Source organism: Streptomyces sp. BBFR25 (assembly GCF_044590125.1).
In the GTDB taxonomy this organism is placed as follows: Bacteria; Actinomycetota; Actinomycetes; order Streptomycetales; family Streptomycetaceae; genus Streptomyces; species Streptomyces canus_D.
Genome location: NZ_CP172447.1, coordinates 6012664 through 6128006, shown reverse-complemented (window position 1 = coordinate 6128006; position 115343 = coordinate 6012664). Strand labels below are relative to the sequence as shown.

Here is a 115343-nt window from a genome sequence, read left to right as displayed (position 1 = left end):
GCGGGGCTCGGTGGCGGCGTCGGTGATCGTGGTGATCAGGGAGCGGCCCGCGCCGCGGTGCTGGTACGCCGGGTGGACGTGGAGTTCCGTGATGACGAAGGAGTCGTCGAGCCAGTCGTCGGTGCCCTGGGCGCGGAGGTAGGGCTCGACGACGGTGGACCACCAGTGGGTGCGGTCGTTCGGCATGCCGTAGACGAAGCCGACGAGGCGGCCGCGGACGGTGGCGCCGAGGGCTCTGGCGCCCGGGTGGGTCATGTGGCGCAGGACGATCTGACGGCGGACGGCCACCTCGTCGGGGCCGAGGCCGAAGGCGGCGGCTTGGACGGCCAGGGCCTCGTCCACGTGCGCGGAGAGGTCCAGGGGGCCGATCACGTGGTCCATGGCCGGGAGCCTACAGGGGGGTTGTGGTCGGAGGGCTGGTGCCGGTGGTGGGTCAAGGCCTGTCGCGGGTTCAGAACAGGACGCTCATGAAGGCGCCCACTTCCTGGAAGCCGACCCGCAGATACGTCCGTCGCGCCGCGGTGTTGAAGTCGTTGACGTAGAGGCTCGCCACCGGGGCGACGTCCGCGAGGGCGTGGCGCAGGACCGCCGCCATGCCGGGTGCCGCCAGGCCCTTGCCGCGGTACTCGGGGGCCACCCACACGCCCTGGATCTGGCAGGCGCGGTCGGTGGCGGCGCCAATCTCGGCCTTGAAGACGACCTTGCCGTCGGCGTCGAAGCGGGCGAAGGAGCGGCCGGAACCGACGAGTTCGGCGACCCGGGCCTGGTAGAGCAGGCCGCCGTCGCCCGCCATCGGGGAGATGCCGACCTCCTCGGTGAACATCGCCACGCAGGCCGGCATGATCCGTTCCATCTCGTCCTTGCGGACGCGGCGGACGTAGGGGTCCGGGGCGATGTCGTCGGGGAGGCGGTCGGTGACCATGAGGGGCTGGCGGGTGCGGACCTCGCGGGCCGGGCCCCAGCCCGGTTCGAGCAGCCGCCACAGCTGGGCGGTCGGGCCGGCCGGGCCGACGATCGAGGAGCAGCGGCGGCCGGCCCGGCGGGCGCGGTCGGCGAAGGCGCGGACGGCGCGGGGGGTGGCGCAGATGGGCACGAGGTTGGCGCCCGCGTAGCACAGGGATGTGAGCATGCCGTGCTCGTACCAGCCCCACATCTCGCCGCCGAGACGCCACGGGTCGAGACCGGCGATCTGGACCCGGGCGGTCACGAAGGCGTTGGCGACCGGGTCGCGGTCGAGGATGGCGAGCGCGGCGTCCAGGTCGCTCGGTTCGAGCACGCGGGAGGTGGTCTGCGTCAACACGTGCGGGGGCCTCACCCTGAGATCTGCTGGTCCCCGCACTGTACCTGCCGCGCATATGCCGCGCCGCCCCCTGGGGCGACGCGGCAGCGGGGGGGGGAGGGATCAGCCCGCCACGGCGACGGAGGGCTCGCCGGAGGCCACGCCGTCCTTCTCCATCTGCTCGGCGATCTTCATGGCTTCCTCGATGAGGGTCTCCACGATCTTGGACTCGGGGACGGTCTTGATGACCTCGCCCTTGACGAAGATCTGGCCCTTGCCGTTGCCGGACGCGACGCCGAGGTCGGCCTCGCGGGCCTCGCCCGGGCCGTTGACGACGCAGCCCATGACGGCGACGCGCAGCGGGACGTCCATGCCCTCCAGGCCGGCGGTGACTTCCTCGGCCAGCTTGTAGACGTCGACCTGGGCGCGGCCGCAGGACGGGCAGGAGACGATCTCCAGGCCGCGCTGGCGCAGGTTCAGCGACTCCAGGATCTGGATGCCGACCTTGATCTCCTCGACCGGCGGTGCCGAGAGGGAGACGCGGATGGTGTCGCCGATGCCCTGGGAGAGCAGGGCGCCGAAGGCGACGGCCGACTTGATGGTGCCCTGGAAGGCGGGGCCGGCCTCGGTGACGCCGAGGTGGAGGGGGTAGTCGCACTGGGCGGCGAGCTGGCGGTAGGCCTCGACCATGACGACGGGGTCGTTGTGCTTGACCGAGATCTTGATGTCCCGGAAGTCGTGCTCCTCGAAGAGCGAGGCTTCCCAGAGGGCGGACTCGGCGAGCGCCTCGGGGGTCGCCCTGCCGTACTTCTGGAGCAGGCGGCGGTCCAGGGAGCCCGCGTTCACGCCGATGCGGATGGGCGTGCCGTGGTCCTTCGCCGCCTTGGCGATCTCCTTGACCTTGTCGTCGAACTGCTTGATGTTGCCCGGGTTCACCCGGACCGCCGCGCAGCCCGCCTCGATCGCGGCGAAGACGTACTTGGGCTGGAAGTGGATGTCCGCGATCACCGGGATCTGCGACTTCTTCGCGATGACGGGCAGCGCGTCGGCGTCGTCCTGGGTGGGGCAGGCCACGCGGACGATCTGGCAGCCCGACGCCGTCAGCTCGGCGATCTGCTGGAGCGTGGCCCCGATGTCGGAGGTGCGGGTGGTGGTCATGGACTGCACCGACACGGGGGCGTCGCCGCCCACCGCCACGGGCCCGACCTGGATCTGCCGGCTCTTGCGGCGCTCCGCGAGCCTGGTCGGAACGTCCGGCATGCCGAGAGAAATCGCAGTCATCTGCTGTGCAACCCCAAGTCGTGGATCAAGGTCCGGTCCCGTTCAGCAGCGGGCTCCGGCAATCGAGATTACGGCACCGACGTGAACGCCGGGCACGCGGCGTACGGGGGATGCACCCTTTGGCGTCCTTCTGCGGGGTGAGGCGAGTGAAGCCCGGTCCGGAGGGACATGCTCTCCGGATCGGGCTTCTCATCGGATCGGTCGGACGGTCCGTGGATCGGTTGATCACGCCGGGTGCCGTCCGGGCGGGCCGGCCGTCAGGTGATGCGCACCGGGTTGACGACGTCCGCCACCAGCACGAGCAGCGTGAAGCAGACGAAGACGCCCGCCACCACGTAGGCCACCGGCATCAGCTTCGCCACGTCGAAGGGCCCGGGGTCCGGCCTGCGCAGCACCTTGGCGGTGGCGCGGCGCAGCGACTCCCACAGCGCGCCCGCGATGTGGCCGCCGTCGAGCGGCAGCAGCGGGAGCATGTTGAAGAGGAACAGGGAGAGGTTGAAGCCGGCCACCAGCATGACGAACATGGCGAGCTGCTGGGTGGGCGGGATGTCCAGGGTGGCGATCTCGCCGCCGACGCGGGCGGCGCCGACGACGCCCATCGGGGAGTCGGCCTCGCGCGGTCCGTCGCCGAAGGCCGCGTCCCACAGGGCGGGGATCTTGGCGGGCAGCGCGGCGAGGGAGTCGACGGCGTCGCCGATCCGGTCGCCCATCCAGGTCACCGACTGGCCGAAGTCCTGCTTGACCACGCCGGTGGCGGCGCTGAAGCCGAGGAAGCCGGCGGTCACGTACTCGCCCTGGACGATCTGCCCGTTGGAGTCCTTCTTGGCGACCTTGTTGGTGGCGATGGTCGCGTGGAGGGTGATCTCCTCGCCCTTGCGCTCGACGACGACCGGCACGTCCTCGCCGGGGTTGGCGCGGATCAGGTTGGACAGCCTGTCCCAGTCGTCGGTCCGTACGCCGTCGAAGGCGACGATCTTGTCCCCGGCCCTGAGGCCCGCCGCGGCGGCCGGGGAGGCGGGGTCGGACTTGGCGCAGTCGTCGCGGTTCTCGCTCTGCGAGATGACGCACTGCGAAACGGAGCTGACGGTGGTGGTCTGCTGCGAGATGCCGAAGCCCATCAGCACCGTGAGGAAGAGCACCACGGCGAGGATGAGGTTCATGAACGGGCCGGCGAACATCACGATGACGCGCTTCCACGGCTTGCGCGTGTAGAAGAGGCGCTTCTCGTCCCCGGGCTGCAGTTCCTCGAAGGCGGCCGAGCGGGCGTCCTCTATCATCCCGCGCCAGGGCGAGGTGGAGCGCGCCTCCATGCGGCCGTCGGCACCGGGCGGGAACATGCCGATCATGCGGATGTAGCCGCCGAACGGGATGGCCTTGACCCCGTACTCGGTGTCGCCCTTCTTCTTCGAGAAGAGCGTCGGTCCGAAGCCCACCATGTACTGCGGCACCCGGATGCCGAACATCTTGGCCGTGGAGAGGTGGCCCAGCTCGTGCCAGGCGATGGAGAAGAGCAGGCCGACGGCGAAGAGGACTATGCCGAGGATGAACATCAGGGTCGTCATGCACGGGCCTCCGCCGTCTGTGCCGCCAGTTGCCGGGCCCGGGCGCGTGCCCAGGTCTCCGCTTCGAGGACGTCCGCGACGGTGAGCGAGGTTCCCGTACGGGGGGTGCCGTGCTCCTCGACCACCCGCGTGACGGTCTCCATGATCCCGAGAAACGGCAGCGCGCCGGAGCGGAACGCCTCGACGCACTCCTCATTGGCGGCATTGAACACCGCCGGGGCCGTGCCCGCGAGCTGTCCGACGTGCCGGGCCAGGTTGACCGAGGGGAAGGCCTCGTTGTCGAGCGGGAAGAACTCCCAGGTGGAGGCCTTGCTCCAGTCGAAGGTGGGCGCGGCGTCGGGGACGCGTTCGGGCCAGCCGAGGCCGATGGCGATGGGCCCGCGCATGTCGGGGGGCGTCGCCTGGGCCAGGGTCGATCCGTCCGTGTACTCAACCATCGAGTGGACATACGACTGCGGGTGCACGACCACCTCAATGCGGTCGAAGGGAATGTCGTAGAGCAGGTGGGCCTCGATCACCTCCAGGCCCTTGTTGACGAGGGTCGCGGAGTTGATCGTGATCACCGGGCCCATGGCCCAGGTGGGGTGGGCGAGGGCGTCCTCGACGGTGACGGCCGCCAGCTGGTCCTTCGTCCGGCCGCGGAAGGGGCCGCCGGACGCGGTGACGACCAGCTTGCGCACGTCGGCGCGGGTACCGGCGGCCAGCGCCTGGAAGAGGGCGGCGTGCTCGGAGTCGACCGGGATGATCTGGCCCGGCTTGGCCAGCGCCTTGACCAGTGGGCCGCCGACGATGAGCGACTCCTTGTTGGCCAGCGCGAGGGTGCGGCCCGCCTCCAGGGCGGCGAGGGTGGGCGCGAGTCCGATGGAGCCGGTGATGCCGTTGAGCACCGTGTGGCAGGCGGAGGCGGCGAGCTGGGTGGCCGCCTCCGGCCCGGCGAGGATCTCCGGGAGCGGCTCCCCCGCGCCGTACTGCGCGGTGAGCGCCTCGCGCAGCGCCGGTACGACGTCCTCGCGGGCGACGGCGACGGTCCGCGCCTTCAGCCGGTACGCCTGCTCGGCGAGGAGGGCGACCCGGCCGCCGTTGGCGGACAGGGCGGTGACCCGGAAGCGGTCCGGGTTGCGCAGCACGAGGTCGATGGCCTGGGTCCCGATCGACCCGGTGGACCCGAGGATCACCACGTCCTTCGGGCCGTCGCCCGCCACCGGGTCGTAGACGAGGTGGGGGTCGGCGAGTGGGGCTGGACTGTCGCTCATGCCCCCATTGTGGCCGCAACGGCCCTCCGGGAGGACAGCGCGTCCCTCGGTCGGGTGTCGCGCACCCGACCGAGGGAGCGCCGGGGCGGCCTCCAGCCGGTTCCTTCCCGGACCGGTCATGACACCTCCGACGGCGCGCGCCCCTGCGGTGGTTCGGGTGCCGGGCCCGGCGGGATGCCCCGGCACCCGGCCAGGACCGCCCGGCACCGCCCGCGGTCCTCGGCTCAGCCGATGGCTCGGCGGACGTTCTCCTTGGTGCTGGCACCCGGTGTCGCGTCCGCGATCCACGGGCCGTCGCCCGAGGGATCGACGACGCCCTGCTCCAGCCACTCGTAGGCGCCGCCCAGCACGCCCTTGACGACCTTGCGGTCCAGGTCGTCGGTGTTGCTCCACAGGCGGCCGAAGAGTTCCTCGACGCGGATGCGGGACTGGCGGCAGAAGGCGTCGGCGAGCTGGTAGGCCTCGCGGCCGTGGTCGCCCTTGGCGCGCAGGTGCTCGGCGCGGACGCAGGCGGCGCTCATCGCGAACAGCTCCGCGCCGATGTCGACGATCCGACCGAGGAAGCCCTGCTTGGTCTCCATCCGGCCCTGCCAGCGGGACATGGCGTAGAAGGTGGAGCGGGCGAGCTTGCGGGCGGCGCGTTCGACGTAGCGCAGGTGACCGGAGAGGTCGGGGTGGCCGGACGGGTGGAAGTCGGCGTACGAGCGCGGGAGTTGGCCCGGTCCCGCGACGAGCTTGGGCAGCCACTTGGCGTAGAAGACGCCCGCCTGCGCGCCCGCCCTCGCCTTGTCGGACAGGGTCTTGTCGGGGTCGATCAGGTCCCCCGCGACCGAGAGGTGGGCGTCGACGGCCTCGCGTGCGATCAGCAGGTGCATGATCTCGGTGGAGCCCTCGAAGATGCGGTTGATGCGCAGGTCCCGCAGGAGTTGCTCGGCGGGGACCGCGCGCTCGCCGCGGGCTTCGAGGGAGGCCGCGGTCTCGAAGCCCCGGCCGCCGCGGATCTGGACCAGTTCGTCGGCCATCAGGCAGGCCATCTCGGAGCCGTAGAGCTTGGCGAGGGCGGCCTCGATGCGGATGTCGTTGCGGTCCTCGTCGGCCATCTGGGAGGAGAGGTCCAGGACGGCCTCCAGGGCGAAGGTCGTCGCCGCGATGAAGGAGATCTTGGAACCGACCGCCTCGTGCAGCGCGACCGGTTTGCCCCACTGCTCGCGCACCGCCGACCACTCACGGGCGATCTTCAGGCACCACTTGCCGGCGCCGACGCACATGGCGGGCAGCGAGAGGCGGCCGGTGTTGAGGGTGGTGAGGGCGATCTTGAGTCCGGCGCCCTCGGGGCCGATGCGGTGGGCGGCCGGGACGCGGACCCGGTGGAAGCGGGTGACGCCGTTCTCCAGGCCGCGCAGGCCCATGAAGGCGTTGCGGTTCTCGACGGTGATGCCCTCGGAGGCGGCCTCGACGACGAAGGCGGTGATGCCTCCCTTGCCGTCCTTGCCGCCCTCGCCCTTCTCCGGTTTGGGGACGCGGGCCATGACCACGAGGAGGTCGGCGACGACTCCGTTGGTGGTCCACAGCTTCACGCCGTCGAGGACGTAGTCGTCGCCGTCCCGGACGGCGGTGGTGGCCAGGCGGGCCGGGTCGGAGCCGACGTCCGGCTCGGTCAGCAGGAACGCCGAGATGTCGGTGCGGGCGCAGCGCGGCAGGAACGTGTCCTTCTGCTCCTGGGTGCCGAACATCTTCAGCGGCTGCGGCACGCCGATCGACTGGTGGGCGGAGAGCAGCGCGCCGATCGCCGGGTTCGCGGAACCGACCAGGGCGAGGGCCTTGTTGTAGTAGACCTGGGTCAGGCCGAGGCCGCCGTACTTGGTGTCGATCTTCATGCCGAAGGCGCCCAGCTCCTTCAGCCCGGTGATCACGTCGTCCGGGATGCGGGCGTCGCGCTCGATCACCGCCCCGTCGATCTTCGTCTCGCAGAAGTCGCGCAGCTTGGCGAGGAACTCCTCACCCCGCTGAACGTCCTCGTCGGCCGGGAGCGGGTGGGGGTGGAGGAGGTCGAGGCGGAAGCGGCCGAGGAACAGCTCCTTGGCGAAGCTGGGCTTGCGCCAGTCCTGTTCCCGGGCCGCCTCCGCGACCTGTCGGGCCTCACGTTCGGTGACGGTGGGACGGGAGGAGGGGGTGGGTGGTGCGGACATGAGGCTCACCTCGCCACGAATCGCCCTGCACGAACTTGCGGACGTACGTTACTAGTCGGTGCTACTCGATCGTATCTACCCGATCCCGGGCGACCCAGCCACCCTTCGTGCGGCCGTTCGGCCGATACTGCTGGGGGAGACTCGACGGGAGGAACGGGGAGGAGAGAGGAGTCGAAGCGCTTCGACTGGCTCTGGACACCCATCCTCGCTGCGGATACTGTCGAACCACCCTCGCCCGCCCCTGTTAGCCCCCGCGCTCTGTCGAAGCGCTTCACAAAACTTGGAGAGCTGGATGGTCACCCTCGCCGAGGTCGCCCAGCATGCCGGAGTCTCGGCGAGCACGGTGAGCTATGTCCTCAGCGGCAAGCGGTCCATCTCCACCACCACCCGGCAGCGGGTCGAGGAGAGCATCCGGAAGCTCGGCTACCACCCGAACGCGGGCGCCCGCGCCCTGGCCAGCAGCCGGTCGAACATCATCGCCCTCATGATCCCGCTGCGCACCGACATGTACGTGCCGGTGATGATGGAGATCGCCATCGCGGTCGCGGCCGGCGCGCGCACCCACGGGTACGACATCCTGCTGCTCACCGGCGAGGAGGGCCCCGACGCGGTGCGCCGCGTCACCGGCAGCGGACTCGCCGACGCGATGATCCTCATGGACGTCGAACTCGACGACGAGCGGCTCCCGCTGCTGCGCGACACCCACCAGCCGTCCGTGCTGATCGGACTCCCCGCCGACACCGAGGGCCTGACCTGCGTCGACTTGGACTTCCGGGCGACCGGCGCGCTCTGCGTGGAGCACCTGGCGCAGCTGGGCCACCGCGACATCGCGGTCATCGGCGAGGCCCCCGGCGTCTACGAGCGGCACACCGGCTTCGCCGAGCGCACCCTCGACGGTCTGCGCACCCGCGCACGGGAGCTGGGACTGCGGCTGCTGCACCGGCCCTGCGAGGGCGGGTACGACGCGATGGCCGCGACGCTGGCCCGGGTCTTCGACGAACGCCCGGACACCACCGGGTTCGTCGTCCAGAACGAGGCGGCGGTCGAACCGCTGCTCGCCCTGCTGCGCCAGCAGGGCCGGGCCGTGCCGGAGGACGTGTCGGTGGTCGCGGTCTGCCCCGAGCAGGTCGCCACCCAGGCCTCGGTGCGGCTCACCTCCGTCGCGGTGCCCGCGCAGGAGATGGGGCGGCGGGCCGTGGAACAGCTGGTCGCCAAGCTCGAGGGCCGGGGCAGCGACGAGGTCGTGCTGCTCGCGCCGGAGCTGACGGTCCGGGCCAGCTCGGGATCGGCGCCCGTCCGGCCGTAGCACTCCCCCGCCCGCTGCCCTCCCCCGCCGCCGGTGCGCTTCGTGCGGTCAGCCGCCGCTGACCGTCAGGCTGTCGGTGCGGAAGTCCAGGCCGCCGGCGGACGAGGTGATCTCGTAGCCGAACTGCACGTCACCGATGGTCTCGTCGCCCATCCAGCCCTTGGTGTCCTTGATCCACTTCAGGATCGGGAGGATGTTCACCGTGCCGGAGTCCGAGTCCGAGGTGCGCAGGAACGAGAAGACCTCGTTGGCGCCGTTGTCCCCCTTGTAGACGTTCCAGGTGTGACCGCCGAGGCTGACGGTCCCCTGCGAGGTGCCGAGGGGACCGACAGCGCCGTGGTGGTTGACCCAGAGCATGATCTCGTAGTCGTAGTCCGTGTCCCAGATGTCGTACGAGGTGTTGTACGCGCCGGACGTCGGGACCGTGACGTCGTAGCTGCTGGTGAGCGCGGAGAGCGAGGTGATCGGCTTGTTGATCACCTTCTTGGCGTTCGGGTAGGACTTGATGCCGCCGGTGTCGGGGTGGTCCGCCCGGACGCCCCAGTTCGTCCCGGAGTTGGCCCAGACGCACTGGCTTCCGGCGCCGGAGCCCCAGATGTTGTTGTAGAGGGTGTAGCCGTCCAGGGTGGTGTTGCCCCACTGGTCGCAGGAGTTCCAGACGGCGGCCTGGGCGGGGGCGGAGGCGAGACCGACGGTGGCGCCGAGCGCGAGGGCCGGGGCGAGGAGCGCGGTCAGGGTGCGCGTGCGGGCGCGGCTGCTGGTGCGGGTGGGGCGCGTGCGTGGTGCCATGGCGTTTCCTTCCATGGGTGGGGGGACGTGCGCTGGTGCTACCGCGCCTTGACGCTGATGACGCGGTCCTCCCCGGCGACGAGGTCGAGCGGTTCGGCGCCGGAGGGGGTCCTGAGTTCGATGCGGCGGGTACGGTCCGGGCGCAGGACGGCCGTCGCGCTGCCGTCGGGCGTCCAGGTGAGGTCGACGGCGGCCCCGAACCGGGTGCGTACGCCCCTGAGTTCGCCCCGCGGGCAGGAGGCGGGCAGAGCGGGGAGCAGGACCAGTCGGCCGGGGGTGGACTGCACGAGCATCTCGATGAGCACGGCGGGCAGGGCGTGCGCCGCGTCCGCGTTGTAGACGTCGCGGTGGGGGTAGTGCGCGCTCATCAGGGACACGTGGAAGTAGTCGCCGTCCAGTACCCGGCCGAGCGCGTGGGCGACCCGGTCGCCGTCGCGGAGCCTGGCCGCGACCAGGGCGTGGTGGAGGTGGCCGTGGGCGGAGTCGTTCTCGGCGCCGCGCAGTTCGAGGGCGCGGTGGGCGGCCTCGGCGAGGCGGGGGGTGTCGTACGGGTTGATCTCCTCCAGCGGCCAGACGCCGTAGAGGTGGCTGAGATGACGGTGGTCGTAGGTGTCGGCCAGGCCGGGCCGGGCCCACTCGGCGAGCGCCCCGTCGGCGTTGACCCGGTGCGTGGGGAGGCGGTCGGCGAGGGCGCGCCAGCGGTCGGCGTGCGCGGGGTGGCGGTCGGCGGCGGTGCGCAGGGCGTGCCGGGCGGCGGAGAGGTCCATCGCCGCGTTCAGAGTGCCCCAGCTCGCGTTCGCCGGGCGGTTCTCGGGCGAGTAGGAGGGCACGACGACCAGGTGGCCCCTCTCGTCGGTGCGGTGGAGGAAGTCCTCGTAGAAGAGGGCGACTTCGGCCAGGGCGGCGGTGGTGCGGGGGTCGTCGGTGCCGTGGGTCTCGTCGTGGTCGACGAGGGGCTTGAGCAGCCAGTCGGCGCCCGCGGTCCACAGGTGCAGCGGGTACTCGCGGCTGAAGTGGTACGTGTGGCCGGACTCGCCGTCGGTGTGCGAGGGCGCGACCACGCCCCGGGCGCCGAAGATCTCGCGGGCGTTGTCCCGCCAGTCGGGCCGCTGCCGGTGGACCAGGGCGGCGTGGGCCTCGGTGACCTCGGGGAGGGCGGCGGCCGCGGCGGAGGCGGTCTGGAGGTTGAGGTTGGCGTTGGTGGTGAAGGCGCCGGACCAGGCGGTGTTCCAGTCGCCGGTCCACAGGCCGGTGAGGCGGGGCGGGAGCAGGCCGCTCGCCGACAGGAGGTGGTAGCGGCCGGCGGCGAAGAGCCGTTCGAGGAGGGCGGGGCCGCCGGGCCGTCCGAGCAGGACCGAGCCCGGCAGGGCGCGTTCGGCGGGGTCGGCGGCGAGGTCGAGGGTGACGCGGTCGTAGGCGGTGCGGTGCCGGGTCAGGTGCCGGGCGAGGAGGCCGTCGTACGCCGACGAGTGCGGGGCTTGGTCCAGCAGGTCGCGCAGGGCGCGGCTCTCGGCGAGCGTGTCCAGTTCGCCGGTGTGGCGGTGCACCCGGGTCAGCAGCAGCACCTCGGTGGCGCCCTCGACGAGGACGCCCGGCGGGACGAGCTTCGTGGTGCCGCCGGTGACGGCGGCGAGGGTGACGCCGGTGTGGGCGAGGTCGCTGCCGGGGTAGCGGGCGCGCAGGGTGAGCAGGGCGCCCTCGGGGGTGAGGACGGCGCCGTGGCCGATCCGGAGCCCGGCGGGGGCGCCGGGGAGACGGGGGTCGAGGGACAGGTCGAGGGTGAGGCGCGGGGCGGTGACGCGCTGGACGATCACGTCGTCGGCGCGGGAGACGAAGACCCGGCTGGTCCAGGCGCCGCGGGTGGCCGTGGTCTCGCCGGTGGCGAAGTCGACGGCGCGGCGGTAGGGGGTGCGGGTGTCGTGGCCGTCGTGGGTGTCGTCGCCCGGTGCTCGGTTCAGGCGCAGTTGGAAGGCCGGGTGGAAGGCGCGTACCCAGCGCAGTGGGCGGCCGTCGGTGAAGTCCTCGGCGGCGGTGGTGTCGCCGGACAGCAGGCGGTCCTGGAGGGCGGGGAGTGCGGCGGCGAGCGCGGGCGGGCGGCGGTGTGCGTCGTCGCCGTCGGGGCGGACCAGGCTGTGGTGGGTGACGATCACCCGGTCGGCGTCCGGATCGCCGAACACGAGGGCGCCGTGGTGGCCGTTGCCGCTCAGGAAGGCGTCCTCCCAGCGGGCGGCGGGCTCCGGCTCCCAGGTGCCGTGCACGGGCGTGCCGCTCATGGTGTCGCCTCCGGGGCGCTCAGCACGGCCACGCCGTAGCGGCCGAGGGTGACGCGGTCGGTGACGACGGCGTCGGTCAGCAGGTCGCGGTGGGTGCCGGGGACGTCGACGGTGACCGGGGCGCGGCCGTGGTGGAGGAGGAACAGCAGGCCGCCCCGGCGTACCGCCTCGACGTCGGCCGGGAGGGCGTCGAGCACCGGGCGGACGCCCGCGTCGGCCGCGGCGCGGGCGAGGAGGTCGCGCAGCGCGTCCGGCTCGGGGAGGGTGGAGAGGTACCAGGCGCTGCCCTTGCGCAGGACGGCCGGGAGTCCGTCCAGCTCGCCGCCCCGGTACGGGACCGTCTCGGACGCGGTGCCGTCGGGTTCGATCTCCTCCGACCAGAGGGTGCCGCGGAAGCCGTCGCAGTCGGCGCCCTCGTCGGCGTCCAGGGGCCACCACTCGTGCAGGGTGCGGATGCCGAACAGCTCGCGCAGCCGGGCATCCATGCCGCCGGGCCTGATCCGGTCGTCCGGGTCGGCGACCCCGGTGAGGAAGCCGCAGACAAGGGTGCCGCCGCGGCGGACGTGGGCGAGGAGGTTGTCGATGGCCGCGTCGGTGAGGGCGTAGAGCTGGGGCACGACGACGACCTTGTACGGGGTGAGGTCGTCCTCCGGGTGGGCGAAGTCGGTGGTGAGGTGGGCCCGCCACAGCGCGCGGTGCCAGCTGCGCAGGAGGTCCGCGTGGTCGACGCGGGCGGAGGGGCGGGCCTCCTGGTCGGCGGCCCACCAGGAGTGCCAGTCGTGCAGGACGGCGATGTCGGCGCCGATGGTGCCACCGGCCGCGTACGGGCCGAGTCGCGCGAGGTCGGCGCCGAGCCGGACGACCTCCTGGTACGTACGGCCCTCCTCCCCCGCGTGGGACACCATCCCGGAGTGGAACTTCTCGGCGCCCTGCCGTGACTGCCGCCACTGGAAGTAGCAGACGGCGTCGGCGCCGCGGGCCACCGCCTGGAGCGACCAGAGCCGGTTGAGGCCGCGCGGCTTGGGGTGGTTCACGCCGCGCCAGTTGACGGGTCCCGCCGCCTGTTCCATCAGCATCCATGGGCCGCGCGCCTGCGAGCGGGTCAGGTCCTGGACCAGGGCGCCTTCCTGGGCGCCGAACGGGTCGCGCGGGTCGGGGTAGAGGTCGACGGAGACGACGTCCTCCTCCTCGGCCCAGCGCCAGCCGTCCTGGCCGGACCACAGCGGCATGAAGTTGGTGGTGACCGGGATGTGCGGGGTGTGGCGGCGGACGATGTCGCGCTCGGCGGTGTAGCACTCCAGGAGCATGTCGGAGGTGAAGCGCCGGAAGTCCAGCACCTGGGCGGGGTTCCTCAGGTAGTGGGCACGGCGGGGCGGGGCGACCTCGGCCCAGTCGCCGTAGCCCTGGCTCCAGAAGGCGGTGCCCCAGGCGGTGTTGAGGGCTTCGAGGGTGCCGTAGCGGTCCTGGAGCCAGTGGCGGAAGCGGGTGGCGGCCTCGTCGCCGTGGTCGTAGGTGCAGTACTCGTTGTTGATGTGCCACAGGGTCAGGGCCGGGTGGCTCGCGTACCGCGCGGCCAGGGCCTCGGTGATCGCGGCGGCGTGGCGGCGGTAGACGGTGCTGGAGTGCGAGAAGTGCTGGCGGCCGCCCCACCACTCGGTGCGGCCGTCCGCGTCGCGGGGCAGGGTGTCGGGGTGGAGGTGGCCCAGCCAGGGCGGGGGCGAGGCGGTGGGGGTGGCGAGGACGACGCCGATGCCGCCCTCGTGCAGCAGGTCCATGAGCCGGTCCAGCCAGCCGAAGTCGTGGACGCCGGGGCGCGGTTCGAGCCTGGACCAGGAGAAGACGCCGAGGGTGACGGAGTTGACACCGGCGGCCCGCATCAGGCGGACGTCCTCGGGCCAGGTCTCCTCGGGCCATTGCTCGGGGTTGTAGTCGCCGCCGTAGAGGATGCGCCGGCCGGTGACGTCGGAGAGGTCCGGCATCAGCCCTTCACCGCCCCGGTGAGCATGCCCTTCCTGAAGTGGCGCTGGACGAAGGGCGACAGCACGGCGACCGGCAGCAGGGCCATCACCATCACGGCCATCTGGACGGCCAGGCCGGACAGTTCACCGGTCTTGATGGCCTGGCCGAGGCCGACCGGCGCCTCCTGCTTCTGCACCAGCTGGATCATGACGTTCTGCAGGGGCAGCATGTCCTGGTCGTTCAGGTAGAGGGAGGCGTTGAACCAGGCGCTCCAGTAGCCGACGGCGTAGAACAGGGTGATCACCGCGACGACCGCGCGGGACAGCGGCAGGACGATCTGCCAGAGGATGCGCAGGTCACCGGCGCCGTCGATGCGGGCGCTGTCGATCAGCTCCTGGGAGATGCCCATGAAGAAGCCGCGCAGCACCAGGATGTTGAAGACGCTGATGGCGCTCGGCAGGATCAGCGCGAGGTAGCTGTCGGTCAGGCCGAGGGACTGCACCAGCAGGTAGGTGGGGATGAGACCGGCGCTGAAGAACATCGTGGCGAGCAGCACCATGAGGATCGAGCGGTGGCCCAGCGAGCCGCTGCGGGAGAGCCCGTAGGCGCACAGCACGGACACCGCCATGGAGAACAGGGTGCCGACGAGCGTGACGCCGATGCTGACGAGTGCGGCGCGGGTGACCTGGCCGCCGCTGAGCAGTTCCTGGTAGGCGACGAACGTGATGTCCTTGGGGATCATCACCAGACCGCCGGCCTCGTCGATGGACCTGCGGCTGGACAGGCTGGTGACGACGACGATCCACAGCGGGAACAGGATGGCCAGGCAGGCCAGGAGCAGCACGAGTCCCTTGCCGGCGAGTCCGGCGCGGCTGGGCTTCTCCTCCCACACGGGGCGGGGCGGGGCCGCCCACGGGCGGGGCCGGCGCGCGTCGCTCACGGCGGTCGTCTCTCGTACGGCCGTCGCTTCGGGTACGGCGGTCACTTCTTGTACACCCCCTGCTCGCCCATGAGGTGGGCGACCTTGTTGGCCACCAGCACCAGGCCGAGGCTGATGACGCCCTTGACGAGCCCCGCGGCGGCCGCGTAGCCGAAGTCCTGGTTGCGCACGCCGTTCCACCACACGAAGGTGTCGAGGACCTCGGCGGCGCCGGGGCCGACGGCGTCGCGTTGCAGCAGGATCTGTTCGAAGCCCACCGTCAGGGCGTCGCCGACGCGCAGCACCAGCAGCAGGGCGATCACCGGGCGCAGCGCGGGCAGCGTGACGTGCCACATGCGGCGCCAGCGGTTGGCGCCGTCCATCGCGGCGGCCTCGTACAGGTCGGGGCTGACCGAGGCGAGGGCGGCGAGGAAGACGATGATTCCCCAGCCGGCGTCCTTCCACACGCTCTGCGCGGTGACCAGGAACTTGAAGGTGTCCGGGTCGGTCATGACGCTGAGCCCGTCGTACCCGTGGTCGCGCAGCAGCTGGGACAGCAGCCCCGCGCCGCCGAGCAGCTGCTGGAAGACGGCGATGACCAGCACCCACGAGAAGAAGTGCGGCAGGTAGAGGATGGCCTGCGAGATCGCCCGCACCCGGGGCCTGACCACGCTGTTGATGAGCAGCGCGAGCCCGATGGGGATCGGGAAGTACAGCAGGAGCTGGAGCGCGAAGAGCACGAGGGTGTTGCGGACGGAGTTCCAGAAGGCGGAGTCCTCGAAGATCCGCTGGAAGTTCTCCAGGCCCACCCAGGGGCTGTGCAGGATGGAGACGACCCCGTTGTCGCTGAGGTACGGGTCGTACTCCTGGAAGGCGACGACGTTGCCGAGGATCGGGACGTAGTTGAAGAGCAGCACCAGCAGCACGGCCGGCAGGGTCATCAGCAGCAGTACGCGGTCGCGCCGGAACCGCAGCCGCAGGCTCGGCTTCCCCGGGGTGCGCTTTTGGCCGCGGGGGCCGGTGGCGTCGCCGGACGCCACCGGGGTCTTCTTGGTCGCATCGGCCTCGGTCCTGGTCCGAGGCACCGTGCTGTGGGACACGGTGGTTCTCCTTGCCTCGGTACCTGGTCAGCCGGCCGCCGGACCGTTCTCGTCGAGGAGTTTCTGGTACCAGTCGCGCAGCTTGTCCCCGCCCTTGCTCTTCCAGTCGGAGACGGCCTGCTGCATGTCGCCGATCTTCTTGCGGCCGCGGACGATGTCGTCCTCCAGCTGCTCGAAGTCGTTGGAGAGGTTGGTGTAGCGGGCGGGCTCGACGATCTGCATGCCGTAGAACGTGGGCTTCCTGGTGACGGCGCCCGTCCGCTGCTGCCACTCGACCTGCCCCTTGGCGACCTCGGGGAAGTCGGGGTGGGCGATGGTCGCGGCGGGGCTCGCCACCATCACGTAGGCGTTCATCACGTCGATGTTGCCCTGGTCGGTCTTGGTGGGCACGCCGTCCTCGACGGTGTAGTGGGTGCCCTCGACGCCGTAGTTGGTGGCCATGTACTCCTTGGTCCCGTACGGCGCCGCGGTGACGTTCGCGACGGCCAGCACGTCGCGGATCACGGACTTGGACGCCTTCTTGTTGACGAAGGCGAAGATGCTGGCCGGGTTCTGCGCCCACAGCGTGGGTTCACCGCCGTCGTGCCCGAAGAAGTCCATGCCCCAGATCCTGAACTCGGGGTTCTGGCTGGCCTGTTCCGCGGTGCGGCTCCACCACTGGGAGATGTCCTGGTTGTAGACGAGGAACTCGCCGGCGGCGAACTTGGGTCCGGGGTCGGCGGCGTTGGACTTGCCGAGCTTGGCGTCGGGGTGCACGACCCCGGCCGCGAACAGCTTGCGCGTCCACTCCAGCGCCTCGAGGTACTCGTCGGTCTCGGCGCGGTAGACCAGCTTGCCGTCGACCTGGTTCCAGCCGAGCGACTTCTCGTTGCCGGAGAGCACACCGAAGGCGTTGAAGGCGGTCCACTTCATGTCCAGGCAGGCCCAGCGCTTGGCCCTGGCGTTGGTGGCGTCCTTGGCGAACGCCATGAACTCGTCGCAGGAGCGGGGGACTTCGTAGCCCTCCTTCTCGAAGACGTCCCGCCGGTACAGCGGCACGATGCCGGACACGTACGAGGACGGCATCGGCAGGCCGAGCAGCTTGCCGCCGAAGATGGACCGCCGCCAGGCGTCGGTGGGGATCGCGGCGAGGTTCGGGTACTCCTTGACCGCGTCGCCGGACAGGTAGGGGCCGAGGTCGGCGAACTTGCCGATGATGGCGCTGGGTATCTTGCCGGTCATGTTCCAGCCGGGCACGACCACCACGTCCGGCACCTCGCTGGAGGCGAGGACCGCGCCCAGCTTCTGGTCGTAGGTGTTGCCGTCCTGGTTCTGCCAGACCACGTCGACGCCGATGAGGTCGTTCATCGCCCGGTAGTAGGCGTTGTCCTCCTTGGGCGGGGAGCCCCAGAACGGCGACATGACCGTGATCTCGCCGCCCTTGCCGAGCTTCTGGGGCACCGAGGTCTTCAGGTCCGCGAGGTCGAGCTTGCTCGTGAAGCCGACCGCGGAGCCGTTCTTGCTGGGGATGTCGGGCGTGACGACGCTGCCCGCCACGTACGCCGGCAGCAGCTTCTCGGCGTCCTTGCCCGACGTGGTGCCCTCGCGCGAGCCTCCGTCGGATCCGCCGCAGGCGGAGAGCAGCGGCACCCCTCCCGCCACCGCCGCGGTGGCGACCGCGGTGGAGGCGAGGAAACTTCTCCGGCTGGGACCGGAGGCGGCGTTCGGCGTCATGTGCGTCAACCCTTCGTGCCTTCGTGGCGCACCACAGGAGACCCGACGGGGTCGTCGGCTGCGGTGTGGTGAGGGAACTGAAACCAGCGGTGTCGAAGCGCTTCGATGTTGCAGCGAGGTTAAGTTAACCCCTCGGGGGGCACAAGGGTCGTCCCCAAGATTCCTGCCCGGCGCCACCGGCAACGGTCATGGCCGAACTCCGCCTTCCGACGATGCGATACGGCACGGGCACAGACATGATCCGGCGCAGTGTCTTGACACCTGCCCAGGGCTGCACCCAGCATCGAAGCGCTTCGACGTCCTACCCGCACCATCGCAAGGGGACCTCCACGTGACCGCACCCACGCCGCCGTTCCGTGATCCGCGACTGCCGTTCGCGAAGCGCGTCGACGACCTGATGTCGCGGCTCACCCTCGACGAGAAGACCGCCCTCCTGCACCAGTTCGCGCCCGCGGTCGAGCGGCTCGGCATCGCCGCCTTCCGCACCGGCCAGGAGGCGCTGCACGGCGTCGCCTGGATGGGCCCGGCGACCGTGTTCCCGCAGGCCGTGGGGCTCGGCGCCACCTGGAACGAGGAGTTGGTGCGGCGGGTCGGCGAGGCGGTCGCCGAGGAGGCCCGGGCGATGCGCGCCCGCGACGAACGCGTCGGCCTCAACGTCTGGTCCCCGACCGTGAACCTGCTGCGCCACCCGCTGTGGGGCCGCAACGAGGAGGGGTACTCCGAGGACCCGAAGCTCACCTCGGCCATCGCCACCGCCTACACCCGCGGCCTGCGCGGCGACCACCCGGCGTACTGGCGCACCGCGCCCGTCCTCAAGCACTGGCTCGCGCACAACAACGAGACCGACCGGGACACCTCCTCGGCCTCCGTCCGCCCGCGCGTCCTGCACGAGTACGACCTGCGGGCCTTCCGCGAGACGGTCGAGGCGGGCGCGGTGGCCGGGGTGATGCCCGCCTACAACCTGGTCAACGGCCGCCCCAACCACCTCTCCCCGTACCTCGCCGAGCACCTGCGGACCTGGACGGAGGACGAACTCCTGGTCTGCTCGGACGCGGGCGCGCCCTCCAACCTGGTCGACTCGGAGCACTACTTCGACACCCACGAGGAGGCCACCGCCGCCGCGCTGCGGGCCGGGGTGGACAGCTTCACCGACCACGGCACGGACTCCTCGAAGATCGTCACGCGCCTGCGGGGCGCCCTGGAGCAGGGCCTGCTGACGGAGGCGGACGTGGACGCGGCCGTACGCCGTCAGCTGTCGGTCCGTTTCCGGCTCGGCGAGTTCGACCCGGAGCACGACCCGTACGCGGGCCCCAGCGACTTCGACACGCCGGAACACCGGGCGCTGGCGCGGGAGGCCGCCGAGCAGGCGGTGGTCCTGCTCAAGAACGACGGCGTCCTGCCGCTGGCCCCCGACACCCGCGTCGCCGTCGTCGGGCTGCTCGCCGACGAGTGCAAGCTCGACTGGTACAGCGGCACGCTCCTCCACCGCTCCACCCCGCTGGAAGGCCTGTACGAGCGGTTCGGTGCCGAACGGGTGAGCTTCGCGGAGGGCGTGGACCGCGTCCGGCTGCGCACCGCCGAGGGCGCCTTCCTGCACGTCCTCCCGTCGGACGGCTCCCCCGCCGAGGCGCTCGGCACGGAGGGCGCCCTCGACCCGGCCCTGCTCGCCGGACGCACCGACCTGCCGCCCCTGACCACCGACGCCGTCGGCACCGAACTGGCGCTCGTCGACTGGGGCGAGGGCGTGCTCACCCTGCGCGCGCCCGACGGCCGCTACCTGTCCGTCGCCGAGGACGGCTTCGTGCGCGCCTCCGCCGACCAGCCCGGCGGCTGGGTCGTGCAGGAGACCTTCCGGCTGGAACCCCATGCGAGCGGTCACCTCCTGAGGCACACGGGAACGGGGCGTCTCGTCCAGGTCGCCGCCGACGGCGTGAAGGTTGCCGCGGACGACGCGGACGCCACCGTCTTCGAAACGGTCGTCGCCGAACGCGGCGAGGACGCGGTGACGCGGGCGGCGGCGGGCGCGGACGTGGTCGTCGTGGTCGCGGGCAACGACCCGCACATCAACGGCCGCGAGACCGAGGACCGTACGACGCTGCGCCTGCCCACCCACCAGGAGCGGCTGCTGCGCGCGGCCCGCGCCGCCAACCCGGCGACCGTGCTGGCGCTGGTGTCCGCCTACCCGTACGCGGTCGACGCGGCGACGCTCCCGGCGGTGCTGTGGACCGCGCACGGCGGCCAGGCGGCCGGCACCGCGCTGGCCCGCGTCCTCGCGGGCGACGTCTCTCCCGCCGGGCGCCTCCCGCAGACCTGGTACGCCGACGACGCCGACCTGCCCGGCCTGCTCGACTACGACGTGATCGGCGGCCGCCAGACCTACCTGTACTTCGAGGGGACGCCGCTGTTCCCGTTCGGGCACGGCCTGTCCTACGCGTCCTTCGGGTACGGGGACCTCACGGCCCGGGTGCGGGACGGGTCGGTGACCGTGTCCTTCACGGTCACCAACACCGGGGAGGTGCCCGCCGACGAGGTGGCCCAGCTCTACGTCCGCGCCCAGGACCCGTCGGTTCCGCGTCCGCGCCGCGAGCTGCTGGCCCACCGGCGGCTCACCCTCGCCCCCGGGGCCTGGGACCGGGTCGCCTTCGAGGTCCCGCTCTCCGCCTTCGCGTTCTGGGACGTCGCGCACGGCCGGTGGCGGCTGGAGCCGGGTCCGTACGCGCTGCTGGTGGGCGCCTCCAGCGAGGACGTGCGCCTGTCGACCACCGTCGTCCTCGACGGCGAGCCCGCCGCGCCGCGCCCGGTCGGGACACGCGGTCTGGCAGCGGCCGACTTCGACGAGCAGAGCGGCACGGAGATCGTCGACCGTACGAAGACCGTGGGCGACGCGGTGACGGCGGTGACCGGACGGAGGGGCGAACTCCTGTACCGCGACTGCGACTTCGGCACCGGCGTGAGAGGGGTGACCGTGTCGGTCGCGGGCACGGGCTCGGTCGAGGTCGCCCTGGACGGCGGCCCGGCGGTGGCGGTCCTGTCGCCGGACGCGCCGACCGCGGGGCCGTACACCTACGTGGACCTGGAGAGCGCCTTCACCGCGCAGGGCGTCCACGACCTCCGCATCAGGCTGCGCGGCGCCCTGCGGCTCGCGCACGTCGGCTTCTCCGGTTGAGGGGCCGGAGGAGGCAGGGAGCGGGGCCCGGTACCGGTGCCTACCGGTACCGGGCCCCCGACTCGCCGCCGCAGCAGTTCGGGGAAGGTGGCGTCCTTGAGCAGGAAACCGGCCGCCCCGATGCCATTCTCGCCCCGGTCAGGCCGTGACCCGGGCCCGCGCCGGGGCCGGAGTCGGTGCCGGGGCATGCCGTCGACGGCCGCTCGGTCGCGGCGCCGGCGGACCGGCTGATCAGGCTCCTGCGCGATCCCCGGCTCGCCCGCGCCATGGGCGACGCGGGCCGCCGCTGGGTGCGTACGGCATGGTCCTGGGACCACTCGTACACGACGCTGCGGGACCTGCTGTCGGGTCGGACGGCGGGCTGCCGCACAGTGGGACCGGCCGACACCTCGCACCACACCTGACATGGCGGAGACGATGACCTCACCGACGAAGCCCGTCGACCTCGAACTCGTCGAGGCCGCGGCGCACGTGGCCCGCACCCGTTGCCGGGGCGACCAGCACACCATGGCGGCCGCGGCCCGCGCCCGGGACGGCCGGATCGTCACGGCGGTCAACGCCTACCACTTCACCGGCGGCCCCTGCGCCGAGCTGGTCGTCGTCGGTGCGGCGGCGGCCCAGGGCGTGTACGAGCTGGAGACGATCGTCGCCGTCGGCGACCGCGAGCGCGGGGTCGTCCCGCCGTGCGGCCGGTGCCGTCAGGTCCTGCTCGACTACTTCCCCGGGCTCAAGGTGATCGTCGGGGACGGGGACCGCGTGCGCGAGGTCCCCGTCGCCGACCTGCTGCCCGAGACGTACGTCTGGGCGGACCACCAGCTCGACGCCGGGTGAGACCGGGGCGTCAGAGCGCGAGTCCGGTGAGGACCAGCACCCGCTCGTAGGTGTAGTCGTCCATCGCGAACCGCACGCCCTCGCGGCCGACGCCGGACTGCTTGGCGCCGCCGTACGGCATCTGGTCGGCGCGGTAGGAGGGGACGTCGCCGATGACCACGCCGCCGACCTCCAGGGCGCGGTGGGCGCGGAAGGCGGCCTGGAGGTCGTGGGTGAACACGCCTGCCTGGAGGCCGTACTTGGAGTCGTTGACGGCGGCGAACGCCTCGGCCTCGCCGGTCACCTTCTGCACGCTGAGGACGGGGCCGAAGACCTCCTCGTGGGCGAGGGTGGTGTCGGCGGGAAGGTCGGTGAGGACGGTCGGGGCGTAGGAGGCGCCGTCGCGCTTGCCGCCGGTGAGGAGCTTGGCGCCCGCGGCGACGGCCTCGTCCACCCAGGACTCCACGCGCTCGGCGGCGGCCTCGCTGACCAGCGGGCCGACGTCCGTCGCGTCGTCGTTCGGGTCGCCGGTGACCTGGGCCTCGACGGCGGCGACGACGCGGGGCAGCAGGCGGTCGTAGACGGCCGCGTCGGCGATCACGCGCTGCACGGAGATGCAGGACTGGCCGCCCTGGTAGTTGGAGAAGGTCGCGATGCGCGCCGCGGCCCGGTCCAGGTCCTCGTCGCTCGCCCAGTCGGCGAGGACGACGGCCGCGCCGTTGCCGCCCAGCTCCAGCGTGCAGTGCTTGCGGGGCACCGAGTCCATGATCGCGTAGCCGACGGTCTCGGAGCCGGTGAAGGAGATGACCGGCAGGCGCTCGTCCTGGACCAGGGCGGGCATGCGGTCGTTCGGGACCGGGAGGATGCTCCAGGAGCCGGCGGGCAGCTCGGTCTCGGCGAGCAGCTCGCCGAGGATCAGGCCGGACAGGGGGGTGGCGGGGGCCGGCTTGAGGATGATGGGCGCCCCGGCGGCGATCGCGGGGGCGATCTTGTGGGCGCACAGGTTGAGCGGGAAGTTGAAGGGCGCGATGCCGAGGACGACGCCCTTGGGGAAGCGGCGGGTGAGGGCGAGGCGGCCCTGACCGCCGGCGTCGGTGTCCAGGCGCTGGGCCTCGCCGCCGTTGAAGCGGCGGGCCTCCTCTGCGGCGAAGCGGAACACGGAGACGGCGCGGCCGACCTCGCCGCGGGCCCACTTGACCGGCTTGCCGTTCTCGGCGGAGATCAGACGGGCGATCTCCTCGGTGCGCTCCGTCAGGCGGCGGCTGACGTGGTCGAGGGCGGCGGCGCGGAGGTGGGCGGGGGTGGCGGCGAACTCGTCCCGTACGGCGTACGCGGCGGCCACGGCCTCTTCGACCTGGGCCTCGGTGGGGAGGCTCACCGTGCCGACGGTGGTGCCGTCCCAGGGGGACGTGACGTCGAAGCCGGACTCGCCGGTGGCCTGGCGGCCGGCGAGCCAGAAGGCGTGGGTGGAAGTCATTGTCGAGTTCCGGCCCTTCCGCGTTGGGGGTGGTGGTGGCGATTGCGGGTGCGGGTCCACGGTAGGGCGGGGTGGGGCAGGGGGTGTTTGTCCGGGGTGTAGTGATGGGGGTGGGCTGTTCGACGCGGTGGCCAGGTGGGTGGGAGTTACTCGGGTGCCGTCGCCTTCAAAGCCAGCCACAGCTCCATGCGGACGTCCGGATCGTCCAGGGAGCGGCCGAGGATCTCCTCCACCCGGCGCATCCGGTAGCGCAGGGTGTGGCGGTGGACGCCGAGGTCGGCGGCGGCCGCGTCCCACTGGCCGTGGCGGGCGAGCCAGGCGCGCACGGAGGCGACGAGGTCGCCCCGGCCGGTGGCGTCGTGGTCGCGCAGGGCGCGCAGGAGGCCGTCGGCGAAGGCGCGCACCGCGTCGTCGGCGAGGAGCGGCAGGACCGAGCCGGCCGCCACGTGCTCGTGCTCCACGCAGACGCGGCCGCGTCGGCGGGCGACCGACAGGGCCTGCTGGGCCTGCTTGTAGGCGGCGGACGCGGCGATGGGCCCGGACGGGGCCGAGAGACCGACGACCAGGCCCTCCTCGTCGCCGCCCGCGCGGGACTCGGACACCGGGCGGGCGGCCTCCAGCGCCGACGCGTGCTCGACGCAGGCGGCGACGGCCGAGCCGCCGTCGGTGGCCAGCACCACCAGGCGTTCGCCCTCGGGGACGACCAGCACCGCCTCGCCGGAGCGGGCCGCCGCGGATTCCACGACCTCGGTGAGGGTGCCGAGCGGGTCGCTGCCGGTGTCGCCGCCCGTGTCACCGGTGGACTGGGCGGCCGTGGACGCCCTGTTCCTGGCCGCCCCCGACTCGGCGACGATGATCCGGAACGGTGCGTCGAGCAGACCGCCGTAGAGGTCCCCGGCGACCGTGCGCGCGTGGTCGGGTTCGCCGGCCAGCAGCATGCGCAGTACGGCCGCGTCGATGCGGAGCCCGGCCTCGTGCAGGGAGCGGGAGCGTTCCGTGGTGAGGGTCAGCAGGGCGATGGCGGAGTGGACGGCGTACCGCTCGGCGGTGCCCGGGGCGGCGGCCGTGCCGACGGCGAGCGCGGAGCGGGGCCTGCGGGAGGTGCCCAGGGAGTGCAGCTCGACCCGGTCGGCGTTCTCGGGGTGTTCGGAGTTCCCGGTGCCGCCGACCACCGACGAGGCCGGGGCGGGGCGCTCGCGCAACCGTTGCACGTCCGCGGTGAGCCGCGCGGCCCTGCGGCCCGCCCACTCCGGTGCGGTGGCGACGACGGCGCCCGAGGCGTCGTACAGCGCCGCCCAGCCGTCGACCTGGGCGGCGAGCGCGGCCAGCAGGCCCTCCGGTCCGTCGGCCAGGGCCCGCCGGGTCAGCTCGCGCTGGGCGGCGAAGCCCGCGGTGACGGCGCGGTACTGGTCGGCGGCGATCGCGGCGGAGACGGCCTTGCTGATGGCGAGGAAGGGGGTGCGGCGCGGCACCTCCAGGAGCGGCAGCCCTTCCCGCCGGGCCGCCTCCACCAGGGCCTCGGGGACGTGGTCGTAGTTGACCCCCACGGCGAATCCGAGGCCCACCACTCCGGCGTCCGCGAGCCGTTTCACGTACCGGTGCATCGCCTCGGGGTCCTCGGCGTCCAGCTTGAGGGCGGTGATCAGCAGCAGTTCCCCGCCCTCCATGTAGGGCACGGGGTCGGCGAGTTCGCTGACGTGGGCCCAGCGCACCGGCACGTCGAGGCGGTCCTCGCCGGCGCGCACGGTCAGCTTCAGCGCCGAGTGGTGGACGAGCGAGGCGAGCGTGGGGGGCATGGGGCCTGGGCCTTCGGGTCTGCGTCGGGGTGTGAGGCTGGCTGCGGGGCCGGTGTGGACTCCGTGTGATCTTTTGGCCGCCGCGTATGAACGACCTGTGCCGATTCTGCCTCACTGTACGGGTCCCGGGTGCCCACCCGGGACCCGTACGGCTCACCCGCGCAGATCCACCAGCAGGGGCGGCGCGTGCTCCCCCTCGACGCTGGTCAGCGACAGCACCGCGTGCCCGGCCGGCACGGCGTGCGCCAGCTCGGAGGCCGACCAGCGTTCGCGCTCGACCTGCCGCACGGTCACCGCGTCCGTGGTCACCGCCTTGCCCGTCACGAGTTTGCGCACGGCGTGGAAGAACCGCGTCATCGGCTGGTCCGCGAAGACCGTGTGCTTGGCGACCTCCGTCGTCTCCACCCACTCGGTCCCCCAGGCCTGCGTGAACCGGCTGCCGTCCCAGGTGGAGACGCCGCAGAAGGCCATACGGCAGCCCACGGCCCCGTAGAGCGGTCCGTGCAGCGCCTCGGGGACGTCGGCGACCGTACGCAGGGCGAGCAGCACGCCCGCGTTCTGCGAGCGCAGCCGCTGAATGCGGCGCACCGACTCCGGGGTGACCGCGCCCGTGGCGTCGTCCAGGACCAGGCAGGCGAAGTGCTCGCGGCGGCCCTCCCGCACCACGGCGTGGAACTGGGCGAGGACGAGTCGGGTGATCAGCCGGGAGGCCTCGTCGTGTCCCCGTTCGGGGATGTCGATCCGCACCCGCAGGGGGTGGTGGGCGACCGCACGCAGGGAGAACGACCGGCCCGGACCGCCGCCGCCGAAGAAGTCGGCGAACGCCGGCCGGTTCAGCAGCGCCAGCCGGTCGGCCAGGACCCGGCCCGCGTCGCCGGGCGCCCCCGCCTGCCGCAGACGCACGTCGAGTTCGCGGCGCATGACGTCGTTCCCGCTGTCGGCGAGCGCCTGCCTCAGCCGGGTCAGTGCCGTCTCCTCGCCCGCCAGCAGCTCGTGCAGCTCCGGCAGCGAGGGGAAGCGGCCGTGCACGGTCCGGAACGGACCCAGCAGCTGCGCCAACGCGGTGATCGCGCCCTCCGCGCCGACCGTGTCGAGGTCGCCCACCAGGGCTTCGGCGAGCATCGCGGCCGCGTGGTCCGGGTCGGTGAATTCGGCGTACGGGTCGAGGTCGTGGACGGAGGAGGGGTCACCGATGCGCACGATCACGTCGAAGGCGTCGTCCTCGCCGACCGGCCTTCCGGGCGCGGACACCACGACGACGGCGCAGCTTCCGGCGAGGGCCTGCAAGGCGAGCGCCTCGGTCACCGGCTCGACGAGGGCGCGGGTCTTGCCGGACCCCGAGGGGCCGACGGCGAGCAGCGAGGTGCCGAGCACGTCCGGGGAGAGAGCCGCCCCCGCGTCCTGGTACGGCAGCGGGGCGTACTGGGTGACCGCCCAGCGGCCGATCCGCACCTGGCCGGTCAGCAGATCGTGGCGGGCGGCCCGGCGCGGCAGGTCCCTGGCTCCGGACGGGTGGGTCCAGGCCGCGCCGCCCCGGCGCAGCACGGTGGCACGGAAGGTGTCCAGCGTGGCGTCGCGCCGGGCGGCGGCGAAGGCGCGCTCGACGCGCGCGCAGTCGACGTCGTTCATACCGCCCCGGACGACCTCGCCGGTGAGCATTTCGGCGGCCTCGTACTGGCCGATGTCGTGGAGGGCGGGCCAGTGGGAACGGGGGCGCCCGGGCTGCGGGGCCGCGGGTGCGACGTCGGTCCGGTCGGCGGCCAGCAGGGTCCGCGCGTACGGCAGCCAGCCGCCGAGGCGGGCGAAGGGCCACGCCACGAGCAGGACGACGACCGTGTACAGCGTGTTGGTGTACAGACGGGATGCCATCAGGTCGTAGCCGTCGGTGACCAGCACGGTGAGGGAGAGCAGCGGATCGATGAGGGGCACGGCGGGCAGCCCGGCGACGGAGAAGACGAAGCCGAGGACGACCAGGGCGAGCAGCGCGGCGATCAGGGCGCGGGCAGGCTGGGGCCGGTGCACCACGTAGTACCTGATGACGGCGCGCCAGCTGCCGAGCATGCCCACCATCAGGACGAGCACGCCGAAGAGGAGACCCCCGTAGATCACCCGGGCGTGCTCCCCCGGCGACACCGTCCAGCCGTCGACCTGCTCCTTGGCGTCCGCGATCGTGCCGCCCCACCACCAGTCGTCCGGCGTGAGCAGGCGCAGGGGGGCCAGCGGGTACGTCGTGACGCCCTGCTGCCACAGCGACCACACCAGCATGCCCAGGAGGAGCGGGACCAGCATGCCGACGACCGTCACCGGAGCGATGCGTCGCGCAGTGCTCCTGGGCGGCCGGTAGCCGTACCGCCAGATCCCGGGACGGGCCTCCGGCCTGTCCGCGTCGAGCCAGGCGGCGACGGGAGACGAGGGCCGGGGAGCCTGCTCGGGCGCGGGGGGCGCGCCCGGCGCCCGGGTCGGCCGCGGCGGCACCGTGGGCGCCTGAGCGGGCACGTCGGGGGGCCCTGCCGGGCGCGGCACAGGATGGGCGTGCGTGCCCCGTGCGTCCCGGTTACCGTCGCCGTCCATCGCCCTTGCCCCCTGACCAGCCGCTCCGTCCACCATCAGCGAGCCAATCTAACGCGCTCCCAAGGGGAGTTCACCGCTTACGCGGCCGGGCCCGCGTCGATGTGTCCCTGTGTCGCCGTTCCCGCCACCTGTCCATGTCGGACAACCGGCCGCGCGGACAACGCCCACATGGAGCATGCCCACCCCGCGGTGCCGGTCCTAGCCTGCGAGAAAAGAAGGCAAGCGTTCGTCCGCAAGACCCCCAGGAGCCCTCATGACCGCACTTCCGCAGGAGCGCCGCGTCGTCACCGCCATCCCCGGCCCGAAGTCGCGGGAGCTGCAGGCCCGCCGTACGGCCGTGGTCGCGCAGGGGGTGGGCTCCACGCTGCCCGTGTTCGTCGCGCGCGCGGGCGGCGGTGTGATCGAGGACGTCGACGGCAACCGCCTGATCGACTTCGGCTCCGGCATCGCGGTGACCTCCGTCGGCGCCTCCGCCGAGGCCGTCGTACGCAAGGCGTCCGCGCAGCTCGCCGACTTCACCCACACCTGTTTCATGGTCACGCCGTACGAGGGCTACGTCGCCGTCGCCGAGGCGCTGGCCGAGCTGACCCCGGGCGACCACGCCAAGAAGTCGGCGCTGTTCAACAGCGGCGCCGAGGCGGTCGAGAACGCCGTCAAGATCGCGCGTGCGTACACCAAGCGGCAGGCCGTGGTGGTCTTCGACCACGGCTACCACGGCCGGACCAACCTGACCATGGCACTGACCGCCAAGAACATGCCGTACAAGCACGGCTTCGGCCCGTTCGCGCCCGAGGTGTACCGCGTGCCGGTCGCCTACGGCTACCGCTGGCCGACCGGTGCCGAGAACGCCGGTCCTCAGGCCGCCGCCCAGGCGATCGACCAGATCAGCAAGCAGGTCGGCGCCGAGAACGTGGCCGCGATCGTCATCGAGCCGGTGCTCGGCGAGGGCGGCTTCATCGAGCCGGCCAAGGGCTTCCTGCCCGCGATCAGCCAGTTCGCGAAGGACAACGACATCGTCTTCGTCGCGGACGAGATCCAGTCCGGCTTCTGCCGCACCGGCCAGTGGTTCGCCTGCGAGGACGAGGGCATCGTGCCGGACCTGATCACCACGGCCAAGGGCATCGCGGGCGGGCTGCCGCTGTCCGCCGTCACCGGCCGCGCCGAGATCATGGACGCCGCGCACTCCGGCGGCCTGGGCGGCACCTACGGCGGCAACCCGGTGGCGTGCGCGGGCGCGCTCGGCGCCATCGAGACGATGAAGGAGCTGGACCTCAACGCCCGGGCGAAGGACATCGAGGCGGTCATGAAGTCCCGCCTGTCCGCCATGGCCGAGAAGTTCGACATCATCGGCGACGTCCGGGGCCGCGGCGCGATGATCGCGATCGAGCTGGTCAAGGACCGCGACACCAAGGAGCCGAACCCGGAGGCGACCGCCGCGCTCGCCAAGGCCTGCCACCAGGAGGGCCTGCTGGTCCTGACCTGCGGCACCTACGGCAACGTGCTGCGTTTCCTGCCCCCGCTGGTCATCGGGGAGGACCTGCTGAACGAGGGCCTCGACATCATCGAGCAGGCCTTCACCCGCGTCTGAGCGCGAGCGTCGAACGCGCATCTGAGCCGCCTTTCGCACGCCTGGCGGCGCGAGCGGCAGAGCGTGTGAAGAACGTGTGCGAGGTGGATGTCAGGACGCCGGTGACCCTGTCCTGAGCGCGCCCCCTGCCGTAGGTTCTACGCAGATGAGAGATGGACCCGCCCACAGGGGACTGTGGGCGGATCATCAGGACGAGGCTTCCCCGGCTTCGACCTGGTCGTGCCTCGCGCACACAACCGGAGCCCACGGGTTCCGGCTTCCTCACCGATCGGACGGTCGCCCGCCCCAAACCCCCCGGGGCGCGCGACGTTCCGGTCAGGACGACCGCCTCGGCACTCGGGACGGTGGTTCACCGAAGGGCCGACACACTCCCCCCCCTTGTGTCGGCCCTTCGGTGTTCACTCCCCCGCTTCCTCCCCGGTGACGCGGGCGAGCAGGGCGCGGGCCTCGCCGGTCCGCGGATGGGCCGGGTGCAGCTGCCGTTCGCAGTCGGTCAGCGCACGCCGTACGGCGGTCTCCGCCTCGGTGCGGCGTCCCAGGCCGTACAGGGCCTCGGCGGTGACCAGGTCCAGGTATCCGGCGGCGTAGCGGGGCGGCTGCGTGGGGCTCCGGCCGATCTCGGCCAGCGCCTCCTCGTGGCGGCCCTGCCCGTGCAGGCTGCGCGCCAGCGTGGTGTGCAGGACGCCTGCGGCGGGTCCCTTCGCCCGGGGCAGGTTGCCGCGGGCCACGGCCTCCGCCTCCTCGTGGCGGGCCAGCCCGCACAGTACGGCGGCCAGGTGCCCCAGGGTGTTGACCTCCAGCGCCGCCACCGGGGCGCGGTGGGCGATCCGGTTCAGCTCGCGCAGGATGCCGTTCGCCTCGGTCTCCGCCTCCGCGTACCGCCCCAGGCCGGACAGGGCCACCACGCGGTTGCTGCGGGCGATCAGGCGCAGCATCCGCGAGTTGAGGCCGACCGGCTCCAGTTCCGCGACCAGCGTGTCCAGTTCGTCCAGCGTCTCGGCCACCCGGCCGTGCATGACGGCCGCCCCGGTGGCCAGCACCCTCGCCTCCCAGTGCGGCGGGCGCCTGCGCCAGGGGCGCCGCGGGAGCGCGGCCAGGGCCCGCGCCTCGGCCTCGACCTCCTCGTACCGGCCCTGACCGGTCATCGCCTTCAGCCGGGTGAAGGTCTCTCCCCACTGGCTGTCCCGTGCCGTTCGTATGCTCGTCACGGGCGGTGAGACTACGCGACGGCGGGCCTGCGAAGCTGGGCGTCATGCCGGTCTCCGTCCCGCCACGCGCCCTGTCCGCCCTCGTCGGGCTTCCCGTGCTCCTCTTCGCGCTGATCACCTGGCAGGTCGTCGCCGACGGTCCGTTGGTCGGGCTGGACGAGCGGCTGAGCCGGGCGCTCGTCCACCCCGACCGGTTCTCCGAGCTGCTGGCCGACCTCGGCAATGTGCAGGTGGCCGTGCCCGTCCTCGTCGTGGCGCTGGCGTACGCGGCCTGGCACGGGCGGGCCACAGGCGTGGACCGCTGGTGGCTGGGGCCCCTCGCGGGGGCGGTGGCCATGGTCCTGGTCCCGGCGCTGGTCGCCCCCCTCAAGGAGTGGACCGACCGGCCCGGCACCCCGGCGGTGCCCCCGGCGGTCGGCTACTACCCCTCGGGCCACACCGCCACGGCGGTCGTCGCCTACGGCGCGGCGACGCTGCTGCTGGTCCCGCTCCTGCGCTCGCCCGCCGTACGCCGGGCGCTGGTCGTGCTCTGCGCCGTGCTGGTCCTCGGCACCTCCTACGGGCTGGTGCGGCGGGGCTATCACTGGCCGCTGGACGTGGTGGCCAGTTGGTGCCTGGGGGTGGTGCTGCTGGCCGGGGTCCGGCCGGCGGTCCGCCGGACCCCGCCGGGCGTCAGCCGAAGTACGCGTCGAAGTTCTTCTGGAACTCCCAGTTCGAGTAACGGTCCCAGTTGATCGACCACGTCATCAGGCCCCGCAGCGCGGGCCAGGTGCCGTGGGTCGCGTACGAGCCGCAGTCGGTCTTCTTCGTCAGGCAGTTGAGGGTCTTGGTGACCTCGGCCGGGGAGACGTGGCCGTTGCCCGCGTTGGTGGAGGCGGGCATGCCGATCGCGACCTGGTCCGGGCGCAGCGGCGGGAAGACGTTGTTGGCGTCGCCCGCGACCGGGAAGCCGGTGAGCAGCATGTCGGTCATGGCGATGTGGAAGTCGGCGCCGCCCATGGAGTGGTACTGGTTGTCGAGGCCCATGATCGGGCCCGAGTTGTAGTCCTGGACGTGCAGCAGGGTCAGGTCGTCGCGCAGGGCGTGGATCACGGGCAGGTAGGCCCCGGCCCGCGGGTCCTGGCCGCCCCACTTGCCGGTGCCGTAGTACTGGTAGCCGAGCTGGACGAAGAAGGTCTCCGGGGCCATGGTCAGCACGAAGTCGGCGCCGTACTTGGCCTTGAGGGTCTTCACGGCCGAGACGAGGTTGACGACGACGGGGGTCTTCGGGTTCTTGAAGTCCGTGTCGTCGGCGTTCAGGGAGAGCGAGTGGCCCTCGAAGTCGATGTCGAGGCCGTCCAGGCCGTACTCGTCGATGATCGCGGAGACGGACGAGACGAACTTGTCGCGGGCCGCGGCGGTGGTGAGCTGCACCTGGCCGTTCTGGCCGCCGATGGAGATCAGCACCTTCTTGCCGGCCGCCTGCTTGGCCTTGATCGCGGCCTTGAACTCGGCGTCGCTCTCCACGTTCGGGCACTCGGCGACCGGGCAGCGCTCGAAGCGGATGTCCCCGGAGGTGACCGAGGTGGGCTCGCCGAAGGCGAGGTCGATGACGTCCCAGCTGTCGGGCACGTCGGCCATGCGCGTGTAGCCGGAGCCGTTGGCGAAGCTGGCGTGGAGGTAGCCGACCAGGGCGTGGGCCGGAAGGTCGGCGGAGCCGCCGTCGTCGGGGCGCTGGGCGGTGGTCGCGGTGACCGTGGCGGAGCGCGCCGACTCGCCCGCGTCGTTGACCGCGCTGACCTGGAAGGAGTACGCGGTCGAGGGGGTCAGGCCGGTCACGGTGGTGGAGGTGCCGGTGACGGTGCTGACCTTGGTGCCGTCGCGGTAGACGGCGTAGCCCGTCGCGCCCGGCACCGGTGACCAGGACAGGGCGACGCCGGAGGAGGTCACCGAGCCGGTCTTCAGGCCGCCGGGGGCCGCCGGGGGCTGGCCGGTCTCGCCGCCCGGCCCGGTGAGGGAGATGTCGTCGGCGTGGTAGGCGCCGGTGCCGTACCAGCCGTGGGTGTAGATGGTGACCTTGGTGGTCGACGGGCCGGTGCGGAAGGTGGTCGTCAGCTGCTGCCAGGCGGGGGCCGACTGGGCCCAGGTGGAGACGTCGGTGGTGCCGGTGCCGCTCGCGCCGAGGTAGACGTAGGTGCCCTGGACGTAGCCGGAGAGCGTGTACTGGGAGTCCGGTCTGACGGACACCGTCTGGGCGCAGCGGGCGTTGTCGGCCCCGGCCGGGGTGGCCTTCAGGGCCGTCGTGCCGCTGCGGACGGGCGAGGTCACGGTCGTGCCCGCGGTACAGGTCCAGCCGTCGAGCGCGGACTCGAAGCCGCCGTTGCGGGCGAGGTCCGCGTCGGCCGCACGGGCGGCCGACGTGAGCGCGGTCAGGCCGGACGCGGCGAGGGCCGCGGCCGTGAGCAGGGTGACGAGGGGGCGACGGACGAGAGGTCTGGCGCGTTCCACGCGTGCGCGTTCCACAAGTACCTCCGGACATGGGGGAGATGGGGAGGGTGGAGCGCGCCCAATTTGGTCCAGACCAATTCTGTTGTCAACCCCTTGCGCACCTCACCGCCCGTTACCCCTCGCACTCCTCCACCGCGAGGGCCGCCGCCGCCTCGTGCATCGCCAGCTCCAGGAGCGAGGGGTCGGTGAGGGTGCCGGTCCCGTCCGGTGGGATCAGCCAGCGGGTGCCTCCGGCCGACAGTCCGCCGGGGTACGGCACCACGATCCAGGTGCCGAGCCCGGCGGTCCGGATGCCGGTGCCGACCCACCGGGCCGCCGTGCCGGCCGGCACGAAGAAGCCCGTGCGCGCGTCGCCGAAGTCGGCGAGCACCGGGCCGGGCTGGTCCAGGACACGGGAGAGCACGTCCAGGGTCGGATAACCGAGCCTGCTCGGCAGGATGAGCACGTCCCAGGCCTTGCCCGCGGGCAGCAGCGCGACGCCCGAAGGATCGCGCTCCCAGTCCCGGCGGCAGGACTCGGGATCCGGTGCGACGGATGCCAGCCACGCGACCGCCGTCTTCGCACCAGGCATGTGAAACCTCCCTTTCACTCGTCGACGCGGGATGCGTCACGAGGGAGAGGGAGGTCTCCCGGCGGCATTACGCGGGTTGCCGCGCCTCGTTGGGGTGAACCGGGTCACATGGAGGCGATGCTAGCTGTCGAAGCCCAGTCCCAGCCTGTCCATCGTGCGCAGCCACAGGTTGCGCCGGCCGCCCTGCGCGTCCGCGCGGGCCAGCGACCACTTGGTGAGCGCGATGCCGGTCCAGGCGAAGGGTTCGGGCGGGAACGGCAGCGGCTTCCTGCGCACCATTTCCAGCTCGGTGCGCTCGGTGCGCTCCCCCGCCAGCAGGTCGAGCATCACCTCGGCGCCGAACCGGGTGGCGCCCACACCAAGGCCGGTGTACCCGGCCGCGTACGCCACCTTGCCCTGGTGCGCGGTGCCGAAGAACGCCGAGAAGCGCGAGCAGGTGTCGATGGCGCCGCCCCAGGCGTGGGTGAAGCGGACGCCCTCCAGCTGCGGGAAGCAGGTGAAGAAGTGCCCGGCGAGCTTGGCGTAGGTCTCGGGGCGGTCGTCGTACTCGGCGCGCACCCGCCCGCCGTACGGGTAGACCGCGTCGTAGCCGCCCCACAGGATCCGGTGGTCGGCGGAGAGGCGGAAGTAGTGGAACTGGTTGGCGCTGTCCCCGAGGCCCTGCCGGTTCTTCCAGCCGATGGAGGCGAGCTGCGCGTCGGTGAGCGGTTCGGTCATCAGGGCGTAGTCGTAGACCGGAACGGTGTACGGGCGGACCCTGCGGACCAGGTTCGGGAAGATGTTGGTGCCGAGCGCGACCGTGCGGGCGCGGACCCCGCCGTACGGGGTGCGTACGGCCATGCCCGCGCCGTACGGCTTGAGGGTGAGCGCCGGGGTGTGCTCGTGGACGCGCACCCCGAGGGCGAGGCAGGCCCGCTTGAGGCCCCAGGCCAGCTTGGCGGGGTTGACCATCGCCACGCCGCGCCGGTCCCACAGTCCGGCCCGGAAGGTCGGGGAGTCGACCTGTGCCCGGACGGCCTCGGCGTCCAGGTACTCGATGCCCTCGGCGAGGCCCTTGGCGCGCAGCTCCTCGTACCACTCCTCGAGTTCGCGGGCCTGGTAGGGCTCGGTGGCGACGTCGATCTCGCCGGTGCGTTCGAAGTCGCAGTCGATGCCGTGGCGGGCGACCGCCTCCTCGATGGCGTCGAGGTTGCGGGCGCCCAACTGCTCCAGCCGGTGGATCTCCTCCGGCCAGCGGGTGAGTCCGTTGGACAGTCCGTGGGTGAGGGAGGCGGCGCAGAAGCCGCCGTTGCGGCCGGAGGCGGCCCAGCCCACCTCGCGGCCCTCCAGCAGCACCACGTCCCGCCCCGGGTCGCGCTCCTTGGCGATCAGCGCGGTCCACAGTCCGCTGTAGCCGCCGCCGACGACCAGCAGGTCGCAGGTCTCGGTGCCGGTGAGGGCGGCCTCGGGGCGGGGGCGGCCGGGGTCGTCCAGCCAGTACGGGACCGGCTGGGCGTCGGAGAGGGATTTCGTCCAGTCGTTGCTGCGGCTCATGGCGCTAGGGGCCATGATTTCAACTCCCTACGAAGACAAACTGATGTGCTTTATGCCTTGCGGCGGTTTCGGCGGTTTCCGATGACCATGGAGGCCAGGACGAACAGTACGGCGATGACGAACATGGCCGTACCGATGACATTGATCTGGACAGGCGTTCCGCGCTGGGCCGATCCCCAGACGAACATGGGGAAGGTGACGGTCGAGCCCGCGTTGAAATTGGTGATGATGAAATCGTCGAAGGACAGCGCGAAGGCGAGCAGCGCGCCGGCCGCGATGCCGGGCGCGGCGATCGGCAGCGTGACCCGGACGAAGGTCTGGAAGGGACCGGCGTACAGGTCCTGCGCCGCCTGCTCCAGCCGCGGGTCCATCGACATCACGCGCGCCTTGACGGCCGTCACGACGAAGCTGAGGCAGAACATGATGTGGGCGATCAGGATCGTCCAGAAGCCCAGCTGAGCACCCATGTTGAGGAAGAGGGTGAGCAGCGAGGCGGCCATCACGACCTCGGGCATCGCCATCGGCAGGAAGATCAGCGAGTTGATCGCGCCGCGCGCGCGGAAGCGGTAGCGGACCAGCGCGAAGGCGATCGCGGTGCCGAGCGCGGTGGCGCCCAGCGTCGCCCAGAGGGCGATCTGGAGGCTGAGCGAGAGGGAACCGCACAGCCCGGCGACACCGCACGGATCTTTCCAGGCGTCCGTGGAGAACTGCTGCCATTCGTAGTTGAAGCGCCCGTTCGGTTTGTTGAACGAGAACACCGTGACGATGACATTGGGCAGCAGCAGATAGGCGAGTGTCAGCAGTCCGGCGATCACGACCAGATGGCGCTTGAGCCAGTTCTTGGCGGAGGTGAAGACGGCCATTTAAACCAGGTCCTCCGTCCCCGACTTGCGGATGTAGAAGGTGACCATGGCGAGAATCGCGGCCATGAGGACGAACGAGAGCGCGGCGGCCGTCGGATAGTCCAGCACTCTCAGGAACTGCGACTGGATGACGTTGCCGATCATTCCGGTGTCGGCCGAGCCCAGCAGGGAGGCGTTCACGTAGTCGCCGGTGGCCGGGATGAAGGTCAGCAGGGTGCCGGAGACGACGCCCGGCATCGACAGCGGGAAGGTGACCGTGCGGAAGACCGTGGACGGCTTCGCGTACAGGTCCCCCGCCGCCTCGTGCAGCCGGCCGTCGATGCGCTCCAGGGAGGTGTAGAGCGGCAGGATCATGAAGGGCAGGAAGTTGTACGTCAGACCGCAGACCACCGCGAGCGGGGTGGCCAGCACGCGGTCGCCGGAGGTCCAGCCCAGCCAGCTGGTCACGTCCAGGACGTGCAGCGTGTTCAGGGCGCCGACCACCGGGCCGCCGTCCGCGAGGATCGTCTTCCAGGCCAGGGTGCGGATCAGGAAGCTGGTGAAGAACGGCGCGATCACCAGGATCATGATCAGGTTCCGCCAGCGTCCCGCGCGGAAGGCGATGAGGTACGCGAGCGGGTAGCCGAGCAGCAGGCACAGCACGGTCGCGGAGGCGGCGTAGGCGACCGAGCGCAGGAACTGCGGCCAGTACTCGGACACCGCGTCCCAGTAGGTCACGAAGTGCCAGGTGACCTTGTAGCCCTCCTCCAGCGAGCCCGTCTGCACGGAGGTGGAGGCCTGGTAGACCATCGGCGCGGCGAAGAAGACGACCAGCCAGAGGATGCCGGGCAGCAGCAGCCAGTACGGCGTCCAGCGGCCGCGTCTGCGCGGGGGCTTCTGCTCGGGGGCGGCCGGGGTGAGCGGCGGTGGCGCCTCGGTGAGGGTGGACATCAGGCTGCCTCGCCCTCGGCCACACCGGCGTCGCCCATCGTCCCTGCAAGCACGGACTGGGCCGCGTCCAGCCCGAAGGTGTGCGCCGGGTTCCAGTGCAGGACGACCTCGGCGCCGGGCGCGAGGCGGGCGTCGCGGTCGATGTTCTGGGCGTAGACCTCGAACTCGGGGCAGGCGGCGCAGTCCACGACGTACTGGGTGGAGACGCCGATGAAACTGGTGTTGCTGATCTTTCCGGTGATGCGGTTGCGGCCCTCGGGGATGGAGCCCGCGTCGTCCGCGTGGGTGAGGCTGATCTTCTCGGGGCGGACCCCGACCAGGACCTTGCCGCCCGCCTTCGCCGGTGCGGAACACCGGTCGCCGGGCAGCACCAGCTTGTCTCCGGCCGCCTTCACGACGACGTCGTCGCCACTGCGGGTGTCGACCTCGGCCTCGATGAGGTTGGAGGTGCCGAGGAAGTTGGCGACGAAGGTGGTGCGCGGGTTCTCGTACAGGTCGGCGGGGGCGCCCAGTTGCTCGACGCGGCCCGCGTTCATCACGGCGACCTGGTCGGCCATCGTCATGGCCTCCTCCTGGTCGTGGGTGACGTGCACGAAGGTGATGCCGACCTCGGTCTGGATGCGCTTGAGTTCCAGCTGCATCTGGCGGCGCAGCTTGAGGTCGAGGGCGCCGAGGGGCTCGTCGAGGAGCAGCACCCTGGGGTGGTTGATCAGGGCCCGGGCGACCGCGACGCGCTGCTGCTGGCCGCCGGAGAGCTGGTGCGGCTTCTTGCGCGCCTGTTCGCCGAGCTGCACCAGGTCGAGCATCTCCCCGACCTGCTTCTTCACGCTCTTGATGCCGCGTCGGCGCAGACCGAAGGCGACGTTCTCGTAGATGTCGAGGTGCGGGAAGAGGGCGTAGGACTGGAAGACCGTGTTGACCGGCCGCTTGTACGGCGGCAGCGCGGTCACGTCCTGGTCGCCGAGGTGGACGGTGCCGCCGCTCGGCTCCTCCAGTCCGGCGATCATGCGCAGGGTGGTGGTCTTGCCGCAGCCGGAGGCGCCGAGCAGGGCGAAGAAGGAGCCCTGGGGCACGGTCAGGTCGAGCGGGTGCACGGCGGTGAAGGAGCCGTAGGTCTTGCTGATGCCGGCGAGGCGGACGTCGCCGCCGCCGTCCGTCTGGTTCTTCGTCGTGTTGGTCGTCATCGTCGTCACGCCCCGGTGAGCTTCGCGAACTTCTCTTCGTATGCCGTCTCTTCCTTCGAACTCAGGGAGCGGAAGGAGTGCGACTTGGCCTGCATGGCCTTGTCGGGAATGATCAGCGGGTTGTTCGCCGCGTCCTCGTCGATCTTCGCCAGGTCGTCCTTCACGCCGTCGACCGGGCAGACGAAGTTGATGTAGGCGGCGAGTTCCGCGGCCGGGCCCGGCTCGTAGTAGTAGTCGATGAGCCGTTCGGCGTTCGTCTTGTGCCGTGCCTTGTTGGGGATCAGCATGTTGTCGCTCGACGTGACGTAACCGCTGTCCGGGATGACGAAGTCGATGTCGGGGTTGTCGGCCTTGAGCTGGACCACGTCACCGGCCCAGGCCAGACAGGCGGCGAAGTCGCCCTTGCTGAGGTCGGACGTGTAGTCGTTGCCGGTGAAGCGGCGTATCTGGCCGCGGTCGACGCCCTTCTGGAGCCGGGCGATCCCCGCGTCGTAGTCGTCGTCGGTGAAGCGGGCCGGGTCCTTGCCCATGTCCAGCAGCGTCATGCCCATGGTGTCGCGCATCTCGGTGAGGAAGCCGACCCGTCCCTTGAGCTTCGGGTTGTCGAGCAGGTCGGAGACGGTCTTCACCTCGATGCCGTCCAGGGCCTTCCTGTTGTAGGCGATGACGGCGGAGATGCCCTGCCAGGGGTAGGAGTAGGCGCGGCCGGGGTCCCAGTCGGGGGTGCGGAACTGGGGCGACAGGTTGGCGAAGGCGTGCGGCAGGTTGGCCGGGTCCAGTTTCTGGACCCAGCCGAGCCGGATCAGGCGGGCGGCCAGCCAGTCGGTGAGGACGATGATGTCGCGGCCGGTCTCCTGGCCCGCGGCGAGCTGCGGCTGGATCTTGCCGAAGAACTCGCTGTTGTCGTTGATGTCCTCGGTGTAGGTGACCTTGACGCCGGTGCGCTTGGTGAACGCCTCCAGCGTGGGGTGCCGACGGCCGCTCTCGTCCACGTCCATGTACTCGGTCCAGTTGGAGAAGCGGACCTGCTTCTCCGCCTTGGAGTGGTCCTCGGCGGAGACCCCGCCCTCGCTCTTGCCGGCCGCCGGGATGCCGCAGCCGCTCAGCAGGCCGAGGCCGCCCGCGGCGAGCGCGCCGCCCGTGGAGGCGCGCAGCAGCGAGCGGCGGGTGAGGGCGGCCCTGCCGCTTCTGAGACTGCGCCGCATGGCGGCCACTTGGGCCGGGGACAGGCGGTCTGGCTCGTACTGCTCCATGCGCGTGGTTGCCCTTTCGGGTGGGTCGGCCGTGGTCGGCGGCCTGGCGTGATGGCTATCGGTCCCCGAAGACGGTGCGGTGCCAGTCCTTGGCCGCCACCGCGGTGTTGTCGAACATGACGTGCTTGACCTGCGTGTACTCCTCGAAGGAGTGGGCGGACATGTCCTTGCCGAAGCCGGACGCCTTGTACCCGCCGTGCGGCATCTCGCTGATGATCGGGATGTGGTCGTTGATCCACACACAGCCCGCCTTGATCTCACGGGTGGCGCGGTTCGCGCGGTACACGTCCCGGCTCCAGGCGGAGGCGGCGAGCCCGTACGGCGTGTCGTTGGCCAGCCGGATGCCCTCGTCGTCGGTGTCGAAGGGCAGCACGACCAGGACCGGCCCGAAGATCTCGTCCTGGACGACCTCGCTGTCCTGCGTGGCGTCGGCGATGAGGGTGGGCCGGTAGTAGGCGCCCTCCTTCAGGTCGCCCTGCGGTGCCTCGCCGCCGCACACCACGCGCGCGTAGGAGCGGGCCCGGTCGACGAAGGCGGCGACGCGGTCGCGCTGGACGTGGCTGACCAGCGGGCCGAGGTCGGTGCCGGGGGCGAAGGGGTCCCCGACGCGGACGGTGTCCATGAGGGCGGCGGTCCGCTCGACGAACGCCTCGTACAGGGGTCGCTGCACGTACGCGCGCGTGGCGGCCGTGCAGTCCTGGCCGGTGTTGATGAGCGCGCCCGCGACCGCGCCGTGGACGGCGGCGTCCAGGTCGGCGTCGTCGAAGACGAGGAAGGGGGCCTTGCCGCCGAGTTCCAGGTGGAGGCGCTTGACGGTGGCGGTGGCGATCTCGGCGACGCGCTTGCCGACGGCGGTGGAGCCGGTGAAGGAGGTCATGGCGACGTCGGGGTGGGCGACGAGGTGCTCGCCCGCCTCCCGTCCGGTGCCGCTGACGATGTTGATCACGCCGTCGGGGATTCCGGCCTCGGTCGCCGCCTGGGCGAACATCAGGGAGGTCAGCGGGGTGATCTCGGCGGGCTTGAGCACGATGGTGTTGCCCGCGGCGATCGCCGGGAGGATCTTCCAGGCGGCCATCTGGAGCGGGTAGTTCCAGGGCGCGATGGACCCGACGACGCCGATCGGCTCGCGCCGCACGTACGAGGTGTGGTCGCCGGAGTACTCCCCCGCCGACTGACCCTGGAGGTGACGGGCGGCCCCGGCGAAGAAGGCCGCGTTGTCGACCGTGCCCGGCACGTCGAACTCGCGGGTCAGCTTCAGCGGCTTCCCGCACTGCAGCGACTCCGCGCGGGCGAAGTCCTCGGCGCGCTCCGCGAGGACGGCGGCGAACCGGTGCAGGGCGTCGGAGCGCTCGCCCGGGGTGGCGCCGGCCCAGCCGGGGAACGCCTCCCGCGCGGCGGCGACGGCCGCGTCGACGTCGTCGGGGCCTGCCAGTTCGTAGGTGAGGACGTCCGCGCCGGTCGCCGGGTCGACGACGGTGTGCGTCCGTCCGGAGGTGCCCTTCGTCAGACGGCCCGCGATGTACTGGGCCCCGTCCGCGAAGCGGTCCTGGGCCGGGAATCGGTCCGGGGTGGCGTTGCCCGGGTTGTGCATGTCGGCTCTCCTCGGTCTCCCCGTGACGGGGGCCGGTGTGGCTCAGGCTCGATGTGAGTGCCGATCCTGACAGAGCACTAGGCCCCCAACAAGTGATTCCGTTGTTGCCATTTGGTTACGCGACGGAATCTGTCGACCAGGTGTCGAGTCGCCACGGAAAAGGACGGACGGAGTGTCAGTGGCGCGTGCCACACTCGCATGCATGGACAAGATCACGGGGGCGGACCAGAGGGCCGTGGAGGGCACCGACAGCCGGGAAGCGCTGGTCGCGCGGGTGCGGGCGGGTGCGCGGATCGAGTACCTGTGCTTCTGGGGGCACCGGCCGCTCCCGGACGGCAGGCCCGGGCCGGGCTGTCTGAGCCAGTGGTGGCCGTCGCCGTTCACCGTGGCCGGGGTGGAGTACGCGACGGCCGAGCACTGGATGATGGCGGGCAAGGCCCGGCTCTTCGAGGACGCGGAGGCCGAACGGCGGGTGCTGGCGGCCGCTCACCCCGCCGCGGCGAAGAAGGCGGGCCGGCTCGTGCGCGGCTTCGACGAGGCGGTGTGGGAGCGGGAGCGCTTCCGGATCGTGGTGGAGGGCAGCGTCCACAAGTTCGCCTCGGACCCGGCGCTGCGCGCGTTCCTGCTGGGCACGCGCGAGAGGGTGCTGGTGGAGGCGAGCCCCGTGGACCGGGTGTGGGGCATCGGCCTGGCCGCGGACGACGAGGCGGCGAGGGACCCGGAGCGCTGGCGGGGGCCGAATCTGCTGGGCTTCGCGCTGATGGCGGCTCGGGAGCGGCTGAGAGGACGCTGAGCGGCGCCCCGGCGGGCCGGGCTCAGCCCGCGCGGTACCACTGGGCAAGCAGGAAGGCCAGGTCCAGCGCCTGTGCCTGGTTGAGGCGCGGATCGCACGCCGTCTCGTAGCGGCGCGGCAGGTCGCCTGGGCCGACGGTGCTGCTGCCGCCCAGGCACTCGGTGACGTCGTCCCCGGTCAGCTCCAGGTGGACGCCTCCGGGGTGGGTGCCGAGGGCGTGGTGCACCTCCACGAAGCCCTTCACCTCGTCGGCGATCGCGTCGAAGTGCCGGGTCTTGTGACCGCTCGGTGCGACGAAGGTGTTCCCGTGCATCGGGTCGCAGACCCAGCAGACGAGGGCGCCCTCCGCGCCGACCTTCTCCACCAGCGGCGTCAGCAGGTCCCGGACCCGCTCCGCCCCCATCCGGACGACGAAGGTCAGCCGACCCGGCTCCCGGTCCGGGTCGAGCCGGTCGACGTACCGCAGGACCGTGTCCGCCGTCACGCTCGGACCCAGCTTGACGGCGACCGGGTTGCGGACGCCGGCCGCGTAGTCGATGTGCGCGCCGTCGGGCCGCCGGGTGCGCTCCCCCACCCACAGCAGATGGCCGCTGGTGCCGTAGCTCCTGCCGGTCTGCGAATCGGTGCGGGTCAGCGCGCGCTCGTAGTCGAGCAGCAGGGCCTCGTGACTGACGTGGAACTCGGCCGTGGCCAGGGGGCGGGTGTCGCCGCCGCAGGCGCGCAGGAAGGCGAGCGCCCGCTGGATTTCGTCGGCCAGGCGCTCGTAGCGCCACCCGCTGGGCGCGGCGGCGACGAAGGCGCGGTTCCACTCGTGCACCTGCGCCAGGTCGGCGAAGCCACCGGTCGTCAGCGCCCGCACCAGGTTGAGCGTGGTCGACGACGTCTCGTACATCCGCAGCATCCGGGCCGGGTCGGGGGTGCGCTCGCGCACCGAGAACCCCGGCGCGTTGACCGCGTCCCCGCGGTACGAGGGCAGTCGCACGCCGTCCCGCTCCTCGAAGGCCTGGGACCGCGGCTTGGCGAACTGTCCGGCCATCCGGCCGACCTTGACCACCGGCAGCGCCGCGCCGTGCGCCAGGACCACCGCCATCTGCAGCAGGGTGCGCAGCTTGCCGGCGACCGACTCCTGGGTCGCGGTGGCGAACGTCTCCGCGCAGTCACCGCCCTGGAGCAGCACCGCCTCGCCCCGGGCGACCGCGGCGAGCCGCGTGCGCAGTGTCTCGCACTCCGCGGGGAAGACCAGCGGCGGTGCCGCGGCCAGCTTTCCGGTGACCTCACGCAGCCGCTCGGGGTCCGGCCACTCCGGCTGCTGTTCGGCCGCCGGTCGCGGACCCGTTCCGTGCTCCGACGCCATTTCGGCTCCCTCGGCTTTCCTCGGTTTTCCTCGGCCACGTACCGGAGATCTCACTTCAATCGCCGGTCGGTATTTCCGTCAAGCGCATGCGGAGTTGGACCGGCCGCGCGAGGCGGAATTGGTCTGGCCGTCCGCGCGGGCCGCTTGATTCGCTGTGCACCGGCACCGCGAATCGAGGGGGACGAAGAATGGCGCGCCGCGCACCCGTTCAGGTACGAGTCACGCGAGTGGCCCTGTCGACGCACGACCCGGTCGACCTCTACGAGGAACTGCTCCGCACCCGTTCGGCCGACGACGTCTTCCTCCTGGAGAACGCCTCGGGGCCGGGCCAGGCTCCCGACCGGGCCTTCCTGGGGTGCGGGCGGCTGCTGGAGGTGCGGGTCCTGGCGGACTCGGAGACCGCGGTGGTCGTGCGGGTGTCCGGGGAGCCGGTACTCGTCGACGCGCTGCTGGACCTCGCGGCCGGTGCCGGGCTGACCCGCTGTGCCGACCCGGCGGCGCAGGACGGCGGCGCGGCGGTCGGGCTCCGGGCCGAGCACCCGGACCTGTTGTGGGCCTTCCTGGACTCCGTGCGGCGCGACGTGTTCGCCGTGGACGGCGACGTGCCGCCGGACGAGTTCGCCTTCGGGTTCCTGACCTGTCTGGCGTACGAGTCGACCTGGCACATGGACCGGCTCGGCCCCCGCACCAAGGCTCCGCGGGGTCCGGACATCACGCTCGCGCTGTTCCGGCACACGGTGTGCTACGACCGCGAGGCCGGCGAGGTCCGGGAGCTGCGGGCGGAGAGCGACGCGTTCGACGCCGGGCCCGGTCCCGGGTTCGCGCGGCTCGCGGCACGGCTGACCGGGCGGCCGCAGGCCCCCGTGCCACCGGCGCCCACGCCCCGTTCGGTGCGCGACAGCCTGGATCGCGAGACGTTCCTGGAGTGGGCAGGGCGCTGCCTGGAGCACATCCGGGTCGGCGACATCTACCAGATCCAGATCGGCCACCGCATCGACGTCCGCAGCGAGTTGACGCCCGTGGACGTCTACCGGCGGCTGCGGTCGCGCAACCCCTCGCCGTACATGTACCTGGCTCCGCGCGGCGACACGGTGCTGATCGGGGCGAGCCCCGAGCTGTTCTTCCGGATCGAAGGGGGTCGGATCACGATGCGCCCGATCGCCGGAACCGCCCGGCGCGGCGCGGACGACGAGGACAACCGGCTGCGGATCAAGGAGATGCGGGAGAGCACGAAGGAGCGGGCCGAGCACGTCATGCTGGTGGACCTGTGCCGCAACGACATCGGCCGGGTGTGCCGGCCGGGCACCCTGCCGGTCGACCGGCTGATGGAGGTGGAGGCGTACTCGCACGTCTTCCATCTGGTCTCCACCGTCTCGGGCCGCCTGGCCGACGGCGTCACCGTGTGGGACGCGGTGCGTGCCACGTTCCCCGCCGGCACGATGACCGGTGCGCCGAAGCTGCGGGCGATGGAGATCGTCGACGGCCTGGAACGCGAGGCGCGGGGCGCCTACGCGGGCGCCCTCGGGCTGGTGGACGTGCGAGGCTGGAGCGAACTGGCGCTGTGCATCCGGACGGTCGAGTACGACGGCGAGACCTACTCCACGCAGGCTTCCGCCGGTCTGGTGGCGCAGTCCGCGCCCGAGGCGGAGTGGCAGGAGACGCTGGCCAAGATGGGGGCGGCCCACTGGGCGCTCACCGGGGAGGAACTGCTGCCGTGAAGGTGCTGCTCATCGACGCGTACGACAGCTTCGTGCATGTCATCGACCAATATCTGCGCACGCTGGGGGCACAGACCCGGGTCGTGCGCTCCGGCACCCGGTCACCGGACGAGCTGGCCGTCCTCGGGCCCGACGCGGTGGTGCTCGGCCCGGGGCCCGGCCATCCCGCCGACTCCGGCCACGTGGAGCTGGTCCACCGCTTCGCCGAAAGCGTCCCGGTGCTTGGCGTCTGTCTGGGGCACCAGGCGATCGCCCTGGCGTACGGCGGGCGGATCGAGGTCGCACAGCAGGTGATGCACGGGCGTACCAGCGTCGTCCGCCACGACGGGGCGGGCCTGTTCGCGGGACTCGGCAACACGCTGGAGGCCACCCGCTACCACTCGCTGGTCGCGGCGGAGCCGTTGCCGGAGCCCCTGGTGACCACCGCGGTCGCCGTGGACCACGGATACGTGATGGGGCTGCGGCACCGGTCGCTGCCGGTGGCCGGGGTGCAGTTCCATCCGGAGAGCATCATGACCACGGGCGGACTGCGACTCTTCGAGAACTTCCTCACCGGCGCGCGGAGACCGGTCCCGGCGCACTGACCCCGGCGCCGCCGTCTTCGCCGGAATATCGCGAAACCGGCACCGACAAGTGCGGTGCCATTCATCTTCCTTTCCGGTGCGTCGCGATCCTGTTCCGCGTTTGGACCGCACGGGTCACCCGTGATTGGTCTGCCGCACGGCGGCGCGTTTCCCGACAATGGACGGCGGCATGAATGCAGCGCCGACGAGGGGGAATTCCGTGACCGCAACGCCGACGGTTCGCGCATGGGCCGCTCTGATCGACACGCTGCTGGACGGGCGGGACCTCGCCTCGGACGAGACCGACTGGGCGATGGAACGGATCATGGCGGGCGAGGTGGGCCCGGCCGCGCTGGCCGGGCTGCTGGTGGCGCTGCGGGCCAAGGGCGAGACGGCCGAGGAGGTCGAAGGGCTGACCCGGGCGATGCTCCGGCATGCGCTGCCCCTGCCGACGACCGGCCCGTCGCTGGACATCGTGGGCACCGGCGGTGACGGCTCGCACAGCGTGAACATCTCCACCATGTCGGCGATCGTCGCGGCGGGGGCGGGCGCCCGGATCGTCAAGCACGGCAACCGTTCGGCCTCGTCGTCCTGCGGGTCGGCGGACGTGCTGGAGGAACTGGGTGTGGTGCTCGACCTGCCGGTGCACGAGGTGGCGGAGGTCGCCGACGAGGCGGGCATCACGTTCTGCTTCGCGCCCGTCTTCCATCCGGCCCTGCGGCACGCCTCCGCGCCCCGGCGGGAGTTGGGGGTGCGCACCGTGTTCAACCTGCTCGGTCCGCTGTGCAACCCGGCCGGTCCCACGGCGCAGGCCGTCGGGGTGGCCGCCGCCGAGACCCTCGCGCCGGTGGCCGGGGTGCTCGCCCGGCGCGGGGTGTCCGCGCTGGTCTTCCGCGGGGACGACGGCATGGACGAGCTGACCGTGACGACGACGTCCCGGGTGTGGACGGTCCATCGGAGCGAGGCGTGCGAAGAGGTCTTCGACCCGCGTGATCTCGGGTTCCGGCTCGCCCGTCCCGCGGATCTGCGCGGCGGCGACCGGCGTCACAACGCCCGGGTGGCCCGGGAGGTCCTCGACGGGGCGAGGGGGCCGGTCCGTGACGCGGTACTGCTGTCCGCGGCGGCCGGTCTGGCCGCGCTGCACCCCTCGTCGGCACCGCTGACGGAACGCCTCGCGGAGGGGGTGGCCCGGGCTCGCGAGGCCATCGACTCCGGCGCCGCGGCCGGCGTCCTCGAACGATGGGCGGCCATCACCACCAAGCGCTCCACAACCCCCTGACACAGGACCGCGGCCGCCCCGGTGCCCGTCACGACGTGAGGGTCACCGGGGCGGGGCCGGGCTCAGGCCACGCTCATCAGGCTCGCGAAGGCGAGGAAGCCGAGCAGCGGCAGGATCACGGTGGCCGTGATGCCGAGCACGAGACCGGCGGTCGCGGCGCCCTTGTTGGTGGCCTCGCCCCGGGTGGCCTTGCCCCGGCCGATCGCGCCGAAGATGATCCCGAGGATGCCCAGGACGACGCCGAAGAACCAGAGGAAGAAGGTCAGGCTGCACACCACGCCGATGATGCCAAGGACCAGTCCCGTGGTCCCCATGCCGTTGCTCGGCTGCATCGGCATGCCGTAGCCGGGCCCCTGCGGATAGCCCACCGGCGGGGCGGCCGGGTACGCGGCCTGGTTCGGATAGCCGTACCCGGGCGCGGACTGCGGGTACGCGTAGCCCCCCGCGGGCGGCTGCCCCGGCTGCGGCGGCGGCCCGTAGTCCCCGGGTCCGGGATTGGAGTACGACATGAACTGCTCTCCCCTCGTTGGCGCTTGACATCGTAGAGGCAACCTGCGGGGATGAGCTCAGCTTTCCGCGGTGACGGAGACCTGCGCGGGGCGCGAGGAGCCGTAGTAGGGGTCGTCGTAGCCCGAGTCCTCGTTGATCGCGGCGGTGATGCCGATGGCGATCAGCACGATCACGGCGACACCGAGCACGATGCCGACGATGCCCATGACGAATCCGGCCTGCGCCTGCCCGTGGTTGGTGGCCAGACCGCTCTCCGCCTTCCGGCGGCCCTTGATCCCGAAGATCACGGCGAGGATGCCGAGCACCAGGGAGACCACGCCGTACAGGCAGAACAGCGCGCAGGCGAGGATGCCCAGCACCATCGACGCGGTGCCGAGCCCGTTCTGCGGGGGCGCCTGCATGCCGGGCCAGCCGTAGCCCTGGCCGTAGCCGGGGTAGCCGTAGCCGCCCGGGACTCCGGCACCGCCGGGGGCGAGGGGCGGAGGGGGCACCGCGGCGTCCGGGCCGGTGAACCCGGTGCCGGGCATCGACGTGACCGTGGCCTGGTCGTGCACGCCCGGCGGCGGCTGCCAGGGGGGCGGCGCGTCGGAGGCGGGCGGCAGGGGCGGCGTCTGCGGCTGCGCGGCACCGGCACCCTTGTCCAGGGACGGCCCGCTCTCCGGGGGCGCCCAGGGGTCGTGGCCGCCGGAGCCTTCCCCGTCCGGCCGTATCGCGTCCGTCATGTCCTGTCCCCCCGGGTCGTCCGTGCCCGCCATGCTACGGTCCCGGGCCGCCGGGCGTGAGACCGGCCTACGATGATCCCCGAACGACCGATCAGCCGATCACCCGCGCCCCACCGCCGCCCGCGGCCCGGAGGGCGCCGCCCTGGGGAGGAACCCTTGACCGAGCACCTCGTCGACCCCGACGTCCCGCGCGACCTGCACGCCTTCATCGCCGGACTGCCGAAGGCCGAACTGCACGTCCACCACGTCGGTTCCGCCTCCCCGCGCATCGTCTCCGAACTGGCCGCGCGCCACCCCGACTCCAAGGTCCCCACCGACCCCGAGGCACTGGTCGACTTCTTCACGTTCACGGACTTCGCGCACTTCATCGACGTCTACCTGTCCGTGGTCGACCTGGTCCGCACCCCGGAGGACGTCCGGCTGCTGACCTACGAGGTGGCCCGGGACATGGCCCGCCAGCAGGTGCGCTACGCCGAGCTGACCATCACGCCGTTCTCCTCCACCCGGCGGGGCATCGACGAGGGCGCCTTCATGGACGCGATCGAGGACGCCCGCAAGGCGGCCGAGGCCGAGTTCGGCACCGTACTGCGCTGGTGCTTCGACATCCCGGGGGAGGCCGGTCTGGAGTCCGCCGAGGAGACGACGCGGCTCGCCACCGACGACCGGCTGCGCCCGGAGGGCCTGGTCTCCTTCGGGCTCGGCGGACCCGAGATCGGGGTGGCCCGCCCGCAGTTCAAGCCGTACTTCGACCGGGCGATCGCCGCGGGACTGCACTCGGTGCCGCACGCGGGCGAGACGACCGGCCCGCAGACCGTGTGGGACGCCCTCACCGACCTGCGCGCCGAACGCATCGGACACGGCACCAGTTCGGCGCAGGACCCCAAGCTCCTCGCCCACCTCGCCGAGCGGCGCATCCCGCTGGAGGTGTGCCCGACCTCGAACATCGCCACCCGCGCGGTGCGCACCCTGGACGAGCACCCGATCAAGGAGTTCACGCGCGCCGGGGTGCTGGTGACGGTCAACTCCGACGACCCGCCGATGTTCGGCACCGACCTCAACAACGAGTACGCGGTCGCCGCCCGGCTCCTCGGCCTCGACGAGCGCGGCCTCGCCGACCTCGCGAAGAACGGGGTCGAGGCCTCCTTCCTCGACGCGCCGGGCAAGGCCCGGATCGCCGACGAGATCGACACGTACACCGCCGCCTGGCTCGCCTCCTGAGAGTTGCCGCCCACCATGGACACCCCGCGCTCCCTGACCGCCGTCGCCCACCGCGGTGACCCCTACCGGCACCGCGAGAACACGGTCGCCTCGCTGCGTTCCGCCCTGGACCGCGGCGCGGACGCGGTCGAGACCGACGTACGCCTCACCCGGGACGGCGTGCCGGTGCTGCTGCACGACGAGACGCTGAAGCGGCTGTGGCAGCACGACCGGCCGCTGCGCTCCCTGTCGGCCGAGGAGGTGCGCGGGCTGACGGCGGGCCGGGTGCCGACGCTCGCCGAGGCGCTGGCGGCGACCGACGGGCGGCTGATGCTGGACCTGCCGGGCGGGCCGGACGCGCGGGCGGTGCGGCGCATCGTGGACGTGGTGGGCGAGTGCGGGGCGCGGGACCGGGTCTACTACACCGCGGGTGCCGCCGCCATGCTCGCCGTGCGGGCCGCCGACCCCGCCGCCGAGATCGCCATGACCTGGACCACGGCCGCCCCGCCCCGGCCGGCGCTGCTGGCGGCGGTGCGGCCGCGGTGGCTCAACTACCGGTTCGGGCTGGTGGACCGGGCCCTGGCCGAGCGCGTCCACCGCGACGGCTTCCTGCTGTCCGTCTGGACCCCCGACACCCGCCGCACCATGCGCCGACTGCGCGCCCTGGGCGTCGACTCGATCACCACCAACCGCATCGACGTGCTGTGCGCGCTGCGCGACCGGGCGCCGCACCACCCGTAAGGGCGACCCCGGACAACTCCCGCGTTCTGTAAGGGGGTTCCCCGGGGTCCGGTCGGGGGTCCGCGCCCTCCTCGCCGACGATACGGCGTGCCCGGCGGCGCGACGAGGATGATCGACGACCGCCCCGCCCCGGAACCTGGAGTCGTCGATGCTGTCGATGCGCGCCCGCACCCCCTCCGTCCTCGCCGCTTCCCTCGTGCTCGCGCTGTCCGCCGGGCCGCTGGCGGCCCCCGCGTTCGCCTCGCCGCCCGCCGCGGCCGCCGTCACCCACCGGTCGGACGGACCGGACACGGACGCGCTGCGCGCCGCCCTCGCCATGGTGCCGGGCGAACACGCCACGGCCGCCCTCGTGCGGGTCGGCGGCACGGACTTCGGCTGGCGCGGCAGCGCGGGCGTGCGCGACCTGGCCGGTGACCGGCCGGCCCGCCCCGACGCCCGCTTCCGGGCCGGTTCGATCACCAAGGTCGTCACCGCCGCCACCGTCCTGCGGCTCGCGGCCCAGGACGAGATCGACCTGGACGCTCCGGTGCAGGGCTATCTCCCCGACCTGTTCACGGCGGAGTTCGAGCAGCCGATCAGCGTGCGCCACCTGCTGAACCACACCAGCGGCATCAAGCCGGGCGACGGTCTCGGTGAGGACTTCGCGGAGGTGTACGCGCACCGTTTCGAGACCCTCACCCCGCAGCGGGTCGCGGCGTCGGCGATCGCCAAGGGACCGGAGGACTTCACTCCGGGGACGCGGCAGCAGTACCTGAACATCAACTACACGATCCTCGGCCTGCTGATCGAGAAGGTGACGGGGTACTCGTACGCCTCGGAGGCCACGCGCCTGGTCCTGCGCCCGGCCGGCCTGCACCACACGTACTTCCCCGGCACCGACCCCCGTATCCGGGGCCCGCACAACCGGGGCTACCAGGCGGTGGAGCAGCCGGACGGCACGACGGAACTCCTCGACGTGACCGAGTGGAACCAGGCGGACCGCTGGGCGGCGGGCGACATGATCTCCACCACCGCCGACCTGGAGAAGCTGCTCACGAAGCTGTTCCGGGGAAGGATCGTGCCGCAGCCCGAGCTGGAGGAGATGTTCACGACCCCGGCCGGAGTTCCGGGCGCGAACCGCAGCGCCGGCCTGGAGCGCCAGGAGGTCGACGGCCGGATCTACTGGGGCAAGTCCGGCTCCCGCTACGGCTACAGCGCCCTCATCGGCGGCACCCGCAACCTGAGCCGTACCCTCGTCTACTCGGTCAACTCCACGGACGCCAAGAGCGCGGGCCCGAACCCGGTCCTCGACCGGATCACCATGGCCGCGCTGAAGTAGCCCCCGTCAGGCGCGGCGCCCCGTCAGCCGACGCGCCACCACATGCGCCGCGGCCGTCGCCGCCCCCGCGCAGCCCAGCCCCACGGCGAGGTCGCGCGGGCGGGTGGCGCGCAGGACACCGGCGCGGCGCAGCCGGTGGCGGGCCCAGAGGGTGAAGGGGATCACGATCAGCGGCGAGGTGACCGACCCGGGCGTGTAGCCGCGCACCAGGCCCGCCTGCGCGAGGTGGACGAGGCCGTGCAGGCCGAAGGCGCCCAGCGCGCTCTGGTAGGCGGCCGAGCGGCCGCCGGTCAGCCGTCCCGCGACGGACGCGGAGGCCACGACCGCGGCCATCGCGCCGACCGCCACCGCGAACTCCCGACCGTCCACCGACCCGGCCCGCCGCCACACGGACTCCGGGACGGCCGGGTACCGCTCGCGCAGGGCCGGGAGGTTGCGCCGCCACCAGCCCGGCACGGTCGCCAGCTCTTCGAGGTCGTGCAGGGCCCAGGCGGCCAGCAGTCCCAGCGTGACCGCGCCCTCGACTCCTTCATCACCTGATGAATTCTTCACATGATCAGTCTGCTACACGCCGACGATCCCGTTCCACCGCTTCGCGAATTCCGTGCGCTGTCCCGCCGGGATGTCCCGCGCGATGGCGAGCCGTTCCCGCATCCGCGCGTCCGGGAAGATCAGCGGGTCCTCGGCCAGGGCGGCGGTCTCCTCGTCGTCGGAGGAGGCGAGCACGTCCTGGGCGGCGGGGACCGGGCAGACGTAGTTGACCCAGGCGGCCAGCTCGGCGGCGACCTCGGGCCGGTAGTAGAAGTCGATCAGCCGCTCGGCGTTGGCCTTGTGGCGGGCCAGGTTGGGGATCATCAGGGACTCGGCCCACAGCTCGGCGCCCTCCTCCGGGACGACGAACTCGATGTCCGGGTCGTCCGCCTGGAGCTGGATCACGTCGCCGGAGTAGGCCTGGCAGGCGAGGACGTCGCCGCTGGAGAGGTCCTTGATGTAGTCGTTGCCGGTGAAGCGGCGGATCTGCCCCTTGACGACCTGCTTCTCCACCTGGTCGCAGATCCGGTGGAAGTCGTCCGTCTTCCAGTCGGTGATGTCCACGCCGTTGCCCTGCATCAGCAGCGCGAAGGCCTCGTCCATGCCCGACAGCAGGGTGACGCGGCCCTTGAGGTCGGCCGCCCACAGGTCGGACACGTGCCGGATCTCCCGGCCGAGCCTGCGGCGGTTGTACGCGATCCCGGTGATGCCCGACTGCCAGGGCACGGTGAACTTCCGGCCGGGGTCGAAGGCGGGCGAACGCAGCAGCGGGTCCAGGTACTCGGTGACGTTCGGCTGTCGGGAGCGGTCCATCTCCTGCACCCAGCCGAGCCGCACGAACCGACCGCACATCCAGTCACTGATGACGATCAGGTCGCGGTCGGTGGGCTGGTGGTTCATCAGGGACGGGCTGACCTTGCCGAAGAACTCGTCGTTGTCGTTGATCTCCTCGATGTAGTCGACGGAGATGCCCGTCTCCTCCTCGAAGGCCTCCAGCGTGGGCCGCCGGCCGGGGTGCTCGTCGTCGGTGTCGATGTACAGCGGCCAGTTGGCCCAGGTCAGCCGCCGTTCACCGGCGGACCGGTCGGTCGCGGCCCGGTCGCCCGGCGCGACGTAGGCGGCGGGCACACCGCAGCCGGCCAGGGTGCCGAGCGCACCGAGCACGGCGGAACCGCCCAGGCCGCGCAGCAGGGTCCGACGGGAGAGCGGGGGCGTCTTCGGGAGCAGGGGCATGGCACGAGGATCCCGCCCCCCGCCCACCGGAACAATCGACGCTGCGTCGAGCGGGTCCGGCCAGGCCCGACACCCTGTCGACCGGGGCGAGTTCACGGTCCACGCGGTGCGGCCCCGAACGGCGGTTGCCGTCCGGGGCCGCACACGAGCCGGTGGCGTCAGGCGTCCAGCGACGTCATCACGTGCTTGATCCGCGTGTAGTCGTCGAAGCCGTAGCCCGACAGGTCCTTGCCGTAGCCGGACTTCTTGAAGCCGCCGTGCGGCATCTCGGCGACCAGCGGGATGTGGGTGTTGATCCACACGCAGCCGAAGTCCAGCCGCTTGGACATCCGCATCGCGCGGCCGTGGTCCTTGGTCCACACCGAGGAGGCCAGCGCGTACTCCACGCCGTTGGCCCACTCGACGGCCTGGTCCTCGTCGCGGAAGGCCTGGACGGTGATGACCGGGCCGAAGACCTCCTGCTGGATGATCTCGTCGTCCTGCTTGAGGCCGGAGACGACGGTCGGGGCGTAGAAGTAGCCCTTGTCGCCGACCCGGTGGCCGCCCGCCTCGACCTTGGCGTGCGCGGGCAGCCGCTCGATGAACCCGGAGACCTGCTTGAGCTGGTTGGGGTTGTTGAGCGGGCCGTAGAGCACGTCCTCGTCGTCCGGCTGCCCGGTCTTGATCTCGGACGCGGCCTTGGCGAGCGCGCTCACGAACTCGTCGTGGACCGACTCGTGGACCAGCACGCGGGTGGCCGCCGTACAGTCCTGCCCGGCGTTGAAGTAGCCCGCCTCGGAGATGCCCTCGACGGCCTTGGGGATGTCGGTGTCCTCGAAGACGACGACCGGGGCCTTGCCGCCCAACTCCAGGTGGACCCGCTTGAGGTCCTTGGAGGCCGACTCGGCGACCGACATGCCGGCCCGCACGGAGCCGGTGATGGACGCCATCGCCGGGGTCTCGTGCTCGACCATCAGGCGGCCGGTGTCGCGGTCGCCGCAGACGACGTTGAAGACGCCCTTGGGCACGATCGAGCCGATGATGTCGGCCATCAGGGCTGTGGAGGCGGGGGTGGTGTCCGAGGGCTTGAGGACGACCGTGTTGCCCGCGGCGAGCGCCGGGGCGAACTTCCACACGGCCATCATCATCGGGTAGTTCCACGGCGCGACCTGCGCGCAGACACCGATCGGCTCGCGGCGCACGAAGGAGGTCAGACCCTCCATGTACTCGCCGGCGCCGCGGCCTTCGAGCATCCGCGCCGCGCCCGCGAAGAAGCGGATCTGGTCGACCATCGGCGGGATCTCCTCGGAGCGGGTCAGCCCGATCGGCTTGCCCGTGTTCTCCACCTCGGCCGCGATCAGTTCCTCGGCCCGCTCCTCGAACGCGTCCGCGATCTTCAGCAGGGCCTTCTGCCGCTCGGCCGGGGTCGTGTCGCGCCAGGCCGGGAAGGCCGCCGCGGCGGCCGCCATGGCGGCGTCGACGTCCGCCTGCCCGGAGAGGGGGGCGGTCGCGTACGCCTCGCCCGTGGCGGGGTTGACCACGTCCGTGGTCCGTCCGTCGGCGGCGTCCCGGAACTCACCGTCGATGTAATTGCGCAGACGACGCAGCTCGGTGCTCACTGCCGGCCCTCCAAGTTCGGTGTCCAGTGACTGAGACACCCACCCTAGACGGAGTCCCGACGTTTTCAACACCCCCACCACCCTCAGGGTTGCGATATCCGCAGATTGAAGCGAGTCAAACAACGAATTTCATCGATCCGGCCTTGCGAAACTGTCGATACGTCGTGCACAGTGAAGCCGTGGCCAGTCGAAGCGCAGACCAGAAGGACTCCCGCGAGTCCAGGAACGGCGGTCCCCAGTTGGACGCCGTCTCCCTCGCCATCATCGAGCAGCTCCAGGAGGACGGCCGCCGGCCGTACGCGGCCATCGGCAAGGCCGTGGGCCTGTCGGAGGCGGCCGTGCGCCAGCGCGTCCAGAAGCTGCTCGACCAGGGCGTGATGCAGATCGTCGCCGTCACGGACCCGCTCACCGTGGGCTTCCGGCGCCAGGCGATGGTCGGCGTCAACGTGGAGGGCGACGTGGAGTCGGTGGCCGAGGCGCTGGCGGCCATGTCCGAGTGCGAGTACGTGGTGATGACCGCGGGCTCCTTCGACCTGATGGTGGAGGTCGTCTGCGAGGACGACGACCACCTCCTGGAGGTCATCAACCGACGCATCCGGGCCGTGCCCGGCGTGCGCTCCACCGAGAGCTTCGTCTACCTCAAGCTCAAGAAGCAGACCTATATGTGGGGAACCCGATAATCGTGAGCACCGACAGCCCCAAGGACCTCAGCCGGACCGCGTACGACCACCTGTGGATGCACTTCACCCGCATGTCGTCGTACGAGAACGCCCCCGTCCCCACCATCGTCCGCGGTGAGGGCACCCACATCTACGACGACAAGGGCAAGCGCTACCTCGACGGCCTCGCCGGTCTGTTCGTGGTCCAGGCCGGACACGGCCGCACGGAGCTGGCCGAGGCCGCCGCCAAGCAGGCGCAGGAGCTGGCCTTCTTCCCGGTGTGGTCCTACGCCCACCCCAAGGCCGTCGAGCTGGCCGAGCGGCTGGCGAACGAGGCCCCCGGCGACCTCAACAAGGTCTTCTTCACCACCGGCGGCGGCGAGGCGGTCGAGACCGCCTGGAAGCTCGCCAAGCAGTACTTCAAGCTGACCGGCAAGCCCACCAAGTACAAGGTGATCTCCCGCGCGGTGGCCTACCACGGCACCCCGCAGGGCGCCCTGTCCATCACCGGCCTGCCCGCCCTGAAGGCCCCCTTCGAGCCGCTGGTCCCCGGCGCGCACAAGGTGCCGAACACCAACATCTACCGCGCCCCGATCCACGGCGACGACCCCGAGGCGTACGGCCGCTGGGCCGCCGACCAGATCGAGCAGCAGATCCTCTTCGAGGGCCCGGACACGGTCGCCGCCGTCTTCCTGGAGCCCGTGCAGAACGCGGGCGGCTGCTTCCCGCCCCCGCCCGGCTACTTCCAGCGGGTCCGCGAGATCTGCGACCAGTACGACGTGCTGCTCGTCTCGGACGAGGTCATCTGCGCCTTCGGCCGCCTCGGCACGACCTTCGCCTGCGACAAGTTCGGCTACGTCCCGGACATGATCACCTGCGCCAAGGGCATGACCTCGGGCTACTCCCCGATCGGCGCCTGCATCATCTCCGACCGCCTGGCCGAGCCGTTCTACAAGGGCGACAACACCTTCCTGCACGGCTACACCTTCGGCGGCCACCCGGTCTCCGCCGCGGTCGGCATCGCCAACCTCGACCTGTTCCAGCGCGAGGGCCTCAACCAGCACGTCCTCGACAACGAGGGCGCCTTCCGCGCCACCCTGGAGAAGCTGCACGACCTGCCGATCGTCGGCGACGTCCGCGGCAACGGCTTCTTCTACGGCATCGAGCTGGTCAAGGACAAGGCCACCAAGGAGTCCTTCAACGAGGAGGAGACCGAGCGGGTCCTGTACGGCTTCCTCTCCAAGAAGCTCTTCGAGAACGGCCTGTACTGCCGTGCCGACGACCGCGGCGACCCGGTCATCCAGCTCGCCCCGCCGCTGATCTCCAACCAGGAGACCTTCGACGAGATCGAGCAGATCCTGCGCGCCACGCTGACGGAGGCGTGGACGAAGCTCTGATCGTCCCGATCATCCGCTGAGGCGATCATCACCGGCCCCGGTGCGGTCCGTTCGAGTGAGAACGGCGGCCCGGGGCCGCGTGCTGTCCGGCTTCCTCCGCGGCGACTCCTTACGGTGCCCAGTGACCGATCGGCCCCGCCTTCGTTCCCCCGGAAGGGGGACAGGACCGGGGAAATACGGATCAGAACCGAGGTGTACGCCCATGGAGGCCCCGCCGGACAACGACGTGCTCTGGGCCCGTGCCCTGCACTTCCAGCACCACGACGGCTCCCCCGCGCTGCAAGGCGTGTCGCTCGGCGTGCGCGAGGGCGAGATCCTCGCCGTGAGCGGCCCGCGCGGCAGCGGCAAGACCACGCTGCTGCGGTGTCTGTCCGGGCTGGTCAAGCCGCAGGACGGCGAGGTCTGGTTCAACAGCGTGCCGGTGCACACCATGGGCCCGCTCGGCCGCGAGCGGCTGCGCCGCGACCGCTTCGGCTGGATCGACCCCGCCCCGGCGCTCGTGCCGGAGCTGAACGCCTGGGAGAACGCCGCGCTCCCCCTCATGCTGCGCGGCACCGGCCGGCGCCGGGCCAAGACCGCCGCCCTGGAGTGGCTGGACCGCCTCGACGTCGGCGACAAGGCACGCAGGCGCCCGCACGAACTGCAACAGGCCGAGCGGCAGCGCGTCTGCATCGCCCGCGCCCTCGCCGTCGCCCCGGCGGTCCTCTTCGCCGACGAGCCGACGGCCCCCCTGCACCGCGCGGACCGCGCCCAGGTCCTGCGGACGCTCACCACGGCGGCCCGCTCGCACGGCATCACCGTCCTGCTCGCCACGCACGACGCGCAGACCGCCGCCCTGGCGGACCGCTCGGTGGCGCTCCTGGACGGACGGCGGGTCCGGACCGTGCACCTACCGCCGCTCGCCGAGACCACGGTGGCCACGGGCGCCGCCGGGACTCCCGGAACGGAAGGCCGGGCGGCGTGCTCGCTCTCCGCCTGACCCGCACCGCCCACCTCGCCGTCCACCTGCGCCGCCTGCTGGTCGCGGTGGCCTCGGCGGGCACGGGCTTCCTGCTGCTGTGCGCCCTCGGCCACGCGCTGAGCCATCCCGACGCGCCCGGCTCCTCCGCCCTCCGCCTGGCCTGGTGCGCCGCGCCGCTGGCCGCCGCGGTGTACCTCGCGGTCGCCGTGGCCCGCACCGACCCCGGGACCCGGCCCCGCTCGGGGCTGTCGGCGATCGGTCTGGGGCCGGCCCGGCTGATGGCCGTCTCGGCGACGACCACGGCCCTGTCCGCGGCCCTCGGTTCGGTGGCGGCCCTGCTCGCCTTCCTGTATCTGCGCGGCAGCCTGACCGGCCGCCCGCCCTCCGACCGCGTCGCGGCCGACGCCCTGGCCGTCGGCCAGTCCCTCCCCGCCCCGGCCGTCCTGACCCTGCTGGTCCTCGCACCGGCCCTCGCCTCGGCGGCGGTGGCCCACACGCTGCGCCCCCGCGATCCCCGGCCCGCCGCGGCCCCCGCACCCCGCGGTTACGGCCGCTTCGGCGCGTACGGCTGGGGCAAGGCCCGCGAAACCTTCGGCGCCTACGGCCGCTACGGCTCCCGGACAGCTGTAGCCGCGGGCAGTCGTGCCGCCGCCGCTGTCCCTGCGGGCAGTCGTGCCGCTGGGGCGATGGGGGTCCCCCCGCTCGAGCGAAGCCGAGAGTGGGGGAGGGTGGGCGCAGGCGGCGCCCTGCAAACGCAGGCGAGTGATCCCCACCCCCCAGCCGGGACGGACGTCACCACTCAGACGCTGGACGCCACTCCCCCGCCCCCGGCGGACACCTCCCCCGACACCACGACCCCCCGCCCCCAGAACACCACCGCCCTCCCCTGGGGCATCGCCATCCTCACCGCAGGCCTCACCGTCGAGACCTACACCGGCAACGCGGCCGGCGCCCCCACCCCCGGCACCGCCCCCTCCGCCGGCGTCCTGATCGGCTGGGCCCTCACCGCCCTGGGCCTCGCGCTCGCCGGCCCCGGCCTCACCCACCTGTGCGGCCGCCTGCTCCAGGCCGCCCGGCCCGGCGCCCTGCGCCTCCTGGCCGGCCGCGTCCTCATGGAGGAGTCGCAACGCGTCGGCCGCCCACTCGGCGTCGTGGCCGCAGTCGCCGCCGCGGCCTACGTGACCACGACCGTGTACGACGGGGACGGCCCCGCCTTCGGCCCGCTCAGCACCCTGGGCGCCCTCCTCGTCGCGGGCTGCACGGTGGCCACCCTGCTCACCGCGGCCGTCGAGGCCCGGCACGCCCGTGCCGACACCAAGGACGCCCTGCTGCGCCTCGGCGCGCCCCCGGCGACCCTGCGCGCGGCCGCCGCCGTACGCGCCGCCGCCCTGCTCGCCCTGTTCGGTCCGCTGGTCCTGATCGTCGCGGTGCTGGCGGCGCTGCCGCTGGACCACTGACCGGCGGAAACTTTTTCGAGAAAGTCCGCGCACCGGCGATGAGTTCCGGTGCCGTCTCGCGTCTACTCCTTCGAACGGCACGACATACCGACCGCACCACAGCGGCACATCGACGGGAGAGGCCCCCCATGTACCAGCAGATGATCTTCCTGAACCTGGCCACCAACGACCTCGACGCCTCGAAGAAGTTCTTCACCGGGCTCGGGTTCGAGATCAACGCCCAGTTCAGCGACGACACCACCGCCTCGATCCCGCTGAGCGAGACCATCGTCGTGATGGTGCACACGCCGCAGAAGTACCGCGAGTTCACCAAGAAGGAGATCGCGGACTCGACGAAGTCCAGCGAGGTGCTGATCGCGCTGAGCGCCGAGAGCCGCGAGAAGGTCGACGAGCTGGTGGAGAAGGCGGTCGCGGCCGGCGGCTCGGTCTCCGGCGAGACCCAGGACCACGGCTTCATGTACGGCCGGGCCTTCGACGACGTCGACGGCCACACCTTCGAGGTCGTGTGGATGGACCCGGCGGCGGTCCAGGGCTGACCGGGCGCCTGCCTAGCATGGGCGGGTGGATCAGACACCCGCCCAGCGCAAGGCCCGGTCACCGCACGGGTCACCGTCACTGTCACAGTTCCAGTCCCATCACGCCTCCCACGACCGGGAGATCGAGAGCCTCGCCGAGTTCGACCGGGTCGTCTCGGCGCACGGCAGCCTCGCCCACCACCGCGTCCAGGCCGTCGACCTGACGGACCGTACGGACGCCCTGCTCTCGGTCGATTCCTCGGGCGCCGTCTTCCTCGGCTGCCCGATGGACCCCGGCGCCGCCGCCAGGGTGCGCGCCGCCGGAGCCCTGGTCTTCCCACCGATACCGGGCCTCCCCTTCGACCCCTACCGGGGGCGGGTCTACTCCCCCGACGAGCTGTACGCCGGCCTCGGCGAGGGGTACGGGGCGACACCGGACGCCCTGGCCTACGACTGGTTCCAGCAGACCAAGGCGGACGGGGACGTCTTCGCCTCCATGCTGCGCGCCGTGCACGACGACGCCGTCTCGGACGCGCTGGACGAACTCGTCGCGGGCAGCCGGGTGGTGGGCGTCATGGGCGGCCACGCCATGGCCCGCGGCACCGCGGAGTACGCGGGCGCCGCACGCCTGGGCCGAGAACTGGCCCGTGCCGGTCTCACGGTGGCCACGGGCGGCGGTCCGGGCGCGATGGAGGCGGCGAACCTCGGCGCTTACGCCGCCCCGTTCGACGACGGGATGCTGGACGACGCCCTGATGCTGCTCGCCAAGGTCCCCTCGTTCACGCGGTCGATCGCCGACTGGGCCCGGTCCGCCTTCGAGGTGCGCGAGCGCTGGCCCGGGGGCGGCGACTCGATCGGCATCCCGACCTGGTTCTACGGCCACGAGCCGCCCAACGCCTTCGCCGCGCACATCGCCAAGTACTTCGCCAACGCCACGCGCGAGGACGGCCTGCTGGCCCGCTCCACCGCGGGCGTGGTGTTCCTGCCGGGTGCGGCCGGCACCCTCCAGGAGATCTTCGACAACGCGACGCCGAACTACTACGAGTCGCGCGGCGAGCCCACGCCGATGGTGCTCGTCGACCGGGAGCACTGGACCCGCACGCTGCCGGCGTGGCCGCTGCTGCAGTCGCTCGCGAAGGGGCGGGCGATGGAGTCCCGCATCACGCTGGTTGGCCGGATCGAGGAGGCTCCCGAGGCGCTGAAACGTGTCGGCGGTTAATAAGACGGCAAAGTCAACGGCCGGAGCGGGCATATGCGTTGACACTTCTTACGCCCCGCTTATAGACCAGTGAGGCTCATGGGTGTGCTGATGCCGCGTCATCGAGCGTCGGCACCCTCTTCACCCCCCGCATCCGCGCTCCCGTAAAGGACAAACGTGGCAGTCCTGTCCATAATCAGCCGCACGGCGTCACGCCGTAGCGTCCGCGCCCTCGGCGTCGTCGCCGCCTCCGCGGCCCTGGCGCTGAGCGCCTCCGGCAACGCTCTCGCCTGCAACATCAACGAGTTCTCCGCCGAAGCCAAGTGCGACGGGGACAACGGTGTCATCACCGTCACCGACGTGGACCCGGCCGGTATCCCGGCCACCGTCACCGTCTCCCTGAAGAGCACCGGCGAGCAGGTCGGCCAGGAGACGGTCAAGGGCTCCAAGGAGGGCACCACGGTCTCCTTCGCCGTGGACTGGAAGCCGAACACCGAGTACCGCGTCCACGTCAAGGCCGACAAGTACGTCGACGAGTTCATCGAGCCGGACGTCACGACCCCGTCGACCCCCTGCAAGACCGAGGAGCCGTCCCCGACCCCGTCGGAGAGCTCCTCGACCCCGTCCGACGAGACGGAGTCCCCGGCTCCCGAGCCGTCCACGTCGGCCCCCGCGCCGTCACAGCCGGAGAGCAGCACCGCCCCGGCGGCCGTGCCGAACGACAACGCCCCGTCCCCGGCGGCCGGTGACTCCAACCTCGCCGAGACCGGTGCCAACTCCAACACCGGCATGATCGCCGGTATCGCGGCGGCCCTGGTCGTCGTCGGTGGCGGCGCCGTCTTCTTCGGCCTGCGCCGTCGCGGAGCGAACAGCAACAGCTGACAACCGCTCCTGCGCGCAGATGCGTTCACCGCGGTGGCCCGTCCCGGTCCGGGGCGGGCCACCGTCGTGTCAGCCGAACGTCGCCTTCTCCAGCCAGAGTTCCAGCAGCCCGCGGTCACCGAGCACGTCGAGCCCCGGGGCGTCCAGCGGCAGTCGGCCGTAGAAGGCCAGCAGCACGTCCGTGAGCGGGCCGCGCAGCGCCACCGTCGCCTTCTCGTGCCCGCGGCGCCAGACGATGCCGTCGTCGGGCAGTTCGACGATCCACTCGGCGTTCAACTCGGCCGGAGCGTCCGTCGCATGCAGGTGGAGGCTGCTGCCGGGGGCCCGCAGTTCGTTCGCCGCCGCACCGGGCAGGGCCCGCTGCACGAACCGTACGATGTCCAGCCACTCGTCGATCGCGTCGGCCGCCACCTCGGGCGCGACCGCCCGGTGGGGCAGGCCCGCCGCCAGGGCCGCGTCCGCGCCGTGGACGACGAGTTCGTGGGACATCCGCCGCGCCCAGAACCCGGCCGTGTCGACGCCGGCCCACGACCACGCGGGCGAGGCCGGACCGGCCTCCCGCAGGGCGCCGACGACGACCTCGCCGGACTCCGCCAGCCACGCGTCCAGCGCCACCGCGTCCCCGCTCGCCGCGGGTCCCTCGGCACCCGGCGCCCGGTCCACCGGTACGTCCTGCTCGGCGCGGGTGCCGACGATCAGCGCCGTCCAGCGCAGGGCCCGGCCCACGTGCCGCACCAGGTCCTCCAGGGTCCAGTCCGGGCAGGTCGGCACGGTGGCGGTCAGATCCGCACCGGAGGTGACCACGGCCCTGAGCCCGCCCACCTGGTGATCGATTTCATCGCAGTACCGGTCGTGCGCGAGGAGTGTCATGCCGTCACCCTATGAACGGAATGATCACCCGGAACACCCGATCAGCCGAGCACGACGACTTCCGCCGCGTCGAACTCCACGCCGACCGCGGCCCCGACCTCCGGCGCCGCCCGCAGCGCGCAGGCCGCCTCCAGGCGCGGCGCGTCCTCCGGCTGGAGGTGCACGGCGACGTGCGTGCCGCGGAAGGTGCGGGCGGTGACCGTGCAGCGCAGGCCCTCGTCGGCGGAGACGACCCGGACCCCGGCCGGCCGCACGAGCACCGTCCGCGGGCCCTGCGGCGCGTCCTCGGGGACCGGCACCTTGCCCCACGGGGTGTCCGCGGCCTGTCCGGCGACGGACGCCTCGGCCACGTTGTCGAAGCCGAGGAAGCGAGCCACGAACGCGTCCGCCGGCCGCTGCCACACCTCCAGGGGCGTCCCCGACTGGGCGATCCGCCCGTCCCGCATCACCACGACCCGGTCGGCGAGCGCGAACGCCTCACTCTGGTCGTGCGTCACGGCGAGCACAGTGGTGCCCAACTTCCCGAACAGCTCACGCAGTTCGACCACGAGCCGCTCCCGCAGCGAGCGGTCCAACTGACCGAGCGGCTCGTCCAGCATCAGCAGCCGGGGCCGGGGCGCGAGGGCCCGGGCCAGCGCCACTCGCTGCTGCTCCCCGCCGGAGAGCGCGGCGACGGACCGGCGGGCGGCGCCCGGCAGTCCGACCAGCTCCAGCAACTCCCCCACCCGCGCCTGCTGCTCGGCCCGGGACGCGCCGCGCATCCGCGGTCCGAAGGCGATGTTCCCGGCCACGTCCCGCTGCGGGAACAGCTGGTGGTCCTGGAACATCAGCCCGACCTCGCGCTTGTGCGCGGGCACCCCGGACTGGTCCCGCCCGTCCAGCGTCACCCGCCCGGCGTCCAGCGGCTGGAGCCCGGCGACCGCCCGCAGCAGCGTCGACTTGCCGCTGCCGCTGGGCCCGAGCACGCACACCACCTCGTGCTCGGCGACCCCCAGGTCGACGTCGTCGAGCACGGGCCGCCCGCCGAAGCGGACGGTCGCTCCTTCGAGGCTCAGCAGGCTGGGCGGCATGGTCAGAACTCCCCGCTCCGGTCGGTCCGCAGCCGCTCCAGCACCACCAGGGCCACCGCGCACACCAGCATCAGAATCGTCGAAAGGGCCATCGCCTGGCCGTAGTTCATGTCCCCGGGCCGCCCCAGCAGCCGCGCCACGGCGACCGGCAGCGTCGGGTTGTCGGGCCGCGCGATGAAGACGGTCGCGCCGAACTCCCCCAGCGACACCGCGAACGCGAACCCGGCCGCGACCAGCAGCGCGCGCCGCACCATCGGCAGGTCCACCTCGCGCCAGACCCGCCACGGCGACGCACCCAGCACCGCGGCCGCCTCCCGCAGCCGCCCGTCCACCGCCCGCAGCACCGGCAGCATGGTCCGTACGACGAAGGGGACGCCCACCAGCGCCTGCGCGAGCGGCACCAGGATCCAGGAGGACCTGAGGTCCAGCGGGGGTTCGTCCAGCGCGATCAGGAACCCGAACCCGACCGTCACGGCCGACACCCCGAGCGGCAGCATCAGCAGCGCGTCGAACCCGCGCACGAAGCGGCCCGCGTCGCGCCGGGTGAGCGCGGTCGCGGCCAGCGCGCCGATCACCAGGGCGATGCCGGTGGCGGCGACGGCGTACTGGAGGGAGTTGCCGATCGACTCGATCGGCGGGACGAGGAAGGCGCCGCCGTCCTCCCGGGTCAGTGCCCGGTAGTAGCCGAAGCCGGAGGCGCCCAGCGACCGCTGGACCAGCACCGCGAGCGGCAGCACCAGCAGGACGGCGATGACGCCCAGGACCCCGGCGAGCAGCGCCCACTGCCCGGCCCCGCGCGGTCGGCGCGCGGTCGTGGCCGCGTCCACGAGCCGTAGCGCCGTCTCGCGCCGCCGCACCGTCCAGGCGTGCACGGCGAGGACGGCGGCGACGGCCGCGAACTGGATCAGGGTGAGCACGGCGGCCGTGGACAGGTCGAAGACCTGGGAGGTCTGGCGGTAGATCTCCACTTCGAGGGTGGAGAAGGCGGGCCCGCCGAGGATCTGCACGACGCCGAAGGAGGTGAAGGTGAACAGGAAGACCATCAGCGCGGCGGCGGCCACGGCGGGCGCCAGCGCGGGCAGCGTGACCTGCCGCCAGGCCCGCAGCCGCGAGGCGCCGAGCATCCGCGCGGCCTCCTCCTGCCGCGGGTCGAGCTGCGCCCACAGGCCGCCGACGGTGCGGACGACGACGGCGTAGTTGAAGAAGACGTGCGCGAGCAGGATCGCCCACACCGTGGTGTCCAGGCGCACACCCCACAGCTCGTCCAGCAGCCCGCCGCGCCCCACCAGCGCCAGGAACGCCGTACCGACGACGACCGTCGGCAGCACGAAGGGCACGGTCACCGCGGCCCGCAGGACCTGCTTGCCGGGGAAGTCGAAGCGGGCGAAGACGTACGCGCCGGGCAGCGCGACCAGCAGGGTGAGCGCGGTGGACGCCAGCGCCTGCCAGGTGGTGAACCACAGCACGTGCCGCACGTCGGACTGCGCGAGCACGTCCCCGATCCGCCCGAGCCGCCAGACCCCGTCGACCTCCAGGCCGCGCGCGACGATGGCGGCGACGGGGTAGGCGAAGAACACCGCGAAGAACGCTACGGGCACGGCCATGAGACCGAGCCGGGCCGCGCTCCCGCGCACGGTCCGCGCCCGCTTGCCTCCTCGGCTCACTTCAGTACGAGCGAGGTCCACGACTTGACCCACTGGTCGCGGTGGTCGGCGATCTTCGCCGGGTCCAGGGTCTGCGGGTCCTTCGCCTGCGGCCCGAACTTCGAGAACACCTCGGGGACCTGCGCGCCCTCCCGCACCGGGTAGACGAACATGTTCAGCGGCATGTCCTCCTGGAAGGTCTTGCCCAGCAGGAAGTCGAGGAGCGCCTTGCCGCCCTCGGGGTTCTTCGCGTTGCTGAGCAGGCCCGCGTACTCGACCTGACGGAAGCAGGTGCCGTCGGCGACGCCCGTGGGAGCGGTGTCCGGCTGCGGGTCGGCGTAGACGACCTCGACGGGCGGGGAGGAGGCGTAGGACACGACGAGCGGGCGGTCGCCCTTGGCCTTCTTGCCGCCGGCCGAGCCGGAGAACTCCTCGTTGTAGGCCTGCTCCCAGCTGTCGACGACCTTGACGCCGTTCGCCTCGAGCTTCTTCCAGTAGCCCTCCCAGCCCTCGTCGCCGTACTGGGCGGCGGTACCGAGCAGGAAGCCGAGGCCCGGCGAGGAGCTGCCCGCGTTCTCGGTGACGAGGAGGTCCTTGTACTCCGGCTTGATCAGGTCGTCGAAGGACTTGGGCGGGGTCAGGCCGTGCTTGGTGAAGTACGCCTTGTCGTAGTTGACGCAGATGTCGCCGCTGTCGACGGGCGTGACCCGGTGCTTGTCCTGGTCCGCGCGGTACTCCGGCCGGACCTGGTCCGAGCCCTTGGCCTCGTACGGCTGGAACAGGCCGTTGTCGAGGGCGCGGGACAGCAGGGTGTTGTCGACGCCGAAGAAGACGTCGCCCTGCGGGTTGTCCTTGGTGAGGATGGCCTTGTTGACGGCCTGCCCGGCGTCGCCGTCCTCCAGGACCTTGACCTTGTAGCCGGACTGCTTCTCGAAGGCGGCGATGACGTCCTTGGACGCGGCCCACGAGTCGTGGCTGACCAGGGTCACGGTCTTGGAGCCGCCGGAGCCCGCGGCGTCGTCGGACGACGATCCGCAGGCGGCCAGCGTGCCGACCATGCCGAGGCCGACGGCCAGGACACTGGCCTTCTTGGTGATGCTCACTGAATTCCTCCTGGGTGACCAGGAGAAGACGCGGCCCCGCCCGAGACCCCTGGCGAGGGTCCCGGGCAGGGCGCAACAGCTCGAGTGGTGACCGATCTCCCTACCCAGAATGACCTGGGCCAGGTTCGGAGGGTCTGCGGCCGGTGCCGCACTCTCAGCGCTGTGGCGCTCCCCTGTCGGAATATGAAGATGTGACTGTGCCGATGTACTTCCGCCGGTCAGGTTACCGCTCGCTCGCGGCGAGCTGGCCACACGCCCCGTCGATCTCCTGCCCACGGGTGTCCCGGATCGTCACCGGCACACCGTGCGCCGCGATCGCCTCCACGAACGCCTTCTCGTCCTCGGGCCGGGACGCGGTCCACTTGGAGCCGGGGGTGGGGTTCAGCGGGATCAGGTTGACGTGCACGGGCCTGCCCTTGAGCAGCCGCCCGAGGCGGTCACCGCGCCAGGCCTGGTCGTTGATGTCGCGGATCAGGGCGTACTCGATGGACAGCCGGCGCCCGGACTTCGCCGCGTACTCGAACCCGGAGTCCAGCACCTCGCGCACCTTCCACCGCGTGTTGACGGGGACGAGGGTGTCGCGCAGTTCGTCGTCGGGGGCGTGCAGGGAGATGGCGAGGCGGCACTTGAAGCCCTCGCCGGTGAAGCGGTGGATCGCCGGGACGAGACCGACCGTGGAGACGGTGATGCCGCGCTGCGAGAGCCCCAGCCCGTCCGGCTCGGGGTCGGTGAGGCGGCGGATGGAGCCGACGACGCGGTTGTAGTTGGCGAGCGGCTCGCCCATGCCCATGAACACGATGTTGCTGAGCCGCGCGGGGCCTCCCGGCACCTCGCCGTCCCTGAGCGCCCGCATGCCGTCCACGATCTGGTGCACGATCTCGGCGGTCGACAGGTTCCGGTCCAGACCGGCCTGGCCGGTGGCGCAGAACGGGCAGTTCATGCCGCACCCGGCCTGGGAGCTGATGCACATGGTCACCCGGTCCGGGTAGCGCATCAGGACGGACTCGACGAGCGTCCCGTCGAACAGCTTCCACAGCGTCTTGCGCGTGGTCCCCTGGTCGGTCGACAGGTGCCGCACGACGGTCATCAGCTCGGGCAGCAACGCCTCCCGCAGCCCCTCGCGGGAACCGGCGGGGATGTCGGTCCACTGCTCGGGGTCGTGCGCGTACCGCGCGAAGTAGTGCTGCGAGAGCTGCTTGGCGCGGAACGGCTTCTCACCGATCGCGGCGACAGCCTCCTTGCGCTCGGCAGGCGTGAGATCGGCAAGGTGCCGCGGCGGCCGCTTCGCTCCGCGGGGTGCGGCAAAGGTCAGCTCACCGGGGGCGGGACGGGCCACGGTCGGACAACTCCTCATGACGGCGGGCCTGTGGCAACCCCCCGCGTCTGCGGGGACAACGGCAGGGCCGTGCCGAAGCCAGGAGACCTCACGGAGACACCCCCGCATCGGCGGGGACACACGGAAGGGCCCGCAGCAGACGCCGCAGGCCCTTTCCATGCTACCGGATGACTGTCAACCCGATCCGACGAAGATCACCAGCAGCAGCCACACCACCGGTGCCGTGGGCAGCAGGGAGTCCAGCCGGTCCATGATGCCGCCGTGGCCCGGCAGCAGCGTGCCCATGTCCTTGATGCCGAGGTCCCGCTTGATCATGGACTCGCCCAGGTCGCCCAGGGTGGCGCTGACCGCGACCACGAGGCCGAGCAGCAGGCCCTGCCACCAGGTGCCGTCGTCGATCAGGAACTGCACGCACAGCGCGCCCGCCGCCATCGCGAACGCCACCGCTCCCAGCAGGCCCTCGCGGGTCTTGCCGGGGCTGATGCGCGGGGCGAGCTTCTTCCTGCCGAAGCGCCAGCCGACGGCGTAGGCCCCGGTGTCGCTGACGACCGTCAGTATCAGGAAGACCAGCACCCGCCAGGCACCGTCGTCGGCCGCCAGCATCATGGCGACGAACGTCGCCAGGAACGGCACGTAGAACGCGGCGAACAGGCCCGCCGTGACGTCCTTGAGGTACCCCTCGGGCGGTTCCGTCATCCGCCAGACCAGGACCGCGAGCGCCGTGAGCGCCATGGCGACCCACGCTCCCTCGGCGCCGCGCGCGTAGCCGGCGATCACCATCGCGGCGCCGCCGATCGCGAGCGGTACGAGGGGCGCCTTGATGCCCTTGCGCTCCTCCAGCCGCTTGGTCAGCTCCCACAGGCCCACCACGACGGCGACCGCGATCACCCCGACGAAGACCGCCTTGACGACGAACAGCGACGCGATGATCACCACGCCGAGGCCGACGCCGACCCCTATCGCGGCCCCCAGGTCACGCCCCGCGCTCTTCTTCTGCGGCGGCGGCTGGGACTGCGCCGGCTGCGGGGCGTCGGGCATGGGATCCGGATTCTTCGGCACCGCGGCATACGGCTGCGCCGACGTGCTCGGGTCGCGATACGGCTGGTCGCGAACGGACTGGTCGTGGAACGGCTCGTCCCGGAACAAGGGACCGCTCAGCCGAGCGGTCCCCTGGTCGTCGTCCTGGTCTCCGCCGTGTTCGGGTACGTCGGGCACGATGGGCATGGGGCGAGTCTGCTGCGCGTAGTGCGCATCGTACGCGGGACCCGCCGGGCCGGCGCCCTGGACGGGTCCCTGGTCGGACGGCCCCCAGTACCCGGCTTGTGGCGGCGCTCCCCAGGAAGAGTCGTTCATCAGACCTCGAGCAGCTCCGCTTCCTTGTGCTTCAGGAGCTCGTCCACCTGCGCGACGTACTTGGCGGTGGTGTCGTCGAGTTCCTTCTCCGCACGGCGGCCCTCGTCCTCGCCGACCTCGCCGTCCTTGACCATCTTGTCGATGGCGTCCTTGGCCTTGCGGCGCACGGAGCGGATCGAGACCTTGGCGTCCTCGCCCTTGCTCTTGGCCACCTTGATGTACTCCCGGCGGCGCTCCTCGGTCAGCTCGGGGAACACCACCCGGATGATGTTGCCGTCGTTGCTCGGGTTGACGCCCAGGTCGGAGTCGCGGATCGCCTGCTCGATGTTGCGCAGGGCCGTCTTGTCGAAGGGGGTCACCACGGCCATGCGCGGCTCGGGCACGGAGAACGAGGCCAGCTGGTTGATCGGCGTCGGCGCGCCGTAGTAGTCGGCCACGATCTTGTTGAACATCGCCGGGTGCGCACGGCCGGTGCGGATCGCGGCGAAGTCCTCCTTGGCGACCACGACGGCCTTCTCCATCTTCTCCTCGGCCTCGAGGAGGGTCTCTTCGATCACCACTTGCTCCTGCGTGTCTTGAGTAGGCCCGGCTGCGATTCCCCTGCGGGCTGGCGGCCGGCTGCGTCGCGTTCTTCCTGCACGGTTCCCGACCGGCGGGACAATGTCCATCCCCCGGCCCGGTCCCGTCCCCGTCCGTCCCCCGGACAGGTGGCGTCCGCGGACGGGGGGTGTTCTCCGGTCAGTCCCGGCTGCCCTGGTCCCCCACGAGCGTGCCGATCTTCTCACCCTTGACGGCGCGGGCGATATTGCCCTCCTTCAACAGCTCGAAGACCACGATCGGGAGGCTGTTGTCGCGGCAGAGCGTGACGGCCGTGGCGTCGGCGACCTTCAGGTCGCGGGTGATGACCTCGCCGTAGCCGAGCGCGTCGAACTTCACGGCGTCCGGGTTGGTCTTCGGGTCGGAGTCGTAGACCCCGTCCACGCCGTTCTTGCCCATGAGCAGGGCCTCGGCGTCGATCTCGAGGGCGCGCTGGGCGGCGGTGGTGTCGGTGGAGAAGTACGGCATGCCCATACCGGCGCCGAAGATGACCACGCGGCCCTTCTCCAGGTGGCGCACGGCACGCAGCGGGATGTAGGGCTCGGCGACCTGGCCCATGGTGATGGCGGTCTGCACGCGGCAGTCGACGCCCTCCTTCTCCAGGAAGTCCTGGAGGGCCAGGCAGTTCATCACGGTGCCGAGCATGCCCATGTAGTCGGAGCGGGCGCGGTCCATGCCGCGCACCTGCAGCTCGGCGCCGCGGAAGAAGTTGCCGCCGCCGATGACGATCGCGATCTGCGCGCCGTCCCGGACGACGGCCGCGATCTCGCGGGCGATGGCGTGCACCACGTCGGGGTCGACGCCCAGGCCCCCACCGCCGGAGAAGGCCTCTCCGGACAGCTTCAGCATGAAGCGGCCGCGTACTTTGCCGTCGTCGCTCTTCTCGGCCTTGGTGGTCATGGAGATCTCGCCTCTTTTACGTGGGTCACACACACGAAGAAGGCCACTGCCGGTGGGGGCGTGTTTCGCATCCCATACGCGGCAATGGCCTCCTCGTCAGATCTGCTGTCGTCCGCCGCCACGCGCGCGTACGCAACGGCATACGCGAACGGCGCCGACGACTGCTGTCGACCCTACCGGGGTCGCACGTCCGTCGCGGTACGGACTCAGATGCCGACCTTGATGCGCGAGAAGCGCTTCAGGGTGACACCGGCCTCTTCCAGCACCTTCTGGACGGACTTCTTGTTGTCCAGGGCGTAGGGCTGGCCGAGCAGGGTGGCGTCCTTGAAGAAGCCGTTGAGGCGACCCTCGACGATCTTCGGCAGGGCGGCCTCGGGCTTGCCCTCGGCGCGGGTGGTCTCCTCGGCGACGCGGCGCTCGGACTCGACGACCTCGGCCGGGACGTCCTCCTTGGAGAGGTACTTCGGCGCGAAGGCGGCGATGTGCTGCGCGACACCCTTGGCGATCTCGGCGTTGGGCTTGTCCAGCTCGACGAGGACACCGATCTGCGGGGGCAGGTCGGGCATCGTGCGGTGCATGTACGCGGTCACGAAGCCGCCGGAGAACTGCGCGAAGCGGTCCAGGACGATCTTCTCGCCGAGGTTGGCGTTGGCCTCGTCCACGTACGCCTGGACGGTCTTGCCGGACTCGATCTCGGAGGCGAGCAGGGCCTCGAGGTCGGCCGGGGCGGCCTTGGCGACGTGCTCGGCGATGGTCTTGGCGACGGTCTGGAACTTCTCGCCCTTGGCGACGAAGTCCGTCTCGCACTTCAGCTCGACGAGGACACCCGAGGTGTTGTCGTCGGAGATGATCGAGACGACGGCGCCGTTCTCGGCAGAGCGGCCCTCGCGCTTGGCGACGCCCTTCTGGCCCTTGATGCGGAGCGCCTCGACGGCCTTCTCGACGTTGCCCTCGGCCTCGTCCAGCGCCTTCTTGCAGTCCATCATGCCGGCGCCGGTGAGCTCGCGGAGCTTCTTGACGTCGGCGGCGGTGTAGTTCGCCATGATTCCGGAATCTCTCTCGAAGTCTGAAGATCTACGGGCCGGACGGCGGGGGCTGTGCGGCCCCCGCCGTCCGGCACCCGAAGGTGGTGAGGGGTCAGGCCTGCTCGGCGTCCGCGGCCGGGGCGGCCGGGGTCTCGGCAGGAGCCTCGGCGGCGGGAGCCTCCTCGGCAGGGGCCTCCTCGGCGGGGGCGGCCTCGGCAGCCGGAGCCTCGGCGGGCTTCTCGGCGGCCTCGGCGTCGTCCTTCTTCTCGGCCTTCTCGCCCTCGAGCAGGTCGCGCTCCCACTCGGCGAGGGGCTCGCCGGCGGCCTTCTCGCCCTTGGCGCCACCGGCGGCACCGGAGCGGGCGATGAGGCCCTCGGCGACGGCGTCGGCGATCACGCGGGTGAGCAGGGTGACGGAGCGGATCGCGTCGTCGTTGCCCGGGATCTTGTAGTCGACCTCGTCGGGGTCGCAGTTGGTGTCGAGGATGGCGACGACCGGGATGTTGAGCTTCCGGGCCTCGCCGACCGCGATGTGCTCCTTCTTGGTGTCCACGATCCAGACGGCGCTGGGCACCTTGGACATCTCGCGGATACCGCCGAGGGTCTTCTCCAGCTTGGCCTTCTCGCGGGAGAGGACCAGCAGCTCCTTCTTGGTGAGGCCGGAGGCGGCCACGTCCTCGAAGTCGATCTGCTCGAGCTCCTTCAGGCGCTGCAGGCGCTTGTAGACGGTCGAGAAGTTGGTGAGCATGCCGCCCAGCCAGCGCTGGTTGACGTAGGGCATGCCGACGCGGGTGGCCTGCTCGGCGATGGCCTCCTGCGCCTGCTTCTTCGTGCCGACGAACATGACCGTGCCGCCGTGGGCGACGGTCTCCTTGACGAACTCGTAGGCGCGGTCGATGTACGACAGCGACTGGAGCAGGTCGATGATGTAGATGCCGTTGCGCTCGGTGAAGATGAAGCGCTTCATCTTCGGGTTCCAACGGCGGGTCTGGTGACCGAAGTGGACGCCGCTTTCCAGCAGCTCCCGCATCGTGACGACGGCCATGGCCGTATCTCCTTGGTGTTCTCGGTTGTGCCGCGCGAGCCGGACGGCTCCCGCGCCTGACGCCCGCGACGCGCCTGCCACTAGGGACCGAGGGGCGCTGACACGAGCCTTTGCGGGCCTCGTGTCGGGGCGTGCGAAGTCGACCCGGTGACCCGGATCGCCACCAGAAGTGTACGGGACCCGCGGGGTACCGGGTGACGCGCCTGTCCACAACCGGGGAACGGTCCACAGGGCCGGGCGGCGACGGGTCCTGGTGCGGGACGGTGCTCGCATGCGAACGACCACGGGAACGATGCGACGGGTGACGGTGTGCGCCCGGGTGGTGGTGCTGTCGGCCGTCCTGACTGCCCTGCCCGCCCTGGCCGCCCGGTCCGGGGGGCCGCCGCGCCCGGCGCCGGTGACGGCCGGGTGGCAGCTGCCGGACCCGGCGGTGCCGCGCGTGGCCCGGCACTGGCCGGTCGGCACGCGGCCCCTGGTCCTGCGGGGCTGGGAGCCGCCGGCGACCCCGTACGGACCGGGGCACCGCGGCGTGGACCTCGCCGCGGACGGCGGGTCGCCGGTACGGGCGGTGGCCGCGGGGCGGGTGTCGTTCGCGGGGCCGGTCGCGGGCCGGGGTGTGGTCTCGGTGGAACTGACGGGGACGGGCGAACCACCCCTGCGGACGACGTACGCCCCCGTCGAGGCGGCCGTGCGGAAGGGTGACGAGGTCGCGGCCGGGGAGCTGCTCGGCACGGTGGAGCCGACGGGTCCGCACTACACGGCCTGTCTGCACTGGGGCCTGCTGCGGGGTGAGGTCTATCTGAACCCGCTGTCCCTGCTCCCGCCGTGGCTGCTGAACGCGGGTCCCTCGCGGCTGCTGCCGGTCCTGGACGTGCCGTTGCCCGGCCGGGCGCAGGTCAGCCCCGCACGCCGCGCAGTGCCATGGAGACCGCCGCCTCCGTGATCGCGGTCGGCTCCTCCGCCGCGCCCAGTTCGATCCGCCGTACGGCCGCGTCGACGACGCCCTGGAGGAGCATCGCCGCCAGCCGCGGCTGGGCGTGCCCCATCTCGCCGAGCGCCTCGACGATCATCGCGACCAGTCCGCCGTGTGCCGCGCGGATCTTCTCCCGGGCGCCGGCGTCCAGCTCGCTCGCGGAGATGGCCACGACGGCCCGGTGCCGCCGGTCCCCGACCAGGTCGAGCTGGGTGCGCACGTACGCCTCGACCTTGGCCTCGGGGGCCGTCTCGCACTCCATCGCGGCCTCGACCTCCGCGGCCCAGACGGGGAAGTCGACGGCGCACAGCTCCTCGACCACCGCCGCCCGCGACCGGAAGTACTCGTACACGGACGACCGGGCGAGGCCCGTCCGTTCGGCGAGGGCGGGGAAGGTCAGCGCCTCCGTTCCGCCGTCGGACAGCAGGGAGCGTGCCGCGTCCAGCAGGGCGGCACGCTGCATCGACCGGTGCTCGGCCACGGAGGCCGCTCGAATCCTTGGCACGTCACCACTTTACGGACGCGGCACTCCGTACGGGAGTCGTCCGCCCGGCCACACGTCCTGCGACCGGGTCACCGGCGATGCCGTGTCCCTGCCGAAGGTCCAGGTCAGCGGCCGAAACCCGCCAGCTTGGCCCGCAGTTGCAGCACCGATTTGGTGTGGATCTGGCTGACCCTGCTCTCGGTCACACCCAGCACGTTCCCGATCTCGGCGAGCGTGAGGCCCTCGTAGTAGTACAGCGTGACCACGGTCTTCTCCCGCTCCGGCAGGGTGTTGATCGCCCGGGCCAGGAGCCGTCGCAACTCCCGGTCCTCGGCGACCTCCACCGGGTTGTCGGCGGCGGTGTCCTCCAGCGTGTCCATCAGACTCAGCCGGTCGCCGCCCTCACCCCCCGCGTGCAGCAGCTCCTCCAGGGCCACCACGTTGGCCAGCGACAGCTGGCTGAAGACCGCGTGGAGGTCCTCCACCGCGATCCCCATCTCGACGGCGACCTCGCTCTCCGAGGGGGTGCGGCGCAGTCGCGCCTCCAGCGTCGCGTAGGCGCGCTCGACGTTGCGCGCCTTCTGCCGCACCGAGCGCGGGATCCAGTCCAGGGCGCGCAGTTCGTCGATCATCGCGCCCCGGATCCGGGTGATCGCGTAGGTTTCGAACTTGATCTCCCGGTCGACGTCGAACTTCTCGATGGCGTCGATCAGCCCGAACACCCCGGAGGAGACGAAGTCGGCCTGTTCGACGTTGGACGGCAGTCCCACGCTGACGCGGCCCGCCACGTACTTCACCAGCGGCGAGTAGTGCAGGATCAGCTGTTCCCGCAGCCGCTCGTCGCCGGTCGCCTTGTACGACCGCCACAACTCGTCGAGCGTCGAGGGGGCGGACGGTCGCACGCTGCCACCGTCGCGGGCGGCTGGGGGGATCGCCGCCCGGTCGGACCCGGAGGTGTGCTGGGGCATTCGTCGCCTAGTGCCGTTCTGCCGTGATGTGGATCTGCCTGAGGCCGCCGGTCTGCTTCCTGGTTGTCGCCTGCTGTCGGCCGTCTGCGTGGGGGTCCTCGTGAGCGTAGCGTGACTGGACCGTCGCGGTGTGCGAAGGAGCGGGCGGTGACCCTACGCAGATACGTTCCGGCGAACGCTCTACAGGAGGGACGATGATCGCTCTGGGTGATCACTCGAATACCTCAACTGCCAGAATCCCTACGGCCGTCGGGGTTCCCCCGGACGGCCGAACACGGTGCGTCAGCACGGGCTGCGACCGCCACGAACCGAGATCATCGCCTGGCGTGTCAACTTCCAGCCATCGCCGTGTCGTTCGACGTAACCGAGTGCTCGAAGCTCGTACAGCCTCGCGATCGCGTCGTCCTCGGTGGTCTGGGCGCGGCGTGCCACCTCCGCCGCCGTCGCCGTCCCCCGCCCGGGGAGACCGGACAGCACGTGGCGGGTCCGGGGCTCCAGGAGGTCGGTGGGGAGCACGGGTCCGCGCCGCTCCGGAGGCAGCTCCCCCATGTCGCCCACCAGTTCGACCACTTCCGCGGCGTCGCCGACCAGCACCGCGTCACCGCGCAGCAGCTCGTGCACCCCGGCGGACAGGGCGCTGGTCGCCGGTCCGGGCACGCCCATCACGTGCCGGCCCAGCCGCCGGGCCGCTCGGGCGGTCACCAGCGAGCCGCTGCGGTAGGCGGCCTCGACGACCACGGTGCCCCGGGTGAGCGCGGCGATGACCCGGTTGCGCAGGATGAACCGGCTCGGTGTCGGATGGTCGCCCGGTGGCAGCTCGCCGACGACCAGGCCCTGCTCGGCGATCCTGGTGATCAGCGCCGTGTGCCCGGGCGGGTAGGGGCGGTCGACCCCGCAGGCGAGCACCGCCGCGGTGGCGCCGCCGGCACCGAGGGCACCGCGATGGGCGGCGCCGTCGATCCCGTAGGCGCCGCCGGACACCACGACCCAGCCGCGCTCGGCCAGGCCGGCGGCGAGGGTGGTGGCCATGTGGGCGCCGTACTCGGTGCAGGCGCGGGCGCCGACGACGGCGACCGACCTGAGCGCCCACATGCGCAGGCTGGGCCCGCCCCGCACCCAGAGCCCGAGCGGCCGGGCGTCACCGAGGTCGTCGAGCTGCCCCGGCCACTGCGCGGTCCCGGGGATCACGAACCGGGCCCCCGCGGACCGGGCGACGGCCAGGTCGCGGCGGGGGTCGGCCCGGCCCGCCCGGGCGCACATCCCGGCCCACCGCTTCTCGCTCACCCCCGGCAGGGCTCGCCCGCCCTCGCGCAGGCGCCGCACCACCTCCGGGACTCCGTGCTCCCGCACCCACCGCCCGCCCGTCTCGTCACCGGGCTCGAACACCCGGGCAAGGAAGACCCGCCCGAGCAACTCGCCGTCCACCGCCCGCTCACCGGGCGCCCCGCTCCCGTCGGCCCCGGCATCACCCCCCGACACCGCACCCCCTTCGGGTAGACCGCCGTCCCCGCGGGTCACCCCCTCGGAGGGCCCGCCGTGACCGAGGGACACGGCATCGTCGCGGAAGAGGACGCCATCCGTCGGCGGCGTCGGCACCCCGTCCCCTGTCATGTCGGCGCCTTCCAGGGGCGCGGCCTCCCCGCTCACCCCGCTCACAGCGGCATCCCCACTCGGCGCAGCCTCCCCGTTCACGTCAGCGCCCCCAGAGCCATCGGCACGCCCCGCGGGACTCCCGTGCGCAGTTGCAGGGCCAGGGCGACGTCCCGCGCGTCCGGTCGGTCGTGGCCGACGAGGTCCGCGACGGTCCAGGCGACGCGGAGGACCCGGTCGAGTCCGCGGGCGGTGAGCACTCCGCGTTCCAGGCTGCGCTCCGCCTCCTCCAGGGCACCGGGCGCGGCGCGCCAGCGGCTGCGCAGCTCCCGGCCGGGCACCTCGCTGTTCGACCGCCACGGCGTGCCCACGAGGCGAGCGGCCGCCCGCTCCCGAGCCGCGCGCACCCGGTCGGCGACGGTCGCGGTGGCGTCGCCCCGGGGACCGTCCCCGGCCAGCTGGCTGCGCGTGACCCGGTCCACCTCGACCCTGAGGTCGACCCGGTCGAGCAGCGGCCCGGACAGCCGGGCCTGGTAGCGGCGGATCGCCGAGGGCGGGCACTCGCACAGCTCGTCGGTCTGGGAGAACCGCCCGCAGGGGCAGGGATTGGCGGCCAGCACCATCAGGAACCGCGCCGGGAAGCGCACCACACCCGCGCTCCGCGCGATGACGACGTGCCCGGCCTCCAGCGGCTGCCGCAGGGCGTCCAGCGCGTGGCTGCTGAACTCGGGGGTCTCGTCCAGGAACAGGACGCCTCGGTGCGCCAGCGACACCGCTCCCGGCCGGGCGATGCCGGGGCCGCCCCCGACGAGGGCCTGCATCGTGGCGGAGTGGTGCGGGGCGCAGTAGGGGGCCACGTCGATCAGCGGCTTGCCCGGCGGCAGCAGTCCCGCCACCGAGTGCACGGCAGTGACCTCCAGGGACTCCGTCCGGCACAGCCGGGGCAGGATGGCGGGCAGCCGTTCGGCGAGCATGGTCTTGCCCGCGCCGGGCGGTCCCTCCAGGAACAGGTGGTGGCGGCCTGCTGCCGCGACCTCCACAGCCGTGCGTGCCGATTCCTGGCCGACTACGTCGGCGAGGTCGTGGCCCTGGTCGTGCTGGGCCGCTCCCATGCTGTGCATTCCGGTGGCCGCGCCCGTGCCGGGCATGCGCAGACCGGCCAGGAGCGGGTCGGGGCGGCCCTGCTGGTCCTGCTCCTCCTCCTGAGGCACGGGTTCGTCGGCGAGGACGGCGATCAGCTGGCGCAGGCTGCGCACGCCGAGCACCGACACCCCCGGCACCAGGGAAGCCTCGGCCGCGGCGCACTCCGGCACGACCACCTGTTCGTACCCGGCGTCGGCCGCGGCCAGCACCGCCGGCAGGATGCCGCGCACCGGCCGCACCCGGCCGTCCAGGCCCAGCTCCCCGATCATCACGATGTCGGCGAGCACCCGTGGGTCGATCCGCTCCGCCGCGCCCAGCACGGCCGCGGCGACCGCGAGGTCGAAGCCGCTGCCGCTCTTGGGCACGGATGCCGGGCTGAGGCCCACCGTCAGTTTCTTCTGGGGCCACTCCGCGCCCGAGTTCACCACCGCGGCCCGCACCCGGTCCCGGCTCTCCGTGAGGCTCTTGTCCGGCAGTCCCACCAGCGTGAACGCCGCAACACCCGGTTCCAGGTCGGCCTGGACCTCGACCACCACGCCCTCGACGCCGACGAGCGCCACCGAGCACGTACGCGCGAACCCCATCACGCCACCCCCCGGGCGTGCTCGACCATGGGGGCGCCGCGCCGCGGGAGGGTCACGCCGACCAGGTCGATGCGGACACCGCCGGGCGGGGCTCCTCCGTGGGTCTGGATCCAGCGCTCCGCGAGCCGCCGCAGCCGCTCGGCCTTGTCGGGGGTCACGGCGGCCATCGGGTGCTGGAAGGAGCCGCCCCGGCGCGTCTTGACCTCGCAGACGACCAGGACCTCTCCGTCCCGGGCCACGATGTCGATCTCGCCGGTCCTGCCACAGCGCCAGTTGCGCTCCAGGACGGTCATCCCCGCCCCGGTCAGCCGGCGGACGGCGAGTGTCTCGCCGTACTTGCCCATCGCACCTCGTGCGTTCATGTCGGCACCACCTCCGGCACCAACGATCACGCAGACGGGCCGAGTCCGTCACTCACGGTGAAATACTCACCGGTTGTGGAAAACTCCGTCACCCGCCGGGCAGCTCCAGGTCGCTCTTGTTCAGCTCCTCGATGTTCACGTCCTTGAACGTCAACACCCTCACCTGCTTGACGAACCGGGCCGGCCGGTACATGTCCCACACCCAGGCATCAGCCATGGAGACCTCGAAGAACACCTCGCCCTGCACCGAGTGCACCTGCATCTCGTAGTCGTTGGTGAGGTAGAAACGCCGCTCGGTCTCGATCACGTATTTGAACAGACCGACGACATCGCGGTACTCCCGGTAGAGCTTGAGCTCCATCTCGGTCTCGTACTTCTCGAGGTCCTCGGCGCTCATGGCATGTTCCCCTTCAGCCGTGCGGTCCCCCCATTGTGCGCCAGTCCCGTGCGCCCCTAGACGATTTCGGTGTCCAGGGTCACCGGCCCGGCCGGGGGACCTTCGTCGAGCAGCGTGCGCAGCAGCTCGGCGAGTCTGGTCGGATACACCGTCTCACGTGCCCGGGTCAGTTCCTCACACGTCCACCAGCGCGCTCCGGCGACGCTGCGCCGCTCCAGTTCGGTGAGGCCGAGGCCGACCGGCTCGGTCGCGGTCCGGGCGGTGCGGGCCAGGTAGTACCACTCGTCCTGGTCCCAGCGGCGGCCCGCGAAGGGGAAGGAGCACCTGCGCCGCCACAGCACCGGGCCGAGTTCGACGTCGGTGATGCCGGTCTCCTCCAGCAGCTCGCGCCGGGCGGCCTGCTCCCGGGTCTCGTCGCCCTCCACGCCGCCACCGGGGGTGAACCACCAGTCGTCGGCCGGATCGTCCGGTTCGTGGCCGTGCAGCAGCAGGACGCGGTCCTCGGGGTCGAGCAGCACGACCCGGGCGACCCGGCGCAGTCCGCCCTCGTAGGTGTCCTGTCCCGCCGGGGTCGTCTCAGCGGCCACCGGTCGGCTCCGCTCCCTTTCGCGCCCGGGACGCCCCGGCCCGCTTGGCGAGGGGACCGTAGGCCGCGCCGCCCAGGATCAGCACGGCTCCGGCGATCACCAGCGCGACGACCGTCCGCAGCGGACCCGGCGAGGAGAGGCCGCCCAGCGTCTCGAAGCCGGTGGGCCGCTCCAGCATGCCGTTCATCGGCCAGGCCACGGCGTCCACGCGGGCGTCCACGGCGCCGCGCGACACGGTGCCGCCGGCCGCGTCGGTGAGGTGGGCGGTGGAGTCCACGGAGTTGTCGCGTTCGTCGCCGAGCAGGAACAGGCGGCCCTCCGGGACGGTCACGGTCTGGAAGTCGCTGATCTCGGCCGGGGTGCCGGCGGGCAGGTACGGCTCGTCGATCACCTTGCCGTTGACCTTCAGCTTGCCCTTCTGGCAGCAGGAGACGGTGTCCCCGCCGATGGCGACGACCCGCTTGACCATCGGGGCGTTGGCCCAGGTCGCGTCCTTGAACACGACGACGTCGCCGCGGCGGACGTCGGCGCCGTCGATGCGCTGCGCCAGCACCCGGTCACCGGCGTCGATCGTCGGCGTCATCGAGCTGGTCGGCACGGTGTAGGGCCGGTAGACCACCGCTCCCCAGCCGAATCCGCCGAGGAACAGCACCAGGCCCAGCGCCACCGCGATGCCGGACAGCCGCTGTCCGGTCCGGCTGCCCACCGGACTCCTGTTCGCTCCGCCGCCGCGCGGGGCCGTACGTGTCGTGCTCTCGCCACCCATGGAGCGGCACCTTACCCGGCGGTACGCCAACGGGGCAGCCCCCTCCCGGCGGGCGGAAGGGGGCTGTTCGGACCTCGGGGGACGCGGTGGGCTCAGCGGGTCTCGACCGGCGCGGTGCGGCGACGGCGCCACCAGACGACCGGGACCACGCCGGCGACGGCCAGTCCCTGGGGCGCGACCGACAGCGCGGCGGCGGCCGACGGCTGGGCCTGGGCCTGCAGGCCGTCCTGGCCGAAGGTGTCCGGGACGGGCAGGGTGCTCCAGTGGTTCATCGGCCAGGCGACCACGATGGCGCGGCCGACGACCTCGTCCACCGGGACCATGCCGCCGTTCTTGTCCGACTGGTTGTAGCGGGAGTCCCGGGAGTTCTGCCGGTGGTCGCCCATGACCCAGATCTTGCCCTCGGGGACCGTGACCTTGAACCGCCCGCCCTGGTCGTCGTCCGAGCACGGCGTGTTGCCCGGGAAGACGTACGGCTCGTTCAGCGCCTTGCCGTTGACCTTGAGGGGGCCGGTCTTGTTGCACTCGACCGTGTCACCGGCGACGCCGACGACCCGCTTGATCAGGTCCTTCTCGTCGGCGGACGGCATCAGGCCGATCCAGCTGAGGACCGTCTGCAGGGCGTTCGGGTCGGGCGTCGGCTCGCCCGCCAGCCAGTCGTCCGGGTCGTGGAAGACGACGACCTCGCCGCGCTCGGGCTCCGAGCCGAACCAGGGGGTCAGCTTGTCGACCAGGACCCGGTCACCGATCTGAAGGGTGTTCTCCATCGAGGACGAGGGGATGGAGAACGCCTGCACCAGGAACGTCTTGATCAGCAGGGCGAGGACCAGCGCGATGCCGATCAGGATCGGCAGTTCCTTCCAGAAGGAGCGCTGCTTCTTGGCCGCGGGAGGTGTCGCGGGCGGCGTCCCGCCGACTCCCTCATCCTGCGTCCCGTCGTTGTGTCCGCCCTGGCCGTGCTGTCCGTTCGTCACCCTGCCGTCCTCGGTCCCGGAGCCGTACCCGGAGTCCGGGGCGCCGACCGCGGCCGGACCGGAGCTCTCCTCGGGGCGTCCGCGGTTCTCCTCGCCGTCGTGACCGGACCGTGCGCCAACCGCCACATCCCCCACGCCAACTCCTTACTCTCTGCCGCCGCCTGCCCCGGAAACGGCGCAGGCCCACCACTCCCATAACGAGCGGGAGTTCCGCAGGGGTCGGGAGTTCAATCATCGCGTTCGGATCGTTCAGATCGTAGGGGGCAACCCTATGCGACAGCTCGGGGGCGGCGGTCGAACCGGAGGCCGCGTCGGACACGGACGCGTACGTTTTCGGCTCGTCCAGGGTGGTCCAGTGACCGAACGGCCACGCGATCACCATGGCCCGTCCCACCACCTCGTCCTGGGACACCGTGCCGAAGTCGGTCTCCTGGTGGGCGCGGGAGTCGGCGGAGTTGGACCGGTGGTCGCCCATCACCCACAGCCGCCCCTCGGGGACGGTGACGTCGAACGGCGTCCGGGACGGGCTGTCCCCGGGGTACAGGTAGTCCTCGTCGAGGGGAACGCCGTTGACGGTGACGCGTCCCTGTCTGTCGCAGCACTTGACGTGGTCGCCGCCCACGCCGACGACCCGCTTGATGAGGTCCTTCTCGTCGTCGGACGGCAGCAGTCCGATGAAGGCGAGGCCTTCCTTGACCTGTTTGACGACGACGGGGTCGTCCTTCTTGGTGGTCTGCTCGCCCTGGAGCCAGCCGCCCGGGTCCCGGAAGACGACGACGTCCCCGCGCTCGGGCTCCGAGCCGAACCACGGGGTGAGCTTGTCCACCAGGACCCGGTCGCCGATCCGGATGGTCTGCTCCATGGAGCCCGAGGGGATCACGAAGGCCTGCACGAGGAAGGTCTTGAGCACCAGCGCGATGAGGACCGCGACGCCGATGAGGAGCGGGATCTCCTTGACGGCGCCGCGTCTGCGCCGCCGTTTGACCTTGCGCTGGAGCTTGCGGCGTTCGGCGCGGGAGCGGCCGCCGGACGGTGCGGCGGTGCGCCGCGACCCGGTGGGCAGCAGGTTCTCCGTGGGGCTGCTGGGCGCTCCCCGCGGTTTGCCCCGGCTACCCATCGGCGTCCTCGTCGCGCGCGGCACCGGCCCCGGCGCCGGATGCGGCCCCGCCGTCGGCCTCCGCGTCCGGCACGCGCGCGTAGGCGTCGGGGCGGTCGAGCCGGGTGGCGTGGCCGAAGGGCCAGACGATCCAGTCGGCGCGACCGATCACGTCGTCCAGCGGGACCATCCCGCCCCCCGGGGACCCCAGGTGGTCGCGGGAGTCGCTGGAGTCGGCCCGGTGGTCGCCGAGGACGAAGAGGGTGCCGTCGGGGACGACGACGTCGAAGGGGACCGTGGACGGGCTGTCGCCGGGGTACAGGAATGCCGACTCGTCGACCGACTGGCCGTTCACCCGGACCCTCCCCTCCTCGTCGCAGCACACCACGTGGTCCCCGCCCACACCGACAACGCGTTTGATGTAGTCGCCGTGCCCGAAGCTCCCGGTGCCGTCGAAGACGACGACGTCTCCCCGCTGCGGCCGATCGTCGAAACGGTACGCCAACTTGTTTACGAGAACCCGGTCACCGATCCTCAATCCGCGCTCCATCGATCCGCTGGGAATCTGGAACGGCTGCAGCACGAAGGTGCTGACCAGCAGCAGGAGCAGCAGGAGGGCCAGCACGACCACGGTGAGCCGGCCACCGGGCACCCAGTCCGTGATCCGCCCCGCCAACGCGGAACGCGACCGTTCCTCCGAGCCCTCCGACTCCGAGGGCTGCTCGGATTCGGAAGGGCGGGAGGAGCGGTCGCGCTCCGTGTGCTGTGTTTCGATGTCCATCGGGGCCAGATGCTATCCGGCCCCGGCGCGGACCTCGGAGGGCGCTCAGCTCTCGCGCTTCTCCTTGATCTTCGCGGCCTTGCCGCGCAGCTCGCGCAGGTAGTACAGCTTGGCGCGGCGGACGTCACCGCGGGTGACGAGCTCGATCTTCTCCACGATCGGGGTGTGCACCGGGAAGGTGCGCTCGACGCCGACGGAGAAGGAGACCTTGCGGACCGTGAAGGTCTCGCGCACGCCGGCGCCCTGACGGCGGATGACGACGCCCTTGAACTGCTGCACACGGGAGCGGTTGCCCTCGATGACGCGCACGTGGACGTTGACGGTGTCGCCGGGGCGGAAGGCCGGGACGTCGCTGCGCAGCGACGCGGCGTCGACGGAGTCGAGCAGGTGAGACATTTCGTCTGCTTTCTTCGCTGATGCCACAGGTCATCAACGGAAACTAGGTGTTTCGGAATCAGGGTCGTGCGGGTCGGGACGGGCGTCGTCTCCCCCTGTGGCAGGGGCGCGCTCCGGACGGACGCACAACAGCCGCCTATTCTTCCATGCCCGGCGTCCTGCGCCAAAATCGGCCGTACGGCTCCCCGTCCGGGTCGGGCTGCCAGCCCAGGATGGAGAGCATCTCGCGGTCCTTCTTGTCGAAGGCCTTGGGATCGCACCGTTCGATCAGGTCGGGCCGGTTGGCCGTGGTGCGACGCAGGGCCTCGTCGCGGCGCCAGCGGGCGATCTTCCCGTGGTGACCGCTGAGCAGCACGTCCGGGATGCCGCGCCCGCGCCACAGCGGCGGCTTGGTGTGCACGGGGCCCTCCAGCAGGTTGGCCATGGCGCCGGGCGCGAAGGAGTCGTCCCGGTGGGACTCGGCGTTGCCGAGCACGCCGGGCAGCAGCCGGGCCACGGCCTCGGTGACGACGAGTACGGCGGCCTCGCCACCGGCCAGGACGTAGTCGCCGATGGACACCTCGTACACGGGCATCCGGGTCGCGTACTCGTCGACGACGCGGCGGTCGATGCCCTCGTAGCGGGCGGGCGTGAAGATCAGCCAGGGCCGTTCGGAAAGGTGGACGGCGAGTTCCTGGGTGAAGGGCCGGCCGCTGGGCGTGGGCACGATCAGGGCGGGCTCGCCGGCCCCCGTCTCGTAGCCGTCGGCCAGGACGGCGTCCAGCGCGTCGCCCCAGGGCTCGGTCTTCATGACCATGCCGGGGCCGCCGCCGTAGGGGGTGTCGTCGACCGTGTTGTGCCGGTCGTAGGTCCACTCGCGCAGGTCGTGCACGTGGACGCCGAGCTGCCCGCGCGCGCGTGCCTTGCCGACGAGGGAGACGTTCAGCGGTTCCAGGTACTCGGGGAAGATCGTGACGACGTCGAGCCGCATTACGCCTCGTCCCCGGCGTCCTCGGCATCGGCGTCCCCGGCATCGGCGTCCCGCGCGGAGGCGACCTCGGCCCGGTCGTCGATCAGGCCGGGCGGCGGGTCGATGACCGCGCGCTGCGCGTCCAGGTCGATCTCCGTGACGATCTCGGAGACGAACGGCACGTAGACCTCGCCGCCGTCGGGGCGCTCCACCACGAAGAGGTCCTGCGTGGGCAGGTGGGAGATCTCGGTGATGCGGCCCACCTCGGTGCCGTCGGCGGTCACCACGTCGAGGTCGATCAGCTGGTGGTCGTAGTACTCGTCCTCGTCCTCGGGCCGCTCGTCCGGGTCCACGTCGGCGATCAGGAGGGTGTTGCGCAGCGCCTCGGCGCCGGTGCGGTCGTGGACGCCGGCGAAGCGCAGCAGCAGGCGGCCGCTGTGCACCCGGCCGGTCTCGATGGTGAGCGGCCCGGTGGAGGCGGGGTCGGTGGCCAGGACGGCGCCGGGGCCGAGCCTCAGCTCCGGCTCGTCCGTGCGGACCTCGACGGTCACCTCGCCCTTGATTCCGTGGGCGCGGCCGATGCGCGCGACTACCAGCTGCACTGTGCTTGATCTCCTGTCGGTACTGCGACGAGCCGGTCGGGCTCATACGACTGCGGGCCGGGGACGGCCCAGTGGCCTTCCCCGGCCCGAGCCGGTGCTGCGATTGGCGTCAGCGGACGTGGTCCACGTCGACGAGGTCGACACGGACACCGCGCCCGCCGATGGCGCCCACGACGGTGCGCAGGGCGCGTGCGGTGCGGCCGTTGCGGCCGATCACCTTTCCGAGGTCGTCGGGGTGGACCCGGACCTCGAGCACCCGCCCGCGGCGCAGGTCGCGCGAGGCGACCTGCACATCGTCAGGATTGTCGACGATGCCCTTCACGAGGTGCTCGAGAGCCTCCTCGAGCATGCTCAGGCCTCGGACGCGGAGGACTCGGCGGCGGCCTCGTCCTTCTTGTCGGCCTTCTTCTTCTGGGTGATCGCCTCACCCTTGCCCTCGTCCTCGCCACCGATCGCCTCGAAGGACGGACGGGCCGCCTTCTCGGCCGGCTGCAGCAGCGGAGCCGGGGCGGGCTCGCCCTTGAACTTCTGCCAGTCGCCGGTCTTCTTCAGGATGGCGAGCACGGGCTCGGTCGGCTGGGCGCCGACACGGAGCCAGTACGCGACACGCTCGGCGTCGACCTCCATCACCGACGGGTTGTACGTCGGGTGGTACTTGCCGATCTCCTCGATGGCCCGGCCGTCACGGCGGGTACGGGAGTCGGCGACGACGATGCGGTAGTGAGGCGAACGGATCTTGCCCAGACGCTTCAGCTTGATCTTGACTGCCACGGGAGTGGGTTCTCCTGGTTTTGACGTGGTTGGGCACGGCGAGAGAGCCGCGTGGGGTTGCGGTACCCGAGTGCCCGATGGACGCGTCAGCCGGAGGAGAGAGGGGTCCTGTGCGACTGTCGAGTACAGCTAGCCATTGTGCCACACGCGGGCAGGCCCGTCGGACCGAGGGCACCGGGCCCGCCCGCGGGGCGGGCCGCTCGGCTCTCGACGGAACCCGGCCCCGGTCCGGCTGCCACGAGCAGCCGGACCGTCAGCTCACTCCCGCGCCGACCACCTCCGGGATCCGGAACGGCTTGCCGCAGCCGCCGCACATGATCGGGGCCTGGGCCAGCACCGACGGGACGACGCGGACGTTGCGCCCGCAGTCGCAGACCGCCTTCACGCGCACCCCTCCCCCGGAGGAGCCGTGGCGGGCGGCCGGACCGCGGAAACTGCGGGCCGTGTCGGTCGCGGTGGCGGCGGTGTGGGCCTTCAGCGCGCGCTGGAGGCGCTCGATCGTCGGGCGGTAGCGGCGCTTCGCCTCGGGGGTGAGCGTGACCAGTGAGAAGCCGCTGCTGGGATGCGGCTCCTCGGGATGGTCCAGGCCCAGCTCCTCGGCGATCGCGAGGAACCGACGGTTGTGATAGCGCCCCGCGCGGGAGGTGTCGCGTACTCCGCGCGCGGCGGCGATGCCGTGGACTGCCTCGTGAAGCAGTCGCTCGAAGGAGAGTTCGTGCCCGCAGGCGGACGACGACTCTCCGATCAGGGACTCGGGCGCGGCAAGATCGGGCAGCTCGGTGTGGTGCCGCTGAATGTCGGCCCACGCCTGCGCCAGCTCTGCGGCGAGAACAGGTGGTGTCGTGCTCACGTAATGACAACGAGCCGGGGGGCCGCTGTGTTCCTATTCCGGGGCATCCCAAATAATTTGCACGTACCAGTCAGTTGCCGCTGATGCGTCCCGACGAGGGCGGGTGCGCTGATCTGCGGAGAAGCCTCACAGCTCGTACCAAGCTGGTGCGTAGTCCGACGTACGCGCGGGCGCGTAGCCGCCGTCCACGCGCCGGAGCGCGGGATCCGCGCGGGCGCAAGGGCCGTTTCGGCCGCTGTCGCGCCGGAGGGGCGCCGTCCGAGTGGACGTGTCGACGGACGCGACGTTACCGGGTGCGCCGCCGGCGTGCGGCACCGCCCCGCCTCCCGGCGCATCCGGGCACCGCGCGGGGACCGCCGGCCCGGCCGACCTTGGCCGGAACCCTCCCCTCCGTGGGGCGGCCACCCACCGTCATCGCCCAGCGACACGATCCGGCCAACCCGTCCGCGGAGCGCGAGGGAGGTGCCCCGGATACCGCGCGGCCAGACCCATGTTGCCGGGAAGTGAAATCTCGCCACGCTGCCGGGGATCGGGCAAACCGGGCCCCGCTACCACTGGACGCCACGGCGAGCCCGGAGTTACCTGGCATACGGGGGGAGTGCGAGCGCACTGCACGGGGGCCATGGAATCGGGCACGGCGGCAACACTCGGCGATTGGGGCACTTTCCTATGACACCTACGCTCGTGCGGCAGCACCCGTCTCACGCGAGGGCGACGCCTCACGTGGACCTGCGGGCACGCGCGCGTGACTGGTCCGAGATACAGGAACGGATGCTCGTACCGCTCTACGAGGCCGTCTTCGAGCGGCTGGACGTGGGCGGCGGCACCCGGATGCTGGGCCTGGGCTGCGGTTCCGGTCTCGCGTTGCTGATGGCCGCCTCGCGCGGTGCCGCGGTGACCGGGGTCGACTCCCGCTCCCCGGAGCTCCTGGCCCTGGCCCGTCGGCGCCTGGCGTCCGAGGAGCCCGGAACTCCCGCGGGACCCGGGACGGACGGCGCGGTCGGCACACGCGCGCGTGCCGACGCGCCACGGATCGTCCAGGGCCCGCCCGAGGACGCGGCGGACCCCACAGCACCGGCGTACACCCTGGTGACCGCCTTCGAACCCACCGGATGCCGCGCGGACGACTCGGAGGAGCTGGGCGAACTGCTCGCCCGGGCGACCCCACTCGCCGCACGCGGAGCGGCCGTGGTGCTGGCGGGCTGGGGCCCGCCCGAGCGCTGCGCCACGACCTCGGTGCTGCGGGTGGCCGCCAAGCTCACCGACCCGCTGCGCGGCACGGGCGGCTGGCGCCCCGCCCTGCGCGACGACCTGGAGGAGGTCGCCCAGCGCGCCGGGCTCAGGCCGGACGGCTCGGGTCGGGTGGCATGCCCGTTCGGCTACGCGGACACGGGCAGCGCGGTGCGCGGGCTGCTGTCGACCGGCCTGTTCGACGCGGCGGTCGCGGCGACCGACCCGGAACAGGTCGACAAGGAGCTGACGGAGGCCCTGCACCCGCACCGGCGGCCGGACGGGACCGTGTGGATGCCGAACGTGTTCCGCTACCTGATCGCACGAGTCCCCTGACGAACGACCGATGACGAACGACTCCGACCATTTCTGGGCGAGTGCGTGCGACACCTGACGCACTTCTTCCGATGCAGGTGTGAATCGTGTGAAGAAGCCGGTCCAGGGCTCCGGCGGTTTCCCCAGGTGGATCATGGGCCCCTACCCTGATCCACCGTTCGGGGGAACAGACACATCTGCATACAGGAGCCCGTAGTGCCGCACCGCAAGACCGCTCTGCGCCTCGCCGCGCCCGTCGCCGCCCTCGCCCTGGCCCTCACCGCGTGCGGGGGCGGGGACGACGACACCGGCACCGACGCGAAGAGCGGGGCGACCGCCGAGACCTCGCCGTCGCCCTCCCGGCCCGTCTCGGGCGGCGACATGGCGCAGGGCGAGAGCGCGACGGGGAAGGTCGCGGAGGAACCCGGCGAGGTCACGTACGACGTCGTGGCGCAGAAGGTCGAGGTGGGCACCGAGGCGGAGGCCGCGAAGGCGGTGGCGGACGCCGCGGACGCCAAGGGCAAGGTGCTGGCCACCGCGCACCTCAAGTACACGCACAAGGCCGGGCCCGCCCTGACCGACGGTTCCGACGTGCACGACGGCACCACCGTCTTCGCGGACGGACAGCGCGGCGGCGTCCTCATCGGCGCCGCCGAGGACGCGCCGGGCTGCGAGGACCCGTACGACGTCGAGAGCTGGAAGCAGGGCGAGAGCCACGTCTTCTGCGAGACCTACGTGATCCCCGCCGACGCCACCAGCGTCGAGGTCCACTGGTCGGAGGAGGACGGCGAGCCCTACGTCTGGAAGTTCCCGCAGAAGAAGCGGTGACGACCGCACCCGGACCCGGACGGCCGCTCAGATCTCCGGGTCGTCCTTCGTCAGCCGGGTGATCCCGGCGATGCGGTACGCCTCCGCCTCGTCCAGCGTCTCGCTCGCCAGCAGCGACTCGGCGAGCGCGTCGAGCTGCCCCCGGTGGTCGCGCAGCTTGCGCACGGCCTCCTCGTAGCAGGAGTCCACGACCCGTCGCATCTCGCCGTCGATCGCGTCGAGCGTCTGCGGCGCGGCCGCGAGACCGTACGCCTGCTGGGCGTCACCGGGCAGGGCGGAGAGCCGTCCGACCCGCTCGCTCATGCCCCAGCGCGCGACCATGCCGCGGGCGATGTTGGTGACCTGTTCGAGGTCGCTCTCCGAACCGGTCGTGATCATCCCGTACACGACGTGCTCGGCCGCCATCCCGCCGAGGGCGCCGATGATCCGCCCGCGCAGGTACTCCTCCGTGTACGCGTACTTGTCCGCGTCCGGCGTCGACAGCGTCACCCCGAGCGCTCGGCCGCGCGGCACGATGGTGATCTTGCGAACGGGGTCGGCGCCCGGCTGCAACATGCCCAGCAGGGCGTGACCGCTCTCGTGGTATGCGGTGCGCCGGCGCTCCTCCTCGGGCATCACCAGCGGGCGCTCGGCCCCCAGCTGGACCTTCTCCAGCGCCTCGGAGAGGTTCGCCTGCGTCACCCGGTCCTGCTTCCGCTTGACCGCGAGCAACGCCGCCTCGTTGGCGAGGTTGGCGAGTTCGGCACCGGTCATGCCCGGCGTCGTACGGGCGACCTGGGCGAGGTCGACGTCCGGGGCGAGCGGGATCTCGCGGGTGTGGATCTCCAGGATCGCCTTCCGGCCACTCCTGTCCGGCGGCGAGACGCTGACCACCCGGTCGAAACGGCCCGGGCGGGTCAGGGCGGCGTCCAGGATGTCGGCGCGGTTGGTGGCGGCGATCACGATCACGCCCTCCGAGCCGGAGAAGCCGTCCATCTCGGTGAGGATCTGGTTCAGGGTCTGCTCGCGCTCGTCGTGGCCGCCCATGCCGGAGCCACCGCCGCGGGCCCGGCCGATGGTGTCGATCTCGTCGATGAAGATGATCGACGGCGCCACCTTGCGGGCCTCGGCGAACAGCTCCCGCACCCGGGAGGCACCCACACCCACGATCATCTCGATGAACTCGGACGCCGACGCGGAGAAGAACGGCACGCCCGCCTCTCCGGCCACCGCGCGCGCGAGAAGCGTCTTGCCCGTGCCGGGCGGTCCGGTCAGCAGGACACCCCGGGGCATCTTGGCACCCATGCGGCGATAGGCGTCCGGGTTCTTCAGGAAGTCGACCACGTCGCTCAGCTCGCCCTCCACCTCGTCGATCCCGGCGACGTCGGCGAAGGTGGTGCGCGGCTTCCCGGCTTCCAGCTCGACCGGCTTGGGCGGCGCCTTGCGGCCGAGCATCCCGCCCGCCCCGCCGCCCAGGGCGCCCCGCATCCGCCGCGCGATGAAGATCCACAGCACCACCAGGATCAGCATCGGAGCCAGCGCGATCAGCAGGTTGGCCAGGAAGCTGCGGTGCTGCACGACGGGCTCGGCGGTGACCGTGACCTTGTTCTTCGTCAGGTCGGCCCAGAGTTGGTCGTCCGCGAAGGTCGGCCGCTCGGTCGTGAACTTGGTGTACGTCCCGTCGCCCTCGGGATTGTCCCGGGCCTTCTTCAGCTGGCCCTGGATCGCGTCGCCCTTGGCGTAGATCTTGCTGACGTTGCCCTCGTCGACCTGCCTGCTGAACTCCGTGTAGGAGATGGTCGGCTCGTCGCCCTCGTTGAAGAAGGAGAGCACGAGGTTGGCGATGAGGTAGACGATCAGCGCGGCCAGGACCAGGTTCCACCAGCCGCCGCGCATCCTCCTGCCCCCGGGCGGCGGCTTGGGCGGCTCGTCGGGCGTGCCCTCGGTCCGCCAGGGCGGCTCGGGTGCCTTGCGCGGCGGGGACGGATTGGTCATATCCGGACGCTACGACAGGAAAGCCGCACGGGCATGTGGGTGTACGACGCCGGGGCGCCCCCTGCGACAGGAGGCGCCCCGGCGACGTACTACGCGAGAACGGGCGGTCAGCCCATGAACTTCTTGAACTCGTCCGGCAGCTCGAAGTCCTGCCCGCCCTGCTGCGGCAGCCCGAGGGCGCCCCCGCTCTGCGCGGCGGCGGCGCGACGGGCGGCCTCCTCCTGCTCCTGCTGCTTGCGCTTCATCGGGTTGCCGGAGCGCTGCTTGCCCTTGGCCTTCTTCTGCTGCTTCTTCTGCCGGCCCGGCCCGCCGCCCATGCCGGGCATCCCCGGCATCCCGGGCATGCCGCCGCCCTGAGCCATGCGGGACATCATCTTGCGGGCCTCGAAGAACCGCTCCACGAGGGACTTGACCGCGCTGACCTCGACACCGGAGCCCTTGGCGATACGGGCCCGGCGCGAGCCGTTGATGATCGTCGGCTCCTGGCGCTCGGCCGGGGTCATCGACTTGATGATGGCGGCCGTGCGGTCGACGTCGCGCTCGTCGAGGTTGTTGATCTGGTCCTTCATCTGGCCCATGCCCGGGAGCATGCCGAGCAGCTTGCTGATGCTGCCCATCTTCCGGACCTGCTCCATCTGGGCCAGGAAGTCGTCCAGGGTGAAGTCCTGGCCCTTCTTGGACGCCAGCTTGGAGGCCATCTTCTCGGCCTCTTCCTGGCTGAACGTCTTCTCCGCCTGCTCGATCAGGGTGAGCAGGTCACCCATGTCGAGGATGCGGGAGGCCATCCGGTCAGGGTGGAAGGCGTCGAAGTCGTCCAGCTTCTCGCCGTTCGAGGCGAACATGATCGGCTTGCCGGTCACCGAGGCGATCGACAGGGCCGCACCACCGCGGGCGTCGCCGTCGAGCTTGGAGAGCACCACGCCGTCGAAGCCGACGCCGTCGCGGAAGGCCTCGGCGGTGTTGACCGCGTCCTGACCGATCATCGCGTCGACGACGAAGAGGATCTCGTCCGGGGAGACCGCGTCGCGGATGTCCGCGGCCTGCTGCATCAGCTCCTGGTCGATGCCCAGGCGGCCGGCGGTGTCGACGATGACCAGGTCGTGGACCTTGGACTTGGCGAACTCGATGGAGTCCTTGGCGACCTTGACCGGGTCGCCCACGCCGTTGCCCGGCTCGGGGGCGTAGACCGCGACACCGGCGCGCTCGGCGACGACGCTCAGCTGGTTGACGGCGTTGGGGCGCTGGAGGTCGCAGGCGACCAGCAGCGGCGAGTGGCCCTGCTCCTTGAGCCAGTGGCCGAGCTTGCCCGCGAGGGTGGTCTTACCGGCACCCTGGAGACCGGCCAGCATGATCACGGTCGGCGGCTGCTTGGCGAAGCGCAGACGGCGGGTCTCACCGCCGAGGATGCCGACCAGTTCCTCGTTGACAATTTTGAGAACCTGCTGGGCGGGATTCAGCGCCTTGGAGACCTCGGCGCCCAGGGAGCGCTCCTTGACCTTCTTGATGAAGGCGCGGACGACGGGGAGCGCCACGTCGGCCTCAAGCAGCGCGATGCGGATCTCGCGGGCCGTGGCGTCGATGTCCGCCTCGGACAGCCGGCCCTTGCCCCGGAGGGATTTGAAGGTGGCTGACAGGCGGTCGGAGAGAGTATCGAACACGGCGGCGTAGGTCCTCGCGTCGGCGTTGGTGTGGGTCGCCCTCCAGGGTATCCGGCCCGGCAAGCGATTCGTCCCTGCCCGCCGCACCTGCCCGACGCGGAGAGCGGTATTCCGGGACGGTATGACGCGTCCCCGAGGTCACGCCCGCAGCGACTCCTCCAGCTCCCGGGCCACCGACGCCGCCTCGTCCCCCGGCAACGGCACCTTCTCGCCCCGCGTCACATAGAACGCGTCCACCGCGTTCGCCCCCAGCGTCGACACGTGTGCGCTCCGCACCCGCACGCCCGCCGCCTCCAGTGCCCGCCCGAGCCGGAACAGCAGCCCCGGCGCGTCCTGGGCGCGGACCTCGATCACCGTGGCCAGCCGGGACGCGGCCGGGGCGACGGTGACCCGGGGCGGGGGCGGCTCCACGCCCCGGCGCCTGGGATGGGCGGCGTCCCGTTCGGCGAGCCGTGCGGCGATGTCCAGGCTGCCGTCCAGGGCCCTGACCAGGTCGGCGCGGAGCCGGGCGGCCTGGGGCAGGGAACCGTACTGGGCGGCGACCCGCCAGTCGAGGAGCAGGACCGAGCCGTCGACGCCGTCCGGCAGCGGAAGGGAGCGCAGCTCCGCGGTGCGGACGGTCAGCCGGTGCAGGGCCAGGACCCCGGCCACCGCGGGCAGCACGCCCGCCTGGTCGGGCACGGCGATCAGCAGCTCGACGCCGAGGGGCTCGGGCCCGTCGGCCGGGGAGGCGTCGGCCCCTGCCGAGTCGGCGGGCGGCTCCGTCTGGGCCCGCAGCGCCAGGACCGGACCGCCCGTGCGGAAGGCCTCGACCGCGAGCCGCTCCTGCTCCGCGGTGGGCGCGGCGGCCGCGGGTTCGGCCTCCGGTTCACCGGCCAGCACCCCGGCGACCCGTTTCACCAGGTCGGCGACGAGGGAACCGCGCCAGGACGACCAGGCGGCGGGCCCGGTGGCCAGCGCGTCCGCCTCGGTCAGGGCGTGCAGCAGCTCCAGGGTGTGTTCCGTGCCGACCGCCTCCGCGACCGCGCGCACGGTGGCCGGGTCGTCCAGGTCGCGCCGGGTGGCGGTCTCCACGAGAAGGAGGTGGTGGCGTACGAGGGTGGCGAGGACGGCGGCGTCCGTGCGGTCGAAGCCGATGCGCGTGGCGACGTCCCGGGCGATGGTCTCGCCGGCCACGGAGTGGTCGCCGGGCCAGCCCTTGCCGATGTCGTGCAGCAGCGCGGCGACCAGCAGCAGGTCGGGGCGGTGCACCCGGCGGGTGAACCCGGCGGCGCGGACGGCGGTCTCGATCAGGTGCCGGTCGACGGTCCACAGGTGCACGGCGTTGCGCTGCGGGCGGCAGCGGACCCGTTCCCAGTCGGGCAGCAGCCGGGTGACCAGGCCCTCGGCCTCCAGTGCCTCCCAGACCTGCACCGTGGGACGGCCCGAACCCAGCAGCGTCACCAGTTGCTCACGCGCCTCGGCGGGCCAGGGCGTGGGCAGGGGGCGCGCGGTGGCCGCCAGGCGCCGTACGGCGTGCAGGGAGAGCGGGAGCCCGGCCTGCGCGGCGGCGGCCGCGGCACGCAGCGGGAGCCCGGGATCGCGTTCGGGGCGTGCGGTGCGCGCGAGCACCACCTCGCCGTCCTGCTCCACGACGCCCTCGGCGAGCGGGGAGCGCTCGGCGACGGGCTTTCCGCCGTTCATCATGGCGCGCAGGCGCGGCCGCACGGAGCGCGAGCGCAGCACGCGCCCCACTTCGCGCCAGGTGACGTCGCCCGCGTAGGAGATGACGCGGGCCGCCTCGTACACCTGCCGCAGCAGGGCGTCGGCGTCCAGCAGGCCCAGCTCGGCCGCCACCTGGTCCTGTTCCTGCAAGGCCAGCCGGTCGGTCGCCCGGCCGGTGGCCAGGTGGAGGGCGTCGCGTACGTCGAGCAGTCTGCGCCGGGCCTCGGCGAGTCCCTCGCGCGGGGCGTCGGCGAGCCAGGAGGCGGCGACGGCGCGCAGGGCGGTGGCGTCGCGCAGGCCGCCCCGGGCCTCCTTGAGGTCGGGTTCGAGCAGGAACTGCAGCTCGCCCTGGCGTTCGGCGCGCTCGGCGCACAGGTCGCGGAGTTCGGGGAGGCGTTTGGGGGCCTGGTTGCGCCAGTCGGCGAGGACGGCGGTGCGCAGGGAGGCGGTCAGGCCGAGGTCTCCGGCGAGGTGGCGGGCGTCCAGGAGGCCGAGTTGGACTTTCAGATCCTCGCCCGCGGTCTTCCGGGCCTGCTGCGGGGTGCGTACGGAGTGGTCGAGGTCGAGGCCGAGGTCCCAGACCGGGTACCAGAGGCGGTCGGCGAGTGCGGCGACGGCCTTGTCGTCCCGGCCGTCGTGCAGCAGGAGCAGGTCCAGGTCGCTGCGCGGGGACAGCTCGCCGCGCCCGTAGCCGCCGACCGCGACGAGCGAGACCCCCGCCTGTCCCCCGGTGCCCGTGCCGAAGAGGCCCGCCAGCCAGTCGTCCGTCAGTCCGGCCAGCGCCCTGCGGCGCGGCGACCCGGACCGCGCCCCCTCGGTGAGGAGGCGCAGCCGGGCCGCCGCGTAGCCGCCGGGTTCCGAGCCTTCTGCTTCTTGCGTCACGTCCGTGCTGGTCACCCGGCGGCTCCTGTTCGTTGGTCGTGTCAGAGCGCGTCGGGTCCGCGCTCGCCGGTCCTGACCCGTACGGCCGTGTCGACCGGGACCGCCCAGACCTTGCCGTCGCCGATCTTGCCGGTGCGGGCCGCCTTGACCACGACGTCGATCAGCTGCTCGGCGTCGTCGTCCTCGACCAGGACCTCGATGCGGATCTTGGGTACGAGGTCGACGGTGTACTCGGCACCCCGGTAGACCTCGGTGTGTCCGCGCTGGCGGCCGTAGCCGCTGGCCTCGGTGACGGTCAGGCCGTGGACCCCGAAGGCCTGGAGGGCCTCCTTGATCTCGTCCAGCCGGTGTGGCTTGACGACGGCGGTGATGAGCTTCATGCGTCCACCTTCTTGCTCGGGGCCGACGCTGCCGCGGAGGCGGCCGGCGTGGCGGTCGTCCGGGCGGCACCGCCGCCGGCGCCGCTGAAGTCGTATGCGGTCTCGGCGTGCTCGGCCTGGTCGATGCCGGCCACCTCGACGTCCTCCGGTACCCGCATGCCGATCGTCTTGTCCAGCAGGAAGGCGAGGACCGCGGAGACGACCAGGGAGTAGGCGAGGACGCCGAAGACGCCCGCGCACTGCTTCCAGAACTGGTCGAGGCCGCCGCCGTAGAAGAGGCCCTCGACGTCGGACTGGCCCTTGCCGCTGGCGAAGAAGCCGATGAGCAGCGAGCCGAGGATGCCGCCGACGAGGTGGACGCCGACCACGTCGAGGGAGTCGTCGTAGCCGAACTTGTACTTCAGGCCGACGGCCATGGCGCACACCACTCCGGCGATGAGGCCGACGGCGATCGCGCCCAGCGGGGAGACGGCGCCGCCGGCGGGGGTGATGGCGACCAGGCCGGAGACGGCGCCGGAGGCCGCGCCCAGGGTGGTGAAGGCGCCGTGCCGGATCTTCTCGTAGGCGAGCCAGCCGAGGATCGCGGCGCCGGTGGCGACCTGGGTGTTGACGAACATCAGCGCGCCGACGCCGTCGTCGTTGCCGAGCCAGGAACCGGCGTTGAAGCCGAACCAGCCGAACCAGAGCAGGCCGGCGCCGAGCATGACCAGCGGGAGGCTGTGCGGGCGCATCGGGTCCTTCTTGAAGCCGACGCGCTTGCCGATGACGAGGATCACGCCGAGCGCCGCGGCACCGGCGTTGATGTGCACGGCCGTGCCACCGGCGAAGTCGATCACGCCCAGTTCGAAGGCCCAGCCGCCCGCGCCCCACACCCAGTGGGCGACGGGGAAGTAGACGATCGTCGCCCACAGGGCGATGAACAGCGCCCAGGCCGTGAACTTCACCCGGTCGGCGAGGGCACCGCTGATCAGGGCGGGGGTGAGGACGGCGAACATCAGCTGGAAGACCAGGAACACGAAGACGGGGATGGTGTAGCCGTCCCACAACTCGGTCAGGCCGATGTTGCTCAGGCCCACCCAGTCGGAGTTCCAGCCGACGACGCTGCCGGAGTCGGTGCCGAACGCCATGGAGAAGCCGTACAGCACCCACAGGACGGTGACGATGCCGAGGCTGATGAAGCTCATCATCAGCATGTTCAGGGTGCTTTTGACGCGGACCATGCCTCCGTAGAAGAAGGCCAGGGCCGGCGTCATGAGCATCACCAGGGCGGAGCAGATGAGCATGAAGCCTGTGTTGGCGGCAGAGAGCTCCGTCTCTGCGGCGAGCGTGATGGCTGGAGCCATCGGCGTCTCCTCGTCGTTGGTACGGCCCCGTGCGGGCGAAGCCTGGGCGGGCGGGTGAGGGGTGGGCCGGTTATGCGCCATGAGATTGGCGCAGCGCGGTTTCCGTGGAAGCCCCTCGTTGTTTCGCCGCCGTGACGAAGGCGCCGTGCGTGTTACGCGTGGGTGAACGGCCGGTTCGCGGGCCGGGGTCACGGATACCGTGACGCGCCCTTACCGACGACGGCCCCCACCATCAATTGAGCAACCCCCACGGCGAGCAACCACCTCCGCGAGAGCGGCGCCGGCTTAGGCGCAAAGGACAGTCCGGCCGCGGCGGCCTCCGAGTGACCTGGCATGGGGGAGCCGAGTCGGGCAGTTCGGGAGGGCCGGCCGCGGCCGGGGCTGGTGGGGGTTCAGACCGCTTCGGCGGTCTCCGGCAACTCGACCGCGAGCCGTTGGGTGAGGTCGACGACCTCGCCGAGGTCGCCGAAATCGCGTACGGCCGTGTCGACGGTCTTGCGGATGCGGGTGTTGACGCGTTCGGAGCGGACCTTCTTGGCGATGCCCATGGCCTCGACGGCCAGGACGGTGCTCTCCTCCGGTTCGCGGCGCAGCAGGTGGACGGTGGCCATGCCGATCAGGTTCAGCGCGTAGGAGCGCTGGTGTTCCTCGTCCTTGGCGAACAGCTCCACGGCACGGCGCATCAGGGGGTCGGCGAGGGAGGCGTAGGTGGGGCTGCGACCGGCCACGTAGGCGAGGTCGCGGAAGGAGTGGCTGTTCTCCCCGTACAGCTCGGCCTCGGAGAAGAAGCGGATCCAGTCGGGGTCCGGCTCGTCCCACTCGTCGGCCTCGGCGAAGATGTCCTCGGCCATGCGCACCGCGCGCTTGGTGCGGCCGGGCTGCCCCATGTTGGCGTAGGCGCGGGCCTCCATCGCGTACAGCATCGACTGGGTGCGGGGGCTGGCGCAGTCCCGGCTGCCGTACTGCGCGAGGTGGATCAGCTCCAGGGCGTCGTCGGGCCGGCCGAGGTGGATCATCTGGCGGCTCATGCTGGAGAGGATGTAGGAGCCGAGCGGCCGGTCCCCCGCCTCCTTGGCGGCGTGCAGGGCGAGCACGAAGTACTTCTGGGCGGTGGGCTGGAGCCCCACGTCGTACGACATCCAGCCGGCCAGCTCGGCCAGCTCGGCGGCGACCTTGAAGAGCCTGGCGCGGGTGGCCTCCGTCTGGGGCTCCTGGAGCAGGTCGGTGACCTCGTGCAGCTGGCCGACCACGGCCTTGCGGCGCAGACCGCCGCCGCACTGGGCGTCCCAGCGGCGGAACATCACCGCGGTGGACTCCAGCAGGTCCAGCTCCGGCCGGGACAGGCGCCCACGCGCGCGGGTGGTGGGTGCCGCGGGCTCGCGTCCGGCGGCCGACGGACCGGCGGAGGGCGTGGGGACGAGCCAGCGCTGCATGGGTTCGATGAGGGACGGGCCCGCGGAGAGGGCCAGCGAGCTACCGAGGAAGCCGCGCCGCGCCAGCATGAGGTCGCTGCGCGAGAACTCGCTGAGCAGGGCCACGGTCTGCGGGCCCGTCCAGGGGAGGTCGACGCCGGTCGCGGAGGGCGTGGGGCGGGTGGAACGCAGGCCCAGGTCCTCGACGGAGACGACGACGCCGAAACGCTCGGAGAACAGCTCGGACAGGATCCGCGGGATCGGCTCGCGGGGGTTCTCCCCGTCGAGCCAGCGGCGCACGCGTGAGGTGTCGGTGGAGATGTGGTTGGCGCCCAACTGGCGGGCCCGGCGGTTGACCTGGCGGGCCAGCTCGCCCTTGGACCAGCCGCTGCGAGCGAACCAGGAGGTGAGCAGCTCGTTCGGGCGCTTGTCAGCGTGCGACGCGCTCCCCGCGCTCGTACCGCTTCCGCCGTTGCCACTCACTGGAACGCCCCCATCCCTGAGACCACCTGTCGCCGAGTGCGCCAAGCCCTATCAGAATGCCGGTGGTTACGGCCCTCCGTCCGGCGGTTGGCACCCTTCGAACGGAAAGCCGGGTTGCCTCCGGCATACCCACAAGTGCATGTGCCCCAAGGCTCCATGCACACAAAGTAGTCCTACGATCACTCGCCCAGCCATGGCGATTGCGGAATCGCCACCATTCGCCACCCCTTCGAATGAACTCGCGGTGGCCGGGGCGCGATTCACTTGACATAGGCCAACCGGGAGTCGGTGCAACGGTGCACACCAGGGCGTGCACCGCCGGACGCACCACCCGGAGTGCTTCCGGACGCTGTCTGAACCGTGCCGGATTGGGGAGTTGGAAGCAGAGAGTCACGTTTCACGTCCGCTGCGTAACCGCCGCTGCGTCGGACCCGTTGGAGGGGGCATGGGCTTCACGATCGGCATCGGCAGCAGTCGGGGCATGCGCGAGATCCGGTCCGGCGCACGCCGCCGCGGCCGCGCCTCGGAGTGCACCGTGGTGGCCGAGTTCACGGGACTGTGGGGCTGGGACGTGGTGCCGGGCGCCCGGACCGCTCAGGGCGCCTGCTCGTGCGGCCTGGCCGACTGCCCGGCGCCGGGCGCGCACCCCCTGGACTTCGCGCCCCGGGTGCCCGCGGGGGCGACCCTGGGCGAGGCGACCGAGGCCTGGGCCCGGTTCCCCGGCGCGGCGGTGATGCTGGCGGTCGGGCGGACCTTCGACGTGATCGAGGTGGCCGAGTCCGCCGGGCTGCGGGCGCTGGCCCGGCTGGAGCGCATGGGCCTCCCGCTCGGTCCGGTCGCGGCCACCCCGCAGGGCCGCGCCCACTTCTTCGTCGCCCCGGGTGCCGCCGCCGAGCTGCCCCGGCTGCTGTACCGCATGGGCTGGGACGATCCGTCGGCCCTCGACCTCTGCGGCCTCGGCCCCGGTACGTACATCACGGCCCCGCCCTCCGACCGCGGCGGCCGGGGCCCGGTGCGCTGGCTGCGGCCCCCCGCCCTCGACTCGGCCACGAAGCCCCCGGCGGCACGGCTGCTCCTGGGCACCCTCGCGTACGTCGCCCACCGGTCCCGGGCGTAGCGCCCACCCGGTCGCCCGCACGCCGCATCGCACCCGCCTCCGGCCGAGAGCACCGACCCCGCCCACAGGCGCGCGCCGCGCGCCTTGGTGCCCGCCACCCGGCGGACACGGGCGGCTGCACGGTCCACCGCACCTCGGCACGCGCCGGGCCGCCCCGGCGCGCGTACACGCTCAAGCCGCCGTCACTCCCGCGCGCGACCGCCACCTCTCCGTCCGTGTACGGCGTGCCGCGCCCGTCCGGCCGCTCGACATCGGGCGCGGCCGGCGTCACGTCACGGCCCGCCTTCCCCACATCTGTGGGCTCTCTGCACGGTCGCGCCCCGGCGCGTGCGCCGACACGGCATCGTCACCACCGACACCGTCACCCCCCCCAGCACCCGCCCGCTCCACACGGCGAAGCGCCCGTCTCCCGGTCCGGGAGGCGGGCGCTTCTCGCGCGGGTGCGGGCGCGGGGCGCCGGCAGACGGCGTCACTCGCCGATGAGGGCATCCACGAAGGCCGCCGGCTCGAACGGCGCCAGGTCGTCCGCGCCCTCGCCGAGCCCGATCAGCTTGACCGGCACGCCCAGCTCGCGCTGGACGGCGACCACGATGCCGCCCTTGGCCGTGCCGTCGAGCTTGGTGAGGACGATGCCGGTGATGTTCACGACCTCGGCGAAGACCCGGGCCTGGATCAGACCGTTCTGGCCGGTGGTGGCGTCGAGCACGAGGAGCACCTCGTCCAGCGGCGCGTGCTTCTCCACGACGCGCTTGACCTTGCCCAGCTCGTCCATGAGGCCGGTCTTGGTGTGCAGGCGGCCGGCGGTGTCGATGAGCACGACGTCCGAGCCCATCTCCTTGCCCTCCTTGACCGCGTCGAAGGCCACGGAGGCCGGGTCGCCGCCCTCGGGCCCGCGCACGGTGTGGGCCCCGACGCGCTCGCCCCAGGTCTGGAGCTGGTCCGCGGCGGCGGCGCGGAAGGTGTCGGCGGCGCCGAGGACGACGCTGCGGCCGTCGGCCACCAGGACGCGGGCGAGCTTGCCGGTGGTGGTGGTCTTGCCGGTGCCGTTCACCCCGACGACCATCACGATGCCGGGCTTGCTCGTGGCGGGCTCGGTCTTGACCTCGCGGTCCATGTCGGGGCCGACGAGGGTGATCAGCTCCTCGCGCAGCAGGGTGCGCAGCTCCTCGGGCGTGCGGGTGCCGAGGACCCTCACCCGCTCGCGGAGCCGCTCCACCAGCTCCTGGGTGGGCTGCACGCCGACGTCGGCGGTGAGCAGCGTGTCCTCGATCTCCTCCCAGGTGTCCTCGTCGAGGTGCTCCCGGGACAGCAGGGTCAGCAGGCCCTTGCCGAGGGCGTTCTGCGAGCGGGAGAGGCGGGCGCGGAGCCGGACCAGTCGGCCGGCGGTGGGCTCGGGAACCTCGATCTGCGGGATCTCGAGCTCTTCGACGACGGGCGGCTCCTCGACGGTGGCGGTGCCGCCGTCCGGGAGGTCGACCTCCTCTATCGTCCGGCGCGTTTCGTCGCGCGGCGTCTCGGCCTCGTCGCCGACGTGCGGCTCGGCCGGAGGGGCGGTGATGTCGGGCGTGGCGGGGGGCGGCTCAGGCAGCTGCTTCTTGCGGCGGCTGCCGACGACCAGCCCGCCGAGCGCGCCGATCACGACCACGGCGATGACTACAGCAAGGATGACGATTTCCATAACGGGACCAGTATGCGCGACCGGCGGCACGGCCCCTCGCTGGCGACCACTCGTGGTTTCCGACAAAGGACAAAGGCCCCTGGAGGGAATGAGTCGGAGCAAAGTACGATGGAGAAGGCCGCGTCAACGCGCGTAGAGTCCCGACCGCCCCCCTCTTCCCACGATCGAGGCACGGACCCCCCACATGAGCAAGACCGCCGAGAACGAAGGCGCCCTGGAGACCCGCGGCATCGAGCAGGTGCCCGACCACGAGCGCACCGCCCGGACCCGCGAGCTGTTCCCGACCTGGGTCGGCGCCAACATCAGCGTGCTGCTGCTCACGATGGGCGCGAGCCTCGTCGTGGCGTACCGGCTCAACTTCTGGCAGGCCCTGGTCGTCGCGGCCGCGGCGCCCGTCGTGTCGTACGGCCTGGTCGGTCTGATCGGCATCGCCGGCAAGCGGGGCGGCGCTCCCGGGATGGCGCTGTCCCGTGCCGTGTTCGGGCAGCGGGGCAATCTGCTGCCGGGCTCGCTGATCTGGGTCGCCCGCTGGGGCTGGGAGACGATCAACGCGGTGACCGGTGCCTATGCCGTGCTCACCGTCCTGGACATCGTGTTCGGCATACGCGCCAACAGCGTGCTGGACCTCGTGACGCTGCTCGTCTTCGTCGTGGCGACGTTCGCGATCTCCGGGCTGGGTATCACCGCCGTGCAGAAGTGCAACAAGTACGCGGCGTATCTCTTCGGCGCCTTCTCGGTGCTGGTGCTGGGCTATCTGGTCGTCGACACCGACTGGTCCGCGGTGTTCGACCGGTCCGCCGGTTCGGTGGCCGCGATGATCACCGGCGTCGGCCTGATCGCGGCCGGAGGCGTCAGCTGGATCCCGTCCGCGCCGGACTTCACGCGGTATCTGCCGCGCACGGCCTCCTCGAAGGGGATCGTCGGGGTCACGGTCGGCGGTGCGGGGATCGTCGTGCTGCCGATGGTGCTGATGGGCGCGGTCATGGCGGTCTCCACGCCGGACCTGGCCTCGGCCGCCGACCCGGTCTCCTTCCTGGGCGAGATCCTGCCGACCTGGATCGCCGTGCCGTACCTGCTGATCGCGCTGATCGGCATGCTCCTGATCAACTCGATGTCGATGTACTCGGCGGGCTTCACCGCGCAGACCCTGGGCTTCAAGGTCCCGCGGCACTGGGCGGTCTCGGTGAACGCGGTGATCTCGCTGGTCTTCGGCGGCGTGCTGATGCTGGTGGCGACGAGTTTCATGGGCTCGTTCATCGCCTTCCTGTCGCTGCTCGCGGTGGCCTTCTCCGCATGGGTCGGCGTGTTCGGCGCGGACATGCTGCGCCGCCGGGAGTACGACGGCGAGGCCCTGGCCGACACCGGCCGCACCAGCGCCTACTGGTACCGCGGCGGCTTCTCCCCCGCCGCCGTCGCCGCCTGGGCAGTGGGTCTGGTCGCCGGTCTGATGTTCACCACGTCCGACTGGTTCACCGGCCCGCTCGCGGCGAACAACGTGATCGGCGAGTACGGACTCGGCTGGGTGGCCACCGTGGTGATCTCCGGCCTGCTGTACGTCGTCCTGCCGAAGCCCGCGGTGGTCGTCCCGGCGGCGCCCGTGGAACCGGCCGCGGAGCACGAGACCGTACGCGTCTGACACCACGGGTTCCGCGGCGGCTCGGAGCCGTGCGGACGCTCGACGACACCGCCGCCCCGCCCGGTCAGTGACCGGGCGGGGCGGCGGACGGTACGGGGAGAGGGGCAGCGGGGACTTGGCCCTCCTCCCCGGGCTCGGGGCGGGCGGGTCAGCCCATCTCCTCCAGGGCCTTGCCCTTGGTCTCCTTCACGAACTTCAGCACGAAGGGGATGGAGAGCGCGGCGAAGACCGTGTAGATCACGTAGGTGCCGGAGAGGTTCCACTCGGCCAGCGACGGGAAGCTCGCGGTGATGGCCCAGTTGGCGATCCACTGCGCGGAGGCGGCCACGCCCAGGGCGGCGGCGCGCAGCCGGTTGGGGAACATCTCGCCGAGGAAGACCCAGACGACCACACCCCAGGACAGGGCGAAGAAGAGGACGAAGACGTGGGCGGCGATCAGGGCGACCCAGCCCTGGGTGGCCGGGAGCTTGCCGTCGACCAGGTCGAAGGAGAAGGCCCAGGCCTCCAGCGCCAGTCCGATCACCATGCCGACGGAGCCGATCAGGGCGAGCGGCTTGCGGCCGACGCGGTCCACGAAGATCATCGCGATCACGGTGCCGATGATGTTGATGATCGACGTCGTGAACGAGTAGAAGAAGGAGTCGGTGGGGTCGACGCCGACCGACTGCCACAGCGTCGAGGAGTAGTAGAACGCGACGTTGATGCCGACGAACTGCTGGAAGACCGACAGGCCGATACCGATCCAGACGATCGGCTTGAAGAAGAAGCTGCCGCCGAGCAGCTCCTTGAAGCTGGCCTTCTCCTCGCGGTGCATCGCGTGCTCGATCTCGCCGATGCGGGCGTCGAGGTCGACCTCCTTGCCCTCGACCTCTTCGAGGATCTTCTTGGCCTTCTCGTGCTTGCCGACCGAGATCAGGAAGCGGGGGGACTCCGGGATGGCGAAGGACAGCAGGCCGTACAGGACGGCCGGGATCACCATGACGCCGAGCATGACCTGCCAAGCCTCCAGGCCCATCAGCTCACCGCGCTGGTCACCACCGGCGGCGTTCAGCAGCCCCCAGTTGACCAGCTGGGAGACGGCGATGCCGATGACGATCGCGGCCTGCTGGAAGGAGCCGAGCCGGCCGCGGTAGGCGGGCGGGGACACCTCGGCGATGTAGGCGGGGCCGATCACCGAGGCCATGCCGATGGCGAAGCCGCCGATGACACGCCACATCGCCAGGTCCCACAGCGCGAAGGGCAGCGCGGAGCCGATGGCGCTCACGGTGAACAGGACCGCCGCGATCTGCATGCACCGGATGCGGCCGATGCGGTCGGCGATGCGGCCCGCGGTCGCGGCACCGATGGCACAGCCGATCAGCGCGATCGCGATGACCTGCGCCAGCACCGCCGAACCGACGTCGTAGCGGTGCCGGATCGCCTCGACCGCGCCGTTGATCACGGAACTGTCGTAACCGAACAGGAAACCGCCCATCGCGGCCGCCGCCGCGATGAAGATGACGTGCCCGAGATGATCGGGATGAGCCGTCCTGGCTCCTGAACTGGGTGCCTGCGATGTGCTGGCCACGTGTACTCCTCGGGCTACCGGCAACGCTGCCGGGGCGGTTCTCTCTTCGAGGTACCGATGAAGGGACCTGAAGGTAAAAGCAACGTTGCAGAGACTATGCCTTCAAGTTTCGAAGTCAATAGGGCGAGACGTGTGAGTTTGGAGATGCGGAGCGAGGTTACTCATTCAAGAGTTGAAGCTAACTGCTGTCGGAACTACCGCAACCGCTGACTGATGACCTTCGACACACCGTCGCCCTGCATGGACACGCCGTACAGCGCGTCGGCGACCTCCATCGTGCGCTTCTGGTGCGTGATGACGATCAGCTGCGAGGCCTCCTGCAGCTCCTGCATGATCCGGATCAGCCGCTGCAGGTTGGTGTCGTCGAGCGCGGCCTCGACCTCGTCCATCACGTAGAACGGGCTCGGCCGGGCCTTGAAGATCGACACCAGCATCGCCACCGCGGTCAGCGAACGCTCCCCGCCGGAGAGCAGCGAGAGCCGCTTGACCTTCTTGCCCGGCGGCCGGGCCTCGACGTCCACACCCGTGCTGAGCATGTTGTCGGGGTCGGTCAGGATCAGCCGCCCCTCACCGCCCGGGAAGAGCCGGCTGAAGACGCCCTCGAACTCCCGGGCCGTGTCCCGGAAGGCCTCGGTGAAGACCTGCTCGACGCGCTCGTCGACCTCCTTGACGACCTGGAGCAGGTCGGCGCGGGTCTTCTTCAGGTCCTCCAGCTGCTCGCTGAGGAACTGGTGCCGCTCCTCCAGCGCCGCGAACTCCTCCAGGGCCAGCGGATTGACCTTGCCGAGCTGCTGGTAGGCGCGCTCGGCGGCCTTCAACCGCTTCTCCTGCTCGGAGCGGACGAACGGACGCGGGCGGTTGCGCGGGTGCTCCGGGTCCTCGGGGAGCACCTCGCCGTCGGCGGGGGGCGAGGGCGGCACCTCTTGATGGGGGCCGTACTCGGCCGCGAGCCCCGCCGGTTCCACACCGAGTTCCTCCAGCGCCTTGGTCTCCAGCTGCTCGATCCGCAGCCGTTTCTCGGCGCCGAGTACCTCGCCCCGGTGGACTGAATCCGTCAACTTGTCCAGCTCCGCCTTGAGGTCGCGTCCGGCGGTGCGCGCGGCGGTCAGCTCCTGCTCGCGCCGGGCCTTGGCGGCCTCGGCGAGGGCGCGTTCCTCGTCGGCGCGGGTCAGCGAGACCTCGACGTGGGCGAGCAGCTGCCGGGCGCCGGTGGCGACCGCCTCGGCGACGGCCGCCTCGTGCCGCAGCCTGGCCCGCCGCTGCTCGGCACGCGCGCGTGCCTCGCGTTCGCCACGGGCGGCCCGGTCCAGGGAGTCGGCCCGTCCGGCGAGCCCCTTGACCCGCTCCTCGTGGGTACGGACCTGGAGCCGGGCCTCCATCTCGGTCTGGCGGGCGTTGGCACCGTCGGCGGCGAGCCGGTCGCGCACCGAGGTGTCGGGCTCCTCCTCGACCGGCATCTCCTCCGCCACGGCCAGCCGCTCGGCCAGTTCCTCGACCTCCGCGAGTGCCTTGTCCAGCGCCTCCTGCGCCCGCTCGGCCGCGGCGGCGGACCGTTCCGCCTCCCCGGCGGCGCCGCGTGCCTGTCCCGCGAGCCGGCCCAGCTGCTGGGCGACGGACGACTTCTCCCGGTCGGCGGCCCGGCGCCGCTCCCCCAGCTCCTCGACGAGCGCGGCGCACTCCCGGCGCCGTGCGGCCGCCGCGTCCTGCGCCGCGGCCAGCTCCTCGGACCGCACACCCAGCTCCGCCAGCTCGGCGGCGGCCTGGTCCACGGAGGCCTGCACTTCCAAGAGGCTGGGCGCCCCGGCGGACCCGCCCTGCGCGAAGTGGGCGCCCAGCAGATCGCCCTCCGCGGTGACGGCGGTCAGTCCGGGGCGGGCGTAGACGAGGTCCTCGGCGTCCTCCAGGGTGGCGACGACGACCATCCCGCGCAGCAGCCGCCGTACGGCGGGCATGAGGTCCGCCGGTCCATGGACCAGGTCGGCCGCGTACGGCGGTCCGTCACCGCGCGTCTCGTGCGGTACGTCGTCGGGGGCACCGGCCAGCAGCAGGGCGGCCCGGCCGGCGTCCTGCTTGCGCAGCAGGCGGATGGCGTCGGCGGCGGCCGCCGGGGAGGTCACCGCGAGGGCGTCGGCGGCGGCACCGAAGGCGGTGGCCAGGGCCGCCTCGTGGCCCGGGGTCACGGTGAGGAGTCCGGCGGCGGGGCCGAGCAGGCCGGTGAGCCGGTCCTTGGCGGCGAGCAGTGCGCCGGTGCCGTCCTTGCGGCGCAGGCCCAGGGCGAGGGCCTCGCGGCGGGCCTGGGTGGCGGCGCGCTCGCGTTCGGCGGCGGTGGCCGACTCGCGGGCGGTACCGAGGGCGGTCTCCGCCTCGGCCAGCTGCCGCTTGGCGGCGTCGTGCCGCTCGGCGAGTTCCTGGTCGTCGGCGTCGAGTCCGTCGACCTCGGCCTGGAGGGTCTCGTACTCCTCCTGGGCGGCGGCGGCCCGCTCCCGCGACGCGTCGCGGGCCTCGGCCAGCCGCTCGATCTCGGCCTGGGCGGAGGCCGCGCGGGACCGGGCGGCGCCGACCTGGCCGCTCAGCCGGGCCAGGCCCTCGCGGCGGTCGGCGATGGCGCGGGCCGCGTCCTTCAGGCGGCGCTCCTCCACGGCCAGTTCGCGTTCGAGGTCGGCGCGGTGGGCGACCGTGTCCTCCAGGGCGTGTTCGGCCGCCTCCAGGGCCGCTTCCAGTTCGGCCTCCTGCTCGCGGACGCGGGCGGCCTCGCGCTCCAGTTCCTCGGGGTCGCGGCCCCGGCGCTCCTCGGGCGGCGCGGAGGTGGCGCTCTTCACGCGGGCGTCGGCCAGCGAGATCGTGCCGCGGACGCGTTCGGCGAGCTGGGACAGTTCGTACCAGGTCTGCTGGGCGCGCTGGAGGCGCGGGGTGAGCCGGCGCACCTCCTCCTCCAGGTCCGCCTCGCGGCGCAGCGCCCGGCCCAACTCCTGCTCGGCGGCCTCCTTGCGTTCCTTGAGCGCGGCCTCGTCGGCGATCTCGGCCTGGAGCGCCTCGCGCATCCGCACCAGGTCGTCGGCGAGGAGCCGGAGCCGGGCGTCCCGGAGGTCGGCCTGGATGACGGCGGCCCTGCGGGCGACGGCGGCCTGCCGTCCGAGGGGCTTCAGCTGGCGCCGCAACTCGTCCGTCAGGTCCTGCACGCGCGCGAGGTTGGCCTGCATCGCGTCCAGTTTCCTGAGCGCCTTCTCCTTGCGCTTGCGGTGCTTGAGGACGCCTGCGGCCTCTTCGATGAAGGCCCGGCGGCCCATCGGGTCGGCGTGCAGTACGGAGTCGAGCTGGCCCTGGCCGACGATGACGTGCATCTCGCGGCCGATGCCGGAGTCGGAGAGGAGTTCCTGGATGTCGAGGAGGCGGCAGGTGTCGCCGTTGATCTGGTACTCGCTGCCGCCGTTGCGGAACATGATCCGCGTGATGGTGACCTCGGCGTACTCGATGGGCAGGGCCCCGTCGGAGTTGTCGATGGTCAGCGACACCTCGGCCCGGCCGAGCGGCGGGCGGCCGGTGGTGCCGGCGAAGATGACGTCCTCCATCTTGCCGCCGCGCAGCGACTTGGCGCCCTGTTCGCCCATGACCCAGCTGAGCGCGTCCACGACGTTGGACTTGCCCGAGCCGTTCGGGCCGACGACACAGGTGATGCCCGGCTCGAACCGGAGCGTGGTCGCCGAGGCGAACGACTTGAACCCGCGGAGGGCCAGGGCCTTCAGGTGCACGCCGTCGGACTTTACCTCTCGGGTGTGTCTCACTCCACGAACCGGTGAACCGTCGCGGTTTCACCAGTGAACGTGCAGGGCACATCAGACGTTGAAGAGGGTGAAAGGTTGCGCGGGGACGGACTCGGCGGGCGGGACGGGGGCGGGAAAGAAAGAAGGGACGCCGAAGCGTCCCTTGCAGACTCAGACTCTGACACCTGAGCGGTTGTACGGGCCGGCCCAACCACTGCTGTGCCGTGGTGGAGCGATGGAGTGATCAGGTGAGCGCAGGCTCCGCCTGGTGTGCGTCAACGCTCTCCATGCTCTCCATGATCCTGTCGTGAGAAGCGGCAGCCGCCAGCGCGTCGTTCTCCGCCTGGATTCGTCCGAGCTCGGATTCCAGGTCCTGGACGCGCTGCTGGAGCCGTCGCATCTCGGCGAGGAGTCGAGGGTCGGAGCCGCCGACGTAACCGAGAAGCGCCTTTGCCATGATGGATGGTCCTCCACAATGAGTGACCGACCGAAGCGGTGTGGGTCGTAGGGGATTCGCACCCGCGGTGCTTGGCACTATGGAGTTTTTACTGCCGTTCAACCATGCCAAACAGCTAAGGTGCGCGGGGCTTTCAGCGTCTCACCAAAAAGTTTGACGGTCAACACGATCACGCCCCGTATTGGCGGGCGCCCGGGGGCATGCGGCCGGGGAACGGCGACGCTGCGACTCCTGCGGGCCCCTCGGGGCGTGGCGATCATTCTGCGTGCGGAGCCTGCCACGAGCGGCCGCCCTTGGCAACCACCTGCCCGTTTTCACCCGGGCCACCCCTGCGGGGAGGGTCGTTCCCGGCACCCGCGGGACCTCGCGCGGCGGGCCGTCAGCGGATGGCGAAGCCGTCGTAGCCCCCGCGGGGTGTGTCCCAGATCTCGGTGACTCCGTCCACGCGTCCGGGCGTGTCGTCACCGCGCAGCCATTCGAGCAGACCCTCGCAGCGCTCGCGCGGGCCCTCCGCGACGACCTGGACGCGGCCGTCGCCCAAATTGAGAGCAAAACCACTCATCCCGCCGAGCTCCAGTGCCCTGGCCCGCGTGAACCAGCGGAAACCCACGCCCTGGACCTGTCCGCGCACCCACGCGACCAGCCGTACATCCTCGCTCATGACTGCAACCTAACCAGTCAATGTCTCGCGGGACACTTCACCCCCTGGCGCCATGCGGTACCGTCCCGACCCAATGAAACTCACCTGAAACTCACTCGAACGTGTGAGTTTCGTGTTGATCTTGAGCACAACCGACCGCGAGGGCACGCCCGGCGCGAGGACGAGGACGAGGAAGGCCAGGACATGGGACGCCACCGACGCTCCGCCGCCGGCCGCGCCGCGGAAGGCCACCAGCCGGACGGTACGGCGGGACGGCGCCGCGACCCGCTCTCCCCGGACGCGGACGAGGCCCCCACGATGGGCATCGCCCCCTATCTGAACCCCGAGGCCTACGCCGAGGCCCGCGCCAAGAGCGACGCCTACCTGTTCGCGGACGGCCCGGACGGCGAGGGCCCCGAGGCCGGCCGCACGGTCGCCTTCCCCAGGGACGGATACGCGCCCGACGGCGCCGCCACGCCCGGCGGAGGGCGTCGGCGCCGCCGGAAGAGGGCGGCCACTCCGGTCCGCGCCGGTCTGCTCGGCGTCTCCGCCGCGGTCGCCATCGGCACGGTGGCGGTGGCCACGGGCGTGGTGCCCGGCCTCGACAACTACCGGATCGGCGGCGGCAGCGGCGGTGGTGACCGGGTGCACGCCCAGGACGTCCCGACGAACAGTCCGTCGCAGCAGGGCGGCACCTCGGGCAGTGCCGACACCGGTCGGGGCGACGACGCCACGAGCCGCGGCACCGACCGCGCCTCCTCGCCCTCCCAGTCCTCCCCGTCGAAGGAGAAGGGGAAGGGGAAGTCCGCGGAGGACCCCCAGTCCTCCCCGCCGTCCTCGGCCTCCCCCTCCGCCTCGAAGCCCGCCGCCCCGGCCGGGACACCGTCGAAGAGCAAGAACCCGAGGACGACTCCCAGCACGAAGCCCGAGCCCGCCCCCTCGCGCCCGGCCACCCAGGAGCCCACGAAGCCCGGCGCGCCCGCCGCCGTCTCCGAGGAGGCCGTCGCCGAGGCGCAGGTGCTCAAGCTGGTCAACGACGAACGCGCCAAGGTGGGCTGCAGCCCGGTGGCCGCGAACAGCGCCCTGCGCGAACTGGCCGAGGACTTCAGCCGGGCCATGGCGACCCAGGGCTTCTTCGACCACACCGACCCCGGTGGCGCGACCCCCTGGGACCGTGCGGCGGCAGCGGGCATATCCGGTCTCGGCGGCGAGAACATAGCCCGCGGCCAGGCCGACGCCCAGGCCGTGATGGACGCCTGGATGAACAGCCCCGCCCACCGGGCCAACATCCTGAACTGCGACTTCAAGACCCTGGGAGTCGGCGTCCACTTCGGCTCCGGCGGCCCCTGGTGGACACAGGACTTCGGGTACTGAGCAACCGCACGGACCTCGCGCTGTTCCCCCCTCAGCGCGACCTGCGGTGCAGCGCTGTGCTCACGTACGCTGGACGCATGTCGACCACGCAGGAGCGCACGGCGGAGCAGGATCTGCCGTACGACGTGTTCTCCCGGGCCTGTCCCTCGCGCGGCACCCTGGAGCACGTCACGGGGCGCTGGGGCGCGCTGACGCTCGGCGCGTTGTACACGGGTTCCTTCCGGTTCAACGAGTTGCGGCGCCGGGTGGACGGTGTCAGCGAGAAGATGCTGGCGCAGACCCTGCACGCCCTGGAGCGCGACGGGCTGGTGCACCGTGAGGCGCAGCCGACCAACCCGCCTCGGGTGGACTACGAGCTGACGCCGCTCGGGCGCGAGGTGGCCGGGCGGCTGCTCGCGCTCATCGAGTGCGTCGAGGGGCGGATGGACGAGGTGCTGGCGTCGCGCGAGCGGTACGACGCGCGGCGGACGCCTACGGCGTGACCCTCGGCGCCCGCTGGCACTTCGGGCAGAAGTAGCTGGAGCGGTTCATCCACGGACGGCGGCGCATCGGTGTGGCGCAGCGGCGGCAGGGCAGGCCCTCGCGGCCGTACGCGTCGAGCGAGCGTTCGAAGTAGCCGGACTCTCCGTTGACGTTGACGTACAGGCTGTCGAAGCTGGTGCCGCCCACGGCGAGGGCCGCGTTCATGACGTCCCGGACGTGGCCGAGGAGTTCGGTGGTGCGGGGGCGGGTGAGGGTCGCCGTGGGGCGTTCGTAGTGCAGGCGGGCGCGCCACAGCGCCTCGTCCGCGTAGATGTTGCCGACGCCGCTGATCAGGGACTGGTCGAGCAGGGCCCGTTTGATCGTGGTGCGCTTGCGGCGCAGGGCGAGGTGGAACGCCTCGGCGTCGAAGAGGGGGTCCAGCGGGTCGCGGGCGATGTGCGCGATGACGTCGGGCAGTCCCTCGGGGGTGGTCTCGTGCAGGGAGAGGCCGCCGAAGGTGCGCTGGTCGACGAAGCGGAGTTCGGTGCCGAGGGCGTCGGCGAAGCGGACGCGGATGCGCAGGTGCTTCTCGGCGGGTGTCTCGTGCGGCTGGACCAGGAGCTGGCCGCTCATGCCGAGGTGGGCGAGGATCGCCTGGTCGGTGTCCTCCAGGGGCAGCCACAGGTATTTGCCGCGGCGGCTGGGTGTGCCGACGTGGTGGCCCGCCAGGCGGTGGGCGAAGTCGTCGGGCCCGGCGAGGTGCCGGCGTACCGCGCGCGGGTGCAGCACCTCGGCGTCGGCGACAGTGCGATGGGCGGCCCAGCGCTCCAGGCCGCGCCGGACGATCTCTACCTCGGGCAATTCGGGCACAACGCTCCTCTGACAGACGTTTCGCGGAAGCCTAGCGCGGGCAGTCAGCCCGGAACCTGCCCGACCGTCCTGCCGTCGGCGGTGAGGCCGTGCCTGAGCAATGCGTCAGCCTCAGCGCTCCTGCCCTGCTCCCGCAACAACTGGCGCAGCTCCCGGTCGGCACCCGGATCGCCGCGATCGACACAGGCTCGGAGCGCGTCCTCCCGGCCGTGCTTCCTGAGCAGCTTCGCCAACCCGTAGGTGCAGTGGGCGTCCCCGGATCTTTCCAGCGCCTCCAGCATCGACACGGCCAGGTCGACCGCTCCGTGCCTTTCCAGGCACTCGAGGATCTCCCGGTGCCTCCAGGACAGCCGACCGTACGCGGTGGCGGCGGTGACCGCCTCCTCGCACCGGCCTTCGGCCAGCAGGTGCCGGACAACGGCGTCGGCGGCGTGCTCGTCTCCGTCCGCGGCGCGTGCGCGCAGGTCGTCGATGCTCTCGGTGAGCTGCTGCAACCTGGCGAGGCAGGACGCCGCGTACACCTCGCCGTCGTCGGCGTACGGGATCAGCACGGCTGCGGCCTGCTCGGTACGGCCGCGCTCGTGCAGCATCCAGGCCGCCTTGACGGCGGAGCGGCAGTCACCGTCCGCCGCCCGTTCCAGCAGTTCGTCGAGGTGTCCTCCTTCAGCCAGGAAAGTGGCGAGGAGGTCGTCCAGGTCCATGTGCCCCTGTCCGGCCAGCTCCCGCAGGACGTCCAGGGCCTCGTCCTTCTCGTCCCGCTCGTGCAGGAGGTCGGCCAGGTAGTGGGCGGGCCAGAAGTATCCCTCGGCCGTGAGTTCGCGCAGCCGCTCTTCACGGCCGGTGTGCTTGAGGCTTTCGGCGTAGCACATCAGCAGGTCGTCGTCCGGCTCGTCGTCCCGGCGGAAGACCATGTCCAGGATGTCGGCCGCACGCTCCTCCTCGCCCTCGTCGCGCAGCAGTTCGGCCATCCGGCGCCAGGCTCCGAGGTCGTCGGGCTCAATCCGGTCGAGCAGCACCTGCATGGCCCAGCGCGGGTCGCCGTACTCGATGATGTGGCTGACGGCGTACTCGTTGCCCGCTTCCGCCAGGTCGGCGATCTCCTCGAAGTCCCAGCCGGCCAGGAGCACCTGGTAGAGGTCCGCCTGCGGGTCGTCGGACGCCGACAGCCGGTCGGCCATCTCCTGCGCGGCCTCCTCGTCCCGCATCCTCCGGTACAGCTCACCCAGGTCGTGCATCGCCGAGGCCGAACCCGCATCGACCGCCTTGCGCAGCAGTGGTACGGCTGCCGTGTAACGCAGGCGCGCAGCGGCGGCGTTACCGATCCGGGAAAGGTCGGCGGTATCCGTCAGATGCTCGGCGCACGCCTCCCAGAACGTCTCGGGCGGCGGCATCGCGCCTCGGACCGTGCCGGTGTGCTGGACCAGGTAATCGGCCACCCGGTAGCCATCGGGCCGGCCCATGACTCGGCCGACGCTCACGGGGACGAGGGCCGCGGTCGCGCCGAGCAGGGGCTGAGTGGCGTACGCCAGCGCGGCCTCGAACCAGTCCCCCGGGGCGCCTGCCCGTTCGGCTGGGCCGCAGTAGCCGGGCACGGCGGAGCGCAGAAGGCTCTCCGGGATCGGTGACTGTGCTCCGAGCAGGGTGGCGTCCACGGCTGCGGTCATCAGCGCCCGCTCGTAGGGCCCGGCGTGCTCCCACCGATGGACGAGCTGGGGAGCCCCGGCGATGACCTGCGTCAGGCCGAAGTCCTCGGACGTGAGCGCGACCCGCAGCCGCTCGTCGGTCAGGGAGCGGACGGCCGCCCGCTCCCTCTCGGCGGCCGAGAAACTCGAGCCGACATGCACGACGTCCGCGAGTTTGAGCAGGTCACGCTCGACGCAGTGGCGGTCGTCCTCCTCCTTCGAGGTGTGCGGCACGCTCCACGCGTCGTAGTAGTGGGGCCACAGGGTGCCGACGATCAGCACCTCGGGGGCCAGCAGTGCACGGACGGTCGCCGCTGTCAGGCCCCTGTCGTCGGCGAGGTGGTTCTGCAGCTCGTCGAGCCAGACCACCACCTTCCGCCGAGCGGCAAGACGCTGGAGCTCACCGGCGTCCACCGGTTGCACCAGCCCCCAGTCGGGCACCGCGTCGCGGATCGCCTCGTACAGCGAACGGGTTTTCCCCACCGAGGAACCACCCACGAGCAGGACGAAGCCGCCGCGTTCGGCAGCCGCCGCGATCAGCGGACGCAGTCCGTCGCCGTCCCGGGTGTCGAGGTCTCGTGGGACGTACGCCGGCAGGGCGGGAGTGTCTGTGCCCGGCACCCGGATCGGCCGGTGCACGCCGAGTCGCAGCGGATCGGCGTCCCGTACCCGCAGGAGTGGCACCTCGGGTGCCGTCCTGCGGTCTGCGCCTCCGGCGTACACGGTGACCGGGCCGTGGATCTGCCCGACCTGGAAGCTGTCCCGGCCGATGGCCGAGCCCTCCACCCTGTTGCTGTCCCCCGCCGGTACCACCCGTGCCTCCAGGTCAGTCGCGGTCGGTGGACCCGATGTGGGCGTCGCCGCCGACGTATCCGATCTGGATGCTGTCACCGCCGATGACACTGCCGACGACGACCGGCGATCCGTCACCGGCGCGTACGGTGCCGGGCGCCTGGCCGAGCAGGGCGCGGACGTCCGCGGCAAGTTCCTCGTCCGCGAGAAGTGCCTTGCGGATGGCCCTGCGCAGAGCGGCCACCGTGTCCGGGTCGTGTGGTTCCTCCGCGACGTCGGCCAGCGCCTCGGGCAGTTCCTCGCCCTCCGCGCGGACGCCGAAGATCCGCTGCGCCAGCCGCCGCCCCAGGGCGACGGTCGCGGTGGCCGCCTCCTCCTGGGTCCGGGCCAGCACGGCGACTCCGTACGCGCCCGCGGCCGCGGTGACGTAGGGAGCGATCTCCCCCACCACCTGTGCCACATCCCCTGACATCATCCAGCTCCTCCCTGGTACGGCTCACCGTACGGGCCGAGCGCCCGCCCCTCCTGGAGGGCCGGGCGCTCGGGTGCGCTTGCTGCTGTGTTGCCGGTCAGGCGGAGGCGGACGCCTCGTCGGGGTTCGCGTCG

General features: G+C 71.9%; 99 protein-coding genes and 1 riboswitch (2 of these 100 only partly in view). Of the genes, 27 read left to right on the top strand and 72 right to left on the bottom strand.

The genetic code is table 11. The annotated features are described in order from the left end of the window. The 6 genes from ACGH52_RS28075 to ACGH52_RS28050 form a co-directional block, all read right to left on the bottom strand. Positions 1 to 381, bottom strand: the 5' portion of a protein-coding gene (locus ACGH52_RS28075) for a GNAT family N-acetyltransferase (RefSeq protein ID WP_059300869.1). Its footprint begins 162 nt before the window's first position; the window shows 381 of its 543 coding nt (coding positions 1-381); its start codon is at positions 379 to 381; its stop codon lies beyond the left edge, outside the window. A gap of 70 nt (positions 382 to 451) precedes the next feature. Next, on the bottom strand, positions 452 to 1300 hold the full coding sequence (locus ACGH52_RS28070) for a GNAT family N-acetyltransferase (RefSeq protein ID WP_171987430.1): 849 nt from the start codon (positions 1298 to 1300) through the stop codon (positions 452 to 454). A 102-nt stretch (positions 1301 to 1402) separates the two neighbouring features. After that, a complete protein-coding gene (ispG, locus tag ACGH52_RS28065) occupies positions 1403 to 2560 on the bottom strand; it encodes a flavodoxin-dependent (E)-4-hydroxy-3-methylbut-2-enyl-diphosphate synthase (RefSeq protein WP_361460327.1) in 1158 nt (385 codons plus the stop codon). 257 nt (positions 2561 to 2817) lie between these two features. Beyond that, the gene (locus ACGH52_RS28060) at positions 2818 to 4110 is read right to left on the bottom strand and encodes an RIP metalloprotease (RefSeq protein WP_210974504.1); all 1293 of its coding nucleotides are present in this window, start codon (positions 4108 to 4110) and stop codon (positions 2818 to 2820) included. A gap of 8 nt (positions 4111 to 4118) precedes the next feature. Next, positions 4119 to 5375: a 1-deoxy-D-xylulose-5-phosphate reductoisomerase gene (gene dxr, locus ACGH52_RS28055; RefSeq protein ID WP_076976563.1), complete on the bottom strand. Its 1257-nt coding sequence runs from the start codon at positions 5373 to 5375 to the stop codon at positions 4119 to 4121. 224 nt (positions 5376 to 5599) lie between these two features. Next, positions 5600 to 7564 (bottom strand): acyl-CoA dehydrogenase family protein, encoded by a 1965-nt coding sequence (locus tag ACGH52_RS28050; protein ID WP_210974482.1) that lies wholly within the window; start codon positions 7562 to 7564, stop codon positions 5600 to 5602. A gap of 292 nt (positions 7565 to 7856) precedes the next feature. Between ACGH52_RS28050 and ACGH52_RS28045 the strand changes: the two genes are divergently transcribed. Next, a complete protein-coding gene (locus ACGH52_RS28045; protein ID WP_399943308.1) occupies positions 7857 to 8870 on the top strand; it encodes a LacI family DNA-binding transcriptional regulator in 1014 nt (337 codons plus the stop codon). Between the two features lie 48 nt (positions 8871 to 8918). Here the strand turns inward: ACGH52_RS28045 and ACGH52_RS28040 are convergent, their stop codons facing one another. Genes ACGH52_RS28040 through ACGH52_RS28015 form a run of 6 tightly spaced genes read right to left on the bottom strand, consistent with a single transcriptional unit; the run spans position 8919 to position 17623 of the window. Next, the gene (locus ACGH52_RS28040; RefSeq protein ID WP_399943305.1) at positions 8919 to 9659 is read right to left on the bottom strand and encodes a hypothetical protein; all 741 of its coding nucleotides are present in this window, start codon (positions 9657 to 9659) and stop codon (positions 8919 to 8921) included. Between the two features lie 38 nt (positions 9660 to 9697). Continuing rightward, complete coding sequence (locus ACGH52_RS28035) at positions 9698 to 11932, bottom strand: glycosyl hydrolase family 95 catalytic domain-containing protein (protein WP_399943302.1); 2235 nt, start codon at positions 11930 to 11932, stop codon at positions 9698 to 9700. After that, positions 11929 to 13911: a beta-galactosidase gene (locus tag ACGH52_RS28030; protein WP_399943298.1), complete on the bottom strand. Its 1983-nt coding sequence runs from the start codon at positions 13909 to 13911 to the stop codon at positions 11929 to 11931. The genes ACGH52_RS28035 and ACGH52_RS28030 overlap by 4 nt, the downstream gene beginning before the upstream one ends. Then, the gene (locus tag ACGH52_RS28025) at positions 13911 to 14831 is read right to left on the bottom strand and encodes a carbohydrate ABC transporter permease (protein WP_399946895.1); all 921 of its coding nucleotides are present in this window, start codon (positions 14829 to 14831) and stop codon (positions 13911 to 13913) included. The genes ACGH52_RS28030 and ACGH52_RS28025 overlap by 1 nt, the downstream gene beginning before the upstream one ends. A 41-nt stretch (positions 14832 to 14872) precedes the next feature. Further along, positions 14873 to 15910 (bottom strand): sugar ABC transporter permease, encoded by a 1038-nt coding sequence (locus ACGH52_RS28020; protein ID WP_059300859.1) that lies wholly within the window; start codon positions 15908 to 15910, stop codon positions 14873 to 14875. A gap of 27 nt (positions 15911 to 15937) precedes the next feature. Further along, positions 15938 to 17623 carry an extracellular solute-binding protein gene (locus ACGH52_RS28015; RefSeq protein WP_399943296.1) on the bottom strand — a complete coding sequence of 562 codons (1686 nt, stop codon included), beginning with the start codon at positions 17621 to 17623 and terminating at the stop codon, positions 15938 to 15940. Positions 17624 to 17954: 331 nt separating this feature from the next. On the opposite strand from ACGH52_RS28015, the gene ACGH52_RS28010 reads away from it, so the two are divergent. The 3 genes from ACGH52_RS28010 to ACGH52_RS28000 all read left to right on the top strand — a co-directional run bounded on the left by ACGH52_RS28010 (position 17955) and on the right by ACGH52_RS28000 (position 21620). Further along, entirely contained in the window at positions 17955 to 20789 is a 2835-nt protein-coding gene (locus ACGH52_RS28010; protein WP_399943293.1) for a glycoside hydrolase family 3 C-terminal domain-containing protein, read from the top strand. A gap of 176 nt (positions 20790 to 20965) precedes the next feature. Further along, entirely contained in the window at positions 20966 to 21193 is a 228-nt protein-coding gene (locus tag ACGH52_RS28005; RefSeq protein ID WP_399943290.1) for a glycosyltransferase, read from the top strand. Positions 21194 to 21206: 13 nt separating this feature from the next. Continuing rightward, positions 21207 to 21620, top strand: a complete 414-nt coding sequence (locus ACGH52_RS28000) for a cytidine deaminase (RefSeq protein WP_076976611.1) — start codon at positions 21207 to 21209, stop codon at positions 21618 to 21620. Between the two features lie 10 nt (positions 21621 to 21630). Here the strand turns inward: ACGH52_RS28000 and ACGH52_RS27995 are convergent, their stop codons facing one another. The 3 genes from ACGH52_RS27995 to ACGH52_RS27985 all read right to left on the bottom strand — a co-directional run bounded on the left by ACGH52_RS27995 (position 21631) and on the right by ACGH52_RS27985 (position 27443). Then, positions 21631 to 23076 carry an aldehyde dehydrogenase family protein gene (locus ACGH52_RS27995; protein WP_059300855.1) on the bottom strand — a complete coding sequence of 482 codons (1446 nt, stop codon included), beginning with the start codon at positions 23074 to 23076 and terminating at the stop codon, positions 21631 to 21633. Between the two features lie 146 nt (positions 23077 to 23222). After that, the gene (locus ACGH52_RS27990) at positions 23223 to 24872 is read right to left on the bottom strand and encodes a PucR family transcriptional regulator (protein WP_399943287.1); all 1650 of its coding nucleotides are present in this window, start codon (positions 24870 to 24872) and stop codon (positions 23223 to 23225) included. Positions 24873 to 25025: 153 nt separating this feature from the next. Further along, positions 25026 to 27443 carry an ATP/GTP-binding protein gene (locus ACGH52_RS27985; protein ID WP_399943284.1) on the bottom strand — a complete coding sequence of 806 codons (2418 nt, stop codon included), beginning with the start codon at positions 27441 to 27443 and terminating at the stop codon, positions 25026 to 25028. A gap of 253 nt (positions 27444 to 27696) precedes the next feature. Here ACGH52_RS27985 and gabT point away from each other — a divergent pair, with 253 nt between their 5' ends. After that, positions 27697 to 29031, top strand: coding sequence for a 4-aminobutyrate--2-oxoglutarate transaminase (gene gabT, locus ACGH52_RS27980; RefSeq protein WP_399943281.1), 1335 nt, complete (start codon positions 27697 to 27699; stop codon positions 29029 to 29031). A gap of 398 nt (positions 29032 to 29429) precedes the next feature. On the opposite strand, the gene ACGH52_RS27975 is transcribed toward gabT, so the two are convergent. Then, positions 29430 to 30239: a tetratricopeptide repeat protein gene (locus tag ACGH52_RS27975; RefSeq protein ID WP_399943278.1), complete on the bottom strand. Its 810-nt coding sequence runs from the start codon at positions 30237 to 30239 to the stop codon at positions 29430 to 29432. Between the two features lie 44 nt (positions 30240 to 30283). On the opposite strand from ACGH52_RS27975, the gene ACGH52_RS27970 reads away from it, so the two are divergent. Then, positions 30284 to 30973, top strand: coding sequence for a phosphatase PAP2 family protein (locus tag ACGH52_RS27970; RefSeq protein WP_399943275.1), 690 nt, complete (start codon positions 30284 to 30286; stop codon positions 30971 to 30973). Here ACGH52_RS27970 and ACGH52_RS27965 read toward each other — a convergent pair. From ACGH52_RS27965 to ACGH52_RS27930, 8 genes are all read right to left on the bottom strand, one after another. Beyond that, positions 30912 to 32726: a chitinase gene (locus tag ACGH52_RS27965; protein WP_399943272.1), complete on the bottom strand. Its 1815-nt coding sequence runs from the start codon at positions 32724 to 32726 to the stop codon at positions 30912 to 30914. The genes ACGH52_RS27970 and ACGH52_RS27965 overlap by 62 nt on opposite strands. A gap of 112 nt (positions 32727 to 32838) precedes the next feature. Beyond that, on the bottom strand, positions 32839 to 33297 hold the full coding sequence (locus tag ACGH52_RS27960; RefSeq protein WP_399943270.1) for a hypothetical protein: 459 nt from the start codon (positions 33295 to 33297) through the stop codon (positions 32839 to 32841). A gap of 120 nt (positions 33298 to 33417) precedes the next feature. Beyond that, entirely contained in the window at positions 33418 to 34845 is a 1428-nt protein-coding gene (locus ACGH52_RS27955; protein WP_399943268.1) for an NAD(P)/FAD-dependent oxidoreductase, read from the bottom strand. Between the two features lie 35 nt (positions 34846 to 34880). Continuing rightward, on the bottom strand, positions 34881 to 35693 hold the full coding sequence (locus tag ACGH52_RS27950; RefSeq protein ID WP_121702631.1) for an ABC transporter permease: 813 nt from the start codon (positions 35691 to 35693) through the stop codon (positions 34881 to 34883). Then, positions 35694 to 36623: an ABC transporter permease gene (locus ACGH52_RS27945; RefSeq protein ID WP_399943265.1), complete on the bottom strand. Its 930-nt coding sequence runs from the start codon at positions 36621 to 36623 to the stop codon at positions 35694 to 35696. Continuing rightward, the gene (locus ACGH52_RS27940; protein ID WP_121702637.1) at positions 36623 to 37807 is read right to left on the bottom strand and encodes an ABC transporter ATP-binding protein; all 1185 of its coding nucleotides are present in this window, start codon (positions 37805 to 37807) and stop codon (positions 36623 to 36625) included. Before ACGH52_RS27940 ends, ACGH52_RS27945 begins: the two co-directional genes overlap by 1 nt. A gap of 5 nt (positions 37808 to 37812) precedes the next feature. Beyond that, on the bottom strand, positions 37813 to 39060 hold the full coding sequence (locus tag ACGH52_RS27935) for a PotD/PotF family extracellular solute-binding protein (RefSeq protein ID WP_059300845.1): 1248 nt from the start codon (positions 39058 to 39060) through the stop codon (positions 37813 to 37815). A gap of 55 nt (positions 39061 to 39115) precedes the next feature. After that, positions 39116 to 40651 (bottom strand): gamma-aminobutyraldehyde dehydrogenase, encoded by a 1536-nt coding sequence (locus ACGH52_RS27930; RefSeq protein WP_121702632.1) that lies wholly within the window; start codon positions 40649 to 40651, stop codon positions 39116 to 39118. 202 nt (positions 40652 to 40853) lie between these two features. On the opposite strand from ACGH52_RS27930, the gene ACGH52_RS27925 reads away from it, so the two are divergent. Then, entirely contained in the window at positions 40854 to 41444 is a 591-nt protein-coding gene (locus ACGH52_RS27925) for an NADAR family protein (protein WP_399943263.1), read from the top strand. A 22-nt stretch (positions 41445 to 41466) separates the two neighbouring features. Here the strand turns inward: ACGH52_RS27925 and ACGH52_RS27920 are convergent, their stop codons facing one another. Beyond that, the gene (locus ACGH52_RS27920) at positions 41467 to 42798 is read right to left on the bottom strand and encodes a class II 3-deoxy-7-phosphoheptulonate synthase (protein WP_399943261.1); all 1332 of its coding nucleotides are present in this window, start codon (positions 42796 to 42798) and stop codon (positions 41467 to 41469) included. 227 nt (positions 42799 to 43025) lie between these two features. Between ACGH52_RS27920 and ACGH52_RS27915 the strand changes: the two genes are divergently transcribed. The 3 genes from ACGH52_RS27915 (at position 43026) to trpD (ending at position 46358) form a co-directional block, all read left to right on the top strand. Beyond that, on the top strand, positions 43026 to 44516 hold the full coding sequence (locus ACGH52_RS27915) for an anthranilate synthase component I family protein (protein ID WP_308293452.1): 1491 nt from the start codon (positions 43026 to 43028) through the stop codon (positions 44514 to 44516). After that, positions 44513 to 45100 carry an anthranilate synthase component II gene (locus tag ACGH52_RS27910; protein ID WP_399943257.1) on the top strand — a complete coding sequence of 196 codons (588 nt, stop codon included), beginning with the start codon at positions 44513 to 44515 and terminating at the stop codon, positions 45098 to 45100. The genes ACGH52_RS27915 and ACGH52_RS27910 overlap by 4 nt, the downstream gene beginning before the upstream one ends. A gap of 169 nt (positions 45101 to 45269) precedes the next feature. Further along, a complete protein-coding gene (trpD, locus tag ACGH52_RS27905; protein ID WP_399943254.1) occupies positions 45270 to 46358 on the top strand; it encodes an anthranilate phosphoribosyltransferase in 1089 nt (362 codons plus the stop codon). Positions 46359 to 46420: 62 nt separating this feature from the next. On the opposite strand, the gene ACGH52_RS27900 is transcribed toward trpD, so the two are convergent. Together ACGH52_RS27900 and ACGH52_RS27895 are read right to left on the bottom strand one after the other, a co-directional pair. Beyond that, positions 46421 to 46867 (bottom strand): DUF4190 domain-containing protein, encoded by a 447-nt coding sequence (locus tag ACGH52_RS27900; RefSeq protein WP_076976540.1) that lies wholly within the window; start codon positions 46865 to 46867, stop codon positions 46421 to 46423. A 57-nt stretch (positions 46868 to 46924) separates the two neighbouring features. Continuing rightward, entirely contained in the window at positions 46925 to 47590 is a 666-nt protein-coding gene (locus tag ACGH52_RS27895; RefSeq protein WP_399943251.1) for a DUF4190 domain-containing protein, read from the bottom strand. A 156-nt stretch (positions 47591 to 47746) separates the two neighbouring features. Between ACGH52_RS27895 and ACGH52_RS27890 the strand changes: the two genes are divergently transcribed. The 3 genes from ACGH52_RS27890 to ACGH52_RS27880 all read left to right on the top strand — a co-directional run bounded on the left by ACGH52_RS27890 (position 47747) and on the right by ACGH52_RS27880 (position 50846). Further along, positions 47747 to 48808, top strand: a complete 1062-nt coding sequence (locus ACGH52_RS27890; RefSeq protein WP_076976539.1) for an adenosine deaminase — start codon at positions 47747 to 47749, stop codon at positions 48806 to 48808. 15 nt (positions 48809 to 48823) lie between these two features. Beyond that, positions 48824 to 49528 (top strand): glycerophosphodiester phosphodiesterase, encoded by a 705-nt coding sequence (locus tag ACGH52_RS27885; protein ID WP_399943248.1) that lies wholly within the window; start codon positions 48824 to 48826, stop codon positions 49526 to 49528. Between the two features lie 157 nt (positions 49529 to 49685). Continuing rightward, positions 49686 to 50846 carry a serine hydrolase gene (locus tag ACGH52_RS27880; RefSeq protein ID WP_121702603.1) on the top strand — a complete coding sequence of 387 codons (1161 nt, stop codon included), beginning with the start codon at positions 49686 to 49688 and terminating at the stop codon, positions 50844 to 50846. 6 nt (positions 50847 to 50852) lie between these two features. Here ACGH52_RS27880 and ACGH52_RS27875 read toward each other — a convergent pair whose 3' ends face one another. The 3 genes from ACGH52_RS27875 to ACGH52_RS27865 all read right to left on the bottom strand — a co-directional run bounded on the left by ACGH52_RS27875 (position 50853) and on the right by ACGH52_RS27865 (position 54208). Then, complete coding sequence (locus tag ACGH52_RS27875; RefSeq protein ID WP_121702588.1) at positions 50853 to 51398, bottom strand: HXXEE domain-containing protein; 546 nt, start codon at positions 51396 to 51398, stop codon at positions 50853 to 50855. Between the two features lie 12 nt (positions 51399 to 51410). Beyond that, positions 51411 to 52610, bottom strand: coding sequence for a spermidine/putrescine ABC transporter substrate-binding protein (locus ACGH52_RS27870; RefSeq protein WP_399943245.1), 1200 nt, complete (start codon positions 52608 to 52610; stop codon positions 51411 to 51413). Between the two features lie 158 nt (positions 52611 to 52768). Then, complete coding sequence (locus tag ACGH52_RS27865; RefSeq protein WP_076976535.1) at positions 52769 to 54208, bottom strand: gamma-aminobutyraldehyde dehydrogenase; 1440 nt, start codon at positions 54206 to 54208, stop codon at positions 52769 to 52771. Between the two features lie 164 nt (positions 54209 to 54372). On the opposite strand from ACGH52_RS27865, the gene ACGH52_RS27860 reads away from it, so the two are divergent. From ACGH52_RS27860 to ACGH52_RS27830, 7 genes are all read left to right on the top strand, one after another. Next, the gene (locus ACGH52_RS27860; RefSeq protein WP_052838356.1) at positions 54373 to 54888 is read left to right on the top strand and encodes an Lrp/AsnC family transcriptional regulator; all 516 of its coding nucleotides are present in this window, start codon (positions 54373 to 54375) and stop codon (positions 54886 to 54888) included. Between the two features lie 2 nt (positions 54889 to 54890). Then, a complete protein-coding gene (locus ACGH52_RS27855; RefSeq protein ID WP_059300835.1) occupies positions 54891 to 56264 on the top strand; it encodes an aspartate aminotransferase family protein in 1374 nt (457 codons plus the stop codon). Positions 56265 to 56466: 202 nt separating this feature from the next. Next, positions 56467 to 57243, top strand: coding sequence for an ABC transporter ATP-binding protein (locus ACGH52_RS27850; protein ID WP_076976533.1), 777 nt, complete (start codon positions 56467 to 56469; stop codon positions 57241 to 57243). Further along, positions 57225 to 58682 (top strand): hypothetical protein, encoded by a 1458-nt coding sequence (locus ACGH52_RS27845; RefSeq protein ID WP_399943239.1) that lies wholly within the window; start codon positions 57225 to 57227, stop codon positions 58680 to 58682. Before ACGH52_RS27850 ends, ACGH52_RS27845 begins: the two co-directional genes overlap by 19 nt. Before the next feature lie 128 nt (positions 58683 to 58810). Next, positions 58811 to 59218: a VOC family protein gene (locus ACGH52_RS27840; RefSeq protein ID WP_076976531.1), complete on the top strand. Its 408-nt coding sequence runs from the start codon at positions 58811 to 58813 to the stop codon at positions 59216 to 59218. Positions 59219 to 59297: 79 nt separating this feature from the next. Then, on the top strand, positions 59298 to 60416 hold the full coding sequence (locus ACGH52_RS27835; protein WP_210974501.1) for an LOG family protein: 1119 nt from the start codon (positions 59298 to 59300) through the stop codon (positions 60414 to 60416). Between the two features lie 156 nt (positions 60417 to 60572). Next, positions 60573 to 61277 (top strand): LAETG motif-containing sortase-dependent surface protein, encoded by a 705-nt coding sequence (locus ACGH52_RS27830; protein WP_210974462.1) that lies wholly within the window; start codon positions 60573 to 60575, stop codon positions 61275 to 61277. A 69-nt stretch (positions 61278 to 61346) separates the two neighbouring features. Here the strand turns inward: ACGH52_RS27830 and ACGH52_RS27825 are convergent, their stop codons facing one another. The 10 genes from ACGH52_RS27825 to rpsB form a co-directional block, all read right to left on the bottom strand. Beyond that, positions 61347 to 62147 carry a maleylpyruvate isomerase family mycothiol-dependent enzyme gene (locus tag ACGH52_RS27825; RefSeq protein WP_210974461.1) on the bottom strand — a complete coding sequence of 267 codons (801 nt, stop codon included), beginning with the start codon at positions 62145 to 62147 and terminating at the stop codon, positions 61347 to 61349. A gap of 41 nt (positions 62148 to 62188) precedes the next feature. After that, positions 62189 to 63217 carry an ABC transporter ATP-binding protein gene (locus tag ACGH52_RS27820; RefSeq protein ID WP_210974460.1) on the bottom strand — a complete coding sequence of 343 codons (1029 nt, stop codon included), beginning with the start codon at positions 63215 to 63217 and terminating at the stop codon, positions 62189 to 62191. 2 nt (positions 63218 to 63219) lie between these two features. Continuing rightward, the gene (locus ACGH52_RS27815) at positions 63220 to 64902 is read right to left on the bottom strand and encodes an iron ABC transporter permease (RefSeq protein ID WP_210974459.1); all 1683 of its coding nucleotides are present in this window, start codon (positions 64900 to 64902) and stop codon (positions 63220 to 63222) included. Next, positions 64878 to 65963, bottom strand: coding sequence for a thiamine ABC transporter substrate binding subunit (locus ACGH52_RS27810; RefSeq protein ID WP_059300827.1), 1086 nt, complete (start codon positions 65961 to 65963; stop codon positions 64878 to 64880). Before ACGH52_RS27810 ends, ACGH52_RS27815 begins: the two co-directional genes overlap by 25 nt. 79 nt (positions 65964 to 66042) lie before the next feature. Next, positions 66043 to 66148, bottom strand: a riboswitch (TPP riboswitch). A 38-nt stretch (positions 66149 to 66186) separates the two neighbouring features. Further along, positions 66187 to 67317, bottom strand: a complete 1131-nt coding sequence (gene rlmN, locus ACGH52_RS27805; RefSeq protein ID WP_059300826.1) for a 23S rRNA (adenine(2503)-C(2))-methyltransferase RlmN — start codon at positions 67315 to 67317, stop codon at positions 66187 to 66189. A 156-nt stretch (positions 67318 to 67473) separates the two neighbouring features. Next, positions 67474 to 68652 carry a phosphatidate cytidylyltransferase gene (locus tag ACGH52_RS27800; RefSeq protein ID WP_076976525.1) on the bottom strand — a complete coding sequence of 393 codons (1179 nt, stop codon included), beginning with the start codon at positions 68650 to 68652 and terminating at the stop codon, positions 67474 to 67476. Continuing rightward, the gene (frr, locus tag ACGH52_RS27795) at positions 68652 to 69209 is read right to left on the bottom strand and encodes a ribosome recycling factor (protein WP_059300879.1); all 558 of its coding nucleotides are present in this window, start codon (positions 69207 to 69209) and stop codon (positions 68652 to 68654) included. The genes ACGH52_RS27800 and frr overlap by 1 nt, the downstream gene beginning before the upstream one ends. 181 nt (positions 69210 to 69390) lie before the next feature. Further along, positions 69391 to 70149 (bottom strand): UMP kinase, encoded by a 759-nt coding sequence (gene pyrH / locus ACGH52_RS27790; RefSeq protein ID WP_007444937.1) that lies wholly within the window; start codon positions 70147 to 70149, stop codon positions 69391 to 69393. A 206-nt stretch (positions 70150 to 70355) separates the two neighbouring features. Continuing rightward, the gene (gene tsf / locus ACGH52_RS27785; protein ID WP_121702003.1) at positions 70356 to 71192 is read right to left on the bottom strand and encodes a translation elongation factor Ts; all 837 of its coding nucleotides are present in this window, start codon (positions 71190 to 71192) and stop codon (positions 70356 to 70358) included. A gap of 94 nt (positions 71193 to 71286) precedes the next feature. Then, complete coding sequence (gene rpsB / locus ACGH52_RS27780) at positions 71287 to 72219, bottom strand: 30S ribosomal protein S2 (RefSeq protein WP_059300823.1); 933 nt, start codon at positions 72217 to 72219, stop codon at positions 71287 to 71289. A 271-nt stretch (positions 72220 to 72490) separates the two neighbouring features. Here rpsB and ACGH52_RS27775 point away from each other — a divergent pair, with 271 nt between their 5' ends. After that, positions 72491 to 73162, top strand: coding sequence for a murein hydrolase activator EnvC family protein (locus ACGH52_RS27775; RefSeq protein WP_399943230.1), 672 nt, complete (start codon positions 72491 to 72493; stop codon positions 73160 to 73162). On the opposite strand, the gene ACGH52_RS27770 is transcribed toward ACGH52_RS27775, so the two are convergent. From ACGH52_RS27770 to ACGH52_RS27690, 17 genes are all read right to left on the bottom strand, one after another. Then, positions 73116 to 73673 (bottom strand): TetR/AcrR family transcriptional regulator, encoded by a 558-nt coding sequence (locus ACGH52_RS27770; protein WP_399946890.1) that lies wholly within the window; start codon positions 73671 to 73673, stop codon positions 73116 to 73118. The two genes, ACGH52_RS27775 and ACGH52_RS27770, sit on opposite strands and share 47 nt — an antisense overlap. A gap of 128 nt (positions 73674 to 73801) precedes the next feature. Continuing rightward, positions 73802 to 74644, bottom strand: coding sequence for an RNA polymerase sigma factor WhiG (whiG, locus tag ACGH52_RS27765; RefSeq protein ID WP_007444904.1), 843 nt, complete (start codon positions 74642 to 74644; stop codon positions 73802 to 73804). A 282-nt stretch (positions 74645 to 74926) separates the two neighbouring features. Then, complete coding sequence (gene dprA / locus ACGH52_RS27760; protein ID WP_399943227.1) at positions 74927 to 76123, bottom strand: DNA-processing protein DprA; 1197 nt, start codon at positions 76121 to 76123, stop codon at positions 74927 to 74929. 209 nt (positions 76124 to 76332) lie between these two features. Beyond that, entirely contained in the window at positions 76333 to 77961 is a 1629-nt protein-coding gene (locus ACGH52_RS27755; RefSeq protein WP_361468869.1) for a YifB family Mg chelatase-like AAA ATPase, read from the bottom strand. Continuing rightward, positions 77961 to 78323 (bottom strand): YraN family protein, encoded by a 363-nt coding sequence (locus ACGH52_RS27750; protein WP_399943224.1) that lies wholly within the window; start codon positions 78321 to 78323, stop codon positions 77961 to 77963. The genes ACGH52_RS27755 and ACGH52_RS27750 overlap by 1 nt, the downstream gene beginning before the upstream one ends. An 88-nt stretch (positions 78324 to 78411) precedes the next feature. Beyond that, on the bottom strand, positions 78412 to 78720 hold the full coding sequence (locus ACGH52_RS27745; protein ID WP_003965949.1) for a DUF2469 domain-containing protein: 309 nt from the start codon (positions 78718 to 78720) through the stop codon (positions 78412 to 78414). A gap of 56 nt (positions 78721 to 78776) precedes the next feature. Then, positions 78777 to 79307 (bottom strand): NUDIX hydrolase, encoded by a 531-nt coding sequence (locus ACGH52_RS27740; protein ID WP_399943221.1) that lies wholly within the window; start codon positions 79305 to 79307, stop codon positions 78777 to 78779. Continuing rightward, entirely contained in the window at positions 79297 to 80073 is a 777-nt protein-coding gene (gene lepB / locus ACGH52_RS27735) for a signal peptidase I (protein WP_399943218.1), read from the bottom strand. The genes ACGH52_RS27740 and lepB (ACGH52_RS27735) overlap by 11 nt, the downstream gene beginning before the upstream one ends. A gap of 92 nt (positions 80074 to 80165) precedes the next feature. After that, positions 80166 to 81047: a signal peptidase I gene (gene lepB / locus ACGH52_RS27730; RefSeq protein WP_399943215.1), complete on the bottom strand. Its 882-nt coding sequence runs from the start codon at positions 81045 to 81047 to the stop codon at positions 80166 to 80168. After that, positions 80995 to 82164: a signal peptidase I gene (gene lepB / locus ACGH52_RS27725; protein ID WP_399943212.1), complete on the bottom strand. Its 1170-nt coding sequence runs from the start codon at positions 82162 to 82164 to the stop codon at positions 80995 to 80997. Before lepB (ACGH52_RS27725) ends, lepB (ACGH52_RS27730) begins: the two co-directional genes overlap by 53 nt. After that, the gene (lepB, locus tag ACGH52_RS27720; RefSeq protein ID WP_210974453.1) at positions 82157 to 82924 is read right to left on the bottom strand and encodes a signal peptidase I; all 768 of its coding nucleotides are present in this window, start codon (positions 82922 to 82924) and stop codon (positions 82157 to 82159) included. Before lepB (ACGH52_RS27720) ends, lepB (ACGH52_RS27725) begins: the two co-directional genes overlap by 8 nt. Before the next feature lie 45 nt (positions 82925 to 82969). Then, complete coding sequence (rplS, locus tag ACGH52_RS27715; RefSeq protein WP_016432403.1) at positions 82970 to 83320, bottom strand: 50S ribosomal protein L19; 351 nt, start codon at positions 83318 to 83320, stop codon at positions 82970 to 82972. Between the two features lie 136 nt (positions 83321 to 83456). After that, positions 83457 to 84290: a tRNA (guanosine(37)-N1)-methyltransferase TrmD gene (gene trmD, locus ACGH52_RS27710; protein WP_059300808.1), complete on the bottom strand. Its 834-nt coding sequence runs from the start codon at positions 84288 to 84290 to the stop codon at positions 83457 to 83459. Continuing rightward, positions 84290 to 84871, bottom strand: coding sequence for a ribosome maturation factor RimM (gene rimM, locus ACGH52_RS27705; protein WP_210974452.1), 582 nt, complete (start codon positions 84869 to 84871; stop codon positions 84290 to 84292). Before rimM ends, trmD begins: the two co-directional genes overlap by 1 nt. A gap of 109 nt (positions 84872 to 84980) precedes the next feature. Further along, positions 84981 to 85220: an RNA-binding protein gene (locus tag ACGH52_RS27700; RefSeq protein ID WP_005479813.1), complete on the bottom strand. Its 240-nt coding sequence runs from the start codon at positions 85218 to 85220 to the stop codon at positions 84981 to 84983. Between the two features lie 2 nt (positions 85221 to 85222). After that, positions 85223 to 85642, bottom strand: coding sequence for a 30S ribosomal protein S16 (gene rpsP, locus ACGH52_RS27695; RefSeq protein WP_059300806.1), 420 nt, complete (start codon positions 85640 to 85642; stop codon positions 85223 to 85225). Positions 85643 to 85895: 253 nt separating this feature from the next. Next, positions 85896 to 86492 (bottom strand): hypothetical protein, encoded by a 597-nt coding sequence (locus tag ACGH52_RS27690; RefSeq protein ID WP_030188620.1) that lies wholly within the window; start codon positions 86490 to 86492, stop codon positions 85896 to 85898. Between the two features lie 669 nt (positions 86493 to 87161). On the opposite strand from ACGH52_RS27690, the gene ACGH52_RS27685 reads away from it, so the two are divergent. Continuing rightward, positions 87162 to 88058 carry a class I SAM-dependent methyltransferase gene (locus ACGH52_RS27685; protein WP_399943205.1) on the top strand — a complete coding sequence of 299 codons (897 nt, stop codon included), beginning with the start codon at positions 87162 to 87164 and terminating at the stop codon, positions 88056 to 88058. Between the two features lie 195 nt (positions 88059 to 88253). Next, positions 88254 to 88865 (top strand): hypothetical protein, encoded by a 612-nt coding sequence (locus ACGH52_RS27680; RefSeq protein ID WP_121702579.1) that lies wholly within the window; start codon positions 88254 to 88256, stop codon positions 88863 to 88865. 27 nt (positions 88866 to 88892) lie between these two features. Here ACGH52_RS27680 and ftsH read toward each other — a convergent pair whose 3' ends face one another. From ftsH to ACGH52_RS27650, 6 genes are all read right to left on the bottom strand, one after another. Next, positions 88893 to 90839 (bottom strand): ATP-dependent zinc metalloprotease FtsH, encoded by a 1947-nt coding sequence (gene ftsH / locus ACGH52_RS27675; RefSeq protein WP_059300803.1) that lies wholly within the window; start codon positions 90837 to 90839, stop codon positions 88893 to 88895. 107 nt (positions 90840 to 90946) lie between these two features. Beyond that, positions 90947 to 92497 (bottom strand): signal recognition particle protein, encoded by a 1551-nt coding sequence (gene ffh, locus ACGH52_RS27670; RefSeq protein WP_121702585.1) that lies wholly within the window; start codon positions 92495 to 92497, stop codon positions 90947 to 90949. A gap of 138 nt (positions 92498 to 92635) precedes the next feature. After that, complete coding sequence (locus tag ACGH52_RS27665) at positions 92636 to 95098, bottom strand: [protein-PII] uridylyltransferase (RefSeq protein WP_399943199.1); 2463 nt, start codon at positions 95096 to 95098, stop codon at positions 92636 to 92638. A gap of 26 nt (positions 95099 to 95124) precedes the next feature. After that, the gene (locus ACGH52_RS27660) at positions 95125 to 95463 is read right to left on the bottom strand and encodes a P-II family nitrogen regulator (RefSeq protein WP_003973409.1); all 339 of its coding nucleotides are present in this window, start codon (positions 95461 to 95463) and stop codon (positions 95125 to 95127) included. Then, the gene (locus ACGH52_RS27655; protein WP_059300801.1) at positions 95460 to 96806 is read right to left on the bottom strand and encodes an ammonium transporter; all 1347 of its coding nucleotides are present in this window, start codon (positions 96804 to 96806) and stop codon (positions 95460 to 95462) included. Before ACGH52_RS27655 ends, ACGH52_RS27660 begins: the two co-directional genes overlap by 4 nt. A gap of 392 nt (positions 96807 to 97198) precedes the next feature. Beyond that, positions 97199 to 98701: a hypothetical protein gene (locus ACGH52_RS27650; protein ID WP_059300800.1), complete on the bottom strand. Its 1503-nt coding sequence runs from the start codon at positions 98699 to 98701 to the stop codon at positions 97199 to 97201. A 445-nt stretch (positions 98702 to 99146) separates the two neighbouring features. Here ACGH52_RS27650 and ACGH52_RS27645 point away from each other — a divergent pair, with 445 nt between their 5' ends. Then, positions 99147 to 99818, top strand: coding sequence for a bifunctional DNA primase/polymerase (locus tag ACGH52_RS27645; protein WP_399943194.1), 672 nt, complete (start codon positions 99147 to 99149; stop codon positions 99816 to 99818). Positions 99819 to 100287: 469 nt separating this feature from the next. Here ACGH52_RS27645 and ftsY read toward each other — a convergent pair whose 3' ends face one another. After that, positions 100288 to 101496, bottom strand: a complete 1209-nt coding sequence (gene ftsY, locus ACGH52_RS27640; protein WP_076976509.1) for a signal recognition particle-docking protein FtsY — start codon at positions 101494 to 101496, stop codon at positions 100288 to 100290. A gap of 184 nt (positions 101497 to 101680) precedes the next feature. Here ftsY and ACGH52_RS27635 point away from each other — a divergent pair, with 184 nt between their 5' ends. After that, the gene (locus ACGH52_RS27635) at positions 101681 to 103132 is read left to right on the top strand and encodes a cytosine permease (RefSeq protein WP_399943191.1); all 1452 of its coding nucleotides are present in this window, start codon (positions 101681 to 101683) and stop codon (positions 103130 to 103132) included. Positions 103133 to 103280: 148 nt separating this feature from the next. Here ACGH52_RS27635 and ACGH52_RS27630 read toward each other — a convergent pair whose 3' ends face one another. The 4 genes from ACGH52_RS27630 to ACGH52_RS27615 all read right to left on the bottom strand — a co-directional run bounded on the left by ACGH52_RS27630 (position 103281) and on the right by ACGH52_RS27615 (position 109578). Continuing rightward, a complete protein-coding gene (locus ACGH52_RS27630) occupies positions 103281 to 104699 on the bottom strand; it encodes a sugar porter family MFS transporter (RefSeq protein ID WP_121702583.1) in 1419 nt (472 codons plus the stop codon). Positions 104700 to 104893: 194 nt separating this feature from the next. Then, the gene (gene smc, locus ACGH52_RS27625; protein ID WP_399943187.1) at positions 104894 to 108448 is read right to left on the bottom strand and encodes a chromosome segregation protein SMC; all 3555 of its coding nucleotides are present in this window, start codon (positions 108446 to 108448) and stop codon (positions 104894 to 104896) included. 256 nt (positions 108449 to 108704) lie between these two features. Further along, positions 108705 to 108917: a hypothetical protein gene (locus ACGH52_RS27620; protein WP_003973418.1), complete on the bottom strand. Its 213-nt coding sequence runs from the start codon at positions 108915 to 108917 to the stop codon at positions 108705 to 108707. 379 nt (positions 108918 to 109296) lie between these two features. Further along, positions 109297 to 109578 carry an acylphosphatase gene (locus ACGH52_RS27615; protein WP_076976505.1) on the bottom strand — a complete coding sequence of 94 codons (282 nt, stop codon included), beginning with the start codon at positions 109576 to 109578 and terminating at the stop codon, positions 109297 to 109299. 183 nt (positions 109579 to 109761) lie between these two features. On the opposite strand from ACGH52_RS27615, the gene ACGH52_RS27610 reads away from it, so the two are divergent. After that, positions 109762 to 110931, top strand: coding sequence for a CAP domain-containing protein (locus ACGH52_RS27610; RefSeq protein ID WP_399943183.1), 1170 nt, complete (start codon positions 109762 to 109764; stop codon positions 110929 to 110931). A 77-nt stretch (positions 110932 to 111008) separates the two neighbouring features. Next, positions 111009 to 111413, top strand: a complete 405-nt coding sequence (locus ACGH52_RS27605; RefSeq protein ID WP_059300792.1) for a helix-turn-helix domain-containing protein — start codon at positions 111009 to 111011, stop codon at positions 111411 to 111413. On the opposite strand, the gene mutM is transcribed toward ACGH52_RS27605, so the two are convergent. The 4 genes from mutM to rnc form a co-directional block, all read right to left on the bottom strand. Continuing rightward, on the bottom strand, positions 111403 to 112263 hold the full coding sequence (mutM, locus tag ACGH52_RS27600) for a bifunctional DNA-formamidopyrimidine glycosylase/DNA-(apurinic or apyrimidinic site) lyase (protein WP_059300791.1): 861 nt from the start codon (positions 112261 to 112263) through the stop codon (positions 111403 to 111405). The two genes, ACGH52_RS27605 and mutM, sit on opposite strands and share 11 nt — an antisense overlap. Before the next feature lie 44 nt (positions 112264 to 112307). After that, the gene (locus tag ACGH52_RS27595) at positions 112308 to 114758 is read right to left on the bottom strand and encodes a hypothetical protein (protein WP_399943179.1); all 2451 of its coding nucleotides are present in this window, start codon (positions 114756 to 114758) and stop codon (positions 112308 to 112310) included. A gap of 13 nt (positions 114759 to 114771) precedes the next feature. After that, complete coding sequence (locus ACGH52_RS27590) at positions 114772 to 115212, bottom strand: hypothetical protein (RefSeq protein WP_238696608.1); 441 nt, start codon at positions 115210 to 115212, stop codon at positions 114772 to 114774. Positions 115213 to 115306: 94 nt separating this feature from the next. Beyond that, positions 115307 to 115343 carry the 3' end of a ribonuclease III gene (gene rnc / locus ACGH52_RS27585; protein ID WP_193777418.1) on the bottom strand. It continues 794 nt past the right edge of the window, so the window shows 37 of its 831 coding nt (coding positions 795-831); the start codon falls outside the window, past its right edge; the stop codon is at positions 115307 to 115309.

Coding starts and splice junctions, on each gene's coding strand:
- ispG (WP_361460327.1), bottom strand. CDS start 2,560: ATGACTGCGATTTCTCTCGGCATGCCGGACGTTCCGACCAGGCTCGCG.
- ACGH52_RS28060 (WP_210974504.1), bottom strand. CDS start 4,110: ATGTTCATCCTCGGCATAGTCCTCTTCGCCGTCGGCCTGCTCTTCTCC.
- dxr (WP_076976563.1), bottom strand. CDS start 5,375: ATGAGCGACAGTCCAGCCCCACTCGCCGACCCCCACCTCGTCTACGAC.
- ACGH52_RS28050 (WP_210974482.1), bottom strand. CDS start 7,564: ATGTCCGCACCACCCACCCCCTCCTCCCGTCCCACCGTCACCGAACGT.
- ACGH52_RS28045 (WP_399943308.1), top strand. CDS start 7,857: ATGGTCACCCTCGCCGAGGTCGCCCAGCATGCCGGAGTCTCGGCGAGC.
- ACGH52_RS28040 (WP_399943305.1), bottom strand. CDS start 9,659: ATGGCACCACGCACGCGCCCCACCCGCACCAGCAGCCGCGCCCGCACG.
- ACGH52_RS28035 (WP_399943302.1), bottom strand. CDS start 11,932: ATGAGCGGCACGCCCGTGCACGGCACCTGGGAGCCGGAGCCCGCCGCC.
- ACGH52_RS28030 (WP_399943298.1), bottom strand. CDS start 13,911: ATGCCGGACCTCTCCGACGTCACCGGCCGGCGCATCCTCTACGGCGGC.
- ACGH52_RS28015 (WP_399943296.1), bottom strand. CDS start 17,623: ATGACGCCGAACGCCGCCTCCGGTCCCAGCCGGAGAAGTTTCCTCGCC.
- ACGH52_RS28000 (WP_076976611.1), top strand. CDS start 21,207: ATGACCTCACCGACGAAGCCCGTCGACCTCGAACTCGTCGAGGCCGCG.
- ACGH52_RS27995 (WP_059300855.1), bottom strand. CDS start 23,076: ATGACTTCCACCCACGCCTTCTGGCTCGCCGGCCGCCAGGCCACCGGC.
- ACGH52_RS27990 (WP_399943287.1), bottom strand. CDS start 24,872: ATGCCCCCCACGCTCGCCTCGCTCGTCCACCACTCGGCGCTGAAGCTG.
- ACGH52_RS27985 (WP_399943284.1), bottom strand. CDS start 27,443: ATGGACGGCGACGGTAACCGGGACGCACGGGGCACGCACGCCCATCCT.
- gabT (WP_399943281.1), top strand. CDS start 27,697: ATGACCGCACTTCCGCAGGAGCGCCGCGTCGTCACCGCCATCCCCGGC.
- ACGH52_RS27970 (WP_399943275.1), top strand. CDS start 30,284: ATGCCGGTCTCCGTCCCGCCACGCGCCCTGTCCGCCCTCGTCGGGCTT.
- ACGH52_RS27960 (WP_399943270.1), bottom strand. CDS start 33,297: ATGCCTGGTGCGAAGACGGCGGTCGCGTGGCTGGCATCCGTCGCACCG.
- ACGH52_RS27955 (WP_399943268.1), bottom strand. CDS start 34,845: ATGGCCCCTAGCGCCATGAGCCGCAGCAACGACTGGACGAAATCCCTC.
- ACGH52_RS27950 (WP_121702631.1), bottom strand. CDS start 35,693: ATGGCCGTCTTCACCTCCGCCAAGAACTGGCTCAAGCGCCATCTGGTC.
- ACGH52_RS27945 (WP_399943265.1), bottom strand. CDS start 36,623: ATGTCCACCCTCACCGAGGCGCCACCGCCGCTCACCCCGGCCGCCCCC.
- ACGH52_RS27940 (WP_121702637.1), bottom strand. CDS start 37,807: ATGACGACCAACACGACGAAGAACCAGACGGACGGCGGCGGCGACGTC.
- ACGH52_RS27935 (WP_059300845.1), bottom strand. CDS start 39,060: ATGGAGCAGTACGAGCCAGACCGCCTGTCCCCGGCCCAAGTGGCCGCC.
- ACGH52_RS27930 (WP_121702632.1), bottom strand. CDS start 40,651: ATGCACAACCCGGGCAACGCCACCCCGGACCGATTCCCGGCCCAGGAC.
- ACGH52_RS27925 (WP_399943263.1), top strand. CDS start 40,854: ATGGACAAGATCACGGGGGCGGACCAGAGGGCCGTGGAGGGCACCGAC.
- ACGH52_RS27920 (WP_399943261.1), bottom strand. CDS start 42,798: ATGGCGTCGGAGCACGGAACGGGTCCGCGACCGGCGGCCGAACAGCAG.
- trpD (WP_399943254.1), top strand. CDS start 45,270: ATGAATGCAGCGCCGACGAGGGGGAATTCCGTGACCGCAACGCCGACG.
- ACGH52_RS27900 (WP_076976540.1), bottom strand. CDS start 46,867: ATGTCGTACTCCAATCCCGGACCCGGGGACTACGGGCCGCCGCCGCAG.
- ACGH52_RS27895 (WP_399943251.1), bottom strand. CDS start 47,590: ATGACGGACGCGATACGGCCGGACGGGGAAGGCTCCGGCGGCCACGAC.
- ACGH52_RS27885 (WP_399943248.1), top strand. CDS start 48,824: ATGGACACCCCGCGCTCCCTGACCGCCGTCGCCCACCGCGGTGACCCC.
- ACGH52_RS27880 (WP_121702603.1), top strand. CDS start 49,686: ATGCGCGCCCGCACCCCCTCCGTCCTCGCCGCTTCCCTCGTGCTCGCG.
- ACGH52_RS27870 (WP_399943245.1), bottom strand. CDS start 52,610: ATGCCCCTGCTCCCGAAGACGCCCCCGCTCTCCCGTCGGACCCTGCTG.
- ACGH52_RS27850 (WP_076976533.1), top strand. CDS start 56,467: ATGGAGGCCCCGCCGGACAACGACGTGCTCTGGGCCCGTGCCCTGCAC.
- ACGH52_RS27840 (WP_076976531.1), top strand. CDS start 58,811: ATGTACCAGCAGATGATCTTCCTGAACCTGGCCACCAACGACCTCGAC.
- ACGH52_RS27825 (WP_210974461.1), bottom strand. CDS start 62,147: ATGACACTCCTCGCGCACGACCGGTACTGCGATGAAATCGATCACCAG.
- ACGH52_RS27820 (WP_210974460.1), bottom strand. CDS start 63,217: ATGCCGCCCAGCCTGCTGAGCCTCGAAGGAGCGACCGTCCGCTTCGGC.
- rlmN (WP_059300826.1), bottom strand. CDS start 67,317: ATGAGGAGTTGTCCGACCGTGGCCCGTCCCGCCCCCGGTGAGCTGACC.
- ACGH52_RS27800 (WP_076976525.1), bottom strand. CDS start 68,652: ATGAACGACTCTTCCTGGGGAGCGCCGCCACAAGCCGGGTACTGGGGG.
- pyrH (WP_007444937.1), bottom strand. CDS start 70,149: ATGACCACCAAGGCCGAGAAGAGCGACGACGGCAAAGTACGCGGCCGC.
- tsf (WP_121702003.1), bottom strand. CDS start 71,192: ATGGCGAACTACACCGCCGCCGACGTCAAGAAGCTCCGCGAGCTCACC.
- rpsB (WP_059300823.1), bottom strand. CDS start 72,219: ATGGCCGTCGTCACGATGCGGGAGCTGCTGGAAAGCGGCGTCCACTTC.
- ACGH52_RS27775 (WP_399943230.1), top strand. CDS start 72,491: ATGCGAACGACCACGGGAACGATGCGACGGGTGACGGTGTGCGCCCGG.
- whiG (WP_007444904.1), bottom strand. CDS start 74,644: ATGCCCCAGCACACCTCCGGGTCCGACCGGGCGGCGATCCCCCCAGCC.
- ACGH52_RS27755 (WP_361468869.1), bottom strand. CDS start 77,961: ATGGGGTTCGCGCGTACGTGCTCGGTGGCGCTCGTCGGCGTCGAGGGC.
- ACGH52_RS27750 (WP_399943224.1), bottom strand. CDS start 78,323: ATGAACGCACGAGGTGCGATGGGCAAGTACGGCGAGACACTCGCCGTC.
- ACGH52_RS27745 (WP_003965949.1), bottom strand. CDS start 78,720: ATGAGCGCCGAGGACCTCGAGAAGTACGAGACCGAGATGGAGCTCAAG.
- lepB (WP_399943218.1), bottom strand. CDS start 80,073: ATGGGTGGCGAGAGCACGACACGTACGGCCCCGCGCGGCGGCGGAGCG.
- lepB (WP_399943212.1), bottom strand. CDS start 82,164: ATGGGTAGCCGGGGCAAACCGCGGGGAGCGCCCAGCAGCCCCACGGAG.
- lepB (WP_210974453.1), bottom strand. CDS start 82,924: ATGGACATCGAAACACAGCACACGGAGCGCGACCGCTCCTCCCGCCCT.
- rplS (WP_016432403.1), bottom strand. CDS start 83,320: ATGTCTCACCTGCTCGACTCCGTCGACGCCGCGTCGCTGCGCAGCGAC.
- trmD (WP_059300808.1), bottom strand. CDS start 84,290: ATGCGGCTCGACGTCGTCACGATCTTCCCCGAGTACCTGGAACCGCTG.
- ACGH52_RS27700 (WP_005479813.1), bottom strand. CDS start 85,220: ATGCTCGAGGAGGCTCTCGAGCACCTCGTGAAGGGCATCGTCGACAAT.
- ACGH52_RS27685 (WP_399943205.1), top strand. CDS start 87,162: ATGACACCTACGCTCGTGCGGCAGCACCCGTCTCACGCGAGGGCGACG.
- ftsH (WP_059300803.1), bottom strand. CDS start 90,839: ATGACCAATCCGTCCCCGCCGCGCAAGGCACCCGAGCCGCCCTGGCGG.
- ACGH52_RS27660 (WP_003973409.1), bottom strand. CDS start 95,463: ATGAAGCTCATCACCGCCGTCGTCAAGCCACACCGGCTGGACGAGATC.
- ACGH52_RS27655 (WP_059300801.1), bottom strand. CDS start 96,806: ATGGCTCCAGCCATCACGCTCGCCGCAGAGACGGAGCTCTCTGCCGCC.
- ACGH52_RS27645 (WP_399943194.1), top strand. CDS start 99,147: ATGGGCTTCACGATCGGCATCGGCAGCAGTCGGGGCATGCGCGAGATC.
- ftsY (WP_076976509.1), bottom strand. CDS start 101,496: ATGGAAATCGTCATCCTTGCTGTAGTCATCGCCGTGGTCGTGATCGGC.
- ACGH52_RS27635 (WP_399943191.1), top strand. CDS start 101,681: ATGAGCAAGACCGCCGAGAACGAAGGCGCCCTGGAGACCCGCGGCATC.
- ACGH52_RS27620 (WP_003973418.1), bottom strand. CDS start 108,917: ATGGCAAAGGCGCTTCTCGGTTACGTCGGCGGCTCCGACCCTCGACTC.
- ACGH52_RS27615 (WP_076976505.1), bottom strand. CDS start 109,578: ATGAGCGAGGATGTACGGCTGGTCGCGTGGGTGCGCGGACAGGTCCAG.
- ACGH52_RS27610 (WP_399943183.1), top strand. CDS start 109,762: ATGGGACGCCACCGACGCTCCGCCGCCGGCCGCGCCGCGGAAGGCCAC.
- ACGH52_RS27605 (WP_059300792.1), top strand. CDS start 111,009: ATGTCGACCACGCAGGAGCGCACGGCGGAGCAGGATCTGCCGTACGAC.
- ACGH52_RS27590 (WP_238696608.1), bottom strand. CDS start 115,212: ATGATGTCAGGGGATGTGGCACAGGTGGTGGGGGAGATCGCTCCCTAC.